Origin of the sequence: Prauserella alba (assembly GCF_024171735.1) — a bacterium.
Lineage (GTDB): Bacteria > Actinomycetota > Actinomycetes > Mycobacteriales > Pseudonocardiaceae > Prauserella > Prauserella alba.
The window spans coordinates 1-115,343 of record NZ_JAMTCH010000007.1 but is presented as its reverse complement, the minus strand read 5'-3'; the positions used below and the strand labels follow the sequence as shown (position 1 = coordinate 115,343).

The window sequence follows — 115,343 nt, the reverse complement described above, 5'->3', positions numbered from 1 at the left end:
CACGTGCAACGCGGCGGCAGCACCATCGACGACGTCCGCGCCCTTGACCCGGCGCTGGTGCCGTGCCTGCAGCTGTGCGACGGGCCGCTGCAGGCACCCGAGCACCTCGACCTGCCTGCCGAGCTGCCGCTCGGGATGACCGCGGACGGCTCGGTACTGCAGATCGAGGCACGCGCCCGCCGGCGCGCGGTGGGCGCGGGCGAACTGCCGTTGGCCGGTCTCGTCGACGCGGCACCGCCCGGCGTCCCGCTCAGCGTCGAGGTCCCGGACGCGCACCTGCAGGCCCGCGCCTCGGATCTGGAGGTGGCCCGGCACCAGCTCGCCGCCGCCCGCACGCTGATCGGTGGTGCCCGATGACCGGAACCGCCCCCGCCGCCGTCCGTCACCGGATCGCGCTGGTCGGCGCCGGCATCGGGGCGTCACTGTCCCCGGCCCTGCACGAGCGGGAAGCCACCGCGCTCGGCCTGGACTACCGCTACACACTGCTCGACCTGAACCAGCTTCCCGCCGGGTGGACACTGCGCGACGCCTCCGGGGCGACCGGGTTCAACGTCACCCACCCGGTCAAGCAGACCGTGCTCGACCAGCTCGACGCGCTGTCCCCCGAGGCCCGCGACCTCGGTGCCGTCAACACCGTCACCGTCGACGACGGCCGGCTGACCGGGCACAACACCGACCACTCCGGGTTCGTCGCCGGGCTGCGGCACGGGCTGTCCGGCGCGCCGCTCGGCCGGGTGCTGGTGATCGGAGCAGGCGGGGCCGGATCGGCGGTGGCCTACGCGCTGGCCCGCTCCGGTAGCCGGGTCGAGGTCGTCGACGCCGACCCGGAACGCGCCGCCGACCTGGCCGGCCGGTTGACCGCCGCCCTGCCCGATGCGCAGATCACCGGGGGGCCGGTCGCCGGAGTGCCGGCTGCGACCTCGAAGGCGGACGGGATCGTCAACGCCACCCCGATCGGCATGACCGGACACGACGGCATTCCGCTCGACCCGGCCGAACTCGCGACGCGCCATTGGGTCGCCGACGTCGTCTACCGGCCGCTGGAGACCGCGCTGCTGAGCGCCGCCCGCGCCCGCGGCTGCCGAGTACTCGACGGCGGGGCGATGCTCGTGGCCCAGGCCGCCGACTCGATCACCCTGCTGACCGGGTCCACACCGGACCCGGACCGGATGCGGCGCCACCTCGCCACGCTCGTGAGCGGACAGGAGGGTACCGATGGCCGAGCGTGAGGCCTGGGACCACGAGACCGACCTCGTGGTGGTCGGCACCGGAGCCGCGGGGCTCGGCGCCGCCGTCGTCGCGGCCGCCGAGGGTCTGTCGGTGGTGGTCCTGGAGAAGACCGAATGGCTCGGCGGGACGACGGCCTACTCGGCAGGCACGTGCTGGGCCCCCGGCCACCGGCACCAGGCGGAGCCTGCGGCCGATCGGGACGCCGCCGCCGGGTACCTGGACGCGCTGATCGGCGATCGCGCAGACCCCGCGCTGCGCCGCGCCTACCTCGACCACGCGCCGGCCGCGATCGACCACCTCGAACGGCTCGGTGTCGGCTTCTGGCACTCGAAGACCGTCGTCGACTACCACCCCGAGATCCCCGGCTCCGGGGTCGGCCGGGCCCTGGAGCCGCAGACCTTCGACGGCCGCAGGCTCGGCCGTGACGGCTTCTCCCGGATCCGCAGGCCCGTACCGGAGTTCGCCCTGTTCGGCGGCACCATGATGGTGCGCCGCCCCGAGGTCAACGAGCTGCTCACGCTGCTCGACGGGTCGCCCCGAGCCGTGCCGACGGCCCTGCGACTCGGGGTCACGTGGGCCCGCGACCGGGTGGCCGGATATCCGCGCGGCACCCGGCTCGCGATGGGCAACGCCCTGGTCGCGAACCTGTGGCACCAACTCCGCCGCCGGTCAGGGCAGGTGTGGTTCCTCAGCCCGGCCACCGAACTCGTCACCGGCGACGACGGCCGGGTGACCGGCGTCGTCGCGTCGAGGGAGGGACGGCCGGTGCGGATCGCCGCCCGCCGCGGGGTCGTCCTCGCTGCCGGGGGCTTCCCATCGGGTACCGAGCTGCGGGCCGAGCATCTGCCGCGGCCGACAGCGCAGTTCACCCGCGCCGCGGACAGCGCCACCGGCGACACCCTCGCGTTGGCCCGGGCCGCCGGTGCCGCGGTCGGGGAGCCACGCGACGACAACGCCATGTGGTTCCCGAGCTCGATCGGGCGCCGCCGCGACGGCTCGACCGCGGTCTTCCCGCACATCTGGGACCGCGCCAAACCCGGGATCGTCGCGGTGAACGCGGCAGGCCGCCGGTTCGTCGACGAGTCGGTCTCCTACCACCGCTTCACCCGCGCGATGTACGACTCGAACAAGGACGTCCCGACGATCCCCGCGTGGCTCGTGCTCGACTCGCGCACCCTGCACCGCTACGGGATCGGGATGGTCCGGCCTCACCTGCCCGCCGCGCTGCGGCGCCGGTACGAGACCAGCGGCTACCTGCACACCGCGCCGACGGTCGCCGACCTGGCCGCGTCGATCGGAGTCGACCCGGAAGGACTGGAACGCACCGTCGCAGCGGCCGGGCGGGCTGCCCGCAGTGGGGTCGACGAGGAGTTCGGCAAGGGGGAGAGCCCGTTCGGCCACCAGTACGGCGACGCCAGCAACACGCCGAACCCGAACCTGGGCGCGATCGAAGTGGCGCCGTTTCACGCGATCGCGGTGGTGCCGACACCACTCGCGACCACGCTCGGGGTCAGGACCGACGCAAGTGCGCGGGCTCTCGACAGTGACGGTGTTCCGGTGCCCGGGCTCTACGCGTGCGGCGGCGACGCACACTCGGTCACCGCGTCGGAGTACCCCGGCGCCGGGTGCCAGGTCGGGGCCGGACTCACCTTCGGCTACCTGGCGGCACGTGACGCGGCGGGTGTCGGGGCCGTGCCGACCCGAGTCTGAACGCAGAACACGGGCGACAACGCAGTGGCCGTCAGCGCGTCATGTGGTGGCGGTCGGACGACGGGCAGGTGCAGGACACGCGGTGCCGCCGAGACGCGGCAGCCCCCAAGGGCCGGCCTTGGCGACGTCGAACGAGGGGAAGATTCGGGGCGTTCAACGCCACCAAGGTGCCCTTGGGGGCATGAAGGGTGCCCTAGAAGGTGATCGCCATCGCCGGATCGGACATGAGCGCTCCGACGTCGGCGAGGAACTGCGAACCCTGCTGGCCGTCGATGACACGGTGGTCGAAGCTCAGCGACAACTGCATCACCTTGCGCACGGCCAGTTCGCCGTCGACGACCCACGGCGTGTCGCGGATCGCGCCGACCGCGAGGATCGCCGACTCACCGGGGTTGATGATCGGCGTTCCCGTGTCGACGCCGAACACGCCGACGTTGGTGATCGTGAACGTCCCGTTCAGCATGTCCGCGGGCTGCGTCTTGCCGTCACGGGCCGTCGTCGTCAACTCCTCGATGCCACCGGCCAACTCGGGCAGCGACATGCCGTCGGCGTCGCGGATCTTCGGCACCACGAGCCCACGCGGGGTCGCCGCGGCGATCCCCAGATGCACGTAGTCCTTGAACACGATCTCACCGGCTTCGCCGTCCCACAGCGAGTTGACCTCCGGTGTGCGCTTGGCCGCCAGGCACACGGCCTTGGCCGCGAAAGCCAGCGGCGTCAGCTTCACCCCCGCGAACTCCGGGTGGGACTTGAGCTTCTGCCGCAGCTCCATCATCGGCGTCACGTCGACCGTGAGGAACTCCGTGACGTGCGGTGCGGTGAACGCGCTGTGCACCATCGCCTCGGCCGTCGCCTTGCGCACGCCCTTGATCGGCACCCGGTGCTCACGCGCACCCGCCTCCGCAGGAGCCACCGGCGCAGCCGCCTGCTGCGCAGGGGCCTCACCGGCCTGCTGCACGTCCTCCCTCGTGATCACGCCGCCGTCGCCGGAACCGGTCAACGAGCGCAGATCGACGCCGAGGTCCTTGGCGAGCTTGCGCACCGGCGGTTTCGCCAACGGCACGTACCCGCCCGGGACGTCCGCGCCCGCAACATTCGACGCCGACGCCGGATCATTCGACACCGGAGCCGCTGACGTTGCCGGAGCCTGCGCGGCTGCCGGAGCGGGCGCCTGCGAGGACGCCTGCGGGGGTGCCTGCGTAGCCGGTGCGGAACCGTTCGCACCCGCAGCGGTGCCGTTCGCGCCGCCACCACCGGAGCCGGTCGCCGGTTTGCGCGGCCGTCGTTTGGTGCTGGCGGCCTTCGAACCGTAGCCGACGAGCGGTTTCATCTCGTCGCCGTCGGCCGCATCGGAGCCCTCACCCGAAGCTGCATCGCCCGCGGCGGAGGCGCCGTTGGCGGCCGGCCGGGCGGGCGCGTCGCCCGAGGCGGGCGCGGCGCCGTGCGGATCGACGTCGACGGTCAGGATGGGCGCGCCGACCTCGACCGTCTGCCCCGGCTCGACGAGCAGCTCGGTCACGACGCCCGCCCACGGGATGGGCAGTTCGACGGCCGCCTTCGCCGTCTCGACCTCGACGACGATCTGGTTGACCGTGACCTCGTCGCCCGGCTGCACCTTCCAGCCCAGGATCTCGGCCTCGGTCAGCCCCTCGGCGGTGTCGGCGAGGGGAAACTGCTTGTACTCAGGCATGAATCCTCCTCACCATTCCAGCGCGTTGTCGACGGCGTGGAGCACCCGGTCCAGGTCGGGCACGAAGTGCTCCTCCAACTTGGCAGGCGGGTACGGCGTGTCGAATCCGGTCACCCGCTGCACCGGTGCTTCGAGCGAGTAGAAGCACTCCTGCTGCACCCGCGCAGCCACCTCCGAAGCCAGCGACACCTCGGACGGCGCCTCGCTGACGACCACGAGCCTTCCGGTGCGGCGCACCGACTCGAACACGGGGCCGAGGTCGAGCGGCGAGAGCGTGCGCAGGTCGATCACCTCGAGGCTGCGGCCCTCCTCCTGGGCGGCCGTTGCGGCGTCGAGCGCGACCGGCAGCGACGGGCCGTAGGCCGCGATCGTGGCGGCGTCGCCGTGCCGGACGACGCGTGAACTGTGGAGCGGATCGGGCGTGGCCGTGGTGTCGACCGGCGCCTTGAGCGCGCTCGAGTGGTACAGCTTCTTCGGCTCGAACAACATCACGGGGTCGTCCGAACTGATCGCCTGCTGCATCATCCAGTAGGCGTCGACCGGGTTCGAACACGACACGACCTTCAGCCCAGGGATGTGCGAGAACAGCGACTCGGGCGATTCCGAGTGGTGCTCGACCGCGCCGATCCCGCCGCCGAACGGCACGCGGATCACGACGGGAGCCTTGAGCTTGCCCTGCGTGCGGTAGTGCAGTTTCGCCAGCTGGCTGGAGATCTGGTCGAACGCGGGGAAGATGAACCCTTCGAACTGGATCTCGCACACCGGCCGGAAGCCGCGCACGGCCAGGCCGATCGCCGTGCCGACGATGCCCGACTCGGCCAGCGGCGTGTCCAGCACGCGGTGTTCGCCGAAGTCCTTCTGCAACCCGTCGGTGACGCGGAAGACACCGCCGAGCTTGCCGACGTCCTCGCCCATCACGAGAACCTTCGGGTCGGCCTCCATCGACGCCCGCAGCCCGTTGTTGAGCGCCTTGCCGATGGTCATGGTCTGGGTGGTCGCCGCCTGGGTGTCCACTGGGGACTGGACCGGTGCCGCCATCAGTGCTCACCTCCCGCGAAACCGGCGAGGTAGCTCAAGTACTCCTCGCGCTGAGCGTCCAGTGCGGCCGGGGTGTCGGCGTACACCTCGCTGAAGATCCGTTCCGGTGGCGGATCGGGCATGTTGAAACAGAAGTCGCGCAGCTGCGCGGCGAACTCGTCGGCCTCGGCGTCGACGCTGTCGAAGAAATCCTGCTCGCCGCTGCCGGCCCGCGCGAGGTGGGCACGCACCCGCTCGATCGGGTCCTTCAGCTTCCACGCCTCGAGTTCGTCCGACAGCCGGTAGCGGGTCGGGTCGTCGGTCGTGGTGTGAGCGTCCATGCGGTAGGTGAACGCCTCGATCAGCACCGGGCCGTTGCCGTGGCGGCACTCGTCGAGCGCCCACCGTGTCACGGCCAGACAGGCCAGCACGTCGTTGCCGTCGACCCGGATGCCGGGGAAGCCGTAACCGCGGGCGCGCTGGTACAGCGGCAGCCGCGACTGGCGTTCCGTCGGCTCGGAGATCGCCCACTGGTTGTTCTGGCAGAAGTAGACGACCGGGGCGTCGTAGACCGCACCCCACACGAAGCCCTCGTGCACGTCGCCCTGGCTGGTGGCGCCGTCACCGAAGTAGACGATCGTGGCCTCGTTGTCGGCGTCGTCGGCGTTACCGACCTTGCCGTCGAACTTCTGGCCCATGGCGTACCCGGCGGCGTTGAGCACCTGGTTGCCGATGACGATCGTGTACGGGTGGAAGCCGTATTCGGCCGGGTCCCAGCCCGAGTGGTCGGTGCAGCGGAAAATACCGAGCAGCTCACGGAAGTCGACGCCGCGCGTGTAGGCGACGCCGTGTTCGCGGTAGCTGGGGAACGCCATGTCGGCTGGCCGCAGCGCGCGGCCCGAACCGACCTGCGCGGCCTCCTGCCCGAGCAGCGGAACCCAGATGCCGAGCTGGCCCTGGCGCTGCATGGCGTTGGATTCCCGATCGGCCCTGCGTACCAGCACCATGTCGCGGTAGAGCCCGCGCAGTGCCTCGGCATCGATATCGGCGAGATAGGGGTCGAACCGGCTGTCCTCCAGCCGCTCACCTTCCGGTGTCAGCAGCTGTGTCAGCTCGGCACCGCCTTCTGTCGTCGCTCGCAAACCCGCGATCACCTGCTCCGGGGATGGCTGTGCCGCTGTCGCGGCGGGGCCGGCACCCGGGTCCGGTCGCGTCCACTGTTCTGGGGACGGCATGGTTTCTCCTCCAGGTCGTGCCGCTCGGCCGCTTGTGGCGACCGTGGCGACTCGCCGCCGGCACCGCCGGCACGTACCTGTGGTGTGGCCGCGCCGGTGTCCGTCGGCGGTGACGGTTCACGTCGTCATCCTGGCACGAACGGGGGAGGTTTGCGGAGGGCCCGTGGCCGAATCTTTGTCGGGAATGCGGCCGTGAACTGGGAAAATACTCGGACTACCGACGGTGAGGCCGCCGAAAGTCTGGCGTCCATTGCGCCCCTGGCCAGCACCGCACCCGCACCGCCGCGACGGCCGGTGACCGCACCGTCGCGGGCCGTGGGAGACATGAGCGACCCATGTCACACCTTCGCGGCATGCTTGGATGACGGCATGGATACGGCGGTGATTCGGGAAACGGTCCGCGGCCGGTGGTCGGCCGATTCGGGGGCGGCGCTGGAAGGCCTGTCCCGCCTGGTCGAGATACCGGCCCTGTCGCCGTCGTTCGACGCGGAGTGGGCGGCGACGCGGCACCTGCACGCCGCCGTCGACCACGTGCGCACCTACCTCGACGCCTGCGGACTACCCGGCGCGAGCACCGAGGTCGTCGAACTGCCCGGCCGCACGCCCGTGCTGCTGCTCGACGTCCCCGCCACCGGCACCGCCCGCACCGACGAGACCGTGGTCGTGTACGGCCACCTGGACAAACAACCCGCCGCGGGCGAGTGGTCAGCGGGCCTGGGGCCGTGGACGCCGGTGGTGAAGGACGGACGGCTGTACGGCCGCGGCGCGGGCGACGACGGCTACGCCGCCTATGCCGCGGCGACCGCCCTCGAAGCCCTCCACGCGGGCGGCGGCGCCCACGCCCGCACGGTGGTGCTGCTGGAGACCTGCGAGGAGTCCGGCAGCCGCGACCTCGGCGCCTACCTGGAACACCTGCGGCCACGGCTGGGCGAGGTCGGCCTCGTCGTCTGCCTCGACACCTCCGGCGCCGACTACGAACGGCTGTGGCTCGCCACCTCGCTGCGCGGGATGGTCTCGTTCGACCTGACCGTCCGGGTGCTGACCGCAGGCGTCCACTCCGGGCACGCCAGCGGTTTCGTGCCCAGCAGTTTCCGCATCCTGCGGGAACTGCTCGACCGGGTCGAGGACCCGCGCACCGGACGGTTGCAGCTGCCCGAACTCGTCACCGAGGTGCCTGCCGACCGGCTCGCCGAGGTCCACGCCGCGGGCGACGCGCTGGCTCCGGCACTGCCGCTCGTCGACGGCATGCGCTACTCCCGCACCGACACGGCCGAGGTGGCCGACCTGGTGCTCGCGAACACGTGGTCGACGACGATGTCGGTCACGGGCGCCGACGGGCTGCCGTCGCTGCCGGAGGCGGGCAACGTGCTGCGGCCGTACACGAGCGTGAAACTCAGCTTCCGCCTGCCGCCGACGGTCGACGCCGACACGGCACTGGCCGCGTTGACCCGGGTGCTCACCACCGATCCGCCGTTCGGCGCACAGGTCGAGGTCAGCCGCACCGACGCGGCCACCGGCTGGAACGCGAACCCGCGCGCCGGCTGGCTGGAGTCCGCGCTCGACGAGGTCGGCACCGAGGTGTTCGGCCTGCCGTGGCGGGCTCTCGGTCTCGGCGGCACGATCCCGTTCCTCGGCCTGTTCGGCCGCGCCTACCCGGACGCGCAGTTCGTCGTCACCGGACCGCGCGGCCCCGGTAACAACGCGCACGTGCCCGACGAATGGCTGCACCTGGAGCAGACCGAACGCGTCACCGAGGCCGTCGCACGGATCATCGACGCGCACGCGAGAGCGTGAGCCGAGCTGGGGGGCGCTGACCGGCGGACCCGTCGCGTGCAGCGGTATCGCAGCGGATTCGCAGTGGCAGGATGGGCGGCGTGGAACAGCGAACCGTAGCCGACACCGTTCAGAAGACGTGGTCGGAAGAGATCCTGCCCAGCCTGTCCGGTCTCGTCGAAATCCCGGCACTGTCACCGGGTTTCGACCCCGAATGGGAAACCTCCGGCCACCTCGACGCCGCGATCGCGCACGTACGCGCATGGATGGAGTCCCGGCAGATCCCGGGAGCGACCATCGATGTCGTGCGGCTCGAAGGCCGCAGCCCGGTGCTGCTGCTCGACGTCCCCGCCACTCCCGGCGCCGAGGACGCGGGCACCGTGCTGCTCTACGGCCACCTCGACAAGCAGCCGCCGGTCGGGGGCTGGTCCGAGGGCCTCGGACCGTGGACGCCGGTCGTCGACGGGCACAAACTGTACGGCCGCGGTTCCGCCGACGACGGGTATGCGGGCTACGCGGCGACCGCCGCGCTCGAGGCCGTCCGCGCAGGCGGGGGCATGCACGCGCGCTCCGTCGTCCTGCTGGAGACGGGCGAGGAGTCCGGCAGCCCCGACCTGCCCGCCTACCTGGAGCACCTGTCGGACCGGCTCGGCCGCGTCACGTTCGTCGTCTGCCTCGACTCCGGCGGCAACGACTACGAGCGGCTGTGGCTGACGACGTCGCTGCGCGGGCTCGCGCAGGTCGACGTGACGGTGCGGGTGCTCGACTCGTCGCAGCACTCCGGCCTGGCCAGCGGCGTGGTGCCGGACTCGTTCCGCGTGCTGCGGACCCTGCTCGACCGCATCGAGGACTCGGCGACCGGCGAGGTGCTGCTGCCCGAGTGCAACGTGTCGATCCCGCAGAACCGGGTCACCGAAGCGGGCGCGACCGCCGAGGTGACACCGCCCGGCTCGGTCGCGGGCACGTTCCCGCTGCACGGATCGACCCAACCGGTCGCGGGCGACGACGTCGAGCTGCTGCTGAACAACGCCTGGCGGCCCACGCTGTCGATCATCGGTGCGTCCGGTTTCCCCGAACCCGCCGACGCGGGCAACGTGCTGCGGTCGGCCTCGACGCTCGCGCTGAGTTTCCGGCTGCCGCCGACGGCCGATTCGGCCGCCGCGCTCGAAGCCATCAAGAAGGCGCTGACCGCCGACGTGCCGTACGGCGCGACCGTCGAGCTGTCGGGGGTCGAGGCCGCGGACGGGTGGAACGCGCCCGATCCGGCACCCTGGCTGGCGTCGACGTTGGAGTCGGTGAGCACCACGGTGTTCGACGCGCCGTGGCGCACCAGCGGACTGGGCGGGTCGATCCCGTTCATGGGCCTGCTCGGGGAGAAGTACCCGGAGGCACAGTTCCTCGTCACGGGCGCGCTCGGGCCGGATTCGAACGCCCACGTGCCCGACGAGTGGCTGCACGTGCCGCAGGCCACCCGTGTCACCGAGGCGGTCGCCCACTTCCTGGACGCCCACGCCCGCGGCTGACGAACACCCCGCGCGTGTTCTGCCTCAGACCCGCGTGTCCTGCACTCCGCACGGCGTGTTCTGCACTCGCGCTCCGGCAGCCCACGAGCCGCCGGGGCGCGAGTCAGCCTTCGATGATGCGGGGTGGGCCGTCGTCGCGGTCTTCGCGGTCGTCGCCGGAGGGGTCGCGCCGGCGGGCCGCATCGCCGGTGTCCGCACCCTCGGAGACGACCTCGCTGTCGACGACGATCACCTGGCTGCGCATGCCGGGACCGAACGGCGCGCCACCGTATGCGGCTCCGCCGACCGGCGCCCGCTTCTGTGCGCGGCGCAGCCACGCCCTGCGAACGACCTTCCGCGTCGGCGGAACGAGGAACAGCAGCCCGAGGATGTCGCTGACGAATCCGGGCAGCAGAATCAGCAGGCCGCCGACGCCGACGAGCATGCCGTCGGTGATCTCCTCGTGCGGCGACTTCCCGGAGCGGGCCGTCGCGCTGAACGCGCGCATCGCCTTGCCGCCTTCCCGGCGCGCCAGCCACGACCCGACGAACGCACCCGCGATCAGCAGCCCGATCGTCGGGAGGAAGCCGATGAGCGACGCCACCGTCCACACGGCGGCTACCTCGGCGATCACGTACAGCAAGAGCAGAACGGCCATATCGGGTCAACGTACGCGACGCCCGTTTTGATCCTGCTCGTGATCACTGTCTGAAGCGGTCCACCCGACAAACCACCCACTCCGGTCACGCCCGCAGGCCGCCGCAGCCGTCCAGGAGGAGGAAGGCACAATCCTGGGCATGACCGAAGTACCCGAGCGGGCCGTGCCGCAGCGGATGAGCGTCGTGACGCTCGCCGTGAGCAACGTCGAGGAACTGCGCGATTTCTACAAGGCGCTCGGCTGGGAGGAACTGCCCGCGAGCCGAGGCGACTGGGTGGGTTTCCTGGCAGGTGGTGTGGTGCTGGCGCTTTATCCGCGGGCTGCGCTGTCGGAGGAGACCGGCGCCGGCATGTACGGCGGTGGGTTCACGCTCGCCGTGAACGTGGACAGCCCCGAGCAGGTCGACGCGGCCTACGAGGCGGCCATCGCCATGGGCGCGGGCGCCGTCGCCGAGCCGCAGGAACGCGCGTGGGGCGGCAGGTCGGCCTACTTCGCCGACCCTGAGGACAACCGCTGGGAGATCGCCTACAACGAGACGGTCGTGTTCGGCGAGAGCGGGGAGGTCGTCGGCTTCGGCGGCGACGCCGCGAGCGCGTGACGACGGCGTGAGGCTCGTCAGGCCGCGCCGGGCAGGTCGAAGAAGCTGAGCATGCGGACGGCGGGGGTGTAGTCGCCCTTGACCCTGAGCTTGCCCCTGACGAACTGCGAAGCCGGGCGCGCGTTGCCGGTGGCCACGCGGAGGAAGTCCTCGAACGGCGCGGTGATCGTCGTGTCCGGCGTGAGGACGCAGTCGGCGGTCGACACGCAGCGGCCGTCCTCGATGACCGTCTGGTAACGATCGTGGTCGTCGCCATTGGGGAAACGCCAGGTCACGACGATGTCGGCGTCTCCGGCGCGTTCGGCGTTGAAGTGGTCGGCCATGCGGCGGAACACCTCTTCGAGGAACAGCGCGCGTAGCTGCGGATGCCGCGCCAGCGCGCGGAGCTGCTCCTTCGAGGCCGCGCCCACGACCTCGGCGAGCACCTCCGTGGACAGCGAGCTGAGCTCGATTCCGGAGCCGGTCGCGTCCAGCATGTGGAGCGTTTCGAGCACACGGAGGAATTGCTCCGTGCTCAGCACTCCCACGTCGATGCTGCGCGCGAACTCGTCGAGCACACTTCCTGTCGGCACGGCGTCAGGTTACTCAGGGGTATACACCGCGGCAAACACACCTGTCGCACCTGGCGCGCCGGGCGAACTGCCGGGAACTGGCCAAGAGTGACCGCGTGGCCTGGACAATCGGTGCGGTGCGAGGTGTGTTCTGGTCGAGTGTGCTGCTGTACGCGGTGGTGCTCGTCGTGTTGTGGTTCGTGCTTCCCGCCGATGGTGTGGTCCTGCATGCCGGGCCGGGTGGTCCTGACCGGTGGGGAAGCCGGGCCGAGTTCGTCACCGTGATGGCCGCGGTGGGTGCCGGGCTCACGGTGTTGGTGGACGTGATCGCCACCCGGGTGATCGACCGGGTCGAGCTCTCGTCGCCGCTGGTCAACCTGCCGCACAAGGCGTGGTGGTCGGCCACGCCCGCACGCAGCGCGCGGGCACAGCGGATGATGGTGGCGGACTGCTACGGCCTCGGCGCGGGCACGATGGCGTTCATATCGTTGATGGCGATACTGACCCAGTTCGCCGCTCCGTGGCTCGCGCTGACGACGGCCGGAGCCGGCATACTCGCGGTCCTCGGCTGGAGCATCCACCTGATGACCCGCCGCTACCGCCCGGACAACGCCGAGTAGCCACCCCGTGCGGAAGAGGCTGTCGGGGTCGGGGTCACGCCGGGATTGCCACCCGAGGGCGAGTTGTAGCCGCCACCACCGGTCGGACCACCGCCCGTCACCGGCGCACCCCCGTCGGGCCACCGCTGTAACCGGACGCGCTCGTGGCGTCCCCGCCCGAAACGTCGATCACATCGCAACTGCGGCCGAAGCCTGCCTTGTCACCGGAGCCCGCCGAGAACGTCGGCGGTTCGGAGAACGCCGGCTGCTTCGAGGCCGCCCGGTAGAGGTTCTGGTCGTAGGTGTTCATGACCTGCACGGCCTCTTGGTGGGCCGCGGCGGCCTTCTCCCGCGGCTCCATGGCCTTGTTGAACGGGCCGATCGGATCCATCGGGTTGTCCCTGACCGCGGAGCCGAAGTCCTTCATCAGCCCGTTCGTCTCGACCGGCTCGGGCATCGTTCGTCGCGTTCTCGGACGCGTTCGACTGTACGTAGGTCGCTTCCGACGCCAGCTGCGCGTTGGTGGCGTTCGAAGCGACCTACGTCGACATCTGGTCGACCTGAGCAGGGTCCAGATTGGTGGTCACGAAGCCCTTGATCTCGGCATACCGCACGTCCCAGATCGCCAGGACGCGACCACCCGGAGCGGCGTAAAGTCATCCAACGGTATGTCGCAGGGACACCGGCGACACGGCACACCGACCGGGAGGACGCGTGACGGAGAGCGGGCAGCAGGCGGAGAAGTCGAAACGCCTGCCGAGGGCGGTGCGCGAGAAGCAGATTCTCGACGCCGCCGTCACGGTGTTCGCCCGTCACGGATACCACCCGGCGTCGATGGACGAGGTGTCCGAGGTCGCGGGCGTGTCGAAGCCGATGATCTACAGCTATCTCGGCTCGAAGGAGGACCTGTTCCTGCACTGCATCCGCCGCGAGGCGAACCGGCTGATCGACGCGGTGCAGACGGGCATCGACGCCGACGTCGCCGCCGACATGCAGTTGTGGACGGGCCTGCGCGCGTTCTATGGCTTCGTCGCCGAGCACCGCGCGTCGTGGACGGTGCTGCACCAGCAGGCGCTTGCGGTGGGCGGGAAGTTCGCCTCCGAGATCACGGCGTTGCGCTCCCACGCGATCGAGATGGTGACGAAGCTCGTCGTGTCGGAAGGCTCCCGCAAGGGCCTCGGCGAACAGGCGGAGTTCTCCGGCGAGGGCATGGCGGCCGCACTCGTGGGTGCCGCCGAGGCCCTGGCGGACTGGTGGCTGGACCACCCGGACCTGTCGCCCGGCGTGCTGGCTTCGTGGTTGATGAACCTGACCTGGCTGGGCTTCAACGACCTCGTCGAAGGGCAGGTGTGGCGGCCGAGCTGACCGCCCGCACCCGTCACGACCGGCGGATCCCGTCGAGCAGGAACGTGGTGCGGCGTTCGTGATCGGCCGCGGAAGGCCGGGTTCCGTACTTGAGCGCGAGCGCACCGTCGTGAATGAGCGCCTCCAGATCACCGGACCCGAACTCCGGCCGGAGCTCGCCCGACGCGTGGCCCGCGGCGATGACCTCGGCGTTGAACTCGCCTGCCACGTGGCAGATCGCCATGAGCTGCTGCGAGTCGGGATACATCTGCAGCAGCACGTCGTTGGCGGCCGGTTGGTGGTACTGGAGGCGGCGGATCGCGGCAACGTAGTACGCGATCCGTTCGCCGGCGTTCGCGATCGTTCGCGCGTGGTCGATGACGGCGTACAGCTCACTGGCGACGAGTTGTTCGATGACGGCCTCGATGAGCCCGATCCGGCCGCCGAACCTGTTGAAGACCGTCGCCTTGCTCACCCCCGCCGCCTTGGCCACGTCTTCCAGCGGAACGGCAAGGCCCCGGCCGCGGAACGCATCGATCGCGGCGCGGCGGATCTGCTCCGCGTTGCGCTTGGCATCGGCGCGCAACCGTGACCCACCCGGCTCGGACTCAACGGGCTCGTCGGTCATACCTCACCTTCCTGCCGGTCGAACACGGCAAGTTGACCCCAGGGGTCAGATTATCTACCGTGGGCGGGCGACACAAACTGACCATACGAGTCAACTTACGTGGGGCGTGCCGATACACCTCGGCGCGAGCCCCTGGGAAAGGTCGCGAACATGATCGTTGTGACGGGCGCAACCGGCACTCTCAACGGGGCCGCCGTCGAGCACCTCCTCGAACGCGTACCGGCCGAGCACATCGGTGTCAGCGCACGGGACGTCGGCAAGGCGCGACACCTCGCCGAACGCGGCGTGCGCGTGCGGCAGGGCTCGTACGACGACCCGGTCGCGCTGCGCGACTCCTTCGAGGGCGCCGAGCAGGTATTGCTGGTGAGCTCCAACGACATGTCGGCCGACGTGCTGGGCCAGCACCGCACGGCGATCGAGGCCGCCGTCGCGGCCGGCACCAAGCGGATCCTCTACACGAGCCAGCAGAACCCGGTGGGGAGCCCATACCCGCCTGCTGCGGTCCACGCCGCCACGGAGGCAGCACTCGCTGATTCCGGGGTCGCGTGGACCGCGCTGCGGAACGGCTTCTTCGGCGATGTCGATCAGTTGCTCGGCCCCTGGCGGCAGACCGGCGTGATCGCACAACCGGCCGACGGCCCCATCCCGTGGACCGATCGTGCGGACATCGCCGAGGCCGCGTCGGTCATCCTCGCCGGGGACCGCCGGTTCGACGGTCCCGTGACGCTGGCCGCGCCGCCCATCACCCTCGACGACTTCGCCAAGATCCTGACCGAGACCACCGGTCGCACGATCGAACGCGTCGTCGTGGACGATGCGCAGTGGCTCGCCGACCGGATCGCAGCCGGAACGCCGAAACCGTTGGCCGAGATGACGCTCACCATGTTCCAAGCAGCGCGGAGCGGCCACTACGCGGAGCCGGCCCCGCTGCTGGGCGAGCTACTCGGCCGCGAGCCCCGCAGTGCCGCCCAGCAGGTCACCGACCACCTCACGACCTGACTCGCGTCCGCACCTCGGCGGGTGATCGCCCGTCGCCTCACGGTGGCGAGGCGACGGGCGTGACGGTCACACCCGCGCGGCGCGCCGAGCGCCTTCGACCGCCGAACCGGGCAGGTCGCCCTTCGGCAACGGTTGCCCCACCTGAACGACCCTGGTCCAGTCCTCCGTCGAAGCGACCGCGGCCCAGTTGGAGTTGAGCAGTGCCATCAGTGTCCTGTGCACGGTCTCGGCGTCCGCGACACCGGCGTCATTGGCCAGGTTGACGGCACTGGTCGCGTCGGCGAGCACCTCGGTGTCGAACCCCAGGTACTCGGCCTCGACCGCGGAGGCCAGCACGCAGTTGTTCGTCATGTGGCCGATCAGCGTGACCGTGTCGACGCCCCGGCCGCGGAGCCAGTCGGCGACGTCGGTGCCTGCGTAGATCGAACTGTTCTGCTTGACGACGTGTTTCCAGCCGTCGCTGCGCCGGCGGGCGATCTCAGGGTGCAGCTGGAAGTCGGGCTGGGTCGGATTGAACAGCGGCGCGTCCTCGCCCATGGTGTGCTGCACCACGACGACGGGGATGCCTGCGGCATCGGCGACGTCGATGGCCCGGGTGATGGCGGACAGCGAGTCCGCGTGCGGCGGGTGCTGCACCTCCAGCGGACCGTCGAAGTAGACCTGCTGGACGTCGATGACGACGAGGGCGCGTCGAGGGGTGGTCACGGGAGTCCTCCTTGGACCGGAATCGATCTCTGACTGGTATCGCCGCGCCACTGAGGACGCCGCGTAACCGATCGTGGTGATGTTCCCGCCGACCGGCGAGTGGCGTGAATGCCGATATACGATGACTTCACGCCATTACGGGGGTGAAGGTTGCGGATCGGGATCTACGCGTTCGACGACGTCACGATGTTCCACCTCTCGGTGCCGCAACTCGTCTTCGACGAGGTCGCCCACCAGGGCCTCGGGACCTGGGAAACGTTCCTGTTCAGCGACGGTCAGCACACCATCCGCACCTCGGAGGGCTACCGCGTCGGCGACCTGGCCGGACTCGACGAGGCCCGAAAGGCGGACGCCGTCGTGATGCCGTCCTGGTTCTTCGACGGCCGGCCGGCGAGCGAGGCCGTGCGCACGACGTTGACGACGGCGCACGAGGCGGGCGCGACGATCGTCGGGCTCTGCCTCGGCGCGATCCCCGTCGTCGATGCCGGGCTGCTCGCCGGGCGGGCGGCCGTCACGCACTGGCAGGCCTTCGACCTGCTGGCACAACGGCACCCCGAGCTCGATCTCGACGACTCCGTGCTGTACATCGACCACGGCGACGTCCTCACCTCGGCGGGCACCGCCTCGGGGCTCGACGCGTGCCTGCATTTGGTGCGGTCACGCCTCGCGGCGCGACCGCGGCCAACCAGGTGGCGCGCAGCCTGGTGATCGCGCCGCACCGGGAAGGCGGACAGGCGCAGTACATCGAACGGCCGATGCCTCCGCGGTCGGCAGGCGATGCGATTTCCCGTTCGATGGAATGGGCCGAGCAGCGGCTGGCGGAACCGCTCCCGGTCGAGCGACTGGCGGCCACGGCCCACATGAGCACCCGGACGTTCGTGCGGGCGTTCCGCGCGGCGACGGGTACGACACCCGCCGCATGGGTACGCGCACGCAGACTGGACGAAGCGCGCCGGCTGCTGGAGACGAGCGAGCTGCCGGTCGACCGGATCGCGGTGGACTGCGGCTTCGGCAGCGCCGTGACGATGCGTCAGAACTTCGCGTCCCGGTTCACGATCTCCCCCTCGCAGTACCGGCGGCGCTTCCACGCCCGGGCGGACTGACGCCGGAATCCGGCGTCACAGGTGCGTGATCGTGCCCGTCAGGTGCGGTTTCGGCTTGCGCGCGTTCCACACCTCGAAGGCGTTGCCGTCGTCGGTGCGCCACGCCGTGAACGCGACCTTGGCAGGCAGCAGCACCGGCAGCTTGAACTTGACGTCCACCGTGTACGCCTCCGGCAGCCTGCCCTCGAACGCGGCGAGCGCGCGGGCCTTCGTCCACATGCCGTGGGCGATCGCCGAGGGGAAGCCGAACGCCTTCGCCGTCAGCGGGTGCAGGTGGATGGGGTTGCGGTCGCCGGACACCTCGGCGTAGCGCCGCCCGATGTCACCGGGCACCCGCCAGACCGCACCGGGCGTGGGAGCCGCGAGCTGCTGACCGCCACCGCTCGAACCGGAACCGCCACCGCGCCGCAGGTACGTGCTCACGTCCGACCACACGAGTTCGTCACCGGCCAGCGCCTCACTGATGACGTCGAACTGCTTGCCCTTCTCGTGCGGGCGCAGGTCGGCCACGCGCACCCGCAGCGTCACCGCCTCGTCCAGCCGGACCGGCCGGTGCTGGGTGATGCGGTTGCCGACGTGCACCATCCCCAGCAGGGGGAACGGGAACGACGGCTCGGCCATCAGCGCCATCTGCATGCCGAACGCCTGGATGTGCGGGTACGTGATCGGCAGCTCGTCGGACAGCCGGAACCCGCACACCTGGTTGTAGGCGGCGAGCTCGTCGCGGTCGGCGACGACGCCGGTGCGCACGAACTCCAGGTCGGGCAGCGTGTCACCGCCGTTCTTGCGCAGCCCGCCGAGCACGACCTTCGGGTACAGCGCGGCCACGTTCGGGGCGCTGTCGAGCTCCTTGACCGTCATGTCACGCCCCCAGGAAGGCCTGGCCGCACACGCGCACGACGTTGCCGTTGACCGCGGCCGAAGCCGGGTTGGCGTACCAGGCGATGGTCTCCGCGACGTCGACCGGCAGCCCGCCCTGCGACAACGCCGACAGCCTGCGGCCGAACTCGCGGATCATGACCGGCACCGCCGCGGTCATCTGCGTCTCGATGAACCCGGGCGCGACCGCGTTGATCGTGGCGCCGTACTCGGCAAGGCGCGGCGCGGTGTCGTCGACCATGCCGATGACGCCGGCCTTGCTGGCGGCGTAGTTGGTCTGGCCGACGTTGCCCGCGATGCCTGCCATGGAGGAGACGCCGATGATGCGGCCACCGGTGTTCAGCACCTTGTCGGCGACGAGCTTGTCGTTGACGGCGAGCTGCGAGACGAGGTTGACGCTCAGCACCGAGTCCCACGCCTTGTCCGTGAGGTTGCCGAGGGTCTTGTCGCGCGTGATGCCCGCGTTGTGGACGACGACGTCGACGCCGCCGTGGCGCTCGGTGAGGTACTCGGCGAGCTTCGCGGGCGCGTCGTCGGCTGTGATGTCGAGCTGCAGCGCCGAGCCGCCGATCCTGTTGGCGACCTGCGAGAGGTCGGCGCCCTGCGCCGGGATGTCGAGCACGACGACGTGGGCACCGTCGCGGGCGAGCGTCTCGGCGATCGCCGCGCCGATGCCGCGGGAGGCGCCCGTGACCAGGGCCGTCCTGCCGGCGAGGGGCGTGTCCCAGTTCTCCGGCGCGGTCGCGGTCGTCACGCCGCCGGTGCCGACGCGGATGACCTGCCCGGCGACGAACGCCGACTTGGCCGACAGCAGGAATCGGATCGTCGACTCGGTGGCCTCCTCGGCACCTTCGGCCACGTAGACGAGCTGTGCGGTCGCGCCGCGCTTGAGTTCCTTGCCGACCGACCGGGTGAAGCCTTCGAGTGCACGCTGGGCGATGCGCTCGCGGCCGCCTGCCGACTCCGGCGGGGTGCCGAGCACGACGACGCGCGCCGACGGTGCGACCTTGCGGATCACCGGCTGGTAGAAGGCGTACAGCTCGCGCAGCTGCTGCGGATCCTTGATGCCGGTGGCGTCGAAGACGAGTGCGCCGTAGCGGGTGTCGTCGCCTGCCTGCTCGGTGAGCACATCGATGCCGGCGGCGCCGATCTGCTTGGTGAGCGCCTTCTCGAGCCGTCCGCCCGCGGCGGCGCCGATGAGGGCCGGACCTGCGAGTGGCGGCTCGCCGGGGCGGTAGCGCCGCAGCTTCGGCGGGTTGGGCAGGCCGAGCTTCGGAACCAGGAACTTGCCCACCGCGCTCGTGGTGAACTCTTGGTACTTGTCCGCCATCGGTGCGTCACCGCCTTCGTCTGATGTGCCTGTTGCCTCACACCGTAACCTACTCGCCAGTAAGTTACACTCGGAGTCGCAGGGCCCCGAGCGCAACCCGACACTGACAGTGCGCAGGCCGCCCAGCGCCCACAGCACCGGGGAAGCCCGAGTACCAGCCAGCAGGAGGAAGTCATGACCTCAGCGGAGAAGCCGAGCGGCGGCAAGGCCCGGTCGAGCAAGCCGAAGGCGCCGACCGCGCGCAGGGTCGCGATCGTCGGTGCGAACCGGATCCCGTTCGCACGGTCCAACGGCCCGTACGCGAACGCCTCCAACCAGGACATGCTCACCGCCGCCGTCGACGGCCTGGTGAGCCGTTACGCGCTGCAGGACGAGGCGCTGGGCGAGGTCGCCGCGGGCGCGGTGCTCAAGCACTCACGCGACTTCAACCTGGCCCGCGAGGTCGTGCTCGGCAGCAGGCTCGCGCCGACGACGCCCGCCGCCGACGTGCAGATGGCGTGCGGCACCGGCCTGCAGGCCATCGTCAACACCGCCAACAAGATCGCGCTCGGCCAGATCGACTCCGCGATCGCGGGCGGCGTGGACACCACGAGCGACGCACCGCTGGCCGTCAACGACGACCTGCGCCGCGTGCTGGTCAAGCTCAACTCCGCCAAGACCGTGGGGCAGCGGCTCAAGCTGCTCGGCAAGCTCCGGCCCGGCCACATCGTTCCGGAGATCCCGCAGAACGCCGAACCGCGCACCGGCCTCTCGATGGGCGAGCACGCGTCGCTGACGGCCAACTCGTGGGACATCCAGCGCGCCGACCAGGACGAACTCGCCGCCACCAGCCACCAGCGGCTCGCCGCCGCCTACGATGCCGGGTTCTTCGACGATCTGCTCACGCCGTTCCTCGGCCAGACCCGCGACCAGAACCTGCGCGGCGACTCGACGGCGGAGAAACTCGGCAAGCTCAAGCCCGTGTTCGGCGGCCCCGAGGGCACGATGACGGCGGGCAACTCGACGCCGCTGTCCGACGGCGCCTCCGCCGTGCTGCTGGCCACCGAAGAATGGGCCAAGGCGCACAAGCTCCCGGTGCTGGCGTACCTGACGTTCTCGCAGACGGCCGCCGTCGACTACGTGCACGGCGAGGAGGGGCTGCTCATGGCGCCCGCGTACGCGGTGCCGAGGATGCTCGACCGCGCGGGCCTGACGCTCGGCGACTTCGACTTCTACGAGATCCACGAGGCGTTCGCGTCACAGGTACTGGCCACGCTGAAGGCGTGGGAGGACCCGACGTTCGCCAAGGAGAAGCTCGGCCGCGACGAGCCGGTCGGAACGATCGACCGCGCGAAGCTGAACGTCAACGGCTCCTCACTCGCCGCGGGCCACCCGTTCGCCGCGACCGGCGGCCGCATCGTCGGCACGCTCGCCAAGCTGCTGGCGGAGAAGGGATCGGGCCGCGGCCTGATCTCCATCTGCGCCGCGGGCGGCCAGGGCATCACGGCGATCCTGGAGAAGTAGCCCAGGCGCGTGGCGAACGCCCCCAAGGGCACCTTGGGGGCGTTGAGTGCGGCCACGCGTCAGCGTGTCGTTGAGGGGTGGTGGTCGGGCCGGCGGGCGGGAGCACCGAATCTTCCCCTGATCAACCCCTGCTACGCAGGATCCGGCCATCGGAACAACGGCGGGGACGGGTGGAAGCCCGCCGGGTCAGCTCGGGAGGACGGACTCGACGGCGCCGGTCGCCTTCGCCGTCGAGTCCTCCACCTGCTTGCGGGCCTTGCGGGCGGCGCGCTTGGCGCGCCAGCCGACGGACGGCTTGCCCTCGGTGTCGGCCATCGCCAGCATCAGACCACCGGCCAGCCCCGCGTTCTTGAGGAACTGGACCTGCTCCTGGGCGCGCTCACCCTGGTCGCTCTTCTCCCAGAACGGGTGCCCGGCCACGGTCGTCGCCGTGATGCTGGTCAGCAGCGCGAGCGACGACAGGCGGCGGAAGCGGCCGAGCGCGAGCATCGTGCCCGCGGCGACCTTCACGGCGCCGTCGAACTTCACGACGGCGACCGGGTCCGTTTCGACAGGCAGGGCCTCCGCCACCGGCAGGACGTTCTCGCTGAGGAACGGCTCCGCCGCCTGGGCATGCCCCTCCGCGTTGCGGATGGCGTTCAGGCCACCCGTGATGAAGATGGCGGCGAGCAGGGGACGGGCCACGCGGCGCAGGATCATCGGTGTTCCTCCGGTCGAACTGGGAGTCGCGGTCGGCGATTTCTGGTCGGCTGAGATCTCTCTCCAAAGGATCTTCAGAAGACCTCCGCCTCAAACCTACCCAGCCACAACCGTCTTCCGCTCTCTATCACTTTCTAGCTATGTGACTAGAAAGTGATAGAGAGCGGTACAGAAGAGCCCCCAGGGGCACCTTGGTGGCGTTGAGTGCCACCAAGGTGCCCCTGGGGGCGTCGACCGGACCTGTCAGCGGCGGTAGCGCTTCGGGAGTTTGAAGCCGTACTCGGCGGCGACCTCGCGCAGCCGGTTCGGGTAGTCGCTGATGATCCCGTCGACACCGTCGTCGATGAGCTTGCGCATGGTCGGCTTGTCGTTGATCGTCCACGGGATCACGTCGAGCCCCGCGGCGTGCGCTTCGTCGACCAGTTCCTTCGTCGTGAACGGCACGTAGTCCGGATCGCCGACCGCACCGTCCTGCGGGTTGCCGTAGACCGGCGACAGCGCACTCGCCCCGAACGACGCCGCCGCGCGCACCGGACTGCCGCCGAAGTCGTCGATGTCGAGACCACCGAGCCACGGCGACGCGCCCGGCTCACCGACCTCGAGGAAGCCCGGTTCGGTCAGTGCGACGAGCGGCAGCTTCGGCATCCGCTCCTTCATCGCCATCAGCGCGCCCCAGTCGAAACTCTGGATGGTGACGTTCCGCGCCAGCCCGCTGCGCTCGACCTCCGAGGCCACGCGCTCGACGAACTCCTGCCGCGGCGCGGTCTCCTCGGGCGCGGCGGCCTCGACCTTCGTCTCGATGTTGAACTTCACGCCGTGGGCGCGATGCTCGCGGACCAGCGCGAACAACTCGGCGAGGGTGGGCATCGGTTCGCCGGGGGAGAGTTCCTGGTCGGGGTGGCGCGGGTCCTGCTGCGACCCGCAGTCGAGGGTGCGCACCTGCGCGAACGTCAGGTCCTTGACGTACTTGCCCGCGTAGGGGAACTGCGGATCACCCGGCCTGACGGGCTCGGTGTCGAGGCACTTGCCGGGATCGATCTTCCGGTCGTGGGTGATCACTTCACGGCCGTCGCGGGTGATCTGGACGTCGAGTTCGAGGGTGGTGACGCCGAGTTCGAGGGCGCGGTCGAACGCCTTGAGCGTGCCCTCGACGGTCATGCCGATTCCGCCGCGGTGGGCCTGGATGTCGAAGTGAGGGGTGCCGTGAGGTGGGGTTCCGTGGGCGTTGCCCGCGGACGTGGGCGCGGCGGGCAGAGCCGCCATGAGTACCGCCGCGCCGAGCGCGAGCGCTGTCTTCACTGTCGTGGTCACGGGCTCCGACGGTGACACGACAGGGTGAAGGGCGGGTGTCCTCGACATGTAGACCTCCCGGCCCGTTCACCCGCCGGCACGTCCGCAACACGCGGGTAGCGTTTTCTCGCGGAATATCGGACTGGGGCTAGACAACCCAATAGTGTCGTAGCGATGGACCCCGTGCGGAACCCGTTCGCCCCCGGAGCAGGTCAGCGCCCACCCGAGCTGGCCGGCCGTGAACGCGAACTGGACGCGTTCGACGTGGTACTGGAGCGCGTCGCGCGAGGCAGGCCCGAGCGCAGCCTGATGCTCACCGGGCTTCGCGGCGTCGGCAAGACCGTGCTGCTCGGCGAGTTGCGCTCCATGGCGATCAGACGCCGCTGGGGTGCGGGCAAGGTCGAGGCACGCCCGGACGCCGAGCTCCGCAGGCCGTTGTCGGCGGCGCTGCACCGTGCCGTCCGCGATCTGGCCGTTCGCCACCGCGCACCCGACCGGGTCGACGAGGTGCTCGCCGTCCTCAAGGCCTTCGCACTCAAGTCCAACAAGCCCGACGCGAAGCTGCGCGATCGCTGGCAGCCCGGCATCGACGTGCCACCCGCACAGGGCAGGGCCGATTCCGGCGACATCGAGATCGACCTCGTCGAACTGTTCACCGAGGTCGCCGAGCTGGCCACCGACGTCGGCTCCGGGGTCGCACTGCTGATCGACGAGATCCAGGACCTGAGCCCCGAGGACGTCTCCGCCCTGTGCGCGGCGTGCCACGAGCTCTCGCAGTCCGGGGCGCCGCTCGTGGTGGTCGGGGCGGGCCTGCCGCACGTGCCCGCCGTGCTGTCGGCCTCGAAGTCGTACTCCGAACGCCTCTTCCGCTACACCCGAATCGACCGCCTGAGCAGAGAGGACGCCGACCGCGCCGTGCTCGCGCCCATCGAACGCGAGGACGCCGAGATCGCGCCTCACGCCCTCGACGCGATGCACACGGCCTCCGGTGGCTATCCCTATTTCATCCAGGCCTACGGCAAAGCCGCGTGGGACGCCGCGCCGACGAATCCGATCACCGAGGAGGACGTGCGCGTCGCCGCCCCCGAGGCCGAGGCGGAACTCGCCGTCGGCTTCTTCGGCTCCCGGTACGAACGGGCAACCCCCGCCGAGCGCGAGTACCTGCGCGCGATGGCCGAGCTCACACAGGGCAAGGACGAAAGCGCCGTCACCTCCGACATCGCCGTCTACCTGGGCCGGAAGCCGTCGTCGTTGTCACCGGCGCGCGACAGCCTGATGAAGAAGGGCCTCGTCTACTCTGCCGAACGCGGCCACATCGCCTTCACCGTGCCGCATTTCGGCAATTACCTCCTCACGCGCGCCGACTGATCGTCGGCGATCACTCCACCGGTGTTCGCCGCCGGGGAGCGCACCGCAACGCCGGCCCAGCCCGACTCGCCCATAGGGGTAGATACCCGTTTCTAGGTTCATATAGCGCTTTTCCTAGATATCCGAAGACGGACCTAGCCGCCGATGTCACCCGGATGGGCCACGCAGATCATGTAACGGCGCCGACGATCATTCGGGAAGTAAGCCAGCTCACCGGATGATCACTGGCGAAGCCGCGAAAGGTTGCGGATAATAAGACATGTAGGGATCGAAGTCGAGAGGTGATCGGTCAATCCGTTCACGCTCCGCCGGCACACCGGTGCCGACGACCCACCGATCAGCCACCGCCGGCAGTCGCCATGGGGGCTCGCGACGGACAGACGCGAGCGGGCAGCCGGCACCGAACGGCGCATCCGATCCCGACACGGCCGGCACGACCCGGCCGGCCGTCACGCAACCGAGTAGCTCTCGAAGGAGATGCCACACCACAGATGTCGAACCTCGCCGCACGCCTCCGCGCCCGTCGAGCCCAGACCCGCACCCGCCGCGCCGTCAGCAAGGCGATCGACACCGCCACCACGACGACGATGCGCGACGAGCTGATCACTCTCGCCCAGACACACGGCTACCAGAAATCCAAGCCGCGAGTGTGACCTGAATTACAATGGGTTTCAGGTGTAACGCCACCGGGGCCGGTGTCGATATGCCTCATGACCCCGCGGTGCTGGCGGACCCCCGACCTGGCAGCACCGCGGGGTTTCCATATGTCCAGACCCGCCGTCGCACCACCTGCGACCAGCGATTTTACCTGCCGCCGCGGCGAAACCCGCCCCGAAAGACGTCTCAAGTGGACGAATCGGGCAGCGCGATGACGATCAGGCCGTGATCTTCGCCGTCCACGATGGACGAATAACCGAACGGCAGGCGATCACACCTGCGGCGACGCCGACAAGCGGTCACACCCACGCCTACCGGCCGCGTGACCTCACTCGATAGAGTGAGCCCGATGTCGAGATCTGGGCGAATTGCGCTGGCCGCATCGGCGGTGGCCACCGCCCTCGTGCTGGCCGGATGCGCCGACACGACGATCGGGCTGGCCGAACCCGATCGCATGCGCTCCGTCGAGACGCCGACAGCCGCCCCCGGCGACGTTCCCGCTTCCGGCGACGACACAGGCGGGCGCAGCGGGAACGACACCGCCCAGCGCACGATCGTCGCGGCGGTCGGCGAGTGTCTCGACGGCGACAACCCGGGCCCGGTCGAGTGCTCCGACGAGCACACCGTCGAGGTCACCAAGGAGGGCACGTTCGGCGGTGACCTGGGCTCCACGTTGGAAGGCGCCCCTCCCGACGACTCGACCGTCTTCCGCACCGTCTTCCCGCAGTGCCGCGACGCCGCCGCCGAGTACCTCGGCAGCACCTCGTACGACGCCTCCACGCTCGGAGCGTGGCTGGTGTGGGCCGACGCCGAGGACTGGCGAGCGGGTCACCGCTGGTACCGCTGCGGCGTCGCGCAGCTCGACGGCACCGGCAGACCTGTCGAGCGCACCGGATCGGTCCGCGGCGCACTGGCCGAGGACTTCGACCGGTACCGCGTCTGCTCCACCACCCGCCCCTCGGCCGAGCTGCCCCGGACGGTGCCCTGCAGCGAGCCGCACCTGGCCGAGGCCGTCGGCGTCGTGAACGCGGGCAAGGCCGACAAGGCGATTCCGTCCGAACGGGAGTTCAACGACAAAGCACGCAGCGCATGTGGCACGAAAGTGCACCGATTCATCGGTGCGGACCGGCGCGACGTGGCACCTTCGTGGCGTTGGCCCGACAAGACGAATTGGCGCATCGGATTCACCAACGTCACGTGCTACGCGGAGTTGAACCAGGCCACGACGGGTTCGGTCCGTGACATCGGCTCCTCCCCGATGCCCAATTAGGACACACGTCGCTGTCAAGCTCCGATTTTCCCGACGATCGGCAGGTTGATACCACCGACACGGCCCGCTTGAATGTCCTCGATCATTTCGAGATTGAGGGACTCCATGACCATGACGACATTACGGCGGACCGTCGTCGCGGGATCGCTGGCGACCGCCCTGGTCGCCAGCATCGCTCCCGCCGCCGCGGCCACCGGCACCCCGACCGAGGAGCCGCCGCGGCAGCGGACGACGCAGCAGGCGACGACCGCGCAGCCGGAGATCGCCCACGAGGTCCCGGAGCGCTACGCCGAGCAGCAACTGAACTGGCACGCGTGCACCTCCGAGGAACTGGGCTCCGAGCCGCCGAAGGAATACGACCTGGAGTGCGCCACCTACCGGACGCCCCAGGACTGGAACGACGCCGACGCGGGCGAGGACATCACGATCGCCGTGAGCAGGCTGAAGGCCAAGGGCGATTCGACCGCGAGTGTGCTCACCAACCCGGGCGGCCCCGGGGCTCCGGGCCGCAACTTCCCGTTGCGGCTCGCCGGCCAGGACCGCCTGCGCGAGCACCAGGACGTCATCGGCTTCGACCCGCGCGGCACGGGCCACAGCACGAACATCACGTGCGGCGGCGCCATCGGCACGGGCGACTCCCTTGACCCGCGCGATCGCAGCCGCGAGAACCTCAAGCTGATCCTCGACGCGACGGAGTACGCGGCCGACTCGTGCCAGCTCAAGTCCGGTGAGCTCGGCCCGCTGATCAACACGTTCCAGACCACGCACGACATGGATCTGCTTCGCAGCCTGCTCGGGCGCGAGAAGATCAACTGGGTCGGCTACTCGGCGGGTACCTGGCTGGGCGCGCACTACGCGCAGCGGTTCCCCGAGCACACCGGCCGGTTCGTGCTGGACTCGGCGACCGAGTTCACGACGACGTGGCAGCGCTCGTTCGATTGGCAGCCGCTCGGCTTCGAACGCCGCTGGCGGGAGGACTTCCTGCCGTGGATGGCGAAGTACGACGAGCAGTACGGCTTCGGCGACTCCGGTGAGCGCGCCAGGCAGACCTACGAGCAGGTGCGTGCCGCGCTGGCCGAGAAGCCCGTGGAGCTGGACGGCGAGAAGGTCGGCCCGAACGAGCTCGACTCGGCGATCGCCGGCATGCTCTACAGCAAGGCGGCGTTCCCGTCGCTGGCCGAGTACCTCGTGTCGTTGCGCGAGCTGACCGGCGAGAAAATGCGCACCGCGTCCCCGACGGCGCTGGACAACGTGCGCAAGCTGCTCGCCAACACGAAGGCGCGCGGCCCGCAGCCGCTCGTCGTGGACAACGGCCACGGCGCGCAGCAGTACGACGACGCCTACGACGCCAGCTTCTGGACCATCCCCTGCAACGAGGGCCCGTGGTACGGCAACCGGATGACCGCCACCTGGCAGTCCGAACTGATGGGCCGTGAGTGGCCGCTGCTGGGCTGGGGCTGGCTGATCCAGCCGTGCATCTTCTGGAAGGGCAAGCCGATCGACCTGCCGGAGATGGACGGCGAGGGCGTGCCTCCCACGCTGATCGTCCAGTCCGAACACGACCCGGCGACACCGATCGAGGGTGCCCGTCGCGCTCACGAGAACTTCGAGGGCTCGCGGATGATCACCGTGACCGACGAGGGCGACCACGGCATCTACGCGGGTGACAACCCGGCCGTGGACGAGGTCGTGGAGGACTACCTGGTCGACGGCATCGTGCCGGAGGACCAGAGCATCCCCGGTGCTCCGCTGCCCACACCGGACGGCGCGAACGGATCGTGAGCACCGCCCGGCGGCGGACCTGCCGCCGGGCGGTGCCGCACCGGAGGGCGTGACACCGGCGGTTCACCGCAGCGCACGAGGCCCGCCTCCCCGTCTCAAGGCGGGGAGGCGGGCCTCGTCGTGTGCGCGCCCGGTGGCTGCCTGCCGACGGGCGTCCGCAAGCGTTCACGGGACCCCCGATGCGTTCACAGCCTTGTGCACAGCCTCCCCATGTTTTCCACAGAGTTATCCACAAGCTGTGTGCACAGGTGCACGGCCGCTGTGCGCACAGCTCGTCCTGGCCTCGCACGGCCGTCGGTAAGCGATATCCGGCCGGCACGGATCGGCATTACTATCGGCGCCGTGGTGCGAGTGCCGTTGAGCGAAGCCGAACGCCTGCGTGGCGAACGACTCGGCATCGCCCTGCGCAGTGCACGCGGCGAGCGCAGCATGGTCGCGGTCGCCGCCGACGCTGGCATCTCGGTGGAGACCCTGCGCAAGATCGAGACCGGCCGCATCCCGACGCCGGCGTTCTTCACCGTGCTGGCGATCGCCGACGCCGTGGGCCTGCCGCTCGACGACCTGCGCACGGCGCTGGCCGACCCCGCGGACGAAACGGACGACACCGCCCTGTCCCGCCGCGCCGACGCCGGTTAGATTGCTGCGCATGTCCTCCGATCCCCGCCACGGCGAGGTGGCAGAACCCGAAGTCCCCGTCGGCCTGAAAGCGAAGGTGCGTCAGATCGGCCCCGGCATCATGGCCGCGGCGACCGGCGTCGGTGCCGGCGATCTCGTGGCCACGATGGTCGCGGGCTCGCGCTACGGCTACACACTGCTGTGGGCGGTGATCGTCGGAACGATCTTCAAGATCGCGCTGGCGGAAGCCGTCGGCCGGTGGCACCTCACGTCCGGCCGCACGATGCTCTCGGGCTGGCGCACCCTCGGCCGATGGGTCCTCGTCTACTTCGGCGCGTACGCCCTGGTGTGGGGCTTCGTCTACGGCGCCACGGCCATGTCGGCCAGCGGCCTGCCCCTCAACGCGCTCTTCCCCGCTCTCGACGTGCGCTACTGGGCGATGCTCAGTGGCGTCGTCGGGTTCGTGCTGGTGTGGTTCGGCCGGTACGCCGTGATCGAGAAGGTGATGACCGCACTCGTCGGCGTCATGTTCGTCTCGGTCGTCGGCACCGCGATCCTCGTGACGCCGAACCTGGTGGAGACGTTCGACGGTTTCGTGCCGCGGCTGCCCGACGGGTCGTTCGTCTACGTCCTCGGACTGATCGGCGGCGTCGGCGGCACCATCACCATGGCCGCCTACGGGTACTGGACCCTCGCCAAGGGCTGGCGGTCGTCGCGGTGGCTGTCGATGATGCGGCTCGACAACACGACCGGCTACATCACCACGGCGATCTTCGTCATCGCGATGCTCATCGTCGGTGCCGAGCTACTCGCCGGGCAGAACGTCGTCGACGGCGACGAGGGTCTGCTCATGCTCGGCAACACGCTTGCCTCCGACTACGGCCAGTGGGCACGCATCCCGTTCCTCATCGGGTTCTGGGCCGTGTCGTTCAGCTCGCTCGTCGGCGTGTGGAACGGTGTCAGCCTGCTGTTCGCCGACTGGTGGCGCACGTGGCGCCTGCCGCGGTACACGGTCGGCGAGTCCGAGGGTCTCGCGGACTACGACCACCGCGCGGGCATCGGCAGCCCGGTGTTCCGCGGGTACGTGGCGTGGCTGACGTTCCCGCCGATGGCGCTGCTGTTCCTCGACCAGCCGTTCCAGCTGACCGTCGCCTACGGCGCGCTCGGTGCGTTGTTCATGCCGTTCCTCGCGGGCACACTGCTGTTCCTGCTCAACTCGAACCGGGTCGAACGCGTCGGCCGGTCGGGTTGGGTGTCGAACACGTTGCTGGCCGTGTGCCTCGGCCTGTTCGGCTACCTTGCCGTGGACAAGCTCATCGGACTGTTCTGAGTTCGCACCCTCGGCCGAGCTGACCGGTTGCGGGCCGATCGTGGCCCGGTGGAGTCAGCGCAGCAACGCCCAGCCGATGCCCGCGGCAGCCACGATCAGTGCCGCGGGCATCGGCAGCACCGCGGTCAGCACCACGCCCACCACGACGAGGTCGGGGCCGCGCACCAGTTGCGTTATCAAGTGCACCGGCACCCGGCCGAACGGCGTGTCGGTCGCTGCCGGAGTCGCGTAATCGACCGGAAGGCGCGTCGCGGTACGGAGCACACCGGCTGCGATCACGGGCACCAACGGCAACACAGGGGAATCCCAGAGCGGCCCGCCGCCCATGGCCGCGACGGCCAGTACGAACAGTGCGGCCCACGCTGCTGTGACGGCCAACAACGCAACGAGTGTGCAGGCGCGCAACACGACGTCCGGTTCGTCCAGCCACCGCCGCAGCCCCGGTGAACGCCAGAGCCACGCGGCACCGCCCCGAACGGCACCAGTGCGACGAACGCGCACCCACCCGCGAGCACCACCTCCGGAGCGGCGGGCAGTACCGGGCGGGCGAGTGCCGCCACCACCGCGAGTCCAGCCGCAGCGGGCACGAACCGCGCTCGGCCCACCACACCCGCGGCGACGAACGACCACACCGAACGCATCCGCATGCGGACCGGGTTCGCGGGCGGGAACAGCATCCCCGGGTCCATGAACGTCACGCCGACCGCACGCACCACGCGTTCGTGCCAGCCCTCGACGAGGCGTTCGCGGCCGGTACGTGCAGCAACGGGCAGGCGCCACGGCGTGCCGACACCCGCCGCCATCGGCAGGCTGGACAGGCCACCGAGAACGACGACGGCCGCCATCGCCTGCCACGCCCACGACGGCACCTGCCAGACCATGCCGAGGAACGTCCCGGCGTACGCCAACCCCGCGAGCCGCGCCAGCCAGCCCAACCAGACGCGACCGCTGATGGCGAGCGCCCTGTCATGGCGGCCCACGAAACCGCGCCAGGTCAGCTCGGCGGGGTCGGCCCAGAGGAATCGCCGCCGCAGCAACGACGACCAGACGGCGACCGCCACCACGCAGCAGAACGTCACCACGGCAGCCGCGTGCGTGCCCACATCGACCTCGACGAGCTCGCGCCACCACTCGATGCGGTAGAACGCGCTGAACAGCCAGCCGGCGGCGAACACGGCGAGCAGTGCGGTCGTGTCACCGCTGAGGAGTTTGCGCAGCGTCATGGCCGGATCATCGCTACCGCGCCGGTTCGGGGGCCCCGAGTTCGAGCACGTGATCGGCTGCGTCGAGCAACGGCGGATGATGCGTCGCGAGCACGACGACCGCACCGTTCCCCGTCGCGCGTGCGATGACGTCGGTCAGCCACCCTTTTCCCGCGACGTCGAGTGCGCGCTCGGGTTCGTCGAGCAGGAGCACGTCGAACGGCCTCGCTGTCACGCCGAGCAGGAGCAGCCGCCGCCGCTGGCCCGCCGAGAGCGAGCCCGCCGTGACATCGGCACGGTCGGCGAGTGCCGCATCCTCGAGCAGCGCATCGACGTCGAGGTCGGCGCCGAACGACGTCCCGAGTAGTTCCAGGTGCTGCACCGGGGTGAACTCGGCGAAGAAGTCGGAGTCGTCCAGCAACGCCGATACGCGTCTCCGGAAGCTCCGGTCGCGCTCGTCCGGCGACGCACCGCCGACGGTGACGATGCCCTCCGCGGGTTCCTGCATGCCGTACACGACACGAAGGAACGTCGACTTGCCGCTGCCGTTGGGGCCGGTGAGCACCAGGCATTCGCCCGGTCGCACGTGCAGGTCGACCTCGCGCAGCAGCCACACGTCACCGGCGCGAACCCCGAGTCCGTCCGCGACCAGCTCCATCAGCGCAGCTGTTCGATGACGCTCGCGAACCTTTCCATGTCCTTCTCCATCACGGTGATGTAGCTGAGTCCGAACCGCTGCCGGTGGGCACGCAGCCGGTCGGCGATCTGCTCGGCGGTGCCGACCAGCAGCATCGGCAGCTCGCCCAGCTCGTCGACCGGCTTCGCCTCGTCGTACTGCTGGATGCGTTCGAGTCCTGCTGCGCGATCGTCAGTGACGTCCACGTGCTGGATCAGCATGTTCAGCTCCGGGTCACGGTCTCCCGCTTCGGAGCGCACGAACGCGACTCGTTCGTCGAGTTCGGACAGATCTGCCAGGCTCGCGGCGTCGCCGTCGCGGTTGAAATGCACCCCCGACAGTGCGACGACGTCGGCCTCCCGCGCGGCGATGCGCAGCATCCGGTCGCGCTGTCCACCGAGGACGATCGGCGGCAACTTGCGCTCGCCGTAGTGCCGCCTGAGCACGGCGAGGCACTGTTCGAGATGGTCCAGCCGCGCGCCGGGGCGGGGGAACGGCAGTCCGGCCTCGTCGAACTCGGCCTTTGCGTACCCGGTACCGAGGCCGACCTCGAACCTGCCTCCGAGGAGCAGGTCGGTCGTGTCGACATCACGTGCGAGCAGGGTCGGGTTGTAGAACGCGGTGTTGACGACGAACGTCGTGAGCCGCACCCGCTCCGTCGCCTCCGCCGCCGCGACCAGCGACGGGAACGGTGCCGGCATCCCCAGGTGATCGGGCGTCGCGACGACGTCGAAGCCGAGGTCCTCGGCTTTGCGGCACTTGTCGAGCCAACGCATCCGCTCGTCCGAGGCGAGCATGTTCACACCGAACCGGAATTCCATGGCAGCACGGTACCGAAATCCGGACGTGGCCACGGCTGTTCCGGGTGGACACCGGCTCAGGTCCGCGGTGAGCGAAATCCGTTCGCACGCCGCCGATTCCGGGCCGTACCGTCCGCGAATGCCTGATGCGATCTTCGCCGACCCACGCCTCGTACCGCTTTATGACGTGTTCGAAGGACCCCGCGCCGACCTGGCGCTGTACCTGGGAATCGCCGAGGAGACGGATGCGGCTCGGGTGGTCGACGTCGGCTGCGGCACCGGTGAACTGGCCGCGGCGCTGGCCGGCAAGGGCTGCGACGTCGTCGGCGTCGACCCGGCCGAAGCGTCCCTGGAGATCGCCCGCGGCAAGAACGCCGACGTCACGTGGCTCTGCGGCGGCGCCGGCGCCGTGCCGTCACGGCTGCCCGAGTTCCGCGCCGACCTCGCGGTGATGACCGGCAACGTGGCACAGGTCTTCCTGACCGACGAGGACTGGCACGCGACGTTGACCGCCGTGCACGCCGCGCTGCGGCCCGGCGGGTGGCTCGTCTTCGAAACCCGCCGGGCCGAGGCCCGCGCCTGGCAGAGGTGGGCTGCCGCACCCGACGTGACGCGGGACGTGCCCGAGGTCGGCGCGGTGACCGTGGCGACGACCGTGACCGACGTGGTGCTGCCGCTCGTGTCGTTCCGGCACGACTATCGGTTCCCGGACGGATCCACGGTCGCGTCCGACTCGACGCTCCGCTTCCGCACCCTCGACGAGGTCACCGCGACCCTGCACGCGGCGGGCTTCACCGTGCCGCACGTGCGCGACGCCCCAGACCGCCCCGGGTTGGAGCACGTCGTCGTCACACAGCGTGCACACGATCGGTGACGGCAAAGCCCCCAGGGGCACCTTGGGGGCGTTGAGTGCCACCAAGGTGCCCCTGGGGGCACGATGGAACGCGAAGAGGGTGACGACGCGCGTCACTCCCTGTTACAGACTCAGCCGAGGCGCTGCTTCAAGGCGGCGAGCTCGTCCTTCAGCGCGGACGGGATCTTGTCCTCGCCGATCGAGGCGAACCACTCCTCGATGAGCGGGATCTCCTGCTTCCACTCGTCGACGTTGACGTCCAGCGACGCCTGGATGTCCTCGATCGGCTCCGACAGGCCGGACGTCTCGACGTCGTCGGCGGTCGGCACGAGGCCCACCGGCGTCTCCTGGGCGTTCGCCTTGCCTTCGAGCCGCTCGACGATCCACTTGAGAACGCGCGTGTTCTCGCCGAACCCGGGCCACAGGAACCGGCCGTCGTCACCGCGGCGGAACCAGTTGACGTAGAAGATCTTCGGCAGCTTCGACTGGTCGGCGTTCTTGCCGGTGTCCAGCCAGTGCTGGAAGTAGTCACCCGCGTGGTACCCGAGGAACGGCAGCATCGCCATCGGGTCGCGGCGCACCTCGCCGACCTTGCCCGCGGCGGCCGCGGTCTTCTCCGACGACATGGTGGCGCCCATGAACACGCCCTGCTGCCAGTCGCGGGACTCGTTGACCAGCGGCACCGTCGTCTTCCGGCGGCCACCGAACAGGATCGCCGAGATCGGCACGCCCTGCGGGTCGTCCCACTCCGGCGCCAGCGTCGGGATCTGCGAGATGGGGGCGCAGAACCGCGAGTTCGGGTGGGCGGCGGGCTCGTCGGAGTCCGGCGTCCAGTCACGGCCCTTCCAGTCGGTCAGGTGAGCCGGTGCCTCCTTGGTCAGGCCCTCCCACCAGACGTCGCCGTCATCGGTGAGCGCGACGTTGGTGTAGACCGTATTGCCCTTGTCGATGGTCTTGACCGCCACCGGGTTGGTCTTCTCGCCGGTGCCGGGCGCCACACCGAAGAGGCCGAACTCGGGGTTGATCGCGTACAGGCGGCCGTCCTCACCGAACCGCATCCACGCGATGTCGTCACCGATGGTCTCGGCGCGCCAGCCGGGCAGGGTGGGCTGCAGCATCGCGAGGTTCGTCTTGCCGCACGCGCTCGGGAACGCGGCGGCGACGTAGTACGCCTTGTTCTCCGGCGAGATCAGCTTGAGGATCAGCATGTGCTCGGCGAGCCAGCCCTCGTCGCGCGCCATCGCCGAGGCGATGCGCAGCGAGTAGCACTTCTTGCCGAGCAGCGAGTTGCCGCCGTAGCCCGAGCCGTAGCTCCAGATCGTGCGCGACTCCGGGAAGTGCGTGATGTACTTCGTGTCGTTGCACGGCCACGGCACGTCCTGCTCACCGGGCTCGAGCGGGTGACCGACCGAGTGCAGCGCCGGCACGAACTCACGCTCGGTGCCGTCCTCCTTGACGAACTTGTCCAGCGCCTTCTTGCCCATGCGCGTCATGACGCCCATGGAAGACACCACGTAGGCGAAGTCGGTGACCTCGATGCCGAGCTTCGGGTCGTCGTCACCGAGCGGGCCCATGCAGAAGGGGATGACGTACATCGTCCGGCCACGCATGCAGCCCCGGTAGAGCTCGGTCATGGTGGCCTTCATCTCGCCGGGGGCCATCCAGTTGTTGGTGGGCCCGGCGTCCTCTTCGCGCTCGGAGCAGATGAAGGTGCGCTCCTCGACCCGGGCGACGTCACTCGGGTCGGAAGCGGCCCAGTAGGAGTTCGGCCGCTTGTCGAGCTTGACGAACGTGCCAGCCTCGACCAGTTCCTGGTTGATGCGCTCGGCCTCTTCCTCGGAACCGTCGACCCACACCACCCGGTCAGGCGTGGTCAGTTCCGCAACCTCCCGCACCCAAGACAGCACGCCACTGTGCGTGGTCGGTGCGTCGTCCAGCCCTGGGATGGCTACTGCAGTCATCTCTTCTCCTGTCTTCGACGACAAGAGCCCACACCGAACTGCAGCGTCCTGGTGCGGGCTCCGTTGCCGGCGACCGAAATGGCTTCACACACCGCGGCCAAGCGGTGCGTGCGTTTCTTGGGGATTCCCAGAGACTAACGGCCGTATCGCAACCACAGGCAGGTCAGTCCTGTCGGTTCTCTCACAAGAACGATCAGGGAATCGATTCAGTTGCAGTCGATCGGCCTAATTGAAGAATGACTTTCGCCAGGTAAAAGCGGTGAACTCGGGCGTAAAGGCCGGCGAACGACTGCGGCCCGACGCCCCGGTGGGACATCGGGCCGCAGGGAGCAGGCCGCGCGCGCCGCGCAGGAGCGTCAGGATCGCCCGATCGGAAGAGCACCATGGTCGCGCCGCCGATCGAGCGACACCGACCGGGCGATGCCGACGGCGCTGCCCAGCGGTTCCGCCGACCGCGCTGGAACCTCACCGCACCGCACCGCCGCGCTACCCGCGGACGGCGGGCAGCCGCGACGCTCTCGGGCCTCGCGCGTGAGCTCGCCGGTTCAGTTCTGGCTGATCCACTGGCCGGTGGCCGAGTCGATCTTCGCCACGCCTTCGACGCCCGCGCCGACCGAGGCGCTCTCGCCCCAGACGTCGGCGGTCTCCGGCACGCGCGCGGCGCTCGGTGAACCCGCGGAGTCGGAGGTCTCGGTCCACTCGCCGTCCCCGTCGCTCTCGAGCACGACCTCGTTTCCGTGCTCGTCGATGACCACGGCGATGTCGGCCTCGCCGTCGCCGTCCTCGTCGGTGAAGGCGATCGTCTCGCCGTCCTCGGTCTCGACGATGGCGGTGTCGTTCGTGCCGTCCTCGTCGGTGTCGATCGTCGCCGGGCCCACCTCGACGTCACCGTCGCCGAGGTCCGCGGTGATCATGCCGCCGGCGCCCGCGTCGGTCTCCGGCGGAGCTTCGGTTGGCCCACCGCCCATATCGACCCACTGCCCGCTGGACTCGTCGTACTCGGCCTCGACGATCACGTTGCGGTCCGAGTCGGCCGCTGCGTACTGGTCGGCCTCGCCGTCACCGTCGGTGTCGACGAACAGCTGAGCCGAACCGTCCTCGTGCTCGATCAGGGCGGCGTCGTACACGCCGTCGCCGTCGACGTCCTGGTTCAGCTCGGCCGTGTACTCCTCACCGTCGACCGTCACCGTCATGTCCTCGGTGGTGGCCGTGGTGTCAGCGCTTCCGTCGTCGACCCACACTGCAAACTCCCCCTAGCTCAGGGCTGATGATCGTTCGGCACCTGCCGGCTCCGCCGCAGCCTGCAACGGCCGATACCGGCCTCCCCGGTGCTCCCGCCTTGCGCGGGTCTTGTCATTGGGACTCACGGTATGCCGGTTCGGTTCCCTCCACCAGCAGGCCGCGGCACGCGAACGGGGAACGTCATCCCTGTTCGCCCGCCCGGGGCCGGTCCCGCAGCGCCCGGATCCGGCCCAGCAGCGTCTCGGCACGCTCCCGGCCGTCGGCCAGGTCCTTGACGCGCTTCGTCGCCACCGCGAGCTTCTGCTTGCGCTCCTGGGCGTCCATCTTGATGTTCTTGTCGACCTCTTTGAGCTCGGCCTCGATCACTTCGATCCGCCTGCTCAACGCCTCGTCCAGCGCCAGCGCCAGCTGCTGCTCGGCCTCGATGAGCTGTTCGGACACCAGCTGGTCGAGCGTGGAGCGGGCGTCGGCGATCGATTCGACCAGCCACTGCTTCGAGTGCTGCTTGTCGGCCGAGTGCCTGCGTGTCCGGCCGACCCACCAGCCCGCGCCGAGACCGACGACGACCGTCGCCGGCAGCACGATCGGGTTGAACAGCGCGAATCCCGCCAACGGTGCGGCGGCCAGTTTCGCGGCGCCCGCACCGCTGGTCAGACCCATGAACACCAGCAGCTTGTCCTCCGCCGACGACGGGCGCTTGTCGGGTGGGCGCAGCTCCACCGGCGGCGTCACCCCGCGGAGGAACTGTGACCGGATGACGGCCAGCTCCTCCTCGCAGAACAGCTCCGCCAGCGTCGCGTCGGCGACCTGGTTGAGACGGTGCGCGAGCATCCCGGAGATGTGCTGCGACGACGCCTGCAGAACCGCGTCGACCTGCGCGGGAAGGTCCTTGAGGTCCTGTCGCCGTGCCCCGTCGATCTCCTGCCGGAACCGCGCCTGGGCCTCCCGCATGCGCCGGGCCGATTCGTGCGTCAGGTCGCTGCGTGCCCGTTGGATCTCACCGCGCAGCTTGAGCTGCCACCCGCGTGTGGACGAACGGCGGGCTGCGGTCAACTCGTCCCGGCGGGCCCGCAACGCGGCGGCCTCGTCCTCGCCGGACGTCAGGGCGCGCTGGTCGGCCACCGCGTTCGCGTGCCGCTCCGACAATGCCGTGACCAGCGAGCGCATCGTGTTCGCCTCGGCGAGCATCGCCGCCCTGCCGACCAGGGTTTCCTGCAGCGAGCCCTGGAGCTCGGCGATCCCCGACTTCTCGCGCAGTGTGGCCGCGGCCTGTTCGTTCGGTGCCTTCGCGGCCATCTCGAACATGCGCGCCGACACCGGGTGGAACACGGCGTCGGCGAAGCGGGGCGCGTGTTCGGCCAGCAGCCTGCGGTCGGCGTCGAGGATCTCCCGCCAGCCCCGGAACTGGTCGGTCTTGGCCAGCGCGAACAGCACGGTCTCGACGCGGTCGCTCATCTCGGCGAGGAACCGCAGCTCACTCGACGTGAACGGCGCGGACGCGTCGACGACGAACAGCAGCGCCGTCGCGTTGGCCGCGGCCTCCATGGCGAGCTCGGCGTGCCCCGCGTCCAGTCCGCCGACGCCGGGAGTGTCGACCACGGTGACGCGTTCCAGCAGCGGCACCGGCCCGTCGACCTGCACGTACCGCGGCGGCAACTGGCCGGCCGGCAGCTCGTGCGACGCCGACGACCACGCGGGCAGTTCCGCCATCGGGAACTCCACCGGGGCGAGCTGCCCCGGGTAGCACGCCTTCGCCCCCCACTCGTCGGCGTGCTCGAAGACCAGGTACGTCGACGTCGCCACCTCGGCATCGACCGGCGAGAGCCCCGGCGCCGCCAACACGGCGTTGACCAGCGAACTCTTACCGCGGTTCGTCTCGCCGACCACGACGGCCGTCGGCTTGGCCGCCGCCGAGGAACGCTGCCGCTCCACCCAGTCGGCTGACTCCGGCGCCTCCCCGCGCAGCAGCGTGAGCAGCGCTTCCCTGGCCTGTTTGACCTGGGCAGGCAGGCCCGCCTTGCCGAGCGAACGTGTGGATGAGGTCACAGCGCGCAGCCTATCGGGGAGCCGCAGCCGAGGTCAGCGACGCGTGTACACGGTGACGACCGGTGCGCGCAGCAGGCGATCGTGGTCGACGAAGCCGGGCACCTCGGTCTCGGCGACCGTGCCTTCCAGCCGGGCGTCCTCGGTGCGCACGGCACCGCCCGCCTCGTGTTGCGCCGGGTCGAACCGCGCGCCGTCGGGCCGCAGCGCGTGCACGCCGACCGCCGCGAGTCCCTTCTCGATGCGCTCGGCGACGCCGTCACTGTGCGCGCGATCCATGGCGTACAGGCAGAGCTGGATGAGGGCCTGGCGGTCGGCCAGCGCCTGCTCCGGCTCGATGCCGCTCGCGAGTGCTACTGGGTCCACATCGCTGTCCGACGTGCTACGCGCCGGTACGGTTCCCACGTTCCGGAACTCCTCGGTCGCCGACTCGCCCACGGGTCACCGACCGGGACCGCCCGGCCCGGCGGCCGGCGGATGCACCGGCTGCGGGCGAACGGCCTGCGGAGGAGCGGAGCGCGGCTGACCTGCGGGCCGCACCGCTGGACCCGGCCGTGCCTGCGGATCGGGCCGTGCCGCGGGAGCCGGAAACGGATTGCCGGGCCGGACACCGTCGGAAGCCGGATCACCGGAGCGGACACCGTCGAGTGCCCCGGCGGGTGCGGCGCCGGGAGCGGGTGCGGCGCCGGGCGGCGCACCCGCCGCCTGGCTCGCCAGGGTCTTCAGGCGCTGCCACAGCAGGAAGTACGCGCGGTGCACGACGTGCGCCACTCTCGCCTGCGCGGGCGTGGCGCCGAACGACGCGAACGACCGCCACCAGCCCGCACGCTCCAGCGCGTACGCCGACAGGTCGTCGACGGGGGCACCGGGCATGCCGAGCTGGGCGTCGACCTCGGCGCTGCTCCCGACCCGCAGCACCTCGTCGGTCAGGTCCTGCGGCATCTCGACCGCACCCGACGTGACCAGTGTCAACGCCTCCAGCAGTCGCAGCTGGTGCGCCTCGGGGCGGGCGAGCAGGACCTCGATGGCGTCGTGCACCCGCTGCCGCTCCGCCTGGTCACCCGAGTGGTGGGCGAACGCCGTGATCGATGCCAGCGCGGCTGCCGCCTTGATGCCGTCGGCGCGCGCGGCGAACACGCTCGCCAGCCGTCGCTGCACGGCCTCCAGCCCGGAGCTGTCGAGCAGCCGCCGGTGCAGCGCACCCACCGTGATCCGCTCGTCCTCGCGGATGACCTCGACCGCCCTGCGGATGCCGAACAGGTCCAGCTTCTCCAGCAACCGCACCCGCACCCCCGCGGGAACGTCGCAGTCCCACGTGGTGAACATGTCGGCCGAGACGAGCATGACCTCCAGGTCGCCGTCGTCGAGACCGGCGAGGGTACGCAGTGCATCGGCCTCGGTATCGGTGAACGCCCCCGTTTCCGTCGACTCCGCGAGCAGGCCGATGACCGGCAGCACGTCGGCCACCCGCGGCCGCAGGAGACCTGCCTGTTTCTCGGCCAGCTTCGTCGCGGCGAGCCACACGTCGCCGTCTGCGCCCTCGACCGATTCGGGCGGCACCGTGTCGGCCTTGTTCAGCACGGCGATGGCGTTGACCGGACCCGCCTCGCGGCTGGCCGTCGCGGCGGTGAACGCGGCGAGTGCCTGCTGGTCGTCGGCCCTGATGCCCTGCGTGACGACGTACAGCACCGCCTCGGCGCCGACCAGCGCGCTGCGGGACGTCTCGTCGAGGGTGTCGGCCGCCTCGGGGTCCTCCGGCGGTTCGGCCTGCTCACCCTCCTGGTCGTCGTCGGTGAGCGAGCCACTCAGTCGGGTCGCACCGAGTGCCCGCTGCGTACGCGCCACCGACGACGTGTCGAGCGACCCGAGCCCCGGAGTGTCGATCACCGTCATGTCGCGCAGCACCGCGTTCGTCAGGTACGCCTCGAGATGCGACACCCGCTCGATGTCGACGCCCAGCTCCGCCGGGATCCCGCCGTCGGGCGCAAACGGTTGCACCTGCTTCGTGCCGTCGGTGAACACGACCTCGATGCGGTCCACCGTGCCGTACTGGAACCGCGTCACCAGCCTCGTGCACTCGCCGACGGCCGTGGGCGCCACGCGACGTCCGATCAGCGCGTTGACCAGGGTCGACTTGCCCGACTTGATCCGCCCGGCGACCGCGACCTGCAGCGGCGCCTCCAACCTGCGCAGCACCTCGGTGAAACCCGCGGCCGTGCGAGGGGAGACCTGACCGCGCAGCCGGTTGCACAGCTCCGCCACCGATTCCGAAAGCGGGCCGGCCGGTCTGCCCTCACCTGCCGCCGTCATCCGAACCCCCTGCTGGCCATGTCCGCCACCGCTGCCTGCGGGCACATCCTCCCACCCGGCTCCCACCGCCGACCACCTCGGACACGGGACACGCCGACGGCCACAGCGGCACCGGCGACGGGCGGGCGCGGGTCACCGCAGCCGCCACCGGGACGCCGGGGTCACCCGAGGGGCTCATCCCACGCGACGACCCGGCGTGCGACCTCAGGGCGACGCGCAGGTGCTCCGCGGCCGCCTACCGTGGGCGGGTGCGCCGGATCAGTCTCTGGATGAGGGCCCATCCCGCAGTGGGCGACAGCATCGTCGCCGTCGTGCTGTTCGCATTCGACGTGCTGGTCTACGCCCTGTTCGTCGCGTTTCCGGTGCCCGACGTCGAGACCCCGCCGTGGTACGTGGGCCTGCCGCTGATCGTGGTGCTGCTGGGCGTCGTCCCGCTGCGGCGCAAGTATCCGCTGGTCATGGCGTACTGGGTGCTGGTCTGGACGGTTCCCTACGTCGCGGCGGGATTCGGCGACGTGGCGTTCAGCGTGGCGGTGGTCAGCTGCATCGCGCTGTACACGGTGGTCGTCTACAGCGGACGCAGGCAGGCCGCCGTCTACACCGCGTTGACACTGGTCGTGAGCCTGGCCCACCAGGTCCTCCAGTACCCCGACGACTGGGTCGTCAACACGGTGACCGTCGTGCTGGCACTGGCGCTGTGCTGGGTGCTGGGTGAGTTCGTCGGCGCCCGGCGGGCCTACCAGGCCGAGGTCGAAGCGCGGCTGCACCTGCTGGAGAACGAACGTCACCAGGCCACGCGCATCGCCGTCGCCGAGGAGCGCGAACGCATCGCCCGCGAACTGCACGACGTCGTGGCGCACGCGGTCAGCGTGATCGTGGTGCACGCCGACGGCGCGTCGTTCGCCGTCCGCAAGGACCCCGACCTGGCCGAACGCGCGATCGGCACCATCTCCGACACGGGCCGCAGCGCGCTGCACGAACTGCGCAGACTGCTGGCGATCCTGCGCGACGACGAGCATGACACCGACCACGACGACGAGGGGAACCGCGTCGACGGCGCGCGCACGCCGCAGCCGACGGCCGCCGACCTGGTCGAACTGGCCCACCGGGTCGAGACGGCGGGGCTGACGGTGCGGCTCGACCTGGACGAGGCCGTCGACGAACTGCCCGCAGGCGTGTCGCTCGGCGTGTACCGGATCGTCCAGGAGGCGCTCACCAACAGTCTCAAGCACGCGGGCGTCGGCACGCGCGCGCAGGTGCGGGTGCGCTGGGACCGCGAGGCGGGAGGCGACACCGGCCACGCCGGGTCGGTGCACATCGAGGTGGAGGACGACGGCGCGGGCAGGGCCAACCCCGTACTGACGGCCGGATCCGGGGCAGGCGCCGGACCGGCCGAGCGCGCACCGTCCACACCGGCGGCCGGCGGCAACGGGCTCATCGGCATGCGGGAACGCACCAACGTCCACGACGGGTCCCTCACCGCAGGGCCGGCACCCGGCGGCGGCTGGCGGGTCCGCGCCGCCCTCACCGTTAGGTTGGGTCAATGATCCGAGTGCTCGTCGTCGACGATCAGGAACTGATGCGGGTCGGCTTCCGCATGGTGCTCGACGCCTCCGATGACATCGAGGTCGCGGGGGAGGCGGGCAACGGCGAGGAGGCGGTGCAGCTCGCCGGCCAACTCGACCCGGACGTCGTGCTGATGGACGTGCGCATGCCCGTGCTCGACGGTGTCGAGGCGGCGCAGCGGATCGTGGCGGCGGGCAGTTCGCGGGTGCTGGTCATGACGACGTTCGATCTCGACGAATACGTCTACTCGGCGTTGCAGGCGGGCGCGTCCGGGTTCCTGCTGAAGGACACGCCGCCCGACGATCTGGTGTCGGCGCTGCGGTCGGTGGCGCGCGGCGACGCCGTGGTCTCGCCCGCGGTGACGCGGCGGCTGCTGGACCGGTTCGTCGACACCGGACGGATCGCACCGCGCGATGCGAGCACACTGGAGGTGCTGACCGGCCGGGAGCGCGAAGTCCTGGCCCACGTCGCGAAAGGACAGTCGAACACGGAGATCGCGGGGGAACTGTTCCTGTCCGAGGCGACCGTCAAGACCCACGTCGGCCGCATCCTGACGAAACTCGACCTGCGTGACCGCGTCCAGGCCGTCGTCCTCGCCTACGAAACCGGACTCGCCCGCCCCGGAGACTGACCCGCACCGCAAATCTTCCGGATCACCCCGTGAGGCGAGCGCCCCCAAGGGCACCTTAGGGGCGTTGAGTGCCACCAAAGTGCCCTTGGGGGCACCACCCGAAAGTGGTGAGGCGGAAGAATTCCGGGGACGGCTCAGCGGTAGGCCGACATGTCGACGGTCTTCGGGTCGAGGCCCGCACGGAAGACCTCGCGGAAGCAGCGGCCGAAGTCGGGACGGCTGCCGTCGACGTCGCTGATGCCGTACATCGACGACAGCGTCCACGACGCGAGCGTGCGCCCCGCCAGCCGCGCCACGTCGGGGTCGGCCGCCAGCGCCGCGACACCACGCGCCAGGTACGCGGGCGTCTCCGACACCGCGAACTCCGGCCGCTCGTCGGTCACCGCGTCCCGCCAGTTCTCCTCGGTGACGCCGAACAGGTCGAGCATGGCCTCCGAGCGCAGGAATCCCGGTGTGACCGACAGCCCGGTGCAGCCGCGTGCGCCGAGTTCGGCTCCCAGCGCACGCCCGATGGCCCGCACTCCGCATTTGACGAGGTAGTACGGGATGCCGGCGCCGAGGTACTCGTCGTCGTCGGCGTCGGTGACCTCGACGACGAGCCCGCCGGGATTGCGCACCACCAGCGGCAGCAACCGGTGGAGCGCGATCAGGTGGGTCTCCAGCCCGCCGCGCACCAGGGTCAGCGCATTGTCCAGCGACGACTCCCAGTACGCGTTGTCGAAGTCGGCGTACGGATCGCCGCCCCACACGTCGTCGACGAGCACGTCGATCCGGCCGTCCGCCTCGGCCTCGACCCTCGCGACGAGACCGTCCACATCGGTCACGTCGGCGAAGTCGCACCGAACCGGGATCCCGCGGCCACCTGCCTGCTCGACGAGTTCCGCGGTCCCCTCGATGGTCTCCGGCCTGCCCATCGGCGACGCGTGCTCGCGCGTCGTCCTGCCCGCGGCGAACACGGTCGCGCCAGCTCGCCCCAGTTCCACGGCGATCGCCCTGCCGCAGCCCCGCGTCGCGCCCGTCACCACGGCGACCTTGCCCTCGAGTGGGCCGGTTCCGGTCATGGCAGCCATCCCTTCATGATCACGTCGACGGTCTCGGCGAGGCAGGCCCGCAGCGTGTCCCTCGCAGGCACCGTGCCGTTCGCAGGCACCGTTTCCCTCGCAGAAACCGTGTCGTTCGACGCCGCGTGGTCCGCGGACGTCGTGTCGTTCGTCGTCGTCTCGTCGTTCGCACCCGCCGGATCCTCGGCCCGCAGCGACCAGTCCAGTGCCGCGCCGTTGATCGCCGACAGCAGTACGCGTGCGGCGACGGCGGGAACCGGTCCGCACCACTGCTCGCTCGCGGCCATACGCAGCAGCACGGTCAGTTCGTCCCGCAGCGCTGCGTAGTGCAGGCGGAGCAGACCGCGCAGCTCCGGGTCGGCGAGGTCGGTGCCGAGCTGGGCCAGGTGGTTCACGGCTCCGGAACCACCGGCCCCGGACTCTCCGCCGCGGTCCAGTCCCGCGAACGCCGCCACCAGTGCCGCCCGCACCGCCACTTCCGGTGAGTCCGCTTCGGCGGCCGCCTCGCGCATGCGCTCGACGGCCTGCGTGCGCCCGAGCTCGGTCAACGCCCGCAGCAGCCCGGCTTTCGAGCCGAACCGTTGCGCGACACTGCCGACCGCCACGCCCGCCTCCTTGGCGACCTGCGCCAGCGTGAAACCCGGCCCTGTCTGTTCGATGACGGCGGCCGTCGCCGTCAGCAACCGTTCGTCGGTGATGGTCCGCGGTCTCGCCACACCATTAATGAACCACGATTCAATAACTGGCGCAACCCTGCCGCGTCCCGCCGGGAACACCCGCGCGACCACGACATCCCCGACATAGGGAATCGCCGGTTCAGGGGGAACTCAGGGTTGTCACCGATCGCGCGCGACGCCCTGATCCACGAAGCTGTGAGCACCGGCGACAACCTGGGACGACACGACCACCGGCCACCCGCCTACGACCACGGGACAACCCGATTTCGGTCTACAGGATGACGCGCAACCGGGCGGGTAGCCGGAATGATGAAGCCCACCACAGGCGATCAGCCCAGGCGACATCGCCGCACCGGGGACGACAACGACGTTCGCCACGGCCACCGCAGTGACGTACCGGCATCCGGGACCGACCCGTGAGCCCGGCCCGTCACGCCGACGGCCGACGAACGTCGCCACAGGAGGACACCATGATCGAGGCGCAGAGCCTCACCAAGAGGTACGGCGACAAGCTCGCCGTCGACGACCTGTCGTTCACCGTCGAATCCGGACGCGTGACCGGATTCCTCGGCCCGAACGGCGCGGGCAAGTCGACGACGATGCGGATGATGCTCGGGCTCGACAACCCGACGAGCGGCACCGTCACCATCGGCGGCAAGCGCTACGCCGAACTGCACCATCCACTGAGGACCGTCGGTGCGCTCCTCGACGCGCGGTGGGTGCACCCCAACCGCAGCGCCCGCGCGCACCTGTCGTGGATGGCGAAGTCGAACAAGATCTCACCCAAGCGCGTCGACGAGGTGCTCGACATCGTGGGCCTGTCCGAGGTCGCGAGCAAACGAGCGGGCGGGTTCTCACTCGGCATGTCGCAGCGGCTCGGTATCGCGGGCGCACTGCTGGGCGACCCGGAGGTGCTGCTGTTCGACGAGCCCGTCAACGGCCTCGACCCCGAAGGCATCCTCTGGATCCGCAAGTTCATGCAGCGCCTCGCCGACGAGGGCCGCACCGTGTTCGTCTCCAGTCACCTGCTCTCGGAGATGGCGCTCACGGCCACGGACCTCGTCGTCATCGGCAAGGGCAAGCTGATCTCGCAGAGCACCACCGAGGAGTTCGTCGCACGCGCCACCGACAGCACGGTCAAGGTGCGCAGCCCGCACCTCGACCGGCTGCGGCCGGCTCTCGACCGCGTCGGCGCGACCGTGACGACCACCGACGACGGTCTGCTCGTGGCGGGCGTCGCGGGCGAGAAGATCGGCGAGCTGGCCATGGAGAACCAGGTGACCCTGCACGAGCTCGCCCCGCAGCAGGGCTCGCTGGAGCAGGCGTTCATGCAGATCACGGGCGACTCGGTCGAGTACCACGCCGATCTGGAGACCGAAGCCGCCGAGCAGCCCGCCGGCCACGCGGCCGTCACCAACTGACGGCGACGGCGAACCGAACGGCGCCACGAACCAACAGGGGTAAACCGACATGACTCTTCTCGCAGTCGAACGCATCAAACTGCTCAGCACCCGGTCGCCGTGGTGGTGCGCCCTCACGGCGCTCGTGCTCACCGGCGGGTTCACCGCGCTGGTCGTGAGCCAGAGCAACGCACAGTTCCCGGCCACCGTGTCGGCCACGCAGTACGCCTACTCCTTCGGCATGGCCGTGATCATGGTGCTGGCGACGCTCGCCGTCACCACCGAATACCGGTTCGGGACGATCCGCACCACCTTCCAGGCCGTACCCAACCGCGCCGCGGCGCTCGCCGCCAAGGCGACCGTCGTCGCACTCATCGCGCTGGTCATCGGCGAGATCATGGCCTTTCTGTCGTGGGGCATGGCCACGCTGATCCAGCCCGAAGCCGACCTGGCGCTCAACAGCACCGCCGACTGGATCAACGTCGCAGGCGTCGGTCCCGCATGCGCGCTGGCCGCCGTGGTCGCGATGGCGGTGGGCATCCTCGTGCGGCACAGCGCCGGAGCGATCTCCCTGGTGCTGATCTACTTCCTCGCCGCGGAGAACCTGGTCACGCTGATTCCCGGCATCGGAGCCGACATCTTCAAGTGGCTGCCGTTCAACGTGCTGCACAAGTTCGTCACCGGCGACGGCGAGTCCGCGGGCGGCGCGACGTACGGGCAGCCGCTGTCGACGTCGACGCTCAGCCCGTGGTGGGCGCTGGCCTACTTCGCCGGGTTCGCCGTGGTGCTGCTGGCCATCGCCATCACGACCGCGCGCAAGCGCGACGCGTGACCCGTGGGCGCCCTCGGGGGAGGGCGCCGGCGGGGTCGGGTAGGACCGCCCAGCCGCGGAGGGCGTATGGGACCGCCGCGGGGCTGCGGGTGGGCGGAAACCCCGAGGAGGGGAGCAGCGGGTCCGGGCCGCTATTCGGGGGCGGCCCGGGCCCGCCTGTGTCCGCACCTCGTGTGAGTACCCCCACGGAGGACGCGCAGCCGCGCGAATTCGGGGATGCTGGACGTAAGCCCGTCAGGACTCTACGGAGGTGATCCTTGACGGTGTCCGACATTCAGGAGTTCCACACCCCGCGACCGGATGACCACGCGTTACCGGACCGCGATGCACCAGCGGACCGTGAGCCGCCGCCGGTTCGCGACGCACCGCCGAACGACGTTGCGCAGCCGAACGGTTTTGCGCCGCCAGGCGGTGTGGCACAGCCGAACGGTGTTGCGCAGCCAGGCCGGGACGTTCCCGGTGCCGACCCGCCCGACGAGCGGTCCGGCCGGGACGACGCCTGGCTCAATCTGGAGCCGATGGTCGGCCTGGAATGGTCACAGGCCATCGCACTGCCACTCGTCACGGGCGATGCCGCGAGTCCGGCCGACCTGCGCGTGGCGTGGGTGCACCGCGCACCGCTGGACCAGGTGCTGGCCCTCTACCGTGCCGCCGGTGGCGGCGACGCGTCCGTTCCCTCCCCGTGGTGGCTGCGTGCGCTCGCCGACGGGACGCTCGACTCGCGCGAAGCCGGGTTCCGCATCGAGGACCGTGTGCACAACCTGCTCAGCCGCCGTCCCGGCTGGGAGTTCGTGCCGTGGGCCGCGGGCGGCGAATCCGGATACTGGGAGTTCATGCCGTCGGAGGGGACCGGCGGGAACCGGCGAACCCCGACCACGATCGTCAACACGTCGCGGCACACCGGCTGGATCGACATGTTCCCCGCGCACGAGGCCGCCGCACCCGATCCGGTGGCGATCGACGGCCCGGCCGCGCTGCGGGCACGGCTGGGGGAGATCGAAGCGGTCCGCTGACGCGCGGCTATCGTCGGCGTCCGTGGAGAGCGAAGGAGAGCCCCGGCTGCGCAGCGTCGTCAGTTACGTCAAGCGCGGTGGGCGGATGACGGTCGGCCAGCAGCGCGCGTGGGACACCCGATGGTCCGAGCTGGGCCGGGAGGTGTCCGAGCTCGAACCCGGTCCGATCGACTTCGACGCGTGGTTCGGCAGGTCCGCACCCGTCGTGCTGGAGATCGGTTCCGGCATGGGGGAGGCGACCGCCCAGCTCGCAGCCGCCGCACCGGACGTCAACTACGTCGCCATCGAGGTCTACGAGGCGGGTCTCGGCCAGCTGATGCTCAGGGCCGACAAGCTCGGCGTGACGAACCTGCGGCTGCTGCACGGCGACACGGTGCCACTGCTGCGCGACCACGTCGAACCCGCCTCGCTGGCAGGCGTGCGCGTCTTCTTCCCCGACCCGTGGCCGAAGAAGCGCCACCACAAGCGGCGTCTCGTACAGCCCGCGTTCGTCGAGCTCGTCGCCTCGCGACTGGCCACCGGCGGCACCCTGCACCTCGCGACGGACTGGCAGGACTACGCCGACCAGATGCTCGAGGTGGGTTCGGCCGAGACGTCGCTGGTCAACCGATTCGACGGCTGGGCTCCGCGACCCGAATGGCGCCCCGTGACGAAGTTCGAACAGCGCGCCGAACAGGAGGGCCGGGTCTCCCACGACCTGATCTTCGAGAAGCGCTGAGCCGCGCGGCCCGGCGACGCGGCGTGGGCGGCCACACGTCAACGCGCCGTGCAGGACGTCCGAATGCAGAACACGCGTCTCTGGGTGCAGAACACGCGTGCCCGAACGCAGGACACGCGCGTCCGGCGCGGGACACAACGCGGCGGGGCGTCCCCCGATGAACGCCCCGCCCTGTTTCCCCGATCCCCCGGTCCCTGCTCCCCGTGGTTCCCCCTCGGACCCACGGTTCCCTCGGTTCCCCCTGTTCCCGCGGGTTCCCCTCCGCCCGCGGTTCCCCTGTTCCCGCGGGTTCCCGTGTTCCCGCGGTCCCCCTGGTACCGCGGGGCTTGCTCCCCGTTGGCGGTTACTCGTCGGCGAGGGGTTCGGCCTGCACGCGGCGCAGGGCGGGGGTGCACACCGACGACGCGATCAGCGCGACCCCGATTCCCAGCACCACCGGCGCAGCGAGCCACGGTGTGAGCACCTTCGCGCCGTCGTCGACCATGGTGAACAGGCCGATCCCCACGAGCGTTCCCGCCACGCCCGCGCCGACGGTCGCGACCAGCGCGGGCAGCGCCGCCTCCGCGCGCAGTGCCCTGGCCAGCACTCGCACCGGAGTGCCCGCCGCCATGAGCGCGCCGAACGTGCGCCGCCGGTCGAGCACCGATCCGGCCGCGGCGATGGCGGCACTGCAGCCGCCGAGTACCGACGCCGCGAGCAGGCCGATGACCGTGACCCGCTGCAGGTCGTCGAGCTGGGAGACCTGCCCGTCGAGGCGTGCCTGCCTGCTCTGCACCGGCAGGCCGCCGGCGGCGGATACCAAAGCGGTACGGACGACGTCGACGTTGGCCGGCGTCGACGTCACCGCGACCGTTCCGGTGTTGGGCGTGAAGTCCGCGGGCAGCACCGCCGGGTCGACGATCGCCTCGGGCGCCAGCTCGCCCGTCGTCGTCATGGGCCGCACCGGCACGGCTGCAGGCAGCGACGTGCCCGGCTGACCGAACTCCGCCGACACCGTCAACTCGTCCCGCGAAACATCCGGGTACGGCGTGTACACCCCGGGTGCGCCCTCGCACGCCCCGCGCATGTCGACCACCAGGAGCTGCTCGGCAGCGTCGCAGTCGACGACCCTGGCGAGGGCGTTTTCGTCGCCGAGGAACGCGTCGCCGATCGTCACGGCACGCTCGTCCTGGCCGTAGCGCGCCAGCGCGTCGTTGGTGTCGGCCGCGATCCGCTGCAGCGACCCGTGGTCGGCGTTGACGTAGAGCACGCCGTCGGTGTACTCCCGCAGCGCTCCCGCCTGCCCCTCGATGCTCGGCAGCACCGTCAGTGCCATCGAGCCGGTGAACACGGCCAGCACCACACCGGCGGTCGCCCGGTAGGCGCCGCGGGGGTCGTCCCGCAGCCTGCGCCCGGCCAGCAGCGCCGACGGCCTGCGCCACCGCCGCACGAACAGGCCCCCGATCGCCGCGGTGATCCACGGGCCGGCCAGCGTCAGCGATCCGATCACCATCGCCATCGACACCAGCAGCAGCGTCGCTTCGACCTGGCTCGATGCGGTGGTAGCCAGGTAGGCGAACAGCACGCCCGACACCGGCAACGGCACCAACCGCCACCAGCGCAGCGGTTTGGGTGTGTGCCCGCCCGCTGCGCCCAACGGTGCCGACAGCACCCGCCGCAGTCCGAGGGCCGCCGCGAGCACGACCAGCAGCGGCACCACGACGACGATGGCCACGGTCGGCACCGCACCCAGGACGAAGTCCGAGGCCTGCCACGTGCCGCCGTCCCAGGGCACGGTGGTGGCCGCCTGCCGCAGCAACGGACTCACCGCCCAGCCGAGCAGTGCACCGCCGGCCGCGGCGATCGCCGTCTCGGCCGTGACCATGCCGATCACCTGCCGCGGCGTCGCGCCCGCCAGCCGGAACGCGGCGAGCCTGCGTTCCCTGCGTGCCGCGATCAGCCGCGCCGACGACGCCACGAGCGCCATGCTCGGCACCGTCAGCACCACCACGCCGACGCCCGCGAGCAGGCCCAGCATCGGGTCCGCACCTCGCCCGGCGGGGCTGAACCCGTCCTGCGGCATCGCCGTCGAGGGCATGTCCTCGGGCGCATGGCCGACCAGCGCGACCAGCTGCTCCGGATACGCCAGCGCGTCGTCACCGAGTACGCCCGCGTTCGCGCCGAACCGTTCGCCGAGCTGCGAGCCGGGCGTGTGGTCGACCGCGTCGGCGAGCTCGGGCGACAGCAACGCCTCGCCGGGCCCGGGCAGGCTGTCGATACCGGGCGGCAGGTCGATCCGCGAGGGGTCGGCCAGCGCGGCGACGTCCACCCGCTGGATCTCCCTGCCGTCGGGCGCGACGTCCTCGCTGGCCACCAGCTCCAGGGAAGCCCCGTCCTCGGACGGCTCGCCGTACTGCTGCCACGCCGACCGGTCCGCGCGCGTCTCGGTGGCTCCCGGCAGCGAGACGAGCAGCAACACGAGAGCCGTCGCCACGGCCACGCCGACGGCGATCAGGATCGCCGAGACGCGGGTGCGACCGTCGGTGCGCAGCACGCGCAGCGCGAGCTGGAAGCTGTTCACGCCGGCACCACCGCTCCCGCACGCGTGTCGGCGTCGATCCGCCCGTCGCGGAGGCTGACCGTGCGCGGCACCGACGCGGCCAGATCGCGGTCGTGCGTCACGACCACGACCGCTGCGCCGGATCCGGCCGCCGCGTCGAGCAGTGCCGTCATGGTCTCGCCACCGGTCCGGGTGTCGAGCGCCCCGGTCGGCTCGTCGGCGAAGATCACGCTCGGCCGATGCGCCAGCGCCCGCGCGATAGCCACGCGCTGTGCCTGCCCGCCGGACAGCTCACCGGGCCGGTTGCGTTCCTTCCCCGTGAGGCCGAGGTGCTCGAGCCACCGCCGCGCCTCGGCCATCGCCTCCTTGCGGCCGGCGCCTGCCAGCAACATGGGCAGTGCCGCGTTCTCCTCGGCCGACAGCTCGCCGACGAGCATGCCCGACTGGAAGACGAACCCGAACTCGGTGCGCCGCAGCTCGCTGCGTTTGGTCTCACCGAGTGAGTCGATGCGGGTGCCGCCGAGTGTCACCTCGCCGTCGTCGACGGGCAGGATTCCCGCCAGCACGTGCAGCAACGTCGACTTGCCGGACCCTGAGGGCCCGACGATCGCCATCGCCTCACCCGGCGTGATGTCGATGTCCACTCCGGACAACGCGTATTGCGTGCCGTACCGCTTGCTGAGGCCGTGACCGCTCAGTGCCGGCCGGGTCGGCATGGCCGGTGAGGGCGGCTGCCCCGAGATCCGTGTCGTCATGGCTGTGCAGCTTGGCCCAGTCGGCGGGGCGCCCACTTCGGACGGACGGCCGGAACCTCGGGGCGGCGCATCGGCCGATCGGCCGATGCCCTGCGAACCGTCCGGCCGGGCCGCGGCCGTCGCCGGCTCGGCTACCGTCGGTGTCGTGTCCGAGACGTACCCGCTCCGCGAACGTGTCACCCGGCGACTGCGCTCGGCCGACCCCGCGAGCATGGTGCTGCTGGCCGCGGTGTTCGGCGACCTCGCTGTCCTGGTACCCGCGGCGACCGACGGCTGGGGCACGCCGCTGCTCGACCTGGTGCCGTTGCCGGGGATCCTGCTGCTCGCAGGCTGCGCCGTGCTCGGCAGGTCCAGACCGGTGTTCGCGGGCTGGGCGGGTGCCTGCGTGCTGGGTGCGAACTCGCTCCTGATCGCCTACACCGGCGCACCCACCTTCTCGACCTTGCTGCCGGAGACATCGTTCGCCGAGTGCATTGCGGGCCTGCTGCTCGTGTACTACTGCGCGCGATCGGCACCCGCCGCGGCCGCGACCGTCACGATCGGCCTGCTCGTCGCGTCCGAGCTGGCGAGCACGGTCGCCCGCGACGCTGGTATGCATATCCTGCAACTGGCCGGCATTGGGCTGGTGCTGCTGCTCGTGGCCGTCATCCCCGGTGCCCGTGCCCGACAAGGGATCGGCGACGGCACGCTCGTCACGCTGCTCCGGCAACAGTGGCTGCTCGTCGGTGTGCTCGCGCTGGCACTGTTCCTCGACGCATCGATCATGCTGGAGGCACCGAGCTCGGATGTCGTGATGGCACTGCCCGCCATCGCCGCCGTCGTGCTGGTCATCCGCGGGACGAGCTCGCCGCTGCGGCCTGCCTTGCTGCTCGCGGGCGTGATCGCGGCCACCACGGCGCTGGCTCTGGCGACCGACGCCGACCGATACCTGCACCTCGGCGGTCTGCCCATCGCCGCGACGGTGTCGGGCATGGTCGTCACGGCACTGTTGGTGCGCCTGGAATCGCCGCGCCGCGCCGTCACGGCGATCTCGATCCTCGCCGTCACGGTCGCGGCGGGTTCGACCGTGCAGGTCATGGCGTTGTTGGAGCCGGTCCAGATCGCCTACAACCGCGACGTCGAGGTCCTGCAGGGGCTCGCGCTCACTGCGGTGCTACTGCTCGGCATCAGCGTCGCCATCGGCCTGTTCCTGCGGGCCCGCGACTCCGAACGCAAGACGACCGTCGAAGCGGCCATCGCCGAGGCGCAGACCGCCGAGCGGATGGCGCTGGCCCGCGAACTGCACGACGTCGTCGCACACCACGTCACGGGCATCGTGGTGCAGGCGCAGGCGGTGCGGATCGTCGCGCAGCAGAATCCGCACGTCGTGGCCGATTCGCTCGGGCAGATCGAGAACGCGGGCACCGAGGCGCTCACCGCGATGCGACGGCTCGTGCGCAGCATGCGCGGGGAGTCGGGCGACGCGGGCGCAGGCGCGGGGGAGCAGTCCGGACCAGGCGAGCAGGCGACCACCGACCTCGACGCCGACCTGCGGAAACTCGCCTCCTCAGCGGTGCACGGCATGCCGGTGCGACTCGACGTCGACGTGCCGCCGGAACTGCCGCAGGAGGTGGCACGGTCGGCGCTGCGCATCGTGCAGGAGGCACTCACCAACGTCAGCAAACACGCCGCGGGCGCCTCCGCGGCATGGGTGGCCGTGCGCGGCGAGGCAAGGGGCGGCGGTGACCGCGCTCTGCTGCACATTCGGGTGGCCGACGACGGCACCCCTGGAGAACCGGGACCGCTCGCCGCGATCGGCGGCTACGGTCTGGTGGGCATGCGGGAGCGGGTCGAGCTGCTGGGTGGCACGCTCGCGGCGGGCAGGCCCGGCGATCAGCAGGGCCACGGCCGCGACGGAGATGGCCCCGACGGCACCGGTGGCTCCGGCGGCTGGGTCGTCGAAGCGTGGCTGCCGTTGCAGGGAGAAGAGGAGTCCCAGTGATCCGCGTACTGATCGCCGACGACCAGGACATGGTGCGTACCGGTTTCCGCATGATCGTGGATGCCTCGGACGACATGGAGGTCGTGGCCGACGTCGCCGACGGGATCGACGCCGTGTCCAAGGCGCGCGAGCTGCGCCCCGACGTGTGCCTGCTCGACATCCGCATGCCGGGAATGGACGGCCTCGAGGTCACGCGGCAGTTGGCAGGACCGGACGTCACCGATCCGCTGAAGGTCGTCGTCGTGACCACGTTCGACCTCGACGAGTACGTCCACAGCGCGCTCACCGGCGGGGCGTCGGGATTCCTGCTCAAGGACGCGGGACCGGCACTGCTGCTGGAGGCGATCCGCGCGGCCGCACGCGGGGACGCGCTGGTGTCGCCGCAGATCACGGTGCGGCTGCTGCAGCACTTCGCCGACGCCCCCGCCGACGGCGCGCCGGCGGTGGAGGAACCGGCCGAACCGTTGACGACGCGGGAACTCGACGTCGTTCGTGCGGCCGCGCGCGGGCGCACGAACACGGAGATCGGCGAGGAGCTGTTCCTGTCGCTGTCGACGGTGAAGACGCACCTCGCCGCGGTGCAGAACAAGATCGGCGCTCGCAACCGGGTCGAGATCGCCGCGTGGGCGTGGCGGTGCGGTGTCGTCACCGAGTGACGAGCCGGCGCACGCCCCCAGGGGCACCTTGGTCGCATTGAGCGCAACCAAGGTGCCCCTGGGGGCTCCGAGGTCCCTGGTGGCTCGGACGTCGCTCGATAGGGTGGGCCGATGATCCACCGCATGACAGCGCCCGTGGTACTGCCCGCCGATCCGGGGTGTTCCGTCGTCCGTGACGGCGCCGTCGACATCGACGCCCACGGCCGCATCGCTTACTGCGGACCGGCGAGCGAGGCCCCTGGCACCGCCACGACGACGACCGCCAAGCAGGGGATCCTGCTACCGGGATTGGTCAACGCGCACGCGCACAGCCCGATGGTCCTGCTCCGCGGCATGGGCGGTGACCTGCCGCTGTTGCGCTGGCTCCAGGAGGTCATCTGGCCCACCGAGGCGAAACTCCGGCCGTCCGACGTGCACGCGGGCATGCTGCTCGGGTCGGTGGAAATGCTGCGCCGCGGGGTCACGACCAGCGCGGAGATGTACTTCCACCCCGAGCAGATGGCCGACGCGGTGCTCACGACGGGCGCGCGCGGCATCCTCGGCGGCCCGATCATCGACCTGCCGGGCCACGACTGGCGCGCGATGCTGGCCGACGCGAGCAAGTGGATCGACACGGACGGCCTGCGGTTCGGCCCCGGCGAGCGCGTCGAGCTGTCGTACGCGGGCCACTCGGCGTACATGCTTCCGGCCGAGGCGCTCGGCGCGATCGCCGACGACGCCGCCGCGCGGGACGCGCTGGTGCAGATCCACGTCGCCGAGGCCGCAGGCGAGGACAGCCGCCAGCGCGCCGAGCACGGTTCGGTGCCGAAGCTGCTCGACGAGGTCGGCCTGTTGCGCGGCAGGCTCATCGCGGCCCACGCCGTGCATCTGTCCGATGAGGACATCGAACTGCTGGCCGCGCGCGGCACCGGGGTCGCGCACTGCCCAGGGTCGAACGCCAAGCTCGCGTCCGGTGTCGCCAGGCTGTCCGACCTCCGCGCGGCGGACATCCGCATCGGACTCGGAACCGACGGTCCTTCCAGTAACGACGACCTCGACCTGTGGGAGGAGGTTCAGCTCTCGGCGATGCTCGCACGTCTCGCAGCGGGCGAGGCCACCGCGCTGACGGCACCTGCCGCCCTGCTGCTCGCCACCCGCGGCGGCGCCGACGCACTGGGCCGCGACGACATCGGCGCACTCGAACCCGGCCGCTGGGCCGACGTCGTGCACATCGACGTCGACGATCCGGCCTTCGCCACGGGCCTCGACGTGCCCGACGACCAGCTGCTGGGCAATCTGGTGTGGGCGGCCGGTTCGCGCAGGGTGCGGGACGTGTGGGTGGCGGGCGAGCAGGTGGTCGCCGACGGTGAGTCGTCCCGTGTGGACCGTCGGCGGGCTCAGGCCGACGTCGCGGCTGCCGCCTCCCGCCTGCGCGCCGGGTAACAGCAACCTGCGCCGGTCCCGGCATCCCCCGATGACCGGAACCGGCGCAGGCTCCCCCTTTTCTCCCCGTTACCGGAAAAGCGAGCTACGGCACCGCGCGGCGGCTCGTCAGGTATGTGAATGCCGCCAGCACCACTCCGATCAACGCCGGGTAGACCGCGAACAACAACAGCGCCGGTGTCTCCGCGAAAAAGTCGAAGACCTGCTGCCACCAACCCTGCCAGCCGATCAGCGCCATAAGGCCGACGACCAGCGCGCCGAAGGCCAGCACCAGTGCCCACACACCCGGCTGTCCCCAGCGCTGGTAGACGATTCCAGTCCACAGGCCGGCGAACGACAGCAGAAGGAACGGCCCCGCATACACGAGAATCCGGGTCACGACGTTGCTCCCCTCCAGGAACGGCAGGTCGAACATCGCGAAGCCGAGTCCCCACCCACCGGTGGCCCGTTCGAGCAGCGACATCAACCAGATGATGACGCCGTACAGCAACGCCTGGCCGAAGACGACAAGGCCCGCCGCGGCAACGAACTCCCGTCGTGTGACGCTGAGCCCGAGTGCGAACGGAAACATCTGCGTCATCGTCTGGACATGAGTCACCAGCGTCACGATGTAGATCGAGACCAGCGCCCCGGTGACGGTGGCCCCTTCCGGGGGCGAGGCCGTCCCGATCGCCACGAAGATGGCGATGTTCGCCGCCAGGACACAGACCAGCACCAACAGCGGCATGCCGAGCACCATGCGCGCGTTCACCAGCTGAATGCGCGCGACTTTCACGAGCTGTGTCATGACCGGTCCCCCTTGCCGTTGCCTGCGCCCGCGAGCGCGGCGTCGTGGAACTGTGTGGTTCGAACGACGAGCTGTTGCAGCGACACAGGCTCGACCTGCAGGCTCGCCGTGTCGCGGTCGGCGGGAATGCCGGAGACGACCACGCGCGTGAAGCCGCCCAGATCCTCGCGATGCAACACGTCGTGGCCGTCGGCGAACTGCTCGACCGCGTTCGTGGGACCGCTGACCGTGACGGCCTGGCTGCGCAGGTTCTCGGACGAGTCGTCCATGACGATCCGGCCGCGGTCGATCACAGTGACGTCCTCAATGATGTCCGCGACCTCGTCGATGAGGTGTGTCGAGAGCACGATCGTGCGGGGATACCGGCCGTAGTCGGCGATCAGATGATCGTAGAACGCCTGCCGTGCGACGGCGTCCAGCCCGAGGTACGGCTCGTCGAACAGGGTTACCGGTGCGCGCGCCGCGAGGCCGATGATCACGCCCACCGACGACAGCTGCCCGCGCGAGAGTTTCCGCACCCGTCGCTTGACCGGCAGCCGGAACTCCTCGACGAGGCGGTCGGCGAAATCCTGGTCCCAGTTAGGGAAAACCATCGCAGCGGCCTCGAGGGCGTGCCGAGCCAGGAAGATATCGGGATAACGCTGCGATTCCTTGATGAAGCACACGCGCGGCAGCACCGCGGCGTTCTCGTACGGATTCTCGCCGAACACGCGGACCTGCCCCGATGTCGGAATCTCCTGGCCTGTGAGCATCCGCATCACCGTGCTCTTGCCCGCGCCGTTGCGGCCCAGCAGGCCGTGGATCCGGTTTTCGTGCAAGTCGAACGAGACGTCGTCGACGGCAAGGGTGTCCCTGTAGCGTTTCGTCACCCCTCGCAGGTTCACCACGCTCATTGGTCGTCCCTCCAGGCGTCGATCATCTTTTTCACGTCCTCGGCATCCATTTCGAGTCGTTTCGCCTCGGCGAGCAGCGGAGCGATGTAGGAACGACCGAACGCGTCCTGTCTGCGTTCGACGAGTTTGTCCCTGGCTCCCTCCTGCACGAACATTCCGACCCCCCGTTTCTTGTAGAGCAGGCCATCGGCCACGAGCTGGTTGATGCCGTTCGCCGCGGTGGCCGGATTGATCCGATGGAAGGTGGCCAGCTCATTCGTCGACGGCGCCCTGCTCTCCTCCGGCAGGGATCCGTCGATGATCGAGTCCTCGATCTGTTCCGCGATCTGCTGGAACAGCGGCCGCGCGTCGTCCATCACCATCGCCACCCGATGAACCGCATCGGTTCATTAGTCATGTAGGTAACCATGACACCAGGGTGGCTGCGTGTCAACGCGACGGCGGGACGAGGACACCCCAGGGGCACCCTGGTTGCATTGAGCGCAACCAAAGTGCCCCTGGGGGCTGCAGAACGGGGGCAGGGCCGCAGGCGACGTCCGCCGTTAAAGTCCGTATTGTGGTAGCGGTCACAATGGCGGGGGAGTTCGCCCCGTACGGGCTGTCGCACTGGCTGGCCGTGGGGATCTTCGCGGTCGGCGCACCACTGGTCGTCCACCTCGGCCGCCGGCAGCGGACAGCGGCGCGGGCACGGCGCTTCAGCCGGGCGTTCGCGGTGACGATCGTGCTCGTCAGCGTGGCGGACCTGTGGTACGAGCTGGTTCCCCCGACCCTCGAACGCTCGGTGCCGTTACACCTGTCCGACCTCGTACCGCTCGTCGCCGCCTACGCCCTGTACTTCCGGCGCACGTGGGCCCACGCCCTCGCCTACTACTGGGGGCTGGTGCTGAGCACGCAGGCGCTGTTCTCACCGGCGTTGACCGGTCCCGACTTCCCCCACGCCAACTACATGCTGTTCTGGGGGAGTCATCTGCTGGCCGTGCTGGCCGCGATCTACCTCACCTGGGGCCTGGGGATACGCGTCGACTGGCGCAGCTACCGGCTCGCCGTCGCCGTCACGGCGGCGTGGGCGGCCGTGACGATGACCTTCAACACCGCGGCCGGCACCAACTACGGGTTCCTCAACGGCAAGTCCGACACGGCGTCCGCCCTGGACCTGCTCGGCCCGTGGCCCTGGTATCTCGTGTCCGTCGGCGCAGTGCTGCTCGTGGTGTGGGCGCTGATGACCTGGCCCTGGGTGCGGCTCCGCGATCGCGGCCACGTCACCTGACGCGGGACCGGGGCCGACCGGCCACCCACGGGAACCTACCGGTGGGGCCGCGGACGGACGGTGATGTCGGTGAGGTGGGCGTCGGCGCCTGCCAGCACCGCTGCGGACACCGCTCCCGCGACGGACTCCGGCCGCAGGTACTTCTCCGGCCGGTACTCGCCACCCTCACCCGCGACGACGGCCTGCTGCATCTCGGTGTCCGTCCTGCCGGGGTACACCGACGTCACGCGCAGCCCGTTCGGCTCCTCCTCGGCGCGCAGTGCGTCCGCGAACGCGCGGGCACCGAACTTGCTCGCCGCGTACGGCCCCCAGCCCTCGCGCGCCGACAGTCCCTGCCCGGAATTGATCACCACGACGTGACCGTGGGCGCTGCGCAGTGCGGGCAGCAGCAGCCGGGTCAGCTCCGCCACCGCGACGACGTTGACCTCGAAGTTGGCGCGCCACGACTCGGCGGGCGAATCGACCACATCGCCGAGCCGGGCGACACCGGCGGAGTGGACGAGTACGTCGAGCCGGTCGATCCGCGCCGCGGCGTCGGCGACGGCGGCCTCGTCGGACAGGTCGACGGCCCAGGGCCGGGCATCGGGCAGGTCGGCCGAGAGGGCCGCCAGTGCCGCCTCGTCCCTGCCACCGAGCAGGACCCGATGGGTGTCGGCGAGGGAGCGAGCGACGGCGGCGCCGATACCGCGGGAGGATCCGGTGACGAGTGCGAGTGGGCGATCGGTCATGGACACCACGGTAATCACGCGTGTGCCAGGCTTGGGCAGCGAGATCAACGACGATCGAGGAGGAACACGGCATGCGTAAGGTCGGCAGCGGCGAACACGTCGTCATCGCACTGCACGGATGGTTCGGCTCCAGCGGAGCGTGGACGGCGTTGGAGCCCCACCTCGACCGCGAGCGGTTCACCTACGTCTTCCACGACTACCGCGGCTACGGCGACCGGCGCGGCGAGTCCGGCGACTACAGCATCGCCGAAGCCGCGGCCGATGTGCTGGCGCTGGCCGACGAGCTCGGCGCCAACAGGTTCTCCCTGATCGGCCACTCGATGGGCGGCAGCGTGATGCAGTACGTCTACGCCGAGGCTCCAGGGCGCGTACGCGCGATGGTCGGCATCTCGCCGGTTCCCGCGAGCGGCGTGCCGCTGGACGAACAGAGCAGGCAGCTGTTCGCCGGCGCCGCCGACTCGCCGGACAATCGGCGCGCGATCGTGGACTTCACCACCGGAAGCCGCCTCACCGGCACCTGGCTCGACGCCGTCGTGCAGCACTCGCTCGAGGCCGCCGAGCGCGACGCCGTCGCCGCCTACTTCGAAGCCTGGAGCGGCACCGATTTCCACGAGCGCATCACGGGAAGCGACGTTCCGATCAAGGTGATCGCCGGGGAACACGACCCGGCGCTCGGCCCGGACACGATGAAGGCGACGTTCGCCGAGTGGTACCCGAAGGCGGAACTGGAAGAGCTCGCGAACGCGGGCCACTACGGCATCGACGAGACCCCGGTCGCGCTCGCCACGTCCGTGGAACGGTTCCTCGCCGAGGCATGACGCGGCGTAGGCAGCGACGTGCCCCCAAGGGCACTTTGGTTGCGTTCAATGCAACCAAAGTGCCCTTGGGGGCAAAACCGGATCGCCCGATCGGGGTGGGTCAGACGCCGATGCGGCCGCCGTCGGACTTACGGACCGCGACGATCGCCGGCCGGGCGTGGCCGCCGTCGGGCCAGTTCGAACCGGGCTCGCCACCCTCACCGGGGTGCTGCACGGCCACGAGCACGATGTCGTCACGCACCACCGGACCGCACGTCTCCGCCCCCACGGGCACGGTCAGGAACTGCTTCACCTGACCCCGGTTCGGGCCCGTGACCGGCACGGAGAACAGGCCGTCGTTGGAGCCGAGCTCATTGCCGTCGGTGGAGACCCACAGGTTGCCGTAGCCGTCGAAGGCCAGGTTGTCGGGACACGAGATCGGGCTGACCTGGCTCTTGTCGAACCCGCCGAAGTACGTGTCGGCGGCCTCGGGGTCGCCGCACACGAGCAGCAGCCGCCAGCGGAACTTCGTTTCCGTGCCGTCCTCGTCCCATTCGAGGACGTGGCCGTTCTTGTTGCCGTCCCGCGGGTTCGGCTCGTCGGCATCGGCCTTGCCCGCGGCACCGCGGTCGCTGTTGTTGGTCAGCGCGGCGTAGATGCGGCCGGTGACCGGGTTCGGCTCGATGTCCTCGGGCCGGTCCATCTTCGTGGCACCCACCTTGTCGGCGGCCAGGCGCGTGAAGACGTACACCTCCTCGGCGGTGAAACCCTCCACAAGGGATTCGTTTCCGCTGGCGAGCGCGATCCATTCGCCGGTGCCGTCGAACTCGCCGTCCGAGGGGAGCGTGCCACTGCCGTCGATCTCCTCCTCCGGGCTGTTGCCGGTGAACGTGGCGACGTACAGCGTGCCCTCGTCCAGCAGGGCCATGTTGTGCCTGCGGGCGTGCGCACTGCGACCCGGCTTGTACCGGCCCTTGGAGACGAACTTGTAGATGTAGTCGAACCGCTCGTCGTCACCGGAGTAGACGACCACCCGGCCGTCCCGCGCGATCTTGACGTTGGCGGCCTCGTGCTTGAACCGGCCCAGCGCGGTGTGCTTGATCGGCTTCGCGTTCGGGTCGTTCGGGTCGACCTCGACGACCCAGCCGAAACGGTTCGCCTCGTTGGGCTCCTGACCGAGGTCCCAGCGCTTGTCGAACCGCTCCCACTTGCGGGTGCTCGCGCCCTCGGGGAAGCCGTAGCGCTGCAGCCGCTCGGCGGTCACCGGGTCGTCGACCTTCTCCGCACCCGCGAAGTACTGGTGGACGTTCTCCTCACCGGAAAGCACCGTGCCCCACGGGGTGACGCCGCCCGCGCAGTTGTTCTGCGTACCGCGCACGACCGTGCCCGTCGGGTCCGCGGACGTCTTCAACAGGTCCGAACCCGCCGCGGGCCCGCGCACCTCGAACTCGGTGTCGATCGTGATGCGGCGGTTGTATCGGCTGGGCTTGACCTCGAGTCCGCCGTCGCGGGTGCGGTCGGCCTGGACCACGGAGAGGCCGTGGGCGGCCCACGCGATGCGGACCTGCTCCTCGGTCGGGTTCTCCTCGTCGTAGGTCCCTTCGGGGAACATCTCCGTCTCGGTGGTGTACTCGTGATTGACCACCAGGAAGTTGCGCTTGCCGGAGCCGTCCTGCGGGATGAGGCCGACGAAGTCGTTGTTGTAGCCGAACTGCTTCGCCTGCGCCGCCGCCGTCTGGTCGTTCACGTCGAACGCGGGCGCACCCGGCACCACGGGGTCGCCCCAGCGGATGACGACCTGCTGCTCGTAGCCGTCCGGGACGGTCACGGCGTCCCGGGTGTTCGGCGCGACGGGGTCGAAGTCGGTGCCGGGAACGGGGCGCCCGCCGGGGCGGCCGTGGCCGTTGCCGCGGCCGGGGTTCGCGGCCAGCGCGGGCACCTCGGCCGCGGCGGTGCCCGACAGCGCGGCGAATCCGGCGGCCGTTGCCGCCATGACGCCACCGGCGCGCAACGCTCCGCGCCGGGACATGACGCCTCGGACGACGTCGCCGAAGTATTCGTTGTCGGAGGTGTTCGGGGCTGGGTGGGAACACTGATTGCCGCACCGGTATTCGCACGTCACCGGGGAACGGCCGGTTCGGTGGGTAGTCAGCAGTGGGAGCAGTCGCCCAGGCTTGGCGGACACGCGGCCTCCAGTCACTCGGTCAGGGGAACAGCAGTGACGTTAGGTGCCGAACTTGAGTCCCTCTCGTCCACGAGGTGAACGACGGGAGAACCCGGGGCCGCACACGTTCAGACCTCCTCACCCACCAGAGCGGCTTCCGCAGGCACCTGGGTGATGTCCTTACCGCCGGCGGGCACCAGCAGCAACCCGGCGGCGATCGCCGACAGCACCGCCGCGGCCAGGAACGGCGCACGGTCGAACCCGAACCACTCGGCGATGTGCCCGACGAGCGTCGCCGCGGCGGCACCGCCGAGCCAGCGGCAGAAGTTGTACCCCGCGCTGGCGACCGGGCGCGGCGCATCGCTGATCGACATCGCCGTCCCGGTGAACAACGTGTTCAACAGCCCGGAGATCAGACCGCTGACGACGATCGCCACCACCAGCACCGTCTTGCTGGGAACCACCATCACCAGCAGCAGCACCGCATAGCCCGCGACGGCCAGTGCCGTCGCGTGCCGTTCGCCGAGCCGCGCGGCCAACCGCGGTGCGAGCACCACGCCCGCGATCGCCACGCACAATCCCCAGCCGAAGAAGATCAACCCGATCTCGATCGCGCCCCACTCGAGCACGAACGGAGACCACGCCAGCACCGCGAAGAACCCGGCCGTGTACAGGGCCGACCCGATCGAGGTCCGCAACAGCGCGCCGTGACCGAGGGCCCGCAGCGGGTCGAGCAGCCTCACCCGGGGCCGCACCTGCCCCGTGTCACTCTTCAGGAACACCGCGCACAGCACGAGCGCCGCGCCCATGAGGACCGCCGTGCCCATGAACGGTCCCCGCCACGACAGATGACCGAGCAGCGCCCCGAGCAGCGGGCCGACGGACAGTCCGAGACCGAGCGCCGCCTCGTACAGCAGGATCGCGCCCGACTGACCGCCCGCGGCCGCGCCCACGATCACCGACAGCGCCGTCGCGATGAACAGCGCATTCCCGAGACCCCACACGGCGCGCAGGCCGATCAGCTGCTCGATCGAACCCGCCGCGGCGCACAGCGCGGTGGCCAGCACGATCAGCGTCAGGCCCACGACGACGGTGCGCTTAGCGCCGAACCGCGCACTCGCCGCGCTCGTGAACAGCATCGCGACGACCTGGATCGCCAGATACGACGAGAACAGCAGCGTCGTCTGCTGCGGCGTCGCGTCGAGCCCCTCGGCGATCGACAGCAGGATCGGGTCGACGAGGCCGATCCCCATGAACGCGATGACCGCGGCGAACGCGGTGATCCAGACCTGTTTCGGCTGACCTTTGACGGCCGACAGCAGCGAATGCTGCTCACTCATCGGCGCGAACCTCCTGATGCGGATGTCGATGTGGTGTCCGGAGCGAACGTTCCAGTTAGCTATGCTAATCAAAATAGCTTAGGTATGCGAAGTAAGTTCGCTCACGCACTCGGGGACGCTCCGAAGCCCGCCGCGGGTCAGCCGGCCCGTCGCCCACCGCCGTGCGACGGGACATGTGTCGCGTGACTGCCTAGGATTCAGTCATGCAGGCGGTCGTGTTCGACATGGACGGAGTACTCGTCGACTCCGAGCAGCTGTGGGACGAGGTCCGGCGGTCGGTGGCCGCCGAACACGGCGGCACCTGGAACGGCGAGGCCACCCGCGCGATGCAGGGCATGAGCACCCCGGAATGGGCCGAATACCTCGTCACCGAGGTCGGCGTCGAGCTCACGCCCGACGAGGTGGCCCGCACGGTGATCGACGAGATGCGCAACCGCTACGCGGGCGCACCACCCGTGCTGCCGGGCGCGCCCGAGACGCTGAACCGGGTCGCCTCGCGATACCCGGTGGCCATCGCCAGCTCGTCACCGCCGGTGCTCATCGAGTCATTCCTGGCCGCCACCGGGTTGGCCGAGCGGGTGCCGGTGGCGGTGTCGAGCGAACAGGTCGCCAAGGGCAAGCCGGCACCCGACGTCTACCTCGAAGCGGCGTCGCAATTGGGGATTGCCGCGCGGGACTGCGCGGCCGTCGAGGACTCGACCAGTGGACTACAGGCGGCATTGGCCGCAGGCATGACCGTGTTCACGGTGCCCAATCCGCACTACCCACCGGACGAGACGGTCGTCGCCAGGACGCACCACACCCTCGACGGCATCACCGAACTGCCCGCCGCGCTGGGGTTGTAGCTGGGCAGCCCGAGCGGCGCTCGCCGGTCGGGACCGCAGCGCTCGCGACGACGCAATCGCGAGTGCCGCGTCATCGGAGGCGGTGGCCGGAAGACGGGAGTGCAGAACACGCGTGACTGAGCGCAGGACACGGCGTACCGAATGCGGAACACGCGGGGCCGAGCGCAGGACACGCGAAAACGGAGCGGGCGCGACCGCACCCGCTCCGCTCACCGAAACGTTCGTCTCCCGCGGCTCCACCTCACGCACGGGAGAATCGCGGTCGTGCCTACTTGTCGCCCTCGGGGTCGATGAACTTCTCCACCGCGTCGCGGGCCGTCCAGTCGTCGTACTGCACCGGCGGCGACTTCATGAAGTACGAGGACGCCGACAGCACCGGACCACCGAAGCCGCGGTCCTTGGCGATCTTCGCCGCCCGCAGCGCGTCGATGATGATGCCCGCCGAGTTGGGGGAGTCCCACACCTCGAGCTTGTACTCCATGTTCAGCGGCGCGTCGCCGAAGGCGCGGCCCTCGAGCCGCACGTAGGCCCACTTGCGGTCGGACAGCCACGCGACGTGGTCCGAAGGGCCGACGTGCACGTTCGACTTGCCCATGTCGCGCTCGACCTGCGAGGTGACGGCCTGCGTCTTCGAGATCTTCTTCGACTCGAGACGCTCGTTCTCCTTCATGTTGAGGAAGTCCATGTTGCCGCCGACGTTCAGCTGCATGGTGCGGTCGAGCTGCACCCCACGGTCCTCGAACAGCTTCGCCAGCACCCGGTGCGTGATCGTCGCGCCGACCTGCGACTTGATGTCGTCACCGACGATCGGCACGCCGGCCTTCTCGAACTTCTCCGCCCACACCGGGTCGGAGGCGATGAAGACCGGGATGGCGTTGACGAACGCGACACCCGCGTCGATGGCGGCCTGCGCGTAGAACTCGGTCGCCTCCGTCGAACCCACCGGCAGGTACGACACCAGCACGTCGACCTCGGCGGCCTTCAGCGCGGCGACGACGTCGACCGGCGCCTCGTCGGACTCCTCGATGGTCTCGCGGTAGTACTTGCCGAGCCCGTCGAGCGTGTGGCCCCGCTGCACGGGCACACCGAGCGGCGGCACGTCACAGATCTTGATCGTGTTGTTCTCACTGGCGAGAACGGCCTCGGACAGGTCCTGGCCGACCTTCTTGGCGTCCACGTCGAACGCGGCGACGAAGTCGATGTCACTGATGTGATAGCCGCCGAACTGGACGTGCATCAAGCCGGGAACACGCGAACCCTTGTCGGCGTCGCGGTAGTAGTGCACACCCTGAACCAGCGAGGCCGCACAGTTGCCAACACCCGCGATGGCCACCCTCACGCGGCGATTCTCGCCCATGCCGGTATCTCCCTTACTCGTGTTCCGTACTACCTGGGTCACGCCGAGTGGTCGCCTGTGTCGACGTCTCCTGCTCGGCTTTTTCATGCGCGATGAGCTCGTTGAGCCAGCGCACCTCCCGCTCGCTGGTCTCGAGTCCCAACTCGTGCAGCTCGCGGGTGTAGCGATCGATCTTTTCCTCGGCCCTGGCCAACGCTGCCCGAAGACCTTCGCGGCGCTCCTCGACCCGCCTGCGCCTGCCCTCCAGGATCCGCATACGGACATCGGCGGGCGTGCGTGAGAAGAACGTCAGATGGACGCCGAAACCCTCGTCGTCCCATGTCTGAGGACCGGCGTCGGCGAGCAGTTCGCCGAACCGCTCCTTGCCCTCCGCCGTGAGCTTGTACACGCGCTTGGACTTGCTCGCCCTGCGGTTCCACGGCGTCGTGGCGGAGGCGTGCGCAGCCTGCGCGGGGGCGCTCGCCGGGCCGGCCGCGGCGTCCGCCTCGGCCGTGTCCTCGGCGATCCAGCCGGCCCGCTGCATCCGGCGCAGTGTCGGATACAGCGATCCGTAGCTGAACGTGCGGAACATCCCCAACGATTCGTGGAGGCGTTTCCGCAGCACATAGCCGTGCATAGGGGCCTCGTGCAACAGACCGAGAATTGCGAACTCGAGCACACGGGCACCCCCTTCGGGAACGAATCGGCGTCGCCCGGCGTTGCGCCCTGGCTGGTGACCAGCACCACCGGATGACTACGACCCAATGTACCGGCTCATTATATCGCGTTGATACATCGCAGTGGCGTAACTAACCGCGGAGTCACTCTGACAACAATCAACCGTCATCCGACCGTTATCCGCTGCGGCGGCGTGTCGCCTCGCCGCGGCAGCGCCTCACGTCGAACGGCCCGTGGCCAATCGTCGGGAACCACGTACTCTGTTGAGGTGCAGAACCAGCGGCAAGTCGTCGACTACGCGCTTCAGCGCCGTGCGTTGCTGGCCGAGTTCCGGACGGGACGGGCCAGCGCCATGGACGTCTGCGACGCCACCCCGCAGTTGCTGCAGGCAGCCAAATTCCACGGCGTGCCTGACGACGACGCCTGCCCGGTGTGCGGCAAGCACTCCCTGGCGCAGGTCAGCTGGGTGTTCGGCGACGAGCTCAAGCACGCAGCGGGTTCGGCGAGGAAGCCGGACGAACTCGAGCGCATGGCCTTGCTTTTCGCCGAGTTCACCGTCTACGTCGTAGAGGTCTGCCGCGCGTGCGCGTGGAACCACTTGGTGCTCTCATACGTCCTCGGGACGGCCGAGACACCGGAGCGGGTTCCCCGCCCTACGCGGAACACACGGAGGACCGCGGGACAGTGACGACGTGACGACCGCGACCACGCGGCCGGGGCCAAGGTGTCCCCGGCCGCTCACACGAGAGGGTTGGGTCCGCAGAACGGCGTTCCCCGACGCGCCGATCTGGGAGGGTCTTGAGTGAACGACCAGGGAAATCACGGCTGGCCGGAACAGGAACCGGGCCGCCAGCGCCCCCGGCGCCCCGACGCCGGTGACGCTCCGCAATGGCCCGGTGACGGAGCGGACGAACCGCCGAGACCTCCGCGTGGGCCGCGACAGGCACCGCAGGGCGATCAGCCTCGGCGATCCGGGCCGCCTCAGCAGCCAGGGCAGCAGCATCCCCAGCGCCCCCCGCGGCCGCCGCAGCACCAGCGTCCGCCGCAGGAGGGACAGCCACCGCGCGGCCAGCGCCCGCCGCAGGACTCCGGTCAGCAGCCTCCCCGCGGGCCCCAGCAACCCGGGCAACCCGACCAGCCGCGGCAGCCCCGGGGCGGCCCACAGGCCGGCAGGCCACCGCAGCAGTCCGGGCAGCCCCGCAACCCCGGACAGCAGCCGCCGCCCGCTTGGCCGGACGCCGAGAGCGACCGCGGCGGCAGGCACGCCTCACCCGAAGGCAGGCCGCCCCGGCAGCCCCAGCGGCCACCCGAAGGACAGCGGCCCCCCGAGTCGCAGCGCCCTCCCGAGTCGCAGCGGCCACCCGAACGGCAGGGCCGCCCGGTTGACCCGCAGCAGGATCCGCGCCGCAGGCAGGCGCCACCGCCCGGTGGTGCGGACCAGTCCCGCCGCGGGCAGCGTGGTCCGGACGACCAGCGCCATCCGGATCAGCGTCCCGGCGAGCAGCGCGAGCCCGGCCCGCGCCGCCCCGACCAACAGCGCAGGCCCGACGACCGCCGTCCCGAGGGACACCCCGGGGAGCGCTCCCGCCGCCCCGGTGCCGCGGCGGCGGGAGCGGCCGGTGCCGGCGCGGCGGGCGCGGCCGCGGGCGGATACGCGGCGCACGCGTCCGAACAGCCCGACCCGGGACTGATCACACACCAGGGTTACGGCAGGCGTGACTACTCCGACCCGTACGGCCATGAGGCCTACCGGGCCGACCCGCTCACCGGCGCCTACGACGAGGACGGCTTCTCGGACGACGTGGCGCCGGCGGCCTCGGCCTCACACGCCGAGGGCGGCGTCGGACCCGACGACGAGGAACCCACCGGCCGCAAGGGCAAGAAGCTCCTCACCCCCGCCCAGCGCAAGAAGCGCCGCTGGCGGCGGATCCGGCGCACGATCTACGCCGGTGTCGGCGTGTTCGTCGTACTGCCCGCGATCGCGTTCGTCGTGACGTACTTCATGGTCGACGTGCCGACGCCGGAAGAGGTGGCCGCCCAGCAGGGCAAGGTCGTCAACTACTACTACGCGGGCGGCGAGAAGATGGCCGAGGAGGCGCCTCCCGAGGGCAGGCGCGTCATCCTGCAACCGGAGGACATCCCGGACACCGTCAAGCACGCGGCGTACGCGGCGGAGGACGCCACGTTCGAGACCAACTCGGGCTTCGACGTCACGGGCATCCTGCGCGCCGTGTGGAACCAGGCGACGGGTGGCACCGGCGGTGGTTCGACCATCAGCCAGCAGTACGTCAAGGTCGCGACCGACAACGACGAATACTCGTACACGCGGAAATGGACCGAGCTCGTCAAGTCGTTCAAGATGAACAACGAGCAGTCCAAGGCCGAGATCATCACCGCGTACCTGAACACCATCTACTTCGGACGCGGTGCGTACGGCATCGAGACGGCGGCACAGTCGTACTACGGCAAGAGCGCGAAGGACCTGAACGCCTCGGAGGCGGCGCTGCTGGCGGGGATGATCCAGCAGCCGGGCCGGGTCGAGGACGAACAGGTCCGGGAGCAACGCTGGTCCTACGTGATGGACCAGATGGTGGCCAACAAGTGGCTGTCCAAGCAGGAGCGCAACGCCGCGAAACCGCCGCAGCTGATCCCCGACGAGAAGGCGAGGCCGGAGGCGCTGACGGGCCCTGACGCGTTCATCAAGAACCGGGTGATGGCCGAACTCGCCGCGAAGGGCTACTCGCAGGAGAAGATCCAGACCGGCGGCTACAAGATCTACACCACGATCGACAAACGGGCCCAGAAGGCGGCCAAGGAATCGGTCAACGAGGTGATGAAGGATCAGCCGAAGGAGCTTCGCAAGGCGCTCGTCGCCGTCGACCCGAAGAGCGGCGGGGTACGTGCCTACTACGGCGGTCCGAACGAACCCGGTGTCGACGAGATGGACTGGGGCAACGTCCAGCGCAACCCCGGATCGTCGTTCAAACCGTTCGACTTCACGGCGTTGCTGCAGCAGGGCGAGAAGGGCCTGTACTCGACCTACGACGGCAGCTCACCGCGGCAGTTCGGCACCGTCACCGTCGGCAACTCGAGCGGCGTGGAGTGCAACCCGTGCACGGTCCGCGAAGCGATGGAACGCTCCATCAACACCGTGTTCTACGACATGGTGACCAACGACGTCGGTCCCCGCGCGGTGGCCGAGGCCGCGCAGGCCGCGGGCATCCCGGAGAAGCACGGCGAGAAGCCGACGATGGGCAGCCTCGACGGCAACATCTCCATCGGCGGTGGCCAGACCCAGGTCACGCCGACGGACATGGCAGGCGCGTACGCGACGTTCGCAGCCGACGGCATCCAGCGCGACACCCACTTCGTGGCCAAGCTGGAAACATCCGACGGCGAGGTGCTGTTCGACGAGACGACGCCTGCGGCGAAGAAGGGCGAGCAGGCCTTCGACTCCGATCCGGAGAAGAACCGGCAGATCTCGCGCAACGTCACCGAGTCGATGATCGACGTACTGCCCGGTTCGGACCTGTCGTGCCCCGGCGATCACTCGTGCGCGGGCAAGACCGGTACGCACCAGTACGACCAGGGTGACGTCGAGTCCGACGAGAACTCGCAGGCGTGGATGGTGGGCTACTCGCCGCAGATCTCGGCGTCCGCGTGGGTCGGCACCGGCCGGGGCGAGCCGATCCGCGACGCGGCCGGCAGCCCGATCTACGGCAGCGGTCTTCCGGGGTCGATCTGGGAAGAGTTCATGAACCGCTACCTCGAACCGCTCGATCCCGAGGAGTTCAGCGACCTGTCCGCCGACGAGATCTTCGGGCCCGCTCAGGCACCCGTCACGGACGACTCGTCGGCCACGCCGGAGGAACCGGAGCAACCCTCCTCCACCCAGGAATCGACCAGCCAGAAGCCGAGCAGCACGCCGTCCCCGCCTCCGCGGTCGTCGGCGCCACCGTCGCACGGGCGGCCGTCCGAGCCGAGTTCCCCGGCCGAGCCCACCGAGAGTGAGGACGACGGCGGCGGCTGGCTGGGCGGCGGCGCGGACGACCCGGACACCGCCAACGGCAACGGCAACGGCGGCGGTCCGCCGGGCGGCTGATCCGACCCGGCCGTATCGCCACGCTTCCCGGGCCCTGGTCCTCGTCCGGACCAGGGCCCGGGAAGCACGGCCGCATCGCGGGAGACGCATTACAGGAGCGTCACGGCTACCGCTTGTAACATCCGACGCGTGCCCAGCGATACGCCTTCTTCCTCGTCGCACGCCTGCTCGGCGGGCGGAACGGACAACGGCTCCGGCGACGAGCCGGATCCGCCGGGCACGGTCGATGCGGACCCCGCCGCGTCCGAACCGGCCGGCGCTGAACCGGCCGGGACCCCCGAGACGGCGTCGCTGGACCCGTCACAGCGGGTGATCCCGAGCCACACCGACCCGCTGGCCGCGAAAGCCACCACGCCGCTCGGCGGCCCGCTGGGCGAACACGCGGCCGTCGGCAGGCACTGGTTCTGGTCGCCACTGCGGGTCGGGCTGCTGCTCGGCGTGATCGCGCTGATGCTGTCGTGGTTCGGCAAGGCCGCCTGCATCCAGCAGTACGAGGACGCCGCGGGCAACCTGCAGCTGGACTGGCAGTCGAACCGCCAGTACGTGGCGATGTGCTATTCCGACATCGTCCCGCTGTACACCGCCGAACGTCTCGACCAGCCGGACACGTTCCCGTACGTCACGCACTGGAGCGAAGAGGTCGGCGAGGGAGAGTTCCAACGCCGCTACATGGAGTACCCGGTGCTGACCGGGCTGTTCCAGTGGGTCAACGCGAAACTCACGCACGGCTGGGTGGGGGTCGCCGACAGGGGCCTGTTGCCAGGGGCACTGCCGGTGGCGGTGTACTTCAACATCACGGCGCTGCTGCTGGCCGCCGCCTGGCTGACGACGATCTGGGCCACTGCGCGCATCGCCCGGCGCAGACCGTGGGACGCGGCGCTGGTGGCGATCTCGCCGCTGGTCGTCGTGCACGCGTTCACCAACTTCGACACGCTCGCCGTTGCGCTGGCCATGTGCGGGCTGCTCGCCTGGAGCCGTCACAGACCCGTCGTCGCGGGCGTGCTCCTGGGCCTCGGGGCGGCGGCGAAGCTGTATCCGCTGCTGCTTCTGGGCCCACTGCTCGTGTTGTGCATCCGGGCGGGCAGAACCGGCGACTGGCTCAGGACGACCCTGGTCTCCGCGGGCACCTGGCTGGTGGTGAACCTGCCGTTCCTCGCCGCCTTCACCGAGGGCTGGCGCGAGTTCTTCCGCCTCAACACCGAACGCCCCATGGACCCGGACTCGATCTACAACGTGATCTCGTACTTCACGGGGTGGGCCGGGTTCGACGGACCACTCGAAGCCGGCGAGACACCGAGTGTGCTCAACACCGTCAGCGGCGCGTTGTTCCTGCTGGGCTGCCTCGGCGTCGCGTACGTGGCCCTGACCGCACCGCGACGCCCGCGGCTGGCGCAACTGTGTTTCCTCGTCGTGGCCGTGTTCCTGCTGACGAACAAGGTGTGGAGTCCGCAGTACTCGCTGTGGCTGGTGCCGCTGGCGGTGCTCGCGATCCCGCGCTGGCGGCTGCTGCTGAGCTGGATGCTCGTCGACGCGCTCGTGTGGGCGCCACGAATGCTGTCCTACGTCGACGTCGAGGACAAGGGCCTGCCCGACGACTGGTTCCTGGCGACGGTCGTGGTGCGCGATCTGCTGGTCGTCGCGCTCTGTGTGTTGATCGTGCGGGAGATCTACCGGCCGTCGGCGGATCCGGTGCGATGCCCTTCGGGACCCGGTTCCGGCGATGACGATCCGATGGGCGGTGTGCTGTCGGGGGCGCGGGACGCCGTCGTACTGCCGCGAGTGTCGTCGCTGCTCCGGCGTGGCCCCGCACGATCATCGGCGGAGTCGGCATCGGCGCCCGGAACGTCACGGGGCGGAGCGTCGAACGGGGAGCCTGCATCGACGGGGGAGTCCGGGTCGAAGGGGGAGTCCTGGTCGAACGGTCCCTGACCGAGCGGCGACGGCCCGGCAGGTCTGCGGTCGGTGACCGCGCGGGCGGCCAGGAACGCCACGAACAGCCCGGCCAGCAGCGCTGCCCTGCCCCACACTCCGATGACGACCGCCTGCGGCGCGAAACCCTCCGCGATGGGCTGTTCGAAGTCGCCGTACCAGCGGAAGACGCCGATGCCCATCGCCACGTCCGCCGTCAGGTAGGCGACGATCCACCCCCACCGCACGCGCAGCAGCACAAACATCGGCAACAGCCACAGCGTGTACTGCGGCGAGTGGACCTTGTGCAGCAGCAGGAACCCGCACAGCGCCGCAGCGCACACCTGCAGCAACGGGAAGCTGCCCTCCCGCTGGGCCCGCTCCCAACCGACACCGCACGCGAGCGCCAGCGCGGCGAGCACGGCAACCGGCGACACGACGTCGGTGAACTGCTGGAAGGCCACGTCCCCGGAGAACAGGTGCCGCACGCCCCAGTACCAGATCGAGTTGGATGTGCCGTCCGCCTGGCGCTGCCCCTGGAACTCGATGGACGCCCACCAGCCGTCGAACCCGGCCAGCGCGAACGGCAGATTCACGGCCGCCACGACCCCGCCCGCCAGCAGCGGCACCCGCAGCGCCTCCCGCACGGCGCTGCGCCTCCCGATGTCCGGGCTGCGCCTGCTCTCCACATAGACGTACAGCGCCAGCGGCACCACGAACACGGCGGGGTACAGCTTCAACGCCGCCCCCACGCCGAGCAGAACCGCCGCCCACCCCGCGCGGCTGCGCAGCGAACCGCGGAGAGCCCGCACCACGAACAGCGCCGCCACCGCCGCCGCGACCACGGGCAGATCCCAGTTGTGGAACGCGTACAGCACCAGCGGCGGACCGAGCGCCCACAGCAGCGCACGCCACCCGGCGAGCCTGCCCAGCAACCACGCCGTGAGCAGTCCGAACGGCGCCAGCACCGCGGCCGATCCGAGCAGGAACCCGGCGTCGGTGTCGGCGGGAGCGGCGCCTGCCCAGATCAGCATGCCGGTCAGCACCGGGTACTCCAGCGTGCCGCCGACCAGCTGCCCTTCGGCCGTGATGTCGCCGTGGACGTACGGGAAGACGTGGTCGTCGACGCCCCTGCCGAGCCAGAGGAACTGAATGTCCGAGTAGCACGCGTCCTGGAAGTTGCGCTCGGCGTAGTTCGGCGTGCTGCGGCCGTTCTCGTCGAACGCCGGACCGGTGCACCGGTGCTTGTTCAGCAGGCCGAACACCAACGTGATGCCGCACAGCAGGATGGCCACCGCCGCGGCGGCACGGGTCGACGGCGACAGCCCCGAGCCGGCGGACGCTGCGTGCCCGGAACCGCCTCGCGGACCGTCAGCCGCGGAGGTATCCGATGTCGTCTCGCTGGCCATCGGGTGGAGTCTCCACGATCACCGGTGCCTGCGCGGCGAGCGCCACGGCCCGCAACACCTCGGCGTCGATCGTTCCTGCCCCGCCGACGACGTTCGCGTGCCGGTCACGCTGCGAACCGGCCTCGTCGCGCGAGTTGTTCAGGTGCACCAGGTCGATCCGCCCCGTGATCGCCATGACGTCGTCGACGACGGTGGTCAGGTCCCAGCCCGCCGCGTGGGCGTGGCACGTGTCGAGGCAGAACCCCGCGCCGAACTCACCGACCGCATCCCACAACCGAGCGAGCATGTCCAGGTCACGCGCCATGGCGGCGTCGCCTCCGGCCGTGTTCTCGATGAGGATCGGCACGTCGAACGTGGTGCGTTCGAACAGCTTCCGCCAGTTCGCGATGCCCTCCGCCGGATCCTCGCCCTTGCGCACGTGCCCGCCGTGCACGACGAGTCCCCGCGCGCCGACCGTCGCCGCCGCCTCCGCGTGCTGCGTCACGCCCTTGCGCGAGGGGATGCGGATGCGGTTGTTCAGCGACGCCACGTTCAGCACGTACGGCGAGTGGATGAACACCTCGACGTCGCTCGCGACCAGCTCCTCCGCGTGCGGATGCGGCTGCGGCTTCTTCCACCCCTGCGGATCGGCGAGGAAGAACTGGACGGCGTCCGCCCCGACCTCACCCGCCGTGGTCAACGGGTCGTCGTCGGGAACGTGCGCGCCGACACGCGTAGCGAGCTCCATCGCCCGAGGGTATCGACCACCCACGACACCCATCGAGTACCTTCACCCGGGACGACACCGAGCAGTCGGCGCGACCGCGCAGAGTGACGAGGCCGGCGCTGTCGGCAGGCAGGCGGGCAGCGGTCGGCGGGCAAGGCAGTGGAACGAGGGTGGGGCTCGTGAGGAACGTGCGGAAGACGGCGCGGAGGAGCGTCGTGCGCACGGGCGTCGTGACGGCGGCGGCCGGCATCGCCGCGCTCGGCTTCGGCGGAGTGGCGCAGGCAGCCGACGGCAACGTCGAGACCGGCGGTATCGAGAGCACGGCGGTCGACGACACGGCGACCGACGGCAGCACCGCCCGGGACGCCGAACGCCAGGACACGGCACCGAAGGTCATCGAGGGCGAGTGCGACGCCACGCTCAAGGGCGACAACGGCGAACCGCTGACCGTGGACGTGGGGGCCGCGGCGGGTGCCGAGGGCCTCGCCGGGATCGGCACCGGTTCCGAGTCCGAGGGCACGCTCGTGTCGCTGCCACTCAAGGAGACCCTCCGAGGCGCGGGCCTGAACGAGACCGGCGTCGTGGTCGACTCGCTCGGCCAGGTGTGCGACACCGCGCAGGGCACCGTCAACACTCTCGGCGCGACGACCCGTGACGTCACCGACGGCCTCACTCCCGACGAGCCGTCACCCGAACAGCCCGGCGACGACCCGGAACAGCCCGGCGATCCGCAGCCCGAACCGGAACCCGCACCCGACCCGGACCGGCCGGACCCTGGCGCCGGCGACGACGTTCCCGATGCGGACGTGCCCCCTGCGCCGGACACCCCTCCGGCGCCCCCGGCCGACCAGCGCCTGTTCGCCGAGCCGCTCAGCCCCGTCGCGCTGCCGCCGTCGGCGGACATCACCGCCCCGAACGTCACCGTGCCGAAGGCTCCCGTCGGTCCCGGCATGGACGCACCCGACCGGGGCAGCAGGCCCGGTGAGCAGGAGAACACCGCACGCAAGTCCGGCACGGCCAGGGCACTGCCACAGGCCGCGGAGACCGACCGCACGCCGCTCGTGTTGTCGGTGGGTGCGCTGCTGGTGGTCGTCGCGGGCCTGAGCAGGGCGTGGATCGCCCGGAAGAACGCCTGATCGGAGGGCATCCGTCACGCCTGCCCGTGTGGTTCGTTGTTCCCAATGAGCCGACATGGGGAGGCCCCCGATGCGCACACCCGGCAGTGACGCCGACGGCCGCGCCCGCGACGACGCCGGGTCCACCCGCGCGGATGGACCCGCCACCGCGAAGGTGACCTCGGCGGTGGCGAAGCCGGCGGCCGTGGCCACGGCCGGGCTGGTGCTCGCGGCGGCTGCGGGAATCGCCGCTCCCGCGACCGCAGTGGCCGAGACCAAACAGGTGCGCTGCGGCGAGACCGTGACGGCCGCACCCGGCGACCGGATCCAGGGCATCACCGCGCTCGGCGTGCCACTCGACCTCGGCGTCGTCACGGACACGGTCGGCTCGCTGCTCAGCGGCGTCTGCAAGGTGACGGTCAACGTGGTCGACACCGCGGTGCGTCCCGTCCCGGGTGCCGGAGAACCCGTGGCCGACGGGGTGAACGACGCCGTCGACGGCGCCACCCGCAGCGCCAGGAAGGCCGCCGACACGCTCGGCGGGCGCGGCGCCGTCGTGCCCGGTCCCGGTGACGACTCCGGCGAACCGTCGGAACCGGCACCCGGTGGCGGCGATGACGACTCGAACGCCGGCGGTGATTCCGGATCCGACGCGGGCTCCGATTCCGGCCGGGGAGCGGGCGGCGGAGCCGACGACGGCGGCACGGGTAACCGCAAGTCGAACAGCCCCGTCGTCGAAGGACGGGGATCGGGTGCCGGCTCCGGCGGTCACGGCGGAGCCTCGGCGCTGGCCTCGCCCGCTGCGATGTCGCCCGAGCTCCGGTACGCCGGAATCCCGGTGGCCAGCGGCGCGATGTTCGACGCGGCGCCCGGCCTGCGTTACGGCGGCCAGATTCCCGGCTACAACCCCGAGTTCGGCGTACTGGGCAGTGCCGGCGGGCCCGGCTCACCGGCGGACGCGGCGGATCGGGCCGCCAGCGACGCCGCCCCCGGTCCCGACGGCAGGTCGACGGGACCCGCATCGGAGAACGCGGAGCTGCGCACGGCCGGCGACGCCTCGTCACTGCCCTCGGCCGCACCGGAGGACGAACGGGGACCGTCGATCCCGATGCTGCTGGCTGTACTCGCGCTCGCGGGCGTCAGCGCCGGCCTGGTCCGCACCTGGGTCATCCAGCGCGCGAACGCCTGACGGGCAACGCTCTCCCGGTCCGGTGACGACCTCTCCGGGTGTTGTCTGTCACCGGAACGTGGCCGACACCACGGCAGTTCAGCGACGGTGAGTGGTTACCGGCCCGTATCCGTCCGCCCACACGGTCGTTTACCTTGATAACGCCTCGCTGTACCGACGCCGCAAGCTTCAGGTCCAGGCCGGGCAACGCCGTTCGGAAAGGGATACCGCTCGAAGTGCGTACCAAGACCGCTCTGACCCGCGCGCTGGGTACGGCCACCGCCACGGTGGTCGCCGCAGGCCTGACCGCACTCTCCGCTCCGGCCGCAGCCGCCGAGACGCAGACGATCGTCGACTCGTGCACCGCGACGGCCGCAGCCCCGATCGGCGCGAAGGTGGTCGTCGACGGCGCCGCGCTGAAGGGCCCGGTCCGGACCGGCGCGGAAGAAGCGAAGACCCAGCTGCTGCAGGCGACGTGGCCGAACAGGCTGGCCGACGAGATCGCGACGCACAAACTCGAGGTCGGCACCGTGCAGAACAAGGCCACGGGCGTCATCGGCGGCAAGCCCATCGCCGCGGCCGTGGGCGAGGCGCTCGACGGCCACTGGGCGCTCGGCGTCATGCCCAGCACGAAGGAACGTGTCCTCGAGTCGATCAAGAACAAGGTCGGCGGCGTCTGCGGGATGCCGGTCGAGGCCACCAACTACTCGAAGCCCACGAGCTCGCGGCCGCAATCGCCGGACGAGGGCTCGAACCCGCAGCAGCACGGCGGCGGCTCCGGTGGGCACCAGCAGCCGTCGCAGCCCGGCGGCCAGCAGCGCGGCGTGCCTGCCACTCCGGACGCCCCGCAGGGCAGCGGCGACGCCTACGCCGCCCCGCGTGACTACAGCGACCTGCCCGAGGCATCCGTGCCGACGCAGGGCAGCGCCGTGCCGCCGGACATGCGGTACTCGCCGCAGGACGGCGTCCCCGGGGCACCCGATTCGCCCGAGTACGGCGTGCTGAGCGACGGCGGCATCGGCGAGGGCGGCAAGTCCGGCGGAGGCGACGTGCGCAACGCGGGCAACGCCGATGCGCTCGCCACCGACGACGCGACCCCGAACCAGGTGCAGCTGCCGATGCTGCTCGCCGTGGTCGCCCTCGCGGGTGTCACCGCGGGCCTGGTCCGCACCTGGGTCCTCCGCAAGTCCGCCTGACGCGACCCTGCTCGTTACCAAAGCCCCCAAGGGCACTTTGGTCGCATTGAGTGCAACCAAAGTGCCCCTGGGGGCATCACGGCGTGGGCGCCGCGGGGCGGTGACCGGCCCCGGAACAGGGGTTGTCGGTCCCGGCGGCTAAACTGGCGGTTCGACATTGCCCTCCTGCCACGGATCGTCCGTGGCCGCCCGAGCCCATAGGAGGTGAGTGGTTGTGTCACGCCATTACGAGGTAATGGTCATCCTCGACCCGTCGCTCGACGAGCGGACGGTCGCACCCACCCTGGAAAACTTCCTCAAGGTCATCCGCAACGCGGGTGGCAGCGTGGAGAACGTCGACATCTGGGGTCGTCGCAGGCTCTCGTACGAGATCAACAAGAACGCCGAGGGCATCTACGCGGTTCTCGAGCTGATCTCCGAGCCGGACGACGTCAAGGAGCTCGACCGGCAGCTGTCGCTGCAGGAGACCGTGCTGCGCACCAAGGTGGTCCGCCGCCAGGAAGTGCGCGGAGCCAAGCGCGCCGCGAAGATCGCCGCGAAGGCCTGAGGCGGTAGCCATGGCCGGAGACACCATCATCACGGTGGTCGGCAACCTGACCGCGGACCCGGAACTCCGGTTCACGCCGTCCGGCGCCGCCGTTGCGAACTTCACCGTCGCCTCCACGCCGCGCCAGTTCGACCGGCAGAGCGGTGAGTGGAAGGACGGCGAGGCGCTGTTCCTGCGCTGCAACATCTGGCGCCAGGCCGCGGAGAACGTCGCCGAGACGCTCACGCGAGGCGCCCGGGTCATCGTGCAGGGCCGGCTCAAGCAGCGGTCCTTCGAGACGAAGGAAGGCGAGAAGCGGACCGTCGTCGAGCTCGAGGTCGACGAGATCGGCCCGTCTCTGCGGTACGCGACGGCCAAGGTCAACAAGGTCAGCCGCGGCGGCGGTGGCGGCGGCGGTTTCGGTGGCGGAGGCGCTGCGGCGCCCGCGGCCGGTTCCGGTGCTCCCGCCGACGACCCGTGGGGCAGCGCGCCTCCCGCCGGCGGCGGTGGCGGCTTCTCCGACGAGCCGCCGTTCTGAGGCCGACTCTCGCCAGTCCCGACATCAGCAACCACGCACTAAGTTCCCCAGGAGTACACAGTGGCGAAGCCACCGGTTCGTAAGCCGAAGAAGAAGGTCTGCGTCTTCTGCAAGGCCATCAAGCAGGGCCAGCCCGAGGCCATCGACTACAAGGACACCAACCTGCTGCGGAAGTACATCTCCGACCGCGGCAAGATCCGTGCCCGCCGAGTCACCGGTAACTGCAGCCAGCACCAGCGCGACGTCGCCATCGCGGTGAAGAACTCGCGCGAGATGGCGCTGCTGCCCTACACGTCGACCGCGCGCTGAGAAGGGAGTCAGTCATGGCGAAGATCATCCTGACGACCGACGTCGACCACCTGGGCGGCCCCGGCGACATCGTCGAGGTCAAGGACGGCTACGCGCGCAACTACCTGCTGCCGCGCGGTTACGCCATCCCGTCCTCGAAGGGCGCGGAGAAGAACGTCCGCACCATCCGCCGCGCCCAGGAGGCCCGCCGGATCCGCGACCTGGACCACGCCAAGGAGCTGAAGACGCAGCTCGAGGGTCTGGGCCACATCGCGGTCGCGGCGAAGGCGTCCGAGGGTTCGAAGAAGCTGTTCGGCTCGGTCACCACTGCCGACATCGTCGGTGCGATCAAGGCCGCGGGCGGCCCGCTGCTCGACAAGCGGGTCATCCACGTCGACGGTCACATCAAGACCGTCGGCAAGCACGCGGTGACGGCCCGTCTCCACCCCGATGTGAAGGCGGACGTGAAGCTGGACGTGCAGCCCAAGTAAGCCCTGAGCTCACCCCGAGTGGCGGGTCCTCCGATGTGGAGGGCCCGCCACTCGTCGTTGGATGCCCCTCCGACGGACCGGCGCGGGTGAGCGGTGCCCTGGGTGAGCGGTGCCCTGGGTGAGAGCGCCGCGGGTGAGCGGTGCGTGAATCGTCACGCGGCGCCCTGCGTGTGCCGGCAGCGACCCCGCCGATGAAAATTTCCGGACGCGAAGGAAACCTTTCCGCCGCCTGGATCGTCCTACTTTCGACACGGTTGACGCCCTCGGCCGGGGGCGTGAAGCTTGCGGACAGGCGGTGTCGAACCGCGCTGACCGGCGAGAGGAAGGGGCAGCACGTGGAAGCGCAAATCGCCGGCGGCGGAGGCATGTTGTCGAAGATGCCGACGCCGATGGTCCACCTTGCCAAGAACTCGGCGAGCCTGGGCGAGTTCGCCAAGCAGGCGGCGAGCTCGGCGGCCGGCGGTGGCTACTCCTTCAGCCCTGAGGAGATCGACGCGGTCCTGTCGCAGTGGGAGCAACTGCGCGACGACCTGCAGAACGACGTCGACGAGGCGAACAAGATCGCAGGCGTGCAGGCCCCTGGCAACGAACCGGCGAGCAACACGTTCGTCGGCTCGGCCAACCCCGCGGGACAGGCGCTGCTGCAGCAGACCATGAGCATGCTCAAGCACACCCAGCAGTACATCGAGGCCTTGAAGAAGGCCAAGGGTGTCACCGAGGCCGCCGATGAACAGGCCGCCGAGGACGCGGGCAAGGCGGGCAACGGAGTGCTTGGATGAGAAGCCGCCGGGCAGGTGCGGTGCTCGTCGCCGCGGTCGCGGGTCTGGTGCTGTCGGCCTGCGGTTCCGCCACCGAGGGTGAGGCGACGGGCGGGGGAGCCCCGTCGGAGCAGGCCTCGTCGGCCGGCGCGCAGGCCCCTTCATCGGCCGCCGCCGACGGCCCGGGCGGACAGGCACCGCGGGTGAGCGATCCGGTCGATGTCGCCGCGCTCGACCGGGATCCGTGCGCGGCGCTGTCGAACTCGCAGACGCAGGAACGCAACCTGGAGCAGGGCGAGTCCGAACCGATGTCCGACGGTTCGCCGACCTGCATCTACCGCTACTCCGACGGCTCGGGCAGCCGAGTCCGGTTCGTCGCGGTGCAGGAGTTCGCGAACGGTCTGGACGACGTCTACGCCCGATCCGACAGCCTCGCGGTGTTCGAGCCGACCGAGGTCGAAGGCCACCCTGCTGTGGTCACGCAGACCCATCAGGACAACCGCGGTGACGGTTTCTGCGACCTGCAGGTCGGGCTCACCGACGAGTACGTGGTGTCGCTGATGGCCCAGGTCACCGAGTCGAGCGACGACTACCCGCAGGGATGCGCGGTCGCCGAGGCGCTCGCCGGCGACATGATCCACAACCTTCGAGGGGGCGCGTGACGCCGACGGAACCTCATTCCGACGCGCCACGTCCGAACCACATCGACCAAGGGAGCCTGAGATGGTCCTGCCAGTTCTCGTTCCGATCGCCGCCGGCGCGGGCACCTACGTCGCCGACTCGGTGGCGAACAGCCAGGACGGTCAACAGCAGTTCAGCCCGTCCGGCTGCATCGACGCACGCCAGATCTACCAGGCCATCACGGGCGGTCCCGGCACGGCGTCGCTGCACGACGGCCAGGCCGCGACCAACGTACTGCAGAACCGCTACCAGCAGCGCGTCGCGCAGATCGACGAGCTCGACAAGAAGATGGACGCCGCCTGGACCGGCGAAGGCGGTTCCAGTGCACGGATGGGCGCCGAGCCGTTGAAGGTCTGGATGGAGGATTCCAACGCGAACCTCGCCAAGAGCGGCACGGTCCTGAACAACCAGTCGAGCGCGTTCGAGAAGGTCCGCACGACGGTGCAGCCGCTGCCGGAGAATCCCCCGGAGAGCGGCATCCTGAACGACCTCGCGCCGTGGGAGACCGACACGGACCGCAAGATTCAGGAGTACAACGAGAACGCCAAGCTGAATGTCGCGGCGTTCGAGGCGTACAACAGCGAGAGCACACACAACGCGAGCCTGATGCCGCAGTTCAGTGAGATGGAGGGCTCGTTCGGCGACGTGTCGCTGGCCGAGTCTGGCATCGCCGAGAGCGGTATCGCCAAGGACTTCATCCACAACGGGGGCGGCTCAGGCAGCGGCGCCGGAGCCGGCGGCACGGGTACCGGCGACGGCAGTGGCGGCGGGGGCCAGTACCCCGGGCCCGGCACACCCGGTCCTGGTGCGCCGGGGCCTGGTGCGCCCGGTCCCGGCTACCCGCCCGGCACTCCCGGCCCCGACTATCCGCCGGGCACCCCTGGCCCCGGTGACCCCTGGGACGGCGACGCCTGGGATCCGTCGATCCCGGGACCGTTGCCCGAGGACGACAGCACCGGCTCGTCGGGCCTCGGCACCACGCCGAGCCTGCCCAACGGACCATTCGGCAACGGCCCGTACGCACCCGGCACTCCCGGCCCCGGTACGAGCAACTTCGGCCCCGGCGGAAGCAACTTCGGCCCTGGCGGGAGCGCCTTCGGCCCCGGTGCCGCCGGCTTCGGCCCGGGCGGCAGTGGTTACGGTTCCGGCTCGGGTTACGGCTCGGGCTCCGGTGGTGCCGCCGGTTCGGGCGGCGCCGGCGCGGGCGGTGCGGCCGCTCGTGGTGGTGCGATGGGCATGGGCGGCGGAGCCATGGGTTCCGGCGCCGGCACCGCGGGCGCTGCGGGCACGGCGGGAGCTTCGGGAGGCCGAGGCGGCATGATGCCGATGGGTGCAGGCGGACGTGGCCAGCAAGGCGACGACGACGAGGAACACGAGCGCAAGTTCATGATCGACGAGGACGGCAACAAGCTGTTCGGCACCGATCAGAAGACCGCACCGCCCGTCATCGGCGAATAGAACACACCGCCCACACGGGTCGGAAACCCCGTAACGGCGCACCCGGTCGGGCCGCTGCCCCGTAGCTTCTCGGTAGCGGCCCGATGTCTGGGCCACCCAGTTCCACTCGACTCAACCCCTTGCCCGATTCCGCGGCCGGATCTCCGGTCCGCGGGCTCGCGGCCCGTGCACCCCGAAGAGGCAGCGCCGTGCTCGAGCACCAGGAGATCCTCCGTACCCGCACCCTCGTCCGCCTGCTCCAGCGGACGGGCACCGAACCCCACGCGACGCTGGAGAAGGGCGCGACGTGGTACAGCCGCGAGGTGCTGCAGCAGCTCGACTCCGAGATCCACGCCGAGCTCGCCCGTGTCGGACTGGCCGGTGACGACGGTGTGCACCCCGATCTGCTGGCGACCGTCGAGGCCATCGCCCACCCGGAGCTGGAGTACTACGGCTGGATCAGCGGCCTGCACGACGGCGCACCCGTCGACCTGTCCGTACTGGCGGGCAGTGGTCGCGGCGAGGCGTTCACGCTGGTCAACAACGAGGCCGCGGGAGTGGTGGTGCTGGCGAGCGTCCCTGCGCGGGAGCTGCTGGACGCGTTCCTGTTGCAGTTGCCGCAGCAGGCGCCCGCGAACGCGCATGCCCTCTCGGTGTCGAAGGCCAGGGTCGAGGGCCGGAAGGGTGAGGCACTGAACGAGGACGTGTCGGTGATGCGGTCCGAGGTGCCGGACGCGGCCCAGCAGGACCTGAACGAGTTCAAGCGCATCATGGGACTCGAACGCACCGGCGGTGGGCAGCTGTACGTGGCGGAGCGGAACCGGTCCGGCCAGCGGCAGCGCGCGGAGAAGCCGGTCACGTACCTCGACACGGTCGAGGGCCGTTGGCTGGTCGAGGAGACCCCCGGCACGGGCGAGCAGCTGCTCGCGGCCGCGCCCGCGACGCCGGATCTGCTGCGGTCTCGCCTGCGTGAGGCGCAGGGCACGCTGGCCGACTGACGGGGCATGCCGCCTACGACCCTCTCCTCGACGGTGCGTGATGGGCGATGACAGCGAGTGCCCGCCCGTTCGGCCGCTGGACAAGCCGGGCGCGGCACTCCCCGTGACCACGTCGGCACCGGCGATATCCACAGCCCGGCGGATGGTCGAACCTGCGCGACACGCCGAAGGGGCAACTTCCGGCGACACGCCGCGAGTGTGACGACAAACTTATCCACAACCTGCCCACAAGGGCTGACCAGGGGCTTTCCCTCGGCCGGGCGATGGCTTCCCCACCTTGTACACAGGTCCGCGGCGGGTTGTGACTGGTTCAGCCCACTCATCCACAGGCAATGCACAGCAAGACGCGCACCGGTCCCCAGGCCCGATTGCAATGCGCCGTCCGAGCGATCTAGCGTGCTTCTCGCGCGCCCGTCGGCGCGTGCGAGACAGCGACCCCGACAATGCTCCGACGGTGCCGCATCGCGACCGGACTGCGGTAGGATTCGAACTTCCGTTCGAGATTTCGGGCGGGCGGACCGGACGGCGGCGGTGCCCGCCGCACGGCCCGGGAACGAGTTCGACACGAGGACGCCCTGCACGGCGGAATCCGAACGGCACGGTCCGAACGGCACGGTCGAACGGCACGGCACGGTTCGCACAGGACGGCCGAGTCCGCCCGGGGGACACGGCCGACGGCTGTTGCGGCTGTGACGCCGTCGGCCGCTCGAACAACGACGAAGGAGGTGCGCGAACCGGTGGCGATCACCGACGACCGCGGTCCCACGACGAGCGGTGGCGAACACGGCACGTTCGACCGTCAGCCGCCGCAGGATGTGGCCGCGGAGCAGTCCGTGCTCGGCGGCATGCTGCTGTCGAAGGACGCGATCGCCGACGTCGTCGAGGTGTTGCGGCCCGGCGACTTCTACCGGCCCGCGCACCAGGCGGTGTACGACTGCGTGCTCGACCTGTACGGCCGCGGCGAACCGGCCGACCCGATCACGGTGTCGGCGGAGCTGGAACGCCGCAGTGAGCTGAGCCGGGTCGGCGGCGCGCCGTACCTGCACACGCTCATCGCGACCGTGCCCACGGCGGCGAACGCCGGGTACTACGCACAGATCGTCGCGGAGAAGGCGGTCCTGCGGCGACTCGTCGAGGCGGGCACCCGGATCGTGCAGTACGGCTATGGCGCCGACAACAGCGGCGGCGACGGCAACGACATCAACGAGGTCGTCGACCGCGCCCAGGCCGCGATCTACGAGGTCACCGAACGCCGCACCAGTGAGGACTACGTCGCGCTGGAGGAACTGCTCCAGCCGACGATGGACGAGATCGACGCCATCGCCTCCCGTGGCGGGGACGCGCAGGGCATTCCCACGGGCTTCACCGACCTCGACGACGTGACCAACGGCCTGCATCCCGGCCAGATGGTCATCGTCGCGGCCCGGCCCGGCGTGGGCAAGTCGACCCTGGGGCTGGACTTCGCCAGGTCGTGCTCCATCAAGCACGGCATGACGAGCGCGATCTTCTCGCTGGAGATGAGCCGCACCGAGATCGTCATGCGCATGTTGTCGGCAGAAGCACGTATTCGGCTGGCGGACATGCGCGGTGGCCGCATGTCCGACGACGACTGGACGCGGCTTGCGCGGCGCATGAGCGAGATCAGCGAGGCGCCGCTGTTCGTGGACGACTCGCCGAACCTGACGATGATGGAGATCCGCGCGAAGGCCCGCCGCCTCAAACAGCGCAACGACCTGCAGCTCGTCGTCGTCGACTACATGCAGCTGATGACGTCGGGCAAACGCGTCGAATCGCGGCAGCAGGAGGTCTCGGAGTTCTCGCGGCAGCTGAAGCTGCTGGCGAAGGAACTCGAAGTGCCGGTCGTGGCGATCAGCCAGCTGAACCGTGGTCCGGAACAACGGACCGACAAGCGCCCGATGCTCTCGGACCTTCGGGAATCCGGTTCGCTGGAGCAGGACGCCGACATCGTCATGCTGATCCACCGGCCCGACGCCTTCGAACAGGACGACCCGCGGGCGGGGGAGGCGGATCTGATCCTGGCCAAGCACCGTGCCGGTCCGACGAGCACGATCGCCGTCGCCCACCAGCTGCACTACAGCCGCTTCGCCGACCTCGCCCAGCAGTAGGCACAGGCGAGCGGCCGGTCAGCCGGTCACGGGCAGACATTCGGCGAGCAGTGCGACGACGTCGCGCCACGCCCGCTCGGCCTGCAGCGGATGGTGGCCGACGCCGGGCAGCACGGCGTGGTCGACCGTCGGATGGTGGAAGGCGTGCAGCGCTCCGCCGTAGACCACGAGGCGCCAGTCGACGCCCGCGTCCTGCATCTCGGCGGCGAACGCGTCCCGCTGCTGCGGCGGCATGATCGGGTCTTCGGAGCCGACCCCGGCCCACACCGGGCATCGGATGTTGCGCGCGTCGCCGGGCCTGCCGGTGACGAGGCCGTTGACCGTGCCGATCGCGCTGAGTTCGACGCCCGCGCGGCCGAGTTCCAGCGCGACCGCGCCTCCGGTGCCGTAGCCGACCGCGGCGATCCGCTCGGGGTCGGTCCGTGGTTCGGCGCGGAGCACGTCGAGTGCGGCATGGCCGATGCCGCGCAACCGGTCGGGGTCGGCGAGCAGCGGGGTCACCCGCGCCAGCATCTCCTGCGGGTCGGTGAACCAGTGCCCGCCGTGGAGGTCGAAGGCCAGCGACACGTAGCCGAGTTCGGCGAGGGCGTCGGCCCTGCGGCGCTGGATGTCGGACACTCCAGGGCCTTCCGGGCCGAGCAGGACCGCGGGCCGGCGTCCGGATCCGGCGGGGAGCGCGAGATGTCCGAGCATCGTCAGGCCGTCGGCGGGGTATTCGACCGTGCGCGTGGTGACAGGCGGCATGGGGTCGAACGTAGGCCACTCGGGCACTCCGTGGCCTGCGCGTTCACCCCCGGCGGAATCCGTTCGGAGGCTCTACCGTGGCGGCACCCTGTCCGCGCGCACCGACCGCAAGCCATCGACGACAAGCCACCGACCACAAGGCACTGGCCGAAACCCGAAGGGCACGACGATGACCGACACCCGCAGTACGCAGGTCCATTGCATCTACATCGACGCGCAGGCGGAGAAGGTGTGGCAGGCGCTCACCAGTTCCGAGTACACGAACCGGTTCGGCTACGGCGGTGACGTCACCTTCGAATCCCAGCCGGGCGGGCGGATGGTCCACCACACGACGCCTGCGATGAAGGAGATGGGCATGGGCGACGTCGCGTTGACCGCCACGGTCGTCGAGGTCGACGCGCCGCACCGGCTGGTTCTCGACTGGCAGGCCGCCTGGCACACGGACGAACCGCCACAGCGCCTCACGTACGAGCTCGTCCAGGGCCCGTCCGGCCTCACCCGGTTGACCCTGACCCACGACGTGACCGAAGCACCGGAGACGGGCAAGGACGTGGCCGGCGGCGGCGCCCCGGAGGAGGGCGCCGGCGGTTGGCCGTGGGTCCTGTCCAGCCTGAAGACGCTGCTGGAGACCGGTCGCAGCCTGACCACCGCGGGCAGCTGACGGTCAGGGGCAGTAGCTGGCGCGCACGTGGAAACGTTCCCCCTGCGGGCCGAGGATGCTGAGGAACTCGGCCGGGCGGTGGTCGGCGTTTCCGAACCAGTGGGGCAGATGGGTGTCGAACTCGGCGACCTCACCTGCGGTGAGCACGAGGTCCTGGTCGCCGAGGATGACGCGGAGGCGTCCGCTGAGGACGTACAGCCAGTGGTAGCCCTCGTGCGAACGCGGTGTCGGGGTCCGGTCGTTCGGCTCGCCCGGCAGGATGTGCTTGAACGCCTGCAGCCCGCCCGGCCTGCGCGTCAGCGGCAGGACCGTCAGCCCGTCGTGGCGCATCGGCCGCGGGTACACGCGCGGATCGCCGACCTGCGGTGCTCCGACCAGGTCGTCCAACGGCACTCGGTACGCCTTCGCCAGCGGCAGCAGCAGGTCGAGGCCCGGTTTTCGCTGTCCCGATTCGAGGCGTGAGAGCGTGCTCACCGAGATGCCCGTGACCTCGGACAGTGCACCCAACGTCAGGTCCGTCTCGGCGCGCAGCTTCCGCAACCGCGGGCCCACGGCCGTCAGCACGGCATCGAGATCATGATCCACCCCGGGATTGCAGTTCCGGCAACTCGTCGTGTCAATACCGCATGCGGCCTTGTTGCAGATCCGGCAAGATTGTTGGCCGGTTCGCGGGCTGCGAGCGCACTGTGGCGGTATGACTCAACAGCAGACCGGTGGCGCCGCCTTCTGGGACGAGCGCTATCGCGAACAGCAGCAGCTCTTCAGCGGAAACCCGAACGGCGTGCTCGTCACCGACACCGCGGACCTGGCGGCAGGGCAGGCACTCGACGTCGGCTGCGGCGAAGGCGGCGACGCCGTGTGGCTCGCCACGCACGGCTGGCACGTCACCGCGATCGACATCTCGCGCGTGGCGCTCGAGCGGGCGGCACGGGCGGCCCAGGAACACGGCATCGGCGAGCGCATCAGCTGGGTCCACGGCGATCCCACGGCCATGCCCCCGCCGGCGGGCGCGTTCGATCTCGTGTCCGTGCACTACTTCCCGCTGCGCCTCGATGCGGGGCGGGCCGCCGTCCGCGGCCTGCTCGACGCCGTCGCACCCGGCGGGGTCCTGCTGTTCGTCGGGCACGACCTCAGCGGCGTCGACGAGAGCCACGACCCGCATGCCTACTACCAGCCCGGCCAGGTCGCCGAGCTACTCGACGACGACTGGACCGTCGAGAACCACGAGACCCGCGCCCGCACGACGGCCCCACCGGAAGGAACGCACCACACCCACGACGTCGTACTCCGCGCCCGCCGACGGCGCTGACCGCGACGGGGAACATGTCGGCCGGAGCAGGGCAACCGCTGGCAGCCGCGCTAGGAATGTCCTCGCGCAAGCTCGGCGATCCGCCCCCACGGCAGGTGACGCCGAATTACCCCGGCTCGCTTTCGTGGATTCGCCTCGCTTCTGGCTGCGTCCGCTGCTACCTGCACGACTGCAGGGTCCTCGCCGAGGGCCTCGGCCATCCACACGAGCGCAGCAGGAGCGAGAAGCCGGCGCGTCGGCAGCTTCCTACGGTCCGCTCTGAGACCTTGACTTCGCGCCCGGCCTGGTGGTCAGGACCAGCAGGCCGGCGGGGATGGCGACCGCCGCGCCCAACGCGATCATCAGGCTGGTCGCTTCTGCCTGCGTGAGGTGATGCAGCAGCCGGGCGTGGATGACGACGTGCGCCACCGCGAACACCAGGTAGCTGGTCAGCGCGATTTGGACCAGGCTGCGCGTGGTCACGACGACGGCCGCGATCAGTACCACCGACAGAGCCAGGCTCAACGCGCCGTAGTCGAGCATCAGGTGCTCGTTGTAGTCCATGCGCATGCCGACCCACGGGATCGCGAAGAACGCCCGCGGGAACAACAGTGCCCAACAGCCGATGACGAGTTGGGTGGCCAGCAGAAAGCCCAGCCCGCCGCGCAGCACCACCCTTACGGCCGTGCTCACGACCTCGCCCCCGTCGTCGACTCGGCCAGGAACTCGTCGAACGTCCTCCCGGCGGCGACGTTGCTGGGGACGAGGTGCCACCCTTCGCGATAACCGCGGAACGTCCTGCCCGGCAGTGGCAGCTGCAGTACGGCTCGATGACGACCCGTGACCTGCAGATACGTCCGCGCGAGCTCACGGGTGGTGCGGATCTGCGGACCACCCAGGTCGGCCACCCGCCCCGCCGCGGGTTCGGCGGCCAGCACGGCAAGCCGGTCGGCCACGTCGCGCACGTCGATCGGCTGGAAGCTGACGTCCGCGGGCACCACGACGCCCGGAAGCCACCGCTGCGCCGAGAAGAACCTCGCGACCAGGTCGTGGAACTGTGTGGTGCGCAGGATCGTCCACGGCAGTCCGGAGTGTTCGACGAGCCGTTCGCAGTGCTGTTTCGCCCGGTAGTAGGCGAGCGGTATCCGGTCGCTGCCCGCGATGGACACGTAGACCACGTGGGGGCGTCCGGCACGGTGAGCCGCGGCGAGCAGATTCCGCGTGGCGGCCACGTCGCCGCTCCCGTTGGTCGTCGCACAGTGGACGACGACGTCCACACCGGAGACGGCGGCGGCGAGCCCGGCACCCGTCCGCAGGTCGCCCTGTACCCACTCCGGGGGCCGATCACCCGCATGCCCGCGACTCAGCACCCGCACGTCGTGCCAAGCCATCAGCCTGTCCACGACGACTCGGCCCAGAGTTCCCGTACCGCCCGTGACCAGGATCGAAGTTCTCATCGGCCCCACTTTCGGATCGGAGCACGTCACCGCCCTTCGCCTGCGGACGGCATCCCGCGCAACTGGTATTCCCCTTACGAACCGGACGACCACGCGGAATGTGACAGCCGCAGCAACTGAAAGGAGGCGAACCCGAGCTTGTCCGGGTTCGCGGCGATCCGGATTCCGATGATGACGCCGTCGCCCACCTCGGGCACCATCACACCGACGAGACCCGGCCCGCGCCCGCTCGGCCCCTGTACGGCCAGCACCGCCGCCTCACCGTTGACCTCGGACACCAGCAGATCCGGAACGTCGCCCGCCTTCGCCAGCGCGCCGAGCAGATACCGCGCCACCTTCGCGCCGCCCACCACGGGACGACGCGCTGCGCCGACACGTCCACCGCCGTCGGCCCAGGTGACGACGTCCTCCGCCAGCAGTCGTTCCAATCCGGCGAGATCGCCCTCGCGCGCGGCCAAGAGGAAACGTCCCACCAGGTCGCGCTGCCGCGTTCGGTCCCCGGCGCCGGCCCGCTCGCCGTCCTAAGCCTCGCGCGCCGCGGCCACCTGTCGCCGGGCGCGGCGATACAGCTGGCGAGAGTTCGCCGCCGACACCGCCAGCGCCTCCGCCACCTCGTCGTGGCGGTATCCGAACGCCTCACGCAGCACGAACACCGCCCGTTCGGCGGGGGTCAGGCGTTCCAGCAGGACGAGGAAGGCCAGCGAGACGAACTCGCGCTGTTCGGCCGATTCCAGCGGGCCGAGGGTGCCGTCGCCGGTCAACACCGGTTCCGGAAGCCACGGACCCGGGTAGTGCTCATGTCGGGCCCGAGCGGAGGTGAGCCGGTTCAGGCAGAGGTTCGTCGCGACCTTGACCAGCCAGGCCGACGGCGTCCTGATCGTATCCGGCCGCGCGCCGTGCCACCTGACGAACGTGTCCTGCAGTACGTCCTCGGCGTCGGCGGCCGAGCCGAGCATCCCGTACGCCACCCGGAACACCAGCGGCCGATGCCGTTCGAACTCATCCGCGTCGCCTGTCATGACAGCGCAGCATGACAGGCGCGGCGACTCCGTGGGACGCATCCGACCTGCGGTGACGGACACCTCTGTGCGTGAACCCCGGTAGCGGCGTATGGTTGTGGTTGAAAATTCAACGTTCTTGTTGTGGTCCACCCAGGGAGGCGTCATGACCGACCGGATGCCCGTGCTGTACCTGAGCCACGGGGCGCCGCCGCTCGCCGACGACGCCACCTGGACCGGTCAGCTCGCCGACTGGGCCGCCGACCTGCCGACGCCGACGTCGATCCTCGTCGTCTCCGCCCACTGGGAGGAGGCGCCCGCCACTCTCGGAGCCACCACGACGGTCCCGCTCGTGTACGACTTCTGGGGCTTCCCCGATCGCTACTACGACGTCACCTACCCGGCGCCCGGCGCCCCCGATCTCGCCGCCGACGTGCGGAAACTTCTCGGCGGGAACGTCCACGACGACCCGGCACGCGGCCTCGACCACGGCGCCTACGTGCCCCTCGTCGAGATGTATCCCGGCGCCGACATACCCGTCCTCCAGGTGTCCCTGCCGACCCTCGACCCGCGCACACTCCACGACTTCGGCCGCCGCCTCGCCCCGCTGCTGGACCGCGGGGTGCTGATCATCGGCAGCGGCTTCTTCACCCACAACCTCGTCGCGATGCGCCAGACCGACGGCTCCGGCGGAACACCTCCGGCATGGTCCGCCGAGTTCGACGACTGGGGAGCAGGCGCGCTCGCCACGGGCGACATCGACGCGCTCCTCGACTTCCGGCACAAGGCACCCGCGGCCCAGCTCGCTCACCCGAGGACCGAACACTTCGCGCCCCTGTTCGTCTCCCTCGGCGCAGGCGACGACCGCACGCCCGACACCGTCATCGACGGCTACTGGCACGGCCTCGCGAAACGCTCCGTCCAGCTCGGCTGATCCCGGCACCGGCGACCACCCCGCACACGGCAGCGGGCCCCGGAAGCGACATCGCTTCCGGGGCCCGCGAATCTCACTCGGCCGGTCTCACGTGGACCGGCAGCGGATGGGTTCGGCTCAGACGAACGCACCCAGGCCGTAGCCGTTGAAGGACACCTGCTCGGCGGCACCCTTCATCATGTCGGCCTCGACCGGCAGGTCACCGGCCGTCGGCAGCTCGCCCGCGCCCGGCAGGGCCGGCGTGGCGGGCATCTCCGCGGCACGCATGTCCGTGCCGCCCAGCTCGACACCGTTCAGCGAGACGCCGTCCAGCGCACCCGCGAACTCACCCTGCGTCGGGTCGGCGGGCAGCTGCGGCACGTCCGAACGCTGGGCCGGCATCGCGGGCAGCTCCGGAGCCGCCGCACCGGACAGCTCCGGCAGCAGGCCGTCGACCGGAAGCTCACCGGCGGGCAGGTCGCCGGCGGGCAGCTCACCGACCGGCAGGTCGCCGGCGGGCAGCTCACCGACCGGCAGGTCGCCGGCGGGCAGGTCACCCGCGCCCGGCAGGCCCGGCACGGCGGGCACCCCCGGGGCCGACGGCATCGCGGCCGGCGTCGCCGAACGCTGCATCGGGGACGCCGAGGCCAGCTCCGGCGCCCGGTTGGCCAGCGCGGCGAAGTACGGCGTGTTCGGCATGCCCGTCGCGGGCAGCTCCGAGCCGCTGATCTCCTTGCCGATGATCGGGTCGATCGGCGCGTCGGCGACCGTCAGGTCCGTGTCGTTGTTGGCCAGGGTGGTCGCCTGGCCGAGCAGCTCGAGCGGCACGTCGTACACCTGCGCGACGACGCCGATCGGACGCTGCACGTCCACACCGGACAGCGACTGCGGGTCACCGGCCGTCGTGGTGGTGCCGCTGGACTCGCCGACCGTCGTGTTGTCGCCGATGGCGTTCGCGACGCCGCCGGCCGTGGCTGCGTTGCCGAACAGCTGCGCCACTGCGGTCAGCGGCACGTCGATGATCGAGCCGGAGATCGCGCCGCCCATGCCGGACGTCTCCTTGTCGCCACCGGACGTGACGTCCACGAAGTTCGCGCCCGCACCGTTCGCGACACCGGTCAGGCTGGCCGCGTTGCCGAAGGCCGACACGATCGGCATCGCGTCGGCGCTGACGATGTTGCCCGCGATCGAACCGCCGTCACCGACGGTCTCCGAGTCGCCGCCTGCCTCGGACACGACGTCGTTCACGCCGGTGCCCGACGCGGTGCCGATCCAGTTCGCGCCGTTGCCGAACACCGACGCCGCGCCACCGGCCGGAACCTCGACCAGGTTGCCAGCGATGGAGCCCTGCTCACCCGACGTCGTGGCGTCGCCGCCCGCCATCGAGTCGGTCAGGTTGCTGCTGGTGCCGTGGCCGTTGCCGATCCAGCTGCCGCCGATCCCGTGCACCTGCGCGGGCAGCGACACCGGCACGAAGCCGATGTTGCCGGCCGCCGTGCCCTTGTCGCCCGCTGCCGTCGCGTCGCCGCCGGCCTCGGTGATCGTGTCACCCTCGCCCTCGCCGAAGCCGTTGCCGATCCAGCTGCCGCCGACACCGAAGACCTGCGCGGGCAGCGCCACCGGCGCCTGCACGAGGTTGGCGTTCGCGAAGCCGTAGTCGTCGATGGTGCTGCCGCCACCGCCGGCGATGACCTCCTTGGTCTCCTCGGCCTCGCCGGCACCCTGGCCGATCCAGCTGCCGCCGACGCCGAAGACCTCGACCGGCGTGGCCAGCGGCACCTGCACCAGGTTGCCCGAACCGGAGGACTCGTTGGCGAGCGTGCCGTTGTAGCCACCCGCCTCGACGAGCTTGTCGGACTCGGCGCTGCCCGAGGCGTTGCCGATCCACGAACCGCCCACGCCGAACACCTCGGCGGCCGACGCGATCGCCGGCGACGCGGTGTTGGAGGACAGGACCGACTCGTCGCCCGGCGTCAGCGTGTCACCGCCCGCCGTGGCCTCGGTGCTGTTGACGTGGTCCTGGGCGTGCGCGTTACCGATCCACGTGCCGCCGACACCGAAGATCTCCACCGGCAGCGCCACCGGAGCGTCGGCGATGTTGCCCGAGCCCGCTGCCTCGTTGCCGTTGGTGTTGGAGGGACCGCCGGCGGTCATCGTGGCGTCGGACGCCGTGCCGCCGGTCTGGCGGTCGCCCGCGGTACCGGTCGCCGCGTTGCCGATCCACGAACCCGCGACACCCGTCACCGAGGCCAGCGACGCGACCTGCGGCTGGGCGATCGTGCCGGATGCGAAGCCGTTCTCGCCCTCCGTCTGGATGAAGCTGTCGATGTCGTGCATGCCGGGCGACGTGTCGTCACCGGCGGCGGCGTCGACCATCGACGAACCGGAGGCGTCGGCGTCGCCGCCCCACGTGGCCGCGTTGTTCGCGACCCGCACGGGCAGTGCGACCGGCGCGCCCACCACGTTGCCCGCGATGGAGCCGCCCTCACCGTTGGTGGCGAGGTAACCGCCGCTCTCGGCGGAGCTGCTGGGGTCGAAGTCGGTCTCGGAGTGGCCGAGGAACCACGCGATGGCGTTGCCCGACACCTGCACCGGGGTGGCGCCCTGCGGCGACACGATGTTGCCCGCGCCTGCGCCGTTGCTGCCGTCGGTGTCCACGTCGCCCGTGGTGGTGGCGTCCTGCGAGGCGCTGCCCGAGGTCTTGCCCGAGCCGCCCAGGCTGCCGGCGTTGCCGGAGATCTGCACCGGCGCCGCCCAATCGAGGGCCACGACGTTGCCCGCGAGCCCGCCGGAGGAGCCGTCGGTGCTGACGTCGGAGTTGTGCTCGTAGGACTGCTCGGAGTCCGAGTGCACCTCGGCGTCACCGAGGATGCCCACCGCGTTGCCCGTGATCTGGATCGGCAGCGCGATGTTGGTGTCGACCTTGTTGCCCATGAACGGGTCGTTGCCCGGCTCGGGCACCTGGCGTGCGTCGGCATTGCCGACCTGCTGCGTGAGCGTGTCCGTGACCTGCCCGGTCTGCGGAACGGAATCGGAAACCGGCCCGGGGAGACGGTCGGAGCCGGCCTCGGTCGCCTTGGTGACCGGCGATTCCACGCTCGGAGCCGCCTTCTCGGTGTGCGGGCCCGTCTGGGTCATCGCCGCGCTGCCGCGGTCGGCCGCGGACTGCAGCCGCTCGGACACCGGCGCGGCGGCCTCGTTCACCTTGTCGGACACGGGCTTGGCCTTCTCCATGGCCGGAGCGGCCGCCTCGTTCACCTTGTCCGTGACGGGCTTGGTGCTGAGCTCCCTGTCGACACCGGGCAGGTTGTGCTGCCCCATCGGCGTGCCGACCGCGTTGTCCTCGATCTGAACGGGAACGCTGACGCCAGCATCGAGCGGACCGGCGGGGGAATCCGGGTCGACGTTCTCGTCTGCGGAAGCGATGCCGGTGCCCAGCATCATCATGCCACCGGTCACCAGCGCGGTCTGCAATCCGCGCTTCGCCCAGGTCTGCATTATGTGGTGTTCTCCTTTTCCTAGGTTCCCTGTTGAGAGGGCATATCTGCGCTCCGCCGGACGCGCGGGGACATGAGGCGGATGGCGAGCGCGCCGAACGGCGCGTCGCGGGAAATGCGGGGAAAGGAAAAGCCGGCGCGGAGAAATAAAAGCGGAAAAACGGAAATCCGCAGGGGCGCGCCGGCTACCCCGCGGAAGTGATCAGTCGGGCGTCACACCGGGCTGCGAACCCGGCGACATCGACTTGTGCAGCAGGCCGGAGCGCCGGACGGCACCCGCGGCGGCCACGGCGAACGGTGCGGCCGTGGTGATGACGGCGCCGGACGGCGCATCGGCGTGCGCGCTGCCGGCGATCGACGAGTGCGACGGCACGGAGGCCGGCACGTACTGCGGGTCGAACTCCGGGAACGACGGCGTCGTCGGCTCTCCGGAGTCGGTGTCGACGGCGGCACTTTCGGTGCTCGCGCCGTCGTGACCGGTGTCGAGGACACCGGACGTCTCATGGTTGCCGCGGTCCGAAGTGGACGTCACGGCGTCGTGCCGCTCGTCGCCCGGAGCGCGGGCGTCGGCGTCGTGCGGCGAAGTCTGGGCGGCGCCTTCGGGCAGATCCGGGCCACCGGAACCCCACGGCACGTCGTTCGGCGACGGCAGGTCGCCGGGATCGGGCGCGAAGCCGGACCACGGCAGCTCGACGTCGGGCCAGCCGTTCCAGTCCGGCGAACGGTCGCCGGACCAGTCGTCGGCCACGGTGCGCAGCGCGTCACCGAAGCCGTGGACCGCGTCGCGAGTCCGGCCGGTGACGTGTGACCAGGTCTGCTCGACGTGCTGCCGCGCGGCATCGGAACCGTCGGCAGCGCCGGACTGCTCGGTCTGCTCTGCGGCGTCCGGCGCGTCGGCACCGTCCGGGCGATCGGCACCGGAATCCGGGCAGGGTGCGCTCTCGGAATCGGTGCCGTGCGCGGAGTCCACGGACTCGGCAGCCGCCACGGACTCCGCGGCGTCACCCGGCAGTTCGGCACCGGACAGCTCGCGGCCGGAGAGCTCACGGCCGCGGTCGGCGAAGCGAGCGATGTCGAAGCGGTCGGTGTGCGCGTCGTCGAACAGGCCGCGTACGTCGGAGGGACCGGGGGCGTGGTCGCACGCGGCGAGCCCCTCGGCGTTCGCACGATCCGTGACGTGCCGGCCCGACGCGGTGTCGGGCGACCCCGCACCGGCTCCGGTGGACTCGCCCCTACCCGAGGCGTCGCCGTGGTCGGAACCACCGTCCGACGACTGCGCATGCCGCGCGCCGGACTGCTCGCCCGCAGCCCGGGTCTCCGCGGAGTGGGAGCCGGGGGAGTGGGAGTCGGGGGACCGCGTGTCCCCGGACCCGGAGGCGAACGGGACGTCGGCCGCCGGCTTGGCGTCGCCGACGTTGTCGAGCGGGTTCTCGACCGCGGAGGCGGACGTCGTGCCGACGCCCCACGCGATCGCGGTAGCGGCCGCCGCACCTCCGGAGACGGCGAGCGCGCGCGCCAACCACCGACGGACGCGCCGGGCGTCCGGTGTCGGGGTCGTCGCTGCCACGCACACTCCTCGCGAATCTCGAACCCGCACGGCTCGGCGTTCGAAACACCACTGCGCGCACGGCCCTGTACAAGCCTCGGTCCTGCCGGCGCCCGCCCTCGGGCACTGCAGAACATGAAGAAGAATCGGAAAATGAATTCCCGGGCGGGTTTCACCCACGTGCCGACGAGAATGGCAAACGCGAGACCCGGAAATCACGTCCCGCGCGACTTGATGGCACGAAGGTGTGAAAATTACGCGCCGTGGCAACGCATCACTCGGCGTAGTAGCCACCGCCCGTAGATCGACTCACCGCACACGGCGACGTCGATCTCGATACGGTTGTCCCGTGGACGACGACACGGCCCGGACGACCGGGAGCCCCACCCCCGATCCCGCACCCCACGCCAGCTCCCTCGACGCCGACGTCGCACGATCGGTACCGAAGGGCTTCCGCATCGCCGCGGCGCTGTCGTGGCGATTCCTGGTCATCGTCGCCGCGCTGTACGTCGTCGGGGAGGTCGTCGGCTACCTGCCCGTCGTCGTGATCCCGTTGTCGGTGGCGCTGCTGCTCGCCGCACTGCTGATCCCGGCGGTGCACCGGCTGACGCGGATCGGCCTGCCGCAACCGGTGTCGGCCGTGATCGTGCTGATCGGGGGACTCGGCGTCGTCGGCGGGCTGCTGACGTTCGTCATCATCCAGTTCACCGACGGACTGCCCGCGCTGCAGCAACAGGTCTCGCAGAGCCTCGAACAGATCGAGGACTGGCTCATCAACGGGCCACTGCACCTGCAACAGACCCAGATCCAGGACGCCATCAACAACGGCATCGGGTTCATCCAGGAGAACCAGGCGGCGGTCACCTCCAGCGCACTGACCACGGCGGGCACCATCGGCACGTTCCTCACCGGGTTCCTGCTGACGCTCTTCATCCTGATCTTCTTCTTGACCAGCGGAAACCAGATCTGGACGTTCCTCATCCGCGGTGTGCCCCGCAACGTGCGCGACCGCGTCGACCTCGCGGGTCGCAGGTCGTTCACGTCGCTGATCAACTACGTGCGCGCCACCGCCGCGGTGGCCGTCGTGGACGCCGTCCTCATCGGCATCGGCCTGTGGATCATCGGCGTCCCCCTCGTGGTGCCGCTGTCCACCCTGATCTTCCTCGGCGCGTTCGTCCCCATCATCGGCGCCGTCGTCACCGGTGCCGTCGCGGTACTCGTGGCGCTGGTGACCAACGGCTTCCTCGCCGCGGTCATCGTGCTGGCCATCGTGGTCGGCGTCATGCAGGTCGAAGGCAACGTCCTGCAGCCGCTGCTGCTCGGCCGTTCGGTGCAGCTGCACCCGCTGGCCGTCGTCCTCGCGATCACCGTCGGCCTCACCGTGGCCGGCATCCCGGGGGCACTGCTGGCGGTGCCGCTGCTCGCCGTGCTGAACGCCGGCATCCAATCGCTGGTCCACGGCGAGGACGCCGAACGTGACGGTGATTCCGGAGCCGGAACCGATGCGGCCGGATCCGAGTCCGACCCCGACGGTCCGGACCACGACGACACGGATGCCGCATCCCGGGACGCGGATCCCGGCACTACGAACTCCGACACTACGGTGACGACCGGCGAATCAGACAGATCCGAGGAGTAGCCTGGCGGCCCCGATGACGACCGCATCCAAACCGAACCTGCTCGATCCGATCACCCCACTGTGGTGGGGAACCATCGTGCTCCGATGGATGACGCTGGCGTTCGCACTGGGTGCGGTGATCGTCCACTTCGACGAGTACCGCAACCTCGCACTGGCGTGGGGCGCGTGGGCTGCGATGGTCGTGTGGTCGATCGTGACGACGGCGGCATTCGTGCGCGTGCGCACCCGCTACGCGGGCCTCGTCGTGGCGGACGTGGTCGTGACGTGCGGCATCATGCTTCTCTCGCCGCTGGCGCTGTCGGAGTACCAGTTCGCCATCACCGCGCCGCTGCTGACGACGGTGTGGGCGTCCGTCGCGCCGCTGACGGCCGGGTCGCGGTTCGGTGCCGTCGGCGGGGCGATCGGCGGGCTGATCGTCGCCGTGTCCACCGGCGTGGCCCGCTGGAAGTTCGACCTCGACGTCGCACGCGACGGACTCCTGCTGTTGGCCAGCGGCACGATCGTCGGCATGGCCGCGACGACCGCGCGACGGTCACAGGCCGTCGTCTCCCGCGCGCTCCGGGCCGAGGCAGCCACCGCCGAACGCGAACGCCTCGCGCGCTCCATCCACGACAGCGTGCTGCAGGTGCTCGCGCGGGTGCGCAGGCGCGGGGCAGAACTCGGCGGCGAAGCCGCGGAACTCGCCAAGCAGGCGGGTGAACAGGAGATCGCACTCCGGGCTCTCGTGACCTCCGAGCCCCTCGGCCCGAGCGACGGCAACGCCGACCTGCGCGCCGCGCTCGGCGTACTGGCGACCTCGCGGGTGCAGGTTTCCGGCCCCGCGTCCGAGGTACGGCTGCCCGCCGACACCGTCGACGAACTGCTGACCGCCGTGAAGGAGGCCCTCTCCAACGTCGACAAGCACGCGGGCGAAGGTGCGAAGGCGTGGGTGTTGCTCGAAGAGCTGACCGACGAGATCGTACTGACGGTCCGCGACGACGGCCCCGGCATTCCCGAGGGCCGGCTCGAAGCGGCGGCCGAGGAGGGGCACATCGGCGTTGCCCAGTCCATCAGGGGTCGCCTCGCCGAACTGGGCGGGACGGCCCGGCTCGACACCGCACCCGGTGCGGGAACCGAGTGGGAAATGCACCTGCCACGACCGGTCGACCTGAGGAGGACCACCCGATGACGGTGTCGGTGATGATCGTCGACGACCATCCGATGTGGCGGGACGGGGTCGCGCGAGACCTGGGCGAGCACGGCTTCGACGTGCGCGCCACGGCGGCTGACGTCGACTCGGCCGTGCGGGTGGCGACCACGGTCACCCCCGACGTCGTGCTGATGGACCTCAACCTCGGCGAACAGTCCGGCGTGGACGCGATCAGGGCGATCACCGGGCAACTGGCCGACACGAGGGTGCTCGTGCTGTCGGCCAGCGGTGAACACGCCGACGTGCTGGAAGCGGTGAAGGCGGGCGCTTCGGGCTACCTCGTCAAGTCGGCGTCCGTAACCGAGCTGGTCGATGCCGTGCGCCGGACGGCCGACGGCGACCCGGTGTTCACGGCCGGCCTGGCGGGGATGGTGCTCGGCGAGTACCGGCGGATGGCCGAGACCCCGAGCGGCGGCGACCCGCCACCGCAGTTGACGCAGCGCGAACAGGACGTGTTGCGGTTCGTCGCGAAGGGCCTGACGGCGCGGCAGATCGCCGACCGCCTGGTCATCTCGCACCGCACCGTGGAGAACCACGTGCAGTCGACGTTGCGGAAGCTCCAGTTGCACAATCGGGTCGAGCTCGCCCGCTACGCCATCGAGCACGGCCTCGACCAGGAGCAGGAGTGACCCTCCGGGAGATTCCGGTGTGGTTCGGGGGCGGTTCTCAGGGGTTTCCCGGATCCGGTGCGCGGCTCACGGTCGTACCGTTCTCGGTGTGACTGAGTACTCCAGCGACGCGACGTCCGCCGGCGACGCGAACACCGGCGAGCAGCCGGCCGGGACGCCGGGCCCCGCCGAGACTCCCGGCCCGGAGGACACCGCAGGCACAGCGGACACCGCAGGCACGGCGGGGTCGGCCGAGCCTGCGGGCACGGCATCCGAGACGGTTCCCGGCGCGACCGAACGGGAGCGGTTGCGGAACCTGCGGGTGTCCGATGCCGAGCGGGAACACGTCGTCGAGTTGCTCCAGCGCGCGATCGGTCACGGCATGCTGGACCTGGACGAGTTCTCGGAGCGCGCCGACACCGCGCTCGGGGCGCGCACCCGGGGTGAACTCAACTCGGTGCTGGTCGACCTGCCCGGGCTACGGCACGAGGACGCCGTGCCCGCTGCCGGAGCGGCGGGCCCGGTCTGGACCGCCGGACAGCCGGACGACCCGTGGGCCGACCGGCCCACCTCGGGCAGGCGCGTGGAGATCAAGGGCGTCGGCAGCACGCTGGTGCGGCGCGGACGCTGGCGGGTGCCACCCGAGATTCTGGTGCGCAACAAGTACGGCGAGACCAAGCTCGACTTCTCGTCGGCGGAGTTCACCAGCGGTTCCGTGCACGTCGAGCTCGACACGAAGTGGGGTTCGGTGAATCTGATCGTGCCCGAGCAGGCGTCCGTGGACCTGAACGGGATCGACGAGCTGAAGTGGTCGACGCTCACCGACAAGACCGACTCGACCCGCACCGCGGGCACGCCGCGGATCGTGGTGACGGGCCGGGTCGTCGGCGGTTCGATGACGGTGCGGCACCCGCGCCGCAGCTGGCTCGCCTGATCGGACCCCGCCGAACGACCACGGCTCCCCGGCGGACGCGGCGGCGGAAGCCGCGTGCCTACTTCGTCGCCGTGCGGGCCGCCTGCGCATTCGGCGCGGCCAGCGCCTGCTCCGCGGCACGTTCGCACTCGGCCAACGTCACGCAGGCGAGCGCGGCGCCGACGGCGCGGACCGACGCGGCGTTCATCGACAGGCTCGTCACGCCGAGGCCTGCCAGCACCCTGGCGAGTCCCGGGTCGGCTGCCGCCTCGCCGCACACGCCCGCTGGTTTGCCCGTCACCCTGGCCGCGTCGCCGACCATGCCGATGAGCCGCAGCAACGCGGGCTGCCACGGGTCGTTGAGCGTGGCGACCGCACCGAGCTGCCGGTCGGCGGCGAACGTGTACTGGGCGAGGTCGTTGGTGCCGACGGACACGAAGTCAACGGCTTCCAGCACCTCGCGGGCGCTCAGCGCGGCAGCGGGCACCTCGATCATCACGCCTGCCCGCGCGATCCCGGCCGCACGCGCTCGCTCGGCGAACCACGCCGCCTCGTCTGCGGTCGCGACCATCGGGGCCATCACCGCGACGTCTGCGCCGGAGTCGGCGGTGGCGCCCGCAATGGCCTCGAGCTGCCGATCGAGCACGCCGGGCCGGTCGAACGCCACGCGCACCCCGCGGACGCCGAGCGCCGGATTCGGCTCCGCCTCCGGCGCGAGGAACGCCAACGGCTTGTCGGCACCCGCGTCGAGGGTGCGCACGATGACGGGCTTGCCGCGGAACGGCTCGAGGACAGCGGCGTAAGCCGAGCGCTGTTCGTCGACGCCGGGTTCGTCGTCGGCGTCGAGGTAGCAGAACTCGGTGCGGAACAGGCCGACACCTTCGGCGCCCGCGTCGGCGGCGGCGCGCGCATCGGTGGGTGCGCCCACGTTGGCCAGCACCTTGACCGGGTGACCGTCGGAGGTCTCGCCCTTGCCGTTCCACTCGGCGGCTCCGCCCGCGGTCGCCGTGACGACCGGTGCCGCCGGGTCGGCCGCCTCGACGGTGCCCGCGTCGCCGTCGACCACGACGGCTTCGGCGCCGAACGTCAACGCGCCCCGCACCGCCACGATCGCCGGGATGCCGATCGACCGCGCGAGGATCGCCGTGTGGCTCGTCGGCCCGCCCTCCTCGGTGACGAGCGCGAGCACCTTCGCCGGGTCGAGCCCGGCCGTGTCCGCGGGGGCCAGGTCGCGGGCGACGAGCACACTCGGCGTGGTCAGCTCCGGAACGCCGGGCGGTGCGATGCCGAGGACCTCGGCGATGATGCGGTCACGCACGTCGTGGACGTCGCGGACCCGTTCGGCCATGTAGCCGCCCGCGTTGGCCAGTGCCTGCGCGAAGTGTCCGGCGGCCTCGTAGACGGCACGGGCCGCGGGGATGCGCTGTGCGGTGACGAGCTGCTCGGCCTGGCTGACGAGCGACGGGTCGGCGGCCATCGCCGCCGTGGTGGTGAGGATCGCGGCGGCGTCGCCGGTCGCGGCGGAAGCCATCGTTTCGAGCCGGGCGGCCACCTTCTCGGCCGCCGGGCCGATCAGCGCGGACTCGGCGTACGGATCGTCCGGTCCCGGCGTGCTCGCCGGCTCCTCGATGGTGTCGGTGACCCGTACGACCGGGCCGCTCGCGCGGCCGGGGCTGACGCCCACGCCGGACAACTTCGCCTCGGCCATGTGCCTGTTCCTCCCAAACCTGATCGGAAACTCAGCTTAATTCGTCGAGCAGCGGATACGAGGGCTGGGCGCCGCGCTTCGTCACCGACACCGCGGCGACGTCGACGGCCCGGCGCGCAGCGTCGGCCACTGTGGCACCCGAGGCCAGCCACGTCACGAGCGCGCCCGTGAAGGCGTCGCCCGCTCCTGTCGTGTCCACGGCCGTGACCTGCGGCGACGGCACCTCCACCTGGTCGATACCCGCCTGCTCGTCGCGGGTGGCGACGAGCGCACCTTCCGGTCCGCGCGTGATCACGACCGCCCGCGGGCCGAGGTCGAGCAGGCGACCGGCGTCGCTGCCGTGGTCGCCGCTGCCGTAGTCGCCGCCGTGGGCTCCGTCGTGGTCGCCGGCTTCGAGCAGCCAGGCGGCCTCGTGTTCGTTCACCACGAGTACGTCGAGGTTCTGCAACGTCTCGCGGGACAGCTTCGCCGTGGGCGAGAGGTTCAGCACCGTGCGGACGCCCGCTCCTGCGGCGCAGGCGATCGCGTGCTCCACGACGTCGAGGGGCACTTCGAGGGAGGCGACCAGGACTCGCGCGCCCGCCGGGTCGGCGGCGTCGGAGGGTGTCAGCGCGTGGTTGGCGCCGGGGGAGACGAGGATCGAGTTCTCGCCGTCTGGGGTCACGGTGATGTAGGCGGCGCCGGTCGGCCGGTCGACCACACGCACGCGGTCGGTGGCGACCCCGGAATCGCGGAGGGAGTCGAGCAGCAGCCTGCCGTGGGCGTCGTCACCGACGGCTCCGATCAGTGCGACGTCGGCGCCGAGGCGGGCCGCGGCCACGGCCGTGTTCGCCCCCTTGCCACCGGGGAGGATCTGCGTGTCACCACCGAGAACGGTCTCTCCACCTGCGGGTCGTCGATCCGTGGCGACGACGAGGTCGGCGTTGGCGGAGCCGACGACGAGAACAGCTGCGGTCACCCCTACACCCTGCCATGCCGCCTGCGGGGGCATTTGCAGATGCAGATATGCGGAACCAGATGTGAAAGTTTTTGTAACTGTGGCGGCGATCAGTGCGACAATCAGGCGAGCCGCCCAGCACAGGCGTTCCTACTTTCGAGTGAGACGGGAACGCCGGCGTCATGGTTCGAGTCCGCAAGGGCTCTCACAGGCATACCGCGCTCGCGCGGTGTGTTGTCCGGCGGGGCCGTCCGGTCCGGTCGGACGTCGGGTCGCCGGCATCGGTCACGTAGCCCCCCGAGTGATCGGTGCCGGCGGCGCCCCGACTTCAGCCGACTGCCGCACGCGGTGAGCGCGGCGCACATAGACTTTGCGGATGGACAGGCCGTCGAGCCCGCTGCCCCCGTCAGGCCCGGTGTCTCCATCGGATCCGCCGAGCGAGCCGGTGCCGCCGGGCCGGGCGACGTCGCCCGGCCCGGAACCACGGTCCGGCTCGACTCCCCACCGCAGCGGACGGGACCAGGCGGGAAGGCGCAGGGCCCGCGAACGCGCCGCCACCGATCGCGACATCCGGCAGACGGCGCGGACGCTGCTCGTCGAGCACGGACCCGAGGCGGTGACACTGCGCGCGATCGCCCGCGAACTCGGCATCACCGCGCCCGCGCTCTACCGGTACTACGGATCGCGCGACGACCTGCTCGAGCACCTCCGCGCCGACGTCGTTTCCGACCTGGGCGAAGCCCTGGCCGGTGAGATCGCCGGGCACGAGGCGGGCGGGCCGCGGCGACTGTTCGCGATCTGCCGCGGGTTCCGGCGCTGGGCATTGGCGCACACCAACGAGTTCACGCTCGTGTTCGCGTCGGGTGCGACCGCGGCGACGAGCAGTACGGCCAAGCTGCAGCAGCTCACCGAACCGTTCGGCAGGCTGTTCCTGCTCGCCGCGGGCGATGTGCTGCTCGCCGACGAGGCGGCGCTGCCCAGTGACGACGTCGTACCCGCCGAACTCCGTGACGACCTGGCCGGCTACCGTGACGCGCTGCTGGCCGTGCTGGCGGAGGCGGGCGTCGACGTGCCCCCGCAGCGGCTCACGGTCGGCACGACGTACCTGATGATGCAGTTCTGGGCGCGGCTGTACGGCCACGTCACCCTCGAGGTGTTCGGCAACTACCCGATCCCGCTGGCGAAGCCCGACACGCTGTTCGATGCCCTGCTGGCAGACCTGGCCAGGGAGATCGGCCTCCCCACAACCGCCACCTGAGCACTCCGTGCCCCCAAGGGCACCTTGGTTGCATTGAACGCGACGAATCTTCCCCTCGCGAAGCCGGGCAAAGCGGGCGGCCACGGGGCGCCATCCCCACGGTGCGCCCGAAACGCTCAGCACTGGGTGGCCCGTCATGTCGAGCCGTCGTCACTGTGCAGCCGGCCACTAAGCGCCGACCGCTGCGCAGCCCGTCATGTCATGCAGCGGGGAACTCCGGCCCACTGGACGTCGACCCCCGCGAACCTGACGCGCTGCCGAGTCCGACGATCCGCACCCGTGGGCGACCGAGTTCGGAAGCGGCACGGTAGGCGGCTTCAAGCTCACTGCGCACGGTGCTCGGGTTGCCTCGCAACTCCGAAGGCAACGTCTGCACGACCGGAACGCTCGCCTGGCCGTACCGGGAGTTACGTTTCACGGTCCGGTCATACGCGTCACGTGAGAAGTGGAACTCGGCCGAGTCGATTTCCCACGCCAGTCCGACGTCGTCCCACCAGGCGTCAGGAGTGGCGATATACCGCCCGTCAGGGGAGAACAGCTTGACGTTCCAGTGGGTCGGCGGACGAGACATCGCGGCGGTGAGCCGCTTCGCATCCAGTTCCGCGACGGATCGGAGATGTGTGATCTCGCCGAGGATCCGCCGGGGAATCGCCGTGCCGCGTTGCCCACCGATGTCGAGCTCCGCCCGAAGGTCGCCGGGCGTGCAATGTCCGCGCTGCATCGCTTCGAACAGCAGATTCGCGACCGGTTCATCGGCCCGAAGCCGGCGTGCGGCGTCCAGCGCCGCCCGCCGGACAGGGGCCACAGGAACACCGTCGATGTACGTACTTCTCGGCATGCGTCGGGTCCGCTCGACCAGTACGAAACCGGAACTTTCGACACGATGCGTATGCGGGATCAGGATGTGGATCTTCTCGGGATCACGTGCGGTTGTGCCGAACTTGTTCAGGCGCAACCCCTGCCGTCGACATGCGTGAACACCCGTGATCAGCGCGCCCGGGCCGCCGTACAGCAGCGCGGCTGTCAACTGTTGATCGAGGGTCGGTGGGGAGTTCTCGAGCAGAATGATGCCGGGCAGGAGACGTTGCCACGGCCCACCGGGAAGGCAGCGGCGATAAACCGTGCTCTTGTCGACCGTCAGTTCCTGCAGCGTTGCCGCGCGCGTCACGCCCAGTCTGCTGTGCAGCCTTAACGTCTCGGGGTTGTCAGCCCATCGCCCTCGTCTCATCCGTCTGATCGTGCGGACCGCCAGGGGACGACGGAACCACTGATCGCCATCCCTGTGGACAACCGAGGGGATGTGGACAACTTGCGTGCGCGGTTCGGCACAACCGATTAACCCGGGGGCCGCCCTGCCCCCAGGGGCACTTTGGTTGCATTGAGTGCAACCAAAGTGCCCTTGGGGGCGTTCAGGACTCGCTCAGACGACGACGTTGACCAGCTTGCCCGGTACGACGATGACCTTCTTCGGCTCGCCGCCGTCCAGGGCCGCCGCGATCTTCTCGTCGGCCAGCGCGGCCGCCTGCACGTCGCCGGAGCCGGCGTCGGAGGCCACCGTGATCCGCGAACGCACCTTGCCGTTGACCTGAATCGGGTACTCGACCGTCTCGTCGACCAGGTACTTCTCGTCGGCCACCGGGAACGGGCCGTGCACCAGCGTGTCCGGGTGGCCCAGCCGGTGCCACAACTCCTCGGCGATGTGGGGGCACAGCGGCGCCAGCATCAGCACCATCGGCTCGGCCAGCGCACGCGGCGTGGCCCCGGCGGAACCGTACGTCTTCGTGACGTGGTTGTTCAGCTCGATCAGCTTCGCGCCCGCCGTGTTGAACCGCAGCTCGTCGTAGTCCTCGCGCACGCTCGCGATGGTCTTGTTGAGCAGCTTCAGATCCGTCGCCGACAACTCGTCGTCGGAAACGCGCAGCTCACCGGTCTGCTCGTCCACGACCAGGCGCCACAGCCGCTGCAGGAAGCGGTGCGCACCGACGACGTCCTTCGTCGCCCACGGCTTCGAATCGGCCAGCGGGCCCATCGACATCTCGTAGAAACGGAACGTGTCCGCCCCGAAGGTGTCGGCCATCTCGTCGGGAGCGACCGAGTTCTTCAGGCTCTTGCCCATCTTCCCGTATTCCTGGGTGACCTCTTCGCCGTTGTAGAAGAACTTCCCTTCGGATTCGGTCACCTCCTCGGCTGGCACGTACACGCCGCGGGAGTCGGTGTAGGCGTAGGCCTGGATGTAACCCTGGTTGAACAGCTTCCGGTACGGCTCTGCCGACGACAGGAAGCCCAGGTCGTGCAACACCTTGTGCCAGAATCGCGAGTACAGCAGGTGCAGCACCGCGTGCTCGACACCGCCGACGTACAGGTCCAGTCCGCCCGGGTCGTTCACGCCGTGTTCGGCGGCGCGCGGGCCCATCCAGTACCGCTCGTTCTCCGGGTCGACGAACTGCTCCTCGTTCGTCGGGTCGATGTAGCGCAACTGGTACCAGCACGAACCGGCCCACTGCGGCATCACGTTGGTGTCGCGGCGGTACGTCTTCGGCCCGTCGCCCAGGTCCAGCGTGACCTCGACCCAGTCGGTGGCCTTCGCCAGCGGCGGCTCGGGCTCGGACTCGGCGTCGTCCGGGTCGAACGTCTTCGGCGAGTACTCGTCGACGTCCGGCAGCACGACGGGCAGCTGATCCTCGGGCAGCGCGATCGGCGTGCCGTCGGAGTCGTAGACGATGGGGAACGGCTCGCCCCAGTACCGCTGCCGCGCGAACAGCCAGTCGCGCAGCTTGTACTGCACGGTGCCCTCGCCGTGGCCCTTCTCCTCGAGCCAGCCGATGATGGCCTTCTTGGCGTCGTCGACGCCGAGGCCGTTCAGGCTGATGTCCTCGTTGGTGGAGTTGATCGCGGTGCCGTCACCGGTGTAGGCCTCGTCGGCCGGATTCCCCTCCGGCGCCTCGACGGTGCGCAGGATCGGCAGCTCGAACGCGGTCGCGAACTCGAAGTCGCGCTCGTCGTGGGCGGGCACCGCCATGACGGCACCGGTGCCGTAGCCCATCAGCACGTAGTCGGCGATGAACACCGGCACGGACTCGCCGTTGGCCGGGTTCGTCGCGTACGAGCCGGTGAAGACGCCGGTCTTGTCCCTGGTCTCCTGGCGGTCCAGGTCGGACTTGCGCGCGGTCTCCTTGCGGTACGCCTCGACGGCCTCGGCCGGTGTCGCGGCGCCGCCGGTCCACGCCGCCTTCGCACCGTCCGGCCACGCGTCGGCGGTCAGCTTGTCGACCAGCGGGTGTTCCGGTGCCAGGACCATGTAGGTCGACCCGAACAGCGTGTCCGGGCGCGTGGTGAACACCTCGATGGTCTCGTCGCCCACTGGGAAGCGGACGTTCGCACCGCGTGAGCGGCCGATCCAGTTGCGCTGCATGGACTTGACCTTCTCGGGCCAGTCCAGCAGATCCAGGTCGTCGACCAGCCGGTCGGCGTACGCGGTGATCCGCATCATCCACTGCCGCAGCGGCTTGCGGAACACGGGGAAGTTGCCGCGCTCGGTCAGTCCCTCGGCGGTGACCTCCTCGTTCGCCACGACGGTGCCCAGGCCGGGCGCCCAGTTGACGGGAGCCTCGGAGATGTACACCAGGCGGTACTCGTCGATGATCTTCCGCTGCTCGGTGGCGGGCAGCTCCGACCAGGCGCGGCCGTCCGGCGTCTCACGCTCACCGGCTGCGAACTGCTTCTCCAGCTCGGCGATGGGCCGCGCCTTGTTCTCACGGTCGTCGTAGTACGAGTTGAAGATCTGCAGGAAGATCCACTGCGTCCACTTGTAGAACTCGATGTCGGTGGTCGCGATGCGGCGGCGCTCGTCGTGGCCGAAGCCCAGGCGGCGGATCTGGTCCAGGTACCGCTCGATGTTGTTCTCGGTGGTGGTGCGCGGGTGCGTGCCGGTCTGCACCGCGTACTGCTCGGCTGGCAGTCCGAACGAGTCGAAGCCCATCGTGTGCAGCACGTTGCGACCGATCATGCGGTTGTACCGCGCGAACACGTCGGTGCTGATGAAACCCAACGGGTGGCCGACGTGCAGTCCCGATCCCGACGGGTACGGGAACATGTCCTGCACGAACAGCTTGTCGGACGGCATCGGCGCGGCCTCGTCGGAGAGCGGGCCCGCCGGGTTGGGCGCGTGGTAGGTGCCGTGGTCGGACCAGTAGTCCTGCCAGCGCCGCTCGATCTGCCCGGCCAGCGCCGCGTTGTACCGCTGCGCCGGGGTCGTGTCGCTGCCGTCTGTCATCTCGCCGGAACCCTTCCGCACTCGTGGCCTGCCACCTGTGACGTCTGGTTTAACGCCCTGAAAAGCAATCGACCCCCCAGCCTGGAGGCATGAGGGGTTCGCCGCGCCGACCGCTGGTCGCGGGTCAGCGCGGCCGGCTAAGGAGCAGGCTCGCCGAATTCACGCTCCCATGGTAACTCCCGATGTCACCCGGTTTACGTAGGCGTACTGGTCCGCGGCCGTACCCCGCGGCCCGATCACACCGGGTGCCGCCCGCGTGACCCGGCGCACCGAACGTCGGCGGAACCGTTCCCGCGCGGCATGACGCTGCGCACAGCGGGTTCGGGTGTCGACATGACGATCCGGTCCGCTGCGTATTCTCGGGGTCGTGATCGTCGTGATCGTCGCCTCGTTGATCCCCGCAGTCCTCGGCCTCCTCGTCGGCTGGGGCGGTGTCCTCGGCCTGCGCGAGAAGCTGCCTCGTGACCGCGGGGCGGGTGTGCGCACGCGGGCGACGCTGCGCAGCGACGAGGCGTTCCGGGTCGCGAACCGGGTCGCCGGGCTGCCGACCGCCGTGGCGGGCGTCGTCGGCGTACTGGCGGGCGTGGCCGGATTCGTGATGCCGACCGTCTGGGGGACGGTGATCGCCGCCGTGATCGGCCTCGTCGGCATGTTCGCACTGGTCGCGGGCGGCGGCGCGCTCGGAAACCGGGCGGCACAGGCGGTGCCCGAACCGGAGCCCGAACCTGCCGGCTGCGGTGGCTGCGCGTGCGGCGGAGGCGGCTGCGGCGCCCTTGCGGCAGCGCAATCCGACGAGACGTAGCAGTCGGGTTGTGGCGCCCCCAAGGGCACTTTGGTCGCACTCAACGCCACCAAGGTGCCCTTGGGGACTTTCACTACTGCAACGTCACGGGCGTTCGAAGGTGCGCAGCGGGCGGTTGACGAGCGTCAGTACGCACAGACCCACCACGCAGAGCAGACCACCCGACACCGCCGCGAACGGCGCCGACGTCAGCCCGGCGACCCCGCCCGCGCGGAAGTTGCCGACGTCCGGCCCCGCCGCGCCGAGGACGAACTCGACACTGCTCACCCGACCGCGGTGCGAATCCGGCGTCGCGAGCTGCGTCGCCGCTCCGCGTGACACCACCGCCACCACGTCGCAGGCGCCGGCGAACGCCAACCAGGCCAGCGCCGCCCACAACGGCTCGGCCAGACCGAACCCCGCCATGGCCACACCCCAGCCCAACGCCCCTGCGAGCTGCACCACCCCGAGCCGCCGCGCCCGCGTGAACACGCCCGACGCCAGGCTCGCGGCCAGCCCGCCCACCGCGATCGCCGACAGGAACCAGCCGATCAGCCGCGGATCGCCGTCGAACCGCTGCGCCGCGATCGCCGGGAACAGCGCCACCGGCATGGCGACGACGGTCGCCAGCACGTCCGTCAGGAACGACCCGCCGAGCACCGGGCTGACCACCACGAACCGCAGTCCCGCGGCGATGGATCGCAACCCCGGACGGTCCCCGCCCTCTGGCCGGATCGCGGGCAGCCCAGCCAGTCCGTAGGCGGCGACCAGCAGAAACGCCGCGTCGAGGGCGTACCCGCCTGTCGGCCCCCACGTCGCCGTGACCACTCCGCCGAGCGCGGGACCCACCAGCAGCGCCACCTGGAAGCTCAGACTCGACAGCGCCAACCCGGCGCTGAGCTGCGCGGGCGGCAGGAGGCTCACCACCAGCGTCCGCCGCGCGGGCGCCCCGAGGCCGGCCAGCGCGCCCTGCATCCCGACCAGTGCCAGGATCAGCGCGAACGACCGCAGCTCCGCAATCGCTTGCACCGCGAGCAGCGTCGCCGCGACCGTCTGGCCGACCGTGGTCCACAACACGAGGCGTCGCCGGTCGACGGCGTCGGCGAGCGCGCCGCCCACCAGGCCGCACATCACCATGCCGATCGCCTGTGCCAGCCCGACGGCGCCGACCGCGAACGAACTGCCCGTCAACGCCCACGCCTGCGCGAGCACCGCCACCACGGCGACCTGCTGCCCGAGGGTCGACGCCGACGTGCTGATCCACAGCCTGCGGAAGTCCGCGCTGGCACGCAGCGGCCGCACGTCGACGAGCGCACCGAGCGGGCTCACGACCCGGCCGTCCGGTGCGGTACGGGAGGGGTCACGGCGCGTCCGGAAGCCGTTCCGCGATGCGATCGCGGAACGGCTTCCGTTCGAGGGCGGCGGCCATGTCCGCGACGACGCGGCTGAAGGCGTACGGCAGTTCGGCGTCGAGCTCGGCGACCGCCGCTTCGGTCGCGCGCCACTCCGCTTCGAGGAACGGCAACAGCTCACGGCCCGCGTCGGTGAGTTCGACGACGCGGGTGCGCGCGTCGTCCCCGGGACGGGTGGCGACCAGACCGTCGCCGCGGAGGGAGGCGACGGTCTGGCTCATCGCCGAATGCGTCACCTCGGTGGTTTCGGCGAGCCTGCGGATCGTCATCGGCCCGAGCCTGCCGAGGCGGATCAGCGGCATCGTGTGTCGAGGCCTGACGTCCACGCCGTGTTCGGCGTACAGGCGCGCGATCTCGGCGTCCATCGCGTCCTGCAACCGTCGCAGCGGCCGCCAGAAGCCGACGTCCGTCGGATCGCCCTGACCAGTGGTTTCTTCAGTCACCCGGTAATCGTAACAGGGCTTATATAAGCACTGTTACGAATTGTCCCGGCGGGAGTCGCCTACCCAGCCGCGCGAACCCGCAGGAACTCGTCCATCGAGAAGACCCTCGCCCCGATCCGGGCGGACCGCGGCAGCAGCTCGGCCACCTCGCGGTAGGACACCACGGCCGGATCGACGACCCGGTGGCTCGTCCCGTCGTGAACGATCGTGGCCTCGCCGGCGGCGAGAATGTTGCGAGCCCAGTCGACGCGCGAGGTGTAGGGCAGTGCGATCAGGAAGCCACCGGTGATCGGCACCGGCGTCACCGGCGTCGCGTACTCGCGACCGCTCGTGCGTCCCCGGTGGTGCACCACGCCGTTACCCTGTCCGGCGGTACCTGCCGTCGGAAGGACGGCGGGCGTCATGACGCGCTTGCTGAACTGCCGGAGGCGGTCCTGCAGGATCGGCGATTTGCGGCGCATCCCGACGACGAACGCGCCGAACGCGGCGACCAGGGCGGCGAGCACGAGCAGCAACAGGCGGCGCATCCCCCGACCGTAGGATGTTTTCACTCGCCATGCAGCGCATCGAGCACCGCTCCCGGCCGGGGACGAGCACCGCCGAGCGTCGGGGTCAGGCCCGGTTCGCACGCGCCATGGCGCGGTCGTGGGCTTCACGCAGCAGGTCCACGACGAGCTCACCCGTGCGCTCACCCGGGTTCACGACGGCGACCAGCCCGGTGCGCGCATACACCGGATGCGGCAGCACCGTGTCGGTCGCCGCGAGGTCGACACCTGCGAAGTCCACAGCGGCGGCCTGCTGCCCGACCAGCAGCGCGAACCGCTCACGCGTGACGTGGACGTTGATCCGCCACCTGTCGTCGGCATCGAGCCGGGACTCGTCGTCGGCGGGATAGTTCTTCGTGACGATCGTGGCGTAGGGCTGGATGCGCAGCGGAACCCGCCGGTCCGGCGCGTAGTAGATGAAGTGATCGCCCCATGCGATCTCCGGGTGGTCGCCGCCGGGCTCCGGTGAGAGCACCAGCGAGCCGGGAAAGGTGCGGACGTGGCCGAGAATGTCGTCGATGCTCATGGCTCAAGTCTGTTATTGAAGTGCTTGTGGAGGGTTCGACGACGGGCGGGCGCCCGCTGACCACGGCGGCACTCGCCTCGGCGACGGGGTACAGCCCACAGCAGGTCCGCGACCTCGAGCGGCTCGGCGTGATCCCGCCCGCGACGCGCGCCCCGAACAACTACCGGCGGTTCGCCGACCGGCACGTCGTGGCGCTGCGTGCCTACCGCGGATTGGCCGACGCGATCGGCCCCGTGGCCGCGCGCCGCACCCTGCGCGAGGTCCGCACCCTGCCGCTCGACCGGGCGGCCGCCGTCGTCGGCGCGCTCCACGTCGACCTCACCCGGCTGCGCAACCAGGCACTCGACGCGATCGCCGCGCTTCGGGCGATCCGCACCGAGACCGATCCGCAGGAGGACGAGACGTCCCCCGACACCGAGTCCGTTGACGCCGAGTCCACCGACACCAGATCCCCCGACGCCAGATCCCCCGACGCCATGTCCATCGGTGTGCTTGCGGAGGCGCTCGGCGTGCGCACCTCGACATTGCGGTTCTGGGAGCGCGAAGGACTGCTGCTGCCGGAGCGGGTCACGTCGTACGGGGCGCGGCGGTACCCCCAACAGGTCATTCGCGAAGCACGCATCGCGGCCGCGTTGCGTACCGCGGGCTACGGAATCCCCGCCGTACGCGACACCCTCGACGCCGTCCGCGAACTCGGCGACGTCGACGCCCCCATCGAAGCCCTGCAGGAGCGGTTGACCGACATCGCCCGTCGCACGATCGCCCTGGTCGCAGCAGGCGCCGACGTCGCCGCACTGCTCGGGGACACGGAGCGGGGATGAGCTACCCACGAGACGGTCGGGATCCGCCGCCGGCGCAGGACACGCGCGCGAAGGTGCAGCCGCGCGTCAGCGCGACGTTGGGGGTGGCGGGCGGGTGCATGAGCTACGGGCGCAACACGGTCCCCGGAAAACGCAACACGGCCTCCGGGAGGCGCAAGGCGGGTTCTAGTGGTGGTTGCAACGCTCCTGGTTTTGAGGAGTGGTTGTGGGGTTGTCGGTGGTGTGGGATGTGTTTTGTCGGGTGTTGGATGGGGAGGGTGGGAATGTCGCGGCGGCGTCGCGGGCGGTGGGGGTGCATCGTTCGACGGGGTTGAGGTGGGTGCGGGCGGCCCGGGCTGGTGGATATAACCCGGTGGTGTCTGGTGATGGGTCGTTGGCGGCGGTTCAGGCGGAGTTGCATCCCCGGTTTTTGACGTTGCCCGAGCGGGAACGGATCGCGGATCTGCGGCGGGAGGGAATGTCGCTGCGGGGTATTGCGCGGGTGCTGGGCCGGTCGGCCTC

At 70.4% G+C, this 115,343-nt stretch carries 107 protein-coding genes and 1 pseudogene (1 of these 108 running past the window's edge); 57 read left to right on the top strand and 51 right to left on the bottom strand.

Going from position 1 to position 115,343, the window contains the following annotated elements:
* The 3 genes in view from LY12_RS22540 to LY12_RS22530 are tightly spaced (each overlapping or abutting the next) and all read left to right on the top strand, a layout consistent with a single transcriptional unit that may run on beyond the window.
* Positions 1–357, top strand: the 3' end of a protein-coding gene (locus LY12_RS22540; RefSeq protein ID WP_253859461.1) for a TIM barrel protein. The gene continues 486 nt to the left of window position 1, outside the view; the window shows 357 of its 843 coding nt (coding positions 487–843); its start codon lies off the left edge, out of view; it ends in the stop codon at positions 355–357.
* On the top strand, positions 354–1,229 hold the full coding sequence (locus tag LY12_RS22535) for a shikimate dehydrogenase (protein ID WP_253859460.1): 876 nt from the start codon (positions 354–356) through the stop codon (positions 1,227–1,229). Before LY12_RS22540 ends, LY12_RS22535 begins: the two co-directional genes overlap by 4 nt.
* A complete protein-coding gene (locus tag LY12_RS22530; RefSeq protein WP_253859459.1) occupies positions 1,216–2,940 on the top strand; it encodes an FAD-dependent oxidoreductase in 1,725 nt (574 codons plus the stop codon). The genes LY12_RS22535 and LY12_RS22530 overlap by 14 nt, the downstream gene beginning before the upstream one ends.
* A gap of 193 nt (positions 2,941–3,133) precedes the next feature.
* Here LY12_RS22530 and LY12_RS22525 read toward each other — a convergent pair whose 3' ends face one another.
* From LY12_RS22525 to pdhA, 3 genes are read right to left on the bottom strand one after another with little or no spacing between them, the layout of a single operon-like run.
* On the bottom strand, positions 3,134–4,630 hold the full coding sequence (locus tag LY12_RS22525; RefSeq protein ID WP_253859458.1) for a dihydrolipoamide acetyltransferase family protein: 1,497 nt from the start codon (positions 4,628–4,630) through the stop codon (positions 3,134–3,136).
* Positions 4,631–4,639: 9 nt separating this feature from the next.
* Positions 4,640–5,668: an alpha-ketoacid dehydrogenase subunit beta gene (locus LY12_RS22520; RefSeq protein WP_253859457.1), complete on the bottom strand. Its 1,029-nt coding sequence runs from the start codon at positions 5,666–5,668 to the stop codon at positions 4,640–4,642.
* The gene (gene pdhA / locus LY12_RS22515) at positions 5,668–6,882 is read right to left on the bottom strand and encodes a pyruvate dehydrogenase (acetyl-transferring) E1 component subunit alpha (RefSeq protein WP_253859456.1); all 1,215 of its coding nucleotides are present in this window, start codon (positions 6,880–6,882) and stop codon (positions 5,668–5,670) included. The genes LY12_RS22520 and pdhA overlap by 1 nt, the downstream gene beginning before the upstream one ends.
* Before the next feature lie 369 nt (positions 6,883–7,251).
* On the opposite strand from pdhA, the gene LY12_RS22510 reads away from it, so the two are divergent.
* Positions 7,252–8,676 (top strand): M20/M25/M40 family metallo-hydrolase, encoded by a 1,425-nt coding sequence (locus tag LY12_RS22510; RefSeq protein ID WP_253859455.1) that lies wholly within the window; start codon positions 7,252–7,254, stop codon positions 8,674–8,676.
* Positions 8,677–8,747: 71 nt separating this feature from the next.
* Positions 8,748–10,178, top strand: coding sequence for a M20/M25/M40 family metallo-hydrolase (locus tag LY12_RS22505; protein WP_253859454.1), 1,431 nt, complete (start codon positions 8,748–8,750; stop codon positions 10,176–10,178).
* A gap of 103 nt (positions 10,179–10,281) precedes the next feature.
* Here the strand turns inward: LY12_RS22505 and LY12_RS22500 are convergent, their stop codons facing one another.
* Positions 10,282–10,815, bottom strand: a complete 534-nt coding sequence (locus LY12_RS22500) for an FxsA family protein (RefSeq protein ID WP_253859453.1) — start codon at positions 10,813–10,815, stop codon at positions 10,282–10,284.
* A 139-nt stretch (positions 10,816–10,954) separates the two neighbouring features.
* Here LY12_RS22500 and LY12_RS22495 point away from each other — a divergent pair, with 139 nt between their 5' ends.
* Entirely contained in the window at positions 10,955–11,413 is a 459-nt protein-coding gene (locus LY12_RS22495) for a VOC family protein (RefSeq protein ID WP_253859452.1), read from the top strand.
* 17 nt (positions 11,414–11,430) lie between these two features.
* Here LY12_RS22495 and LY12_RS22490 read toward each other — a convergent pair whose 3' ends face one another.
* The gene (locus tag LY12_RS22490) at positions 11,431–11,985 is read right to left on the bottom strand and encodes an SCP2 sterol-binding domain-containing protein (RefSeq protein WP_253859451.1); all 555 of its coding nucleotides are present in this window, start codon (positions 11,983–11,985) and stop codon (positions 11,431–11,433) included.
* Between the two features lie 95 nt (positions 11,986–12,080).
* On the opposite strand from LY12_RS22490, the gene LY12_RS22485 reads away from it, so the two are divergent.
* Positions 12,081–12,584 (top strand): hypothetical protein, encoded by a 504-nt coding sequence (locus tag LY12_RS22485; RefSeq protein WP_253859450.1) that lies wholly within the window; start codon positions 12,081–12,083, stop codon positions 12,582–12,584.
* Between the two features lie 97 nt (positions 12,585–12,681).
* On the opposite strand, the gene LY12_RS22480 is transcribed toward LY12_RS22485, so the two are convergent.
* Positions 12,682–13,020 carry a hypothetical protein gene (locus tag LY12_RS22480; protein ID WP_253859449.1) on the bottom strand — a complete coding sequence of 113 codons (339 nt, stop codon included), beginning with the start codon at positions 13,018–13,020 and terminating at the stop codon, positions 12,682–12,684.
* 257 nt (positions 13,021–13,277) lie between these two features.
* On the opposite strand from LY12_RS22480, the gene LY12_RS22475 reads away from it, so the two are divergent.
* The gene (locus LY12_RS22475; RefSeq protein ID WP_183781272.1) at positions 13,278–13,928 is read left to right on the top strand and encodes a TetR/AcrR family transcriptional regulator; all 651 of its coding nucleotides are present in this window, start codon (positions 13,278–13,280) and stop codon (positions 13,926–13,928) included.
* Between the two features lie 13 nt (positions 13,929–13,941).
* On the opposite strand, the gene LY12_RS22470 is transcribed toward LY12_RS22475, so the two are convergent.
* Entirely contained in the window at positions 13,942–14,535 is a 594-nt protein-coding gene (locus tag LY12_RS22470; protein WP_253859448.1) for a TetR/AcrR family transcriptional regulator, read from the bottom strand.
* Positions 14,536–14,685: 150 nt separating this feature from the next.
* Here LY12_RS22470 and LY12_RS22465 point away from each other — a divergent pair, with 150 nt between their 5' ends.
* Positions 14,686–15,534, top strand: coding sequence for an NmrA family NAD(P)-binding protein (locus LY12_RS22465; protein WP_253859447.1), 849 nt, complete (start codon positions 14,686–14,688; stop codon positions 15,532–15,534).
* A 66-nt stretch (positions 15,535–15,600) separates the two neighbouring features.
* Here the strand turns inward: LY12_RS22465 and LY12_RS22460 are convergent, their stop codons facing one another.
* Positions 15,601–16,239 carry an isochorismatase family protein gene (locus LY12_RS22460; protein ID WP_253859446.1) on the bottom strand — a complete coding sequence of 213 codons (639 nt, stop codon included), beginning with the start codon at positions 16,237–16,239 and terminating at the stop codon, positions 15,601–15,603.
* A gap of 150 nt (positions 16,240–16,389) precedes the next feature.
* Between LY12_RS22460 and LY12_RS22455 the strand changes: the two genes are divergently transcribed.
* Together LY12_RS22455 and LY12_RS26170 are read left to right on the top strand one after the other, a co-directional pair.
* Positions 16,390–16,947, top strand: coding sequence for a DJ-1/PfpI family protein (locus LY12_RS22455; RefSeq protein ID WP_253859445.1), 558 nt, complete (start codon positions 16,390–16,392; stop codon positions 16,945–16,947).
* The gene (locus tag LY12_RS26170; RefSeq protein ID WP_253859444.1) at positions 16,944–17,342 is read left to right on the top strand and encodes a GlxA family transcriptional regulator; all 399 of its coding nucleotides are present in this window, start codon (positions 16,944–16,946) and stop codon (positions 17,340–17,342) included. Before LY12_RS22455 ends, LY12_RS26170 begins: the two co-directional genes overlap by 4 nt.
* A gap of 15 nt (positions 17,343–17,357) precedes the next feature.
* On the opposite strand, the gene LY12_RS22445 is transcribed toward LY12_RS26170, so the two are convergent.
* Positions 17,358–18,203 carry a MaoC family dehydratase gene (locus LY12_RS22445; RefSeq protein WP_253859443.1) on the bottom strand — a complete coding sequence of 282 codons (846 nt, stop codon included), beginning with the start codon at positions 18,201–18,203 and terminating at the stop codon, positions 17,358–17,360.
* A 1-nt stretch (position 18,204) separates the two neighbouring features.
* Entirely contained in the window at positions 18,205–19,551 is a 1,347-nt protein-coding gene (locus LY12_RS22440; protein WP_253859442.1) for a 3-oxoacyl-ACP reductase, read from the bottom strand.
* 174 nt (positions 19,552–19,725) lie between these two features.
* Here LY12_RS22440 and LY12_RS22435 point away from each other — a divergent pair, with 174 nt between their 5' ends.
* Positions 19,726–21,054 (top strand): acetyl-CoA C-acetyltransferase, encoded by a 1,329-nt coding sequence (locus LY12_RS22435; protein ID WP_253859441.1) that lies wholly within the window; start codon positions 19,726–19,728, stop codon positions 21,052–21,054.
* A 186-nt stretch (positions 21,055–21,240) separates the two neighbouring features.
* Here LY12_RS22435 and LY12_RS22430 read toward each other — a convergent pair whose 3' ends face one another.
* Positions 21,241–21,753, bottom strand: a complete 513-nt coding sequence (locus LY12_RS22430; protein ID WP_253859440.1) for a DoxX family protein — start codon at positions 21,751–21,753, stop codon at positions 21,241–21,243.
* 243 nt (positions 21,754–21,996) lie between these two features.
* Positions 21,997–23,016, bottom strand: a complete 1,020-nt coding sequence (locus LY12_RS22425; RefSeq protein ID WP_301303103.1) for a glycerophosphodiester phosphodiesterase family protein — start codon at positions 23,014–23,016, stop codon at positions 21,997–21,999.
* 201 nt (positions 23,017–23,217) lie between these two features.
* Between LY12_RS22425 and LY12_RS22420 the strand changes: the two genes are divergently transcribed.
* The 6 genes from LY12_RS22420 (at position 23,218) to LY12_RS22395 (ending at position 30,065) form a co-directional block, all read left to right on the top strand.
* A complete protein-coding gene (locus tag LY12_RS22420) occupies positions 23,218–24,411 on the top strand; it encodes an ATP-binding protein (RefSeq protein ID WP_253859438.1) in 1,194 nt (397 codons plus the stop codon).
* A 491-nt stretch (positions 24,412–24,902) separates the two neighbouring features.
* Positions 24,903–25,064 carry a hypothetical protein gene (locus tag LY12_RS22415; RefSeq protein ID WP_253859437.1) on the top strand — a complete coding sequence of 54 codons (162 nt, stop codon included), beginning with the start codon at positions 24,903–24,905 and terminating at the stop codon, positions 25,062–25,064.
* 353 nt (positions 25,065–25,417) lie between these two features.
* Entirely contained in the window at positions 25,418–26,338 is a 921-nt protein-coding gene (locus tag LY12_RS22410; protein ID WP_253859436.1) for a septum formation family protein, read from the top strand.
* Between the two features lie 111 nt (positions 26,339–26,449).
* Positions 26,450–28,120, top strand: a complete 1,671-nt coding sequence (locus tag LY12_RS22405; RefSeq protein WP_253859661.1) for an alpha/beta hydrolase — start codon at positions 26,450–26,452, stop codon at positions 28,118–28,120.
* 342 nt (positions 28,121–28,462) lie between these two features.
* Positions 28,463–28,756 carry a helix-turn-helix domain-containing protein gene (locus LY12_RS22400; protein ID WP_253859435.1) on the top strand — a complete coding sequence of 98 codons (294 nt, stop codon included), beginning with the start codon at positions 28,463–28,465 and terminating at the stop codon, positions 28,754–28,756.
* A 10-nt stretch (positions 28,757–28,766) separates the two neighbouring features.
* Entirely contained in the window at positions 28,767–30,065 is a 1,299-nt protein-coding gene (locus LY12_RS22395; RefSeq protein WP_253859434.1) for an Nramp family divalent metal transporter, read from the top strand.
* Positions 30,066–30,119: 54 nt separating this feature from the next.
* Here the strand turns inward: LY12_RS22395 and LY12_RS22390 are convergent, their stop codons facing one another.
* The 4 genes from LY12_RS22390 to LY12_RS22375 are packed head-to-tail and all read right to left on the bottom strand — an operon-like array spanning position 30,120 to position 32,764.
* Positions 30,120–30,344 carry a hypothetical protein gene (locus LY12_RS22390; protein ID WP_253859433.1) on the bottom strand — a complete coding sequence of 75 codons (225 nt, stop codon included), beginning with the start codon at positions 30,342–30,344 and terminating at the stop codon, positions 30,120–30,122.
* Entirely contained in the window at positions 30,341–31,288 is a 948-nt protein-coding gene (locus tag LY12_RS22385) for a hypothetical protein (RefSeq protein ID WP_253859432.1), read from the bottom strand. Before LY12_RS22385 ends, LY12_RS22390 begins: the two co-directional genes overlap by 4 nt.
* A gap of 13 nt (positions 31,289–31,301) precedes the next feature.
* Positions 31,302–31,925: an ABC transporter ATP-binding protein gene (locus LY12_RS22380; protein WP_253859431.1), complete on the bottom strand. Its 624-nt coding sequence runs from the start codon at positions 31,923–31,925 to the stop codon at positions 31,302–31,304.
* A complete protein-coding gene (locus LY12_RS22375) occupies positions 31,925–32,764 on the bottom strand; it encodes a TIGR03621 family F420-dependent LLM class oxidoreductase (protein ID WP_253859430.1) in 840 nt (279 codons plus the stop codon). Before LY12_RS22375 ends, LY12_RS22380 begins: the two co-directional genes overlap by 1 nt.
* Before the next feature lie 118 nt (positions 32,765–32,882).
* On the opposite strand from LY12_RS22375, the gene LY12_RS22370 reads away from it, so the two are divergent.
* Positions 32,883–33,617 carry a class I SAM-dependent methyltransferase gene (locus tag LY12_RS22370; protein WP_253859429.1) on the top strand — a complete coding sequence of 245 codons (735 nt, stop codon included), beginning with the start codon at positions 32,883–32,885 and terminating at the stop codon, positions 33,615–33,617.
* Positions 33,618–33,727: 110 nt separating this feature from the next.
* On the opposite strand, the gene LY12_RS22365 is transcribed toward LY12_RS22370, so the two are convergent.
* The 5 genes from LY12_RS22365 to LY12_RS22345 all read right to left on the bottom strand — a co-directional run bounded on the left by LY12_RS22365 (position 33,728) and on the right by LY12_RS22345 (position 41,152).
* Positions 33,728–35,557 (bottom strand): phosphoenolpyruvate carboxykinase (GTP), encoded by a 1,830-nt coding sequence (locus tag LY12_RS22365; RefSeq protein ID WP_253859428.1) that lies wholly within the window; start codon positions 35,555–35,557, stop codon positions 33,728–33,730.
* Positions 35,558–36,102: 545 nt separating this feature from the next.
* Positions 36,103–36,798 carry a hypothetical protein gene (locus LY12_RS22360; protein WP_253859427.1) on the bottom strand — a complete coding sequence of 232 codons (696 nt, stop codon included), beginning with the start codon at positions 36,796–36,798 and terminating at the stop codon, positions 36,103–36,105.
* Positions 36,799–36,979: 181 nt separating this feature from the next.
* Complete coding sequence (locus LY12_RS22355; protein WP_253859426.1) at positions 36,980–38,845, bottom strand: dynamin family protein; 1,866 nt, start codon at positions 38,843–38,845, stop codon at positions 36,980–36,982.
* A 33-nt stretch (positions 38,846–38,878) separates the two neighbouring features.
* Positions 38,879–39,208, bottom strand: a complete 330-nt coding sequence (grpE, locus tag LY12_RS22350; protein WP_253859660.1) for a nucleotide exchange factor GrpE — start codon at positions 39,206–39,208, stop codon at positions 38,879–38,881.
* A 75-nt stretch (positions 39,209–39,283) separates the two neighbouring features.
* On the bottom strand, positions 39,284–41,152 hold the full coding sequence (locus LY12_RS22345) for a dynamin family protein (protein ID WP_372493603.1): 1,869 nt from the start codon (positions 41,150–41,152) through the stop codon (positions 39,284–39,286).
* Positions 41,153–41,421: 269 nt separating this feature from the next.
* Here LY12_RS22345 and LY12_RS22340 point away from each other — a divergent pair, with 269 nt between their 5' ends.
* On the top strand, positions 41,422–42,699 hold the full coding sequence (locus LY12_RS22340) for a sensor histidine kinase (RefSeq protein WP_253859659.1): 1,278 nt from the start codon (positions 41,422–41,424) through the stop codon (positions 42,697–42,699).
* Complete coding sequence (locus LY12_RS22335) at positions 42,696–43,349, top strand: response regulator (RefSeq protein WP_253859425.1); 654 nt, start codon at positions 42,696–42,698, stop codon at positions 43,347–43,349. The genes LY12_RS22340 and LY12_RS22335 overlap by 4 nt, the downstream gene beginning before the upstream one ends.
* Positions 43,350–43,483: 134 nt before the next feature.
* Here LY12_RS22335 and LY12_RS22330 read toward each other — a convergent pair whose 3' ends face one another.
* Both LY12_RS22330 and LY12_RS22325 read right to left on the bottom strand, forming a co-directional pair.
* A complete protein-coding gene (locus LY12_RS22330) occupies positions 43,484–44,410 on the bottom strand; it encodes an SDR family oxidoreductase (RefSeq protein WP_253859424.1) in 927 nt (308 codons plus the stop codon).
* Positions 44,407–45,126, bottom strand: coding sequence for a TetR family transcriptional regulator (locus LY12_RS22325; protein ID WP_253859423.1), 720 nt, complete (start codon positions 45,124–45,126; stop codon positions 44,407–44,409). The genes LY12_RS22330 and LY12_RS22325 overlap by 4 nt, the downstream gene beginning before the upstream one ends.
* Positions 45,127–45,557: 431 nt before the next feature.
* On the opposite strand from LY12_RS22325, the gene LY12_RS22320 reads away from it, so the two are divergent.
* The 4 genes from LY12_RS22320 to trmB all read left to right on the top strand — a co-directional run bounded on the left by LY12_RS22320 (position 45,558) and on the right by trmB (position 49,050).
* Complete coding sequence (locus tag LY12_RS22320) at positions 45,558–46,508, top strand: ABC transporter ATP-binding protein (protein ID WP_253859422.1); 951 nt, start codon at positions 45,558–45,560, stop codon at positions 46,506–46,508.
* Positions 46,509–46,557: 49 nt separating this feature from the next.
* Complete coding sequence (locus LY12_RS22315) at positions 46,558–47,319, top strand: DUF2705 family protein (RefSeq protein WP_253859421.1); 762 nt, start codon at positions 46,558–46,560, stop codon at positions 47,317–47,319.
* Between the two features lie 518 nt (positions 47,320–47,837).
* On the top strand, positions 47,838–48,332 hold the full coding sequence (locus LY12_RS22310) for a hypothetical protein (RefSeq protein ID WP_253859658.1): 495 nt from the start codon (positions 47,838–47,840) through the stop codon (positions 48,330–48,332).
* Positions 48,333–48,354: 22 nt separating this feature from the next.
* On the top strand, positions 48,355–49,050 hold the full coding sequence (gene trmB / locus LY12_RS22305; RefSeq protein ID WP_253859420.1) for a tRNA (guanosine(46)-N7)-methyltransferase TrmB: 696 nt from the start codon (positions 48,355–48,357) through the stop codon (positions 49,048–49,050).
* Positions 49,051–49,393: 343 nt separating this feature from the next.
* Here the strand turns inward: trmB and LY12_RS22300 are convergent, their stop codons facing one another.
* Positions 49,394–51,610: an FtsX-like permease family protein gene (locus LY12_RS22300; RefSeq protein WP_253859419.1), complete on the bottom strand. Its 2,217-nt coding sequence runs from the start codon at positions 51,608–51,610 to the stop codon at positions 49,394–49,396.
* The gene (locus tag LY12_RS22295) at positions 51,607–52,344 is read right to left on the bottom strand and encodes an ABC transporter ATP-binding protein (RefSeq protein WP_253859418.1); all 738 of its coding nucleotides are present in this window, start codon (positions 52,342–52,344) and stop codon (positions 51,607–51,609) included. The genes LY12_RS22300 and LY12_RS22295 overlap by 4 nt, the downstream gene beginning before the upstream one ends.
* Positions 52,345–52,489: 145 nt before the next feature.
* Between LY12_RS22295 and LY12_RS22290 the strand changes: the two genes are divergently transcribed.
* The 3 genes from LY12_RS22290 (at position 52,490) to LY12_RS22280 (ending at position 56,403) form a co-directional block, all read left to right on the top strand.
* A complete protein-coding gene (locus LY12_RS22290; protein ID WP_253859417.1) occupies positions 52,490–54,325 on the top strand; it encodes a sensor histidine kinase in 1,836 nt (611 codons plus the stop codon).
* Positions 54,322–54,981 carry a response regulator gene (locus LY12_RS22285; RefSeq protein WP_253859416.1) on the top strand — a complete coding sequence of 220 codons (660 nt, stop codon included), beginning with the start codon at positions 54,322–54,324 and terminating at the stop codon, positions 54,979–54,981. Before LY12_RS22290 ends, LY12_RS22285 begins: the two co-directional genes overlap by 4 nt.
* A 111-nt stretch (positions 54,982–55,092) precedes the next feature.
* Complete coding sequence (locus LY12_RS22280) at positions 55,093–56,403, top strand: amidohydrolase family protein (RefSeq protein ID WP_253859415.1); 1,311 nt, start codon at positions 55,093–55,095, stop codon at positions 56,401–56,403.
* 85 nt (positions 56,404–56,488) lie between these two features.
* Here the strand turns inward: LY12_RS22280 and LY12_RS22275 are convergent, their stop codons facing one another.
* From LY12_RS22275 to LY12_RS22265, 3 genes are read right to left on the bottom strand one after another with little or no spacing between them, the layout of a single operon-like run.
* Positions 56,489–57,190 (bottom strand): hypothetical protein, encoded by a 702-nt coding sequence (locus LY12_RS22275; protein WP_253859414.1) that lies wholly within the window; start codon positions 57,188–57,190, stop codon positions 56,489–56,491.
* Positions 57,187–58,083 (bottom strand): ABC transporter ATP-binding protein, encoded by an 897-nt coding sequence (locus LY12_RS22270; RefSeq protein ID WP_253859413.1) that lies wholly within the window; start codon positions 58,081–58,083, stop codon positions 57,187–57,189. The genes LY12_RS22275 and LY12_RS22270 overlap by 4 nt, the downstream gene beginning before the upstream one ends.
* Positions 58,080–58,439 carry a GntR family transcriptional regulator gene (locus LY12_RS22265; protein ID WP_253859657.1) on the bottom strand — a complete coding sequence of 120 codons (360 nt, stop codon included), beginning with the start codon at positions 58,437–58,439 and terminating at the stop codon, positions 58,080–58,082. The genes LY12_RS22270 and LY12_RS22265 overlap by 4 nt, the downstream gene beginning before the upstream one ends.
* A gap of 200 nt (positions 58,440–58,639) precedes the next feature.
* Between LY12_RS22265 and LY12_RS22260 the strand changes: the two genes are divergently transcribed.
* A complete protein-coding gene (locus tag LY12_RS22260) occupies positions 58,640–59,350 on the top strand; it encodes a YwaF family protein (RefSeq protein WP_308292158.1) in 711 nt (236 codons plus the stop codon).
* A gap of 35 nt (positions 59,351–59,385) precedes the next feature.
* On the opposite strand, the gene LY12_RS22255 is transcribed toward LY12_RS22260, so the two are convergent.
* Positions 59,386–60,078 carry an SDR family oxidoreductase gene (locus LY12_RS22255; RefSeq protein ID WP_253859412.1) on the bottom strand — a complete coding sequence of 231 codons (693 nt, stop codon included), beginning with the start codon at positions 60,076–60,078 and terminating at the stop codon, positions 59,386–59,388.
* A gap of 71 nt (positions 60,079–60,149) precedes the next feature.
* Between LY12_RS22255 and LY12_RS22250 the strand changes: the two genes are divergently transcribed.
* The gene (locus LY12_RS22250) at positions 60,150–60,896 is read left to right on the top strand and encodes an alpha/beta fold hydrolase (protein ID WP_253859411.1); all 747 of its coding nucleotides are present in this window, start codon (positions 60,150–60,152) and stop codon (positions 60,894–60,896) included.
* Positions 60,897–60,996: 100 nt separating this feature from the next.
* Here LY12_RS22250 and LY12_RS22245 read toward each other — a convergent pair whose 3' ends face one another.
* Together LY12_RS22245 and LY12_RS22240 are read right to left on the bottom strand one after the other, a co-directional pair.
* Positions 60,997–63,060 carry a PhoX family protein gene (locus tag LY12_RS22245; RefSeq protein ID WP_253859410.1) on the bottom strand — a complete coding sequence of 688 codons (2,064 nt, stop codon included), beginning with the start codon at positions 63,058–63,060 and terminating at the stop codon, positions 60,997–60,999.
* A 107-nt stretch (positions 63,061–63,167) separates the two neighbouring features.
* Entirely contained in the window at positions 63,168–64,379 is a 1,212-nt protein-coding gene (locus tag LY12_RS22240; RefSeq protein WP_253859409.1) for an MFS transporter, read from the bottom strand.
* 203 nt (positions 64,380–64,582) lie between these two features.
* Here LY12_RS22240 and LY12_RS22235 point away from each other — a divergent pair, with 203 nt between their 5' ends.
* Complete coding sequence (locus LY12_RS22235; RefSeq protein ID WP_253859408.1) at positions 64,583–65,224, top strand: HAD family hydrolase; 642 nt, start codon at positions 64,583–64,585, stop codon at positions 65,222–65,224.
* A 268-nt stretch (positions 65,225–65,492) separates the two neighbouring features.
* Here the strand turns inward: LY12_RS22235 and LY12_RS22230 are convergent, their stop codons facing one another.
* On the bottom strand, positions 65,493–66,581 hold the full coding sequence (locus LY12_RS22230) for an inositol-3-phosphate synthase (RefSeq protein ID WP_253859407.1): 1,089 nt from the start codon (positions 66,579–66,581) through the stop codon (positions 65,493–65,495).
* 13 nt (positions 66,582–66,594) lie between these two features.
* A complete protein-coding gene (locus LY12_RS22225) occupies positions 66,595–67,239 on the bottom strand; it encodes a PadR family transcriptional regulator (protein WP_253859406.1) in 645 nt (214 codons plus the stop codon).
* A gap of 267 nt (positions 67,240–67,506) precedes the next feature.
* Between LY12_RS22225 and LY12_RS22220 the strand changes: the two genes are divergently transcribed.
* The 3 genes from LY12_RS22220 to LY12_RS22210 all read left to right on the top strand — a co-directional run bounded on the left by LY12_RS22220 (position 67,507) and on the right by LY12_RS22210 (position 73,269).
* A complete protein-coding gene (locus LY12_RS22220; protein WP_253859404.1) occupies positions 67,507–67,926 on the top strand; it encodes a DUF5318 family protein in 420 nt (139 codons plus the stop codon).
* Positions 67,927–68,040: 114 nt separating this feature from the next.
* On the top strand, positions 68,041–71,340 hold the full coding sequence (locus tag LY12_RS26165) for a transglycosylase domain-containing protein (RefSeq protein ID WP_253859402.1): 3,300 nt from the start codon (positions 68,041–68,043) through the stop codon (positions 71,338–71,340).
* A gap of 291 nt (positions 71,341–71,631) precedes the next feature.
* Positions 71,632–73,269 (top strand): glycosyltransferase family 87 protein, encoded by a 1,638-nt coding sequence (locus tag LY12_RS22210; RefSeq protein WP_253859655.1) that lies wholly within the window; start codon positions 71,632–71,634, stop codon positions 73,267–73,269.
* 320 nt (positions 73,270–73,589) lie between these two features.
* On the opposite strand, the pseudogene LY12_RS22205 reads toward LY12_RS22210, so the two are convergent.
* Both LY12_RS22205 and LY12_RS22200 read right to left on the bottom strand, forming a co-directional pair.
* Positions 73,590–74,282, bottom strand: a pseudogene (locus LY12_RS22205) (glycosyltransferase 87 family protein); the annotation flags it as partial.
* Between the two features lie 337 nt (positions 74,283–74,619).
* On the bottom strand, positions 74,620–75,384 hold the full coding sequence (locus LY12_RS22200) for a deoxyribonuclease IV (RefSeq protein WP_253859400.1): 765 nt from the start codon (positions 75,382–75,384) through the stop codon (positions 74,620–74,622).
* Positions 75,385–75,542: 158 nt separating this feature from the next.
* Here LY12_RS22200 and LY12_RS22195 point away from each other — a divergent pair, with 158 nt between their 5' ends.
* The 12 genes from LY12_RS22195 to dnaB all read left to right on the top strand — a co-directional run bounded on the left by LY12_RS22195 (position 75,543) and on the right by dnaB (position 86,685).
* Entirely contained in the window at positions 75,543–76,499 is a 957-nt protein-coding gene (locus LY12_RS22195; protein WP_253859398.1) for a hypothetical protein, read from the top strand.
* A gap of 55 nt (positions 76,500–76,554) precedes the next feature.
* On the top strand, positions 76,555–77,667 hold the full coding sequence (locus LY12_RS22190; RefSeq protein ID WP_253859396.1) for a hypothetical protein: 1,113 nt from the start codon (positions 76,555–76,557) through the stop codon (positions 77,665–77,667).
* 215 nt (positions 77,668–77,882) lie between these two features.
* Positions 77,883–78,842, top strand: a complete 960-nt coding sequence (locus tag LY12_RS22185) for a hypothetical protein (protein ID WP_253859395.1) — start codon at positions 77,883–77,885, stop codon at positions 78,840–78,842.
* A 214-nt stretch (positions 78,843–79,056) separates the two neighbouring features.
* Complete coding sequence (rpsF, locus tag LY12_RS22180) at positions 79,057–79,389, top strand: 30S ribosomal protein S6 (RefSeq protein ID WP_183647626.1); 333 nt, start codon at positions 79,057–79,059, stop codon at positions 79,387–79,389.
* A gap of 10 nt (positions 79,390–79,399) precedes the next feature.
* The gene (locus LY12_RS22175; RefSeq protein ID WP_253859393.1) at positions 79,400–79,906 is read left to right on the top strand and encodes a single-stranded DNA-binding protein; all 507 of its coding nucleotides are present in this window, start codon (positions 79,400–79,402) and stop codon (positions 79,904–79,906) included.
* Positions 79,907–79,966: 60 nt separating this feature from the next.
* Positions 79,967–80,215, top strand: coding sequence for a 30S ribosomal protein S18 (gene rpsR, locus LY12_RS22170; protein WP_183647620.1), 249 nt, complete (start codon positions 79,967–79,969; stop codon positions 80,213–80,215).
* A gap of 14 nt (positions 80,216–80,229) precedes the next feature.
* Complete coding sequence (rplI, locus tag LY12_RS22165) at positions 80,230–80,685, top strand: 50S ribosomal protein L9 (RefSeq protein ID WP_253859392.1); 456 nt, start codon at positions 80,230–80,232, stop codon at positions 80,683–80,685.
* Between the two features lie 335 nt (positions 80,686–81,020).
* Entirely contained in the window at positions 81,021–81,464 is a 444-nt protein-coding gene (locus tag LY12_RS22160; protein ID WP_253859390.1) for a hypothetical protein, read from the top strand.
* Positions 81,461–82,105, top strand: a complete 645-nt coding sequence (locus LY12_RS22155; RefSeq protein WP_253859388.1) for a DUF3558 domain-containing protein — start codon at positions 81,461–81,463, stop codon at positions 82,103–82,105. Before LY12_RS22160 ends, LY12_RS22155 begins: the two co-directional genes overlap by 4 nt.
* Positions 82,106–82,166: 61 nt before the next feature.
* On the top strand, positions 82,167–83,582 hold the full coding sequence (locus tag LY12_RS22150; protein WP_253859682.1) for a PPE domain-containing protein: 1,416 nt from the start codon (positions 82,167–82,169) through the stop codon (positions 83,580–83,582).
* A gap of 188 nt (positions 83,583–83,770) precedes the next feature.
* The gene (locus LY12_RS22145) at positions 83,771–84,559 is read left to right on the top strand and encodes an ESX secretion-associated protein EspG (protein ID WP_253859386.1); all 789 of its coding nucleotides are present in this window, start codon (positions 83,771–83,773) and stop codon (positions 84,557–84,559) included.
* Between the two features lie 737 nt (positions 84,560–85,296).
* A complete protein-coding gene (gene dnaB / locus LY12_RS22140) occupies positions 85,297–86,685 on the top strand; it encodes a replicative DNA helicase (RefSeq protein ID WP_253859385.1) in 1,389 nt (462 codons plus the stop codon).
* Between the two features lie 18 nt (positions 86,686–86,703).
* Here dnaB and LY12_RS22135 read toward each other — a convergent pair whose 3' ends face one another.
* On the bottom strand, positions 86,704–87,429 hold the full coding sequence (locus LY12_RS22135; protein ID WP_253859384.1) for a dienelactone hydrolase family protein: 726 nt from the start codon (positions 87,427–87,429) through the stop codon (positions 86,704–86,706).
* A 169-nt stretch (positions 87,430–87,598) separates the two neighbouring features.
* On the opposite strand from LY12_RS22135, the gene LY12_RS22130 reads away from it, so the two are divergent.
* A complete protein-coding gene (locus LY12_RS22130; protein ID WP_253859383.1) occupies positions 87,599–88,090 on the top strand; it encodes an SRPBCC domain-containing protein in 492 nt (163 codons plus the stop codon).
* 3 nt (positions 88,091–88,093) lie between these two features.
* Here the strand turns inward: LY12_RS22130 and LY12_RS22125 are convergent, their stop codons facing one another.
* Entirely contained in the window at positions 88,094–88,675 is a 582-nt protein-coding gene (locus LY12_RS22125; RefSeq protein WP_253859382.1) for a helix-turn-helix domain-containing protein, read from the bottom strand.
* A gap of 109 nt (positions 88,676–88,784) precedes the next feature.
* On the opposite strand from LY12_RS22125, the gene LY12_RS22120 reads away from it, so the two are divergent.
* Positions 88,785–89,399, top strand: a complete 615-nt coding sequence (locus LY12_RS22120; RefSeq protein WP_253859381.1) for a class I SAM-dependent methyltransferase — start codon at positions 88,785–88,787, stop codon at positions 89,397–89,399.
* Positions 89,400–89,645: 246 nt separating this feature from the next.
* On the opposite strand, the gene LY12_RS22115 is transcribed toward LY12_RS22120, so the two are convergent.
* The 4 genes from LY12_RS22115 to LY12_RS26155 form a co-directional block, all read right to left on the bottom strand.
* Positions 89,646–90,071 (bottom strand): hypothetical protein, encoded by a 426-nt coding sequence (locus LY12_RS22115; protein WP_253859380.1) that lies wholly within the window; start codon positions 90,069–90,071, stop codon positions 89,646–89,648.
* Positions 90,068–90,835 (bottom strand): SDR family oxidoreductase, encoded by a 768-nt coding sequence (locus tag LY12_RS22110; protein WP_253859379.1) that lies wholly within the window; start codon positions 90,833–90,835, stop codon positions 90,068–90,070. Before LY12_RS22110 ends, LY12_RS22115 begins: the two co-directional genes overlap by 4 nt.
* A 74-nt stretch (positions 90,836–90,909) precedes the next feature.
* A complete protein-coding gene (locus LY12_RS26160) occupies positions 90,910–91,308 on the bottom strand; it encodes a sigma-70 family RNA polymerase sigma factor family protein (RefSeq protein WP_308292157.1) in 399 nt (132 codons plus the stop codon).
* 48 nt (positions 91,309–91,356) lie between these two features.
* A complete protein-coding gene (locus LY12_RS26155; protein ID WP_308292156.1) occupies positions 91,357–91,854 on the bottom strand; it encodes a sigma-70 family RNA polymerase sigma factor in 498 nt (165 codons plus the stop codon).
* A gap of 145 nt (positions 91,855–91,999) precedes the next feature.
* Here LY12_RS26155 and LY12_RS22100 point away from each other — a divergent pair, with 145 nt between their 5' ends.
* A complete protein-coding gene (locus tag LY12_RS22100; RefSeq protein WP_253859377.1) occupies positions 92,000–92,767 on the top strand; it encodes a dioxygenase family protein in 768 nt (255 codons plus the stop codon).
* Positions 92,768–92,884: 117 nt separating this feature from the next.
* Here LY12_RS22100 and LY12_RS22095 read toward each other — a convergent pair whose 3' ends face one another.
* Entirely contained in the window at positions 92,885–96,244 is a 3,360-nt protein-coding gene (locus LY12_RS22095) for a hypothetical protein (protein ID WP_253859376.1), read from the bottom strand.
* A gap of 201 nt (positions 96,245–96,445) precedes the next feature.
* Positions 96,446–97,810 carry a hypothetical protein gene (locus LY12_RS22090; RefSeq protein WP_253859375.1) on the bottom strand — a complete coding sequence of 455 codons (1,365 nt, stop codon included), beginning with the start codon at positions 97,808–97,810 and terminating at the stop codon, positions 96,446–96,448.
* A gap of 436 nt (positions 97,811–98,246) precedes the next feature.
* On the opposite strand from LY12_RS22090, the gene LY12_RS22085 reads away from it, so the two are divergent.
* From LY12_RS22085 to LY12_RS22070, 4 genes are all read left to right on the top strand, one after another.
* Complete coding sequence (locus LY12_RS22085; protein ID WP_253859654.1) at positions 98,247–99,428, top strand: AI-2E family transporter; 1,182 nt, start codon at positions 98,247–98,249, stop codon at positions 99,426–99,428.
* A 13-nt stretch (positions 99,429–99,441) separates the two neighbouring features.
* Positions 99,442–100,596, top strand: coding sequence for a MacS family sensor histidine kinase (gene macS, locus LY12_RS22080; RefSeq protein WP_253859374.1), 1,155 nt, complete (start codon positions 99,442–99,444; stop codon positions 100,594–100,596).
* The gene (locus LY12_RS22075) at positions 100,593–101,246 is read left to right on the top strand and encodes a response regulator (protein WP_253859373.1); all 654 of its coding nucleotides are present in this window, start codon (positions 100,593–100,595) and stop codon (positions 101,244–101,246) included. The genes macS and LY12_RS22075 overlap by 4 nt, the downstream gene beginning before the upstream one ends.
* A 286-nt stretch (positions 101,247–101,532) precedes the next feature.
* The gene (locus LY12_RS22070) at positions 101,533–102,159 is read left to right on the top strand and encodes a DUF1707 SHOCT-like domain-containing protein (protein WP_301303089.1); all 627 of its coding nucleotides are present in this window, start codon (positions 101,533–101,535) and stop codon (positions 102,157–102,159) included.
* Between the two features lie 58 nt (positions 102,160–102,217).
* Here LY12_RS22070 and ptsP read toward each other — a convergent pair whose 3' ends face one another.
* On the bottom strand, positions 102,218–103,846 hold the full coding sequence (gene ptsP, locus LY12_RS22065) for a phosphoenolpyruvate--protein phosphotransferase (protein WP_253859371.1): 1,629 nt from the start codon (positions 103,844–103,846) through the stop codon (positions 102,218–102,220).
* A gap of 31 nt (positions 103,847–103,877) precedes the next feature.
* Entirely contained in the window at positions 103,878–104,804 is a 927-nt protein-coding gene (locus tag LY12_RS22060; protein ID WP_504967636.1) for a ribokinase, read from the bottom strand.
* Between the two features lie 355 nt (positions 104,805–105,159).
* Between LY12_RS22060 and LY12_RS22055 the strand changes: the two genes are divergently transcribed.
* Complete coding sequence (locus LY12_RS22055) at positions 105,160–106,041, top strand: TetR/AcrR family transcriptional regulator (protein WP_253859365.1); 882 nt, start codon at positions 105,160–105,162, stop codon at positions 106,039–106,041.
* Positions 106,042–106,240: 199 nt separating this feature from the next.
* Here LY12_RS22055 and LY12_RS22050 read toward each other — a convergent pair whose 3' ends face one another.
* Together LY12_RS22050 and leuS are read right to left on the bottom strand one after the other, a co-directional pair.
* Complete coding sequence (locus LY12_RS22050) at positions 106,241–107,209, bottom strand: hypothetical protein (RefSeq protein ID WP_253859364.1); 969 nt, start codon at positions 107,207–107,209, stop codon at positions 106,241–106,243.
* A gap of 252 nt (positions 107,210–107,461) precedes the next feature.
* On the bottom strand, positions 107,462–110,314 hold the full coding sequence (gene leuS, locus LY12_RS22045; protein WP_253859363.1) for a leucine--tRNA ligase: 2,853 nt from the start codon (positions 110,312–110,314) through the stop codon (positions 107,462–107,464).
* A gap of 376 nt (positions 110,315–110,690) precedes the next feature.
* On the opposite strand from leuS, the gene LY12_RS22040 reads away from it, so the two are divergent.
* Positions 110,691–111,116: an SdpI family protein gene (locus LY12_RS22040; RefSeq protein WP_253859652.1), complete on the top strand. Its 426-nt coding sequence runs from the start codon at positions 110,691–110,693 to the stop codon at positions 111,114–111,116.
* Between the two features lie 84 nt (positions 111,117–111,200).
* Here LY12_RS22040 and LY12_RS22035 read toward each other — a convergent pair whose 3' ends face one another.
* The 4 genes from LY12_RS22035 to LY12_RS22020 all read right to left on the bottom strand — a co-directional run bounded on the left by LY12_RS22035 (position 111,201) and on the right by LY12_RS22020 (position 114,021).
* On the bottom strand, positions 111,201–112,424 hold the full coding sequence (locus LY12_RS22035) for an MFS transporter (RefSeq protein ID WP_253859362.1): 1,224 nt from the start codon (positions 112,422–112,424) through the stop codon (positions 111,201–111,203).
* Positions 112,425–112,455: 31 nt separating this feature from the next.
* Positions 112,456–112,950, bottom strand: coding sequence for a MarR family winged helix-turn-helix transcriptional regulator (locus LY12_RS22030; RefSeq protein ID WP_443678891.1), 495 nt, complete (start codon positions 112,948–112,950; stop codon positions 112,456–112,458).
* 59 nt (positions 112,951–113,009) lie between these two features.
* Positions 113,010–113,477, bottom strand: a complete 468-nt coding sequence (locus tag LY12_RS22025) for a PNPOx family protein (protein ID WP_253859361.1) — start codon at positions 113,475–113,477, stop codon at positions 113,010–113,012.
* Between the two features lie 85 nt (positions 113,478–113,562).
* Positions 113,563–114,021 (bottom strand): DUF6194 family protein, encoded by a 459-nt coding sequence (locus tag LY12_RS22020; protein ID WP_253859360.1) that lies wholly within the window; start codon positions 114,019–114,021, stop codon positions 113,563–113,565.
* A 26-nt stretch (positions 114,022–114,047) separates the two neighbouring features.
* On the opposite strand from LY12_RS22020, the gene LY12_RS22015 reads away from it, so the two are divergent.
* Both LY12_RS22015 and LY12_RS26310 read left to right on the top strand, forming a co-directional pair.
* Positions 114,048–114,842: a MerR family transcriptional regulator gene (locus LY12_RS22015; RefSeq protein ID WP_253859359.1), complete on the top strand. Its 795-nt coding sequence runs from the start codon at positions 114,048–114,050 to the stop codon at positions 114,840–114,842.
* Positions 114,843–115,086: 244 nt separating this feature from the next.
* A partial coding sequence (locus LY12_RS26310) for a helix-turn-helix domain-containing protein (RefSeq protein WP_372493611.1) occupies positions 115,087–115,343 on the top strand: 257 nt, incomplete at its 3' end.

Coding starts and splice junctions, on each gene's coding strand:
- rplI (WP_253859392.1), top strand. CDS start 80,230: ATGGCGAAGATCATCCTGACGACCGACGTCGACCACCTGGGCGGCCCC.
- LY12_RS22495 (WP_253859452.1), top strand. CDS start 10,955: ATGACCGAAGTACCCGAGCGGGCCGTGCCGCAGCGGATGAGCGTCGTG.
- LY12_RS22175 (WP_253859393.1), top strand. CDS start 79,400: ATGGCCGGAGACACCATCATCACGGTGGTCGGCAACCTGACCGCGGAC.
- LY12_RS22440 (WP_253859442.1), bottom strand. CDS start 19,551: ATGGCGGACAAGTACCAAGAGTTCACCACGAGCGCGGTGGGCAAGTTC.
- LY12_RS22075 (WP_253859373.1), top strand. CDS start 100,593: ATGACGGTGTCGGTGATGATCGTCGACGACCATCCGATGTGGCGGGAC.
- LY12_RS22535 (WP_253859460.1), top strand. CDS start 354: ATGACCGGAACCGCCCCCGCCGCCGTCCGTCACCGGATCGCGCTGGTC.
- macS (WP_253859374.1), top strand. CDS start 99,442: ATGACGACCGCATCCAAACCGAACCTGCTCGATCCGATCACCCCACTG.
- LY12_RS22520 (WP_253859457.1), bottom strand. CDS start 5,668: ATGGCGGCACCGGTCCAGTCCCCAGTGGACACCCAGGCGGCGACCACC.
- LY12_RS22445 (WP_253859443.1), bottom strand. CDS start 18,203: ATGACGGTCAAGGAGCTCGACAGCGCCCCGAACGTGGCCGCGCTGTAC.
- LY12_RS22405 (WP_253859661.1), top strand. CDS start 26,450: ATGACGACATTACGGCGGACCGTCGTCGCGGGATCGCTGGCGACCGCC.
- LY12_RS22470 (WP_253859448.1), bottom strand. CDS start 14,535: ATGACCGACGAGCCCGTTGAGTCCGAGCCGGGTGGGTCACGGTTGCGC.
- pdhA (WP_253859456.1), bottom strand. CDS start 6,882: ATGCCGTCCCCAGAACAGTGGACGCGACCGGACCCGGGTGCCGGCCCC.
- LY12_RS22435 (WP_253859441.1), top strand. CDS start 19,726: ATGACCTCAGCGGAGAAGCCGAGCGGCGGCAAGGCCCGGTCGAGCAAG.
- LY12_RS22230 (WP_253859407.1), bottom strand. CDS start 66,581: ATGGGCGAGAATCGCCGCGTGAGGGTGGCCATCGCGGGTGTTGGCAAC.
- LY12_RS22250 (WP_253859411.1), top strand. CDS start 60,150: ATGCGTAAGGTCGGCAGCGGCGAACACGTCGTCATCGCACTGCACGGA.
- LY12_RS22410 (WP_253859436.1), top strand. CDS start 25,418: ATGTCGAGATCTGGGCGAATTGCGCTGGCCGCATCGGCGGTGGCCACC.
- LY12_RS22345 (WP_372493603.1), bottom strand. CDS start 41,152: ATGACGGCGGCAGGTGAGGGCAGACCGGCCGGCCCGCTTTCGGAATCG.
- LY12_RS22375 (WP_253859430.1), bottom strand. CDS start 32,764: ATGGAATTCCGGTTCGGTGTGAACATGCTCGCCTCGGACGAGCGGATG.
- LY12_RS22150 (WP_253859682.1), top strand. CDS start 82,167: ATGGTCCTGCCAGTTCTCGTTCCGATCGCCGCCGGCGCGGGCACCTAC.
- LY12_RS22330 (WP_253859424.1), bottom strand. CDS start 44,410: ATGACCGGAACCGGCCCACTCGAGGGCAAGGTCGCCGTGGTGACGGGC.
- LY12_RS22200 (WP_253859400.1), bottom strand. CDS start 75,384: ATGGAGCTCGCTACGCGTGTCGGCGCGCACGTTCCCGACGACGACCCG.
- LY12_RS22380 (WP_253859431.1), bottom strand. CDS start 31,925: ATGGAGCTGGTCGCGGACGGACTCGGGGTTCGCGCCGGTGACGTGTGG.
- LY12_RS22365 (WP_253859428.1), bottom strand. CDS start 35,557: ATGACTGCAGTAGCCATCCCAGGGCTGGACGACGCACCGACCACGCAC.
- LY12_RS22095 (WP_253859376.1), bottom strand. CDS start 96,244: ATGCAGACCTGGGCGAAGCGCGGATTGCAGACCGCGCTGGTGACCGGT.
- LY12_RS22240 (WP_253859409.1), bottom strand. CDS start 64,379: ATGAGTGAGCAGCATTCGCTGCTGTCGGCCGTCAAAGGTCAGCCGAAA.
- LY12_RS22320 (WP_253859422.1), top strand. CDS start 45,558: ATGATCGAGGCGCAGAGCCTCACCAAGAGGTACGGCGACAAGCTCGCC.
- LY12_RS22235 (WP_253859408.1), top strand. CDS start 64,583: ATGCAGGCGGTCGTGTTCGACATGGACGGAGTACTCGTCGACTCCGAG.
- ptsP (WP_253859371.1), bottom strand. CDS start 103,846: ATGGCCGAGGCGAAGTTGTCCGGCGTGGGCGTCAGCCCCGGCCGCGCG.
- LY12_RS22265 (WP_253859657.1), bottom strand. CDS start 58,439: ATGGACGACGCGCGGCCGCTGTTCCAGCAGATCGCGGAACAGATCGAG.
- LY12_RS22020 (WP_253859360.1), bottom strand. CDS start 114,021: ATGAGCATCGACGACATTCTCGGCCACGTCCGCACCTTTCCCGGCTCG.
- LY12_RS22270 (WP_253859413.1), bottom strand. CDS start 58,083: ATGAGCGTGGTGAACCTGCGAGGGGTGACGAAACGCTACAGGGACACC.
- LY12_RS22530 (WP_253859459.1), top strand. CDS start 1,216: ATGGCCGAGCGTGAGGCCTGGGACCACGAGACCGACCTCGTGGTGGTC.
- leuS (WP_253859363.1), bottom strand. CDS start 110,314: ATGACAGACGGCAGCGACACGACCCCGGCGCAGCGGTACAACGCGGCG.
- LY12_RS22465 (WP_253859447.1), top strand. CDS start 14,686: ATGATCGTTGTGACGGGCGCAACCGGCACTCTCAACGGGGCCGCCGTC.
- LY12_RS22525 (WP_253859458.1), bottom strand. CDS start 4,630: ATGCCTGAGTACAAGCAGTTTCCCCTCGCCGACACCGCCGAGGGGCTG.
- LY12_RS22120 (WP_253859381.1), top strand. CDS start 88,785: ATGACTCAACAGCAGACCGGTGGCGCCGCCTTCTGGGACGAGCGCTAT.
- LY12_RS22395 (WP_253859434.1), top strand. CDS start 28,767: ATGTCCTCCGATCCCCGCCACGGCGAGGTGGCAGAACCCGAAGTCCCC.
- LY12_RS22340 (WP_253859659.1), top strand. CDS start 41,422: ATGAGGGCCCATCCCGCAGTGGGCGACAGCATCGTCGCCGTCGTGCTG.
- LY12_RS22025 (WP_253859361.1), bottom strand. CDS start 113,477: ATGCGCCGCCTGTTGCTGCTCGTGCTCGCCGCCCTGGTCGCCGCGTTC.
- LY12_RS22255 (WP_253859412.1), bottom strand. CDS start 60,078: ATGACCGATCGCCCACTCGCACTCGTCACCGGATCCTCCCGCGGTATC.
- LY12_RS22415 (WP_253859437.1), top strand. CDS start 24,903: ATGTCGAACCTCGCCGCACGCCTCCGCGCCCGTCGAGCCCAGACCCGC.
- LY12_RS22370 (WP_253859429.1), top strand. CDS start 32,883: ATGCCTGATGCGATCTTCGCCGACCCACGCCTCGTACCGCTTTATGAC.
- LY12_RS22135 (WP_253859384.1), bottom strand. CDS start 87,429: ATGCCGCCTGTCACCACGCGCACGGTCGAATACCCCGCCGACGGCCTG.
- LY12_RS22430 (WP_253859440.1), bottom strand. CDS start 21,753: ATGATCCTGCGCCGCGTGGCCCGTCCCCTGCTCGCCGCCATCTTCATC.
- LY12_RS22275 (WP_253859414.1), bottom strand. CDS start 57,190: ATGACACAGCTCGTGAAAGTCGCGCGCATTCAGCTGGTGAACGCGCGC.
- LY12_RS22295 (WP_253859418.1), bottom strand. CDS start 52,344: ATGACGACACGGATCTCGGGGCAGCCGCCCTCACCGGCCATGCCGACC.
- LY12_RS22510 (WP_253859455.1), top strand. CDS start 7,252: ATGGATACGGCGGTGATTCGGGAAACGGTCCGCGGCCGGTGGTCGGCC.
- LY12_RS22055 (WP_253859365.1), top strand. CDS start 105,160: ATGGACAGGCCGTCGAGCCCGCTGCCCCCGTCAGGCCCGGTGTCTCCA.
- LY12_RS22335 (WP_253859425.1), top strand. CDS start 42,696: ATGATCCGAGTGCTCGTCGTCGACGATCAGGAACTGATGCGGGTCGGC.
- LY12_RS22190 (WP_253859396.1), top strand. CDS start 76,555: ATGGGGAGGCCCCCGATGCGCACACCCGGCAGTGACGCCGACGGCCGC.
- LY12_RS22100 (WP_253859377.1), top strand. CDS start 92,000: ATGACCGACCGGATGCCCGTGCTGTACCTGAGCCACGGGGCGCCGCCG.
- LY12_RS22425 (WP_301303103.1), bottom strand. CDS start 23,016: ATGGCGGCTCTGCCCGCCGCGCCCACGTCCGCGGGCAACGCCCACGGA.
- LY12_RS22420 (WP_253859438.1), top strand. CDS start 23,218: ATGGACCCCGTGCGGAACCCGTTCGCCCCCGGAGCAGGTCAGCGCCCA.
- LY12_RS26155 (WP_308292156.1), bottom strand. CDS start 91,854: ATGACAGGCGACGCGGATGAGTTCGAACGGCATCGGCCGCTGGTGTTC.
- LY12_RS22155 (WP_253859388.1), top strand. CDS start 81,461: ATGAGAAGCCGCCGGGCAGGTGCGGTGCTCGTCGCCGCGGTCGCGGGT.
- LY12_RS22480 (WP_253859449.1), bottom strand. CDS start 13,020: ATGCCCGAGCCGGTCGAGACGAACGGGCTGATGAAGGACTTCGGCTCC.
- LY12_RS22130 (WP_253859383.1), top strand. CDS start 87,599: ATGACCGACACCCGCAGTACGCAGGTCCATTGCATCTACATCGACGCG.
- LY12_RS22315 (WP_253859421.1), top strand. CDS start 46,558: ATGACTCTTCTCGCAGTCGAACGCATCAAACTGCTCAGCACCCGGTCG.
- LY12_RS22280 (WP_253859415.1), top strand. CDS start 55,093: ATGATCCACCGCATGACAGCGCCCGTGGTACTGCCCGCCGATCCGGGG.
- LY12_RS22505 (WP_253859454.1), top strand. CDS start 8,748: ATGGGCGGCGTGGAACAGCGAACCGTAGCCGACACCGTTCAGAAGACG.
- LY12_RS22310 (WP_253859658.1), top strand. CDS start 47,838: ATGGTCGGCCTGGAATGGTCACAGGCCATCGCACTGCCACTCGTCACG.
- LY12_RS22110 (WP_253859379.1), bottom strand. CDS start 90,835: ATGAGAACTTCGATCCTGGTCACGGGCGGTACGGGAACTCTGGGCCGA.
- LY12_RS22500 (WP_253859453.1), bottom strand. CDS start 10,815: ATGGCCGTTCTGCTCTTGCTGTACGTGATCGCCGAGGTAGCCGCCGTG.
- LY12_RS22385 (WP_253859432.1), bottom strand. CDS start 31,288: ATGACGCTGCGCAAACTCCTCAGCGGTGACACGACCGCACTGCTCGCC.